87 protein-coding genes and 2 pseudogenes are annotated in these 103,005 nt (G+C 59.8%); 30 read left to right on the top strand and 59 right to left on the bottom strand.

Annotation, left to right across the window (positions count from 1 at the left end; all coding sequences use genetic code 11):
- Positions 1–95: 95 nt before the first annotated feature.
- The 3 genes from IAG25_RS36540 to IAG25_RS36530 all read right to left on the bottom strand — a co-directional run bounded on the left by IAG25_RS36540 (position 96) and on the right by IAG25_RS36530 (position 2,195).
- On the bottom strand, positions 96–503 hold the full coding sequence (locus tag IAG25_RS36540) for a hypothetical protein (protein ID WP_187609204.1): 408 nt from the start codon (positions 501–503) through the stop codon (positions 96–98).
- A 652-nt stretch (positions 504–1,155) separates the two neighbouring features.
- Positions 1,156–1,359, bottom strand: coding sequence for a cold-shock protein (locus tag IAG25_RS36535; RefSeq protein WP_187609215.1), 204 nt, complete (start codon positions 1,357–1,359; stop codon positions 1,156–1,158).
- 383 nt (positions 1,360–1,742) lie between these two features.
- Positions 1,743–2,195, bottom strand: coding sequence for a DUF2934 domain-containing protein (locus IAG25_RS36530; protein ID WP_187609203.1), 453 nt, complete (start codon positions 2,193–2,195; stop codon positions 1,743–1,745).
- Between the two features lie 211 nt (positions 2,196–2,406).
- On the opposite strand from IAG25_RS36530, the gene IAG25_RS36525 reads away from it, so the two are divergent.
- Together IAG25_RS36525 and IAG25_RS36520 are read left to right on the top strand one after the other, a co-directional pair.
- Complete coding sequence (locus IAG25_RS36525) at positions 2,407–4,326, top strand: hybrid sensor histidine kinase/response regulator (protein ID WP_304502700.1); 1,920 nt, start codon at positions 2,407–2,409, stop codon at positions 4,324–4,326.
- A gap of 292 nt (positions 4,327–4,618) precedes the next feature.
- On the top strand, positions 4,619–5,752 hold the full coding sequence (locus IAG25_RS36520) for a sensor histidine kinase (protein ID WP_187609202.1): 1,134 nt from the start codon (positions 4,619–4,621) through the stop codon (positions 5,750–5,752).
- On the opposite strand, the gene IAG25_RS36515 is transcribed toward IAG25_RS36520, so the two are convergent.
- The 4 genes from IAG25_RS36515 to IAG25_RS36500 form a co-directional block, all read right to left on the bottom strand.
- Positions 5,733–6,035: a response regulator gene (locus tag IAG25_RS36515; protein ID WP_255504223.1), complete on the bottom strand. Its 303-nt coding sequence runs from the start codon at positions 6,033–6,035 to the stop codon at positions 5,733–5,735. The two genes, IAG25_RS36520 and IAG25_RS36515, sit on opposite strands and share 20 nt — an antisense overlap.
- 224 nt (positions 6,036–6,259) lie before the next feature.
- A complete protein-coding gene (locus tag IAG25_RS36510; RefSeq protein WP_187609201.1) occupies positions 6,260–6,691 on the bottom strand; it encodes a TA system VapC family ribonuclease toxin in 432 nt (143 codons plus the stop codon).
- Positions 6,691–6,921, bottom strand: coding sequence for a CopG family transcriptional regulator (locus IAG25_RS36505; protein ID WP_187609200.1), 231 nt, complete (start codon positions 6,919–6,921; stop codon positions 6,691–6,693). The genes IAG25_RS36510 and IAG25_RS36505 overlap by 1 nt, the downstream gene beginning before the upstream one ends.
- 220 nt (positions 6,922–7,141) lie before the next feature.
- Positions 7,142–7,795, bottom strand: coding sequence for a DUF7713 domain-containing protein (locus IAG25_RS36500; protein ID WP_255504219.1), 654 nt, complete (start codon positions 7,793–7,795; stop codon positions 7,142–7,144).
- Positions 7,796–8,039: 244 nt separating this feature from the next.
- On the opposite strand from IAG25_RS36500, the gene IAG25_RS36495 reads away from it, so the two are divergent.
- Genes IAG25_RS36495 through IAG25_RS36485 form a run of 3 tightly spaced genes read left to right on the top strand, consistent with a single transcriptional unit; the run spans position 8,040 to position 9,103 of the window.
- Positions 8,040–8,276: a type II toxin-antitoxin system Phd/YefM family antitoxin gene (locus tag IAG25_RS36495; RefSeq protein ID WP_086972431.1), complete on the top strand. Its 237-nt coding sequence runs from the start codon at positions 8,040–8,042 to the stop codon at positions 8,274–8,276.
- A 2-nt stretch (positions 8,277–8,278) separates the two neighbouring features.
- Complete coding sequence (locus IAG25_RS36490; protein WP_086972432.1) at positions 8,279–8,656, top strand: type II toxin-antitoxin system VapC family toxin; 378 nt, start codon at positions 8,279–8,281, stop codon at positions 8,654–8,656.
- Between the two features lie 18 nt (positions 8,657–8,674).
- Complete coding sequence (locus IAG25_RS36485; RefSeq protein WP_143756866.1) at positions 8,675–9,103, top strand: hypothetical protein; 429 nt, start codon at positions 8,675–8,677, stop codon at positions 9,101–9,103.
- A 423-nt stretch (positions 9,104–9,526) separates the two neighbouring features.
- Here the strand turns inward: IAG25_RS36485 and IAG25_RS36480 are convergent, their stop codons facing one another.
- The 16 genes from IAG25_RS36480 to IAG25_RS36405 form a co-directional block, all read right to left on the bottom strand.
- Complete coding sequence (locus tag IAG25_RS36480) at positions 9,527–10,465, bottom strand: substrate-binding domain-containing protein (protein ID WP_187609199.1); 939 nt, start codon at positions 10,463–10,465, stop codon at positions 9,527–9,529.
- A 28-nt stretch (positions 10,466–10,493) separates the two neighbouring features.
- Positions 10,494–11,486, bottom strand: a complete 993-nt coding sequence (locus IAG25_RS36475) for an ABC transporter permease (protein ID WP_187609198.1) — start codon at positions 11,484–11,486, stop codon at positions 10,494–10,496.
- A 3-nt stretch (positions 11,487–11,489) separates the two neighbouring features.
- Entirely contained in the window at positions 11,490–13,019 is a 1,530-nt protein-coding gene (locus IAG25_RS36470; RefSeq protein WP_222946808.1) for a sugar ABC transporter ATP-binding protein, read from the bottom strand.
- Entirely contained in the window at positions 13,016–14,011 is a 996-nt protein-coding gene (locus IAG25_RS36465; protein WP_222946807.1) for a zinc-dependent alcohol dehydrogenase, read from the bottom strand. The genes IAG25_RS36470 and IAG25_RS36465 overlap by 4 nt, the downstream gene beginning before the upstream one ends.
- A gap of 118 nt (positions 14,012–14,129) precedes the next feature.
- Entirely contained in the window at positions 14,130–15,146 is a 1,017-nt protein-coding gene (locus tag IAG25_RS36460) for an aldo/keto reductase (RefSeq protein ID WP_187609195.1), read from the bottom strand.
- 852 nt (positions 15,147–15,998) lie between these two features.
- The gene (locus tag IAG25_RS36455; protein WP_187609194.1) at positions 15,999–17,450 is read right to left on the bottom strand and encodes an MFS transporter; all 1,452 of its coding nucleotides are present in this window, start codon (positions 17,448–17,450) and stop codon (positions 15,999–16,001) included.
- A 327-nt stretch (positions 17,451–17,777) separates the two neighbouring features.
- The gene (locus IAG25_RS36450) at positions 17,778–18,584 is read right to left on the bottom strand and encodes a shikimate dehydrogenase family protein (protein WP_187609193.1); all 807 of its coding nucleotides are present in this window, start codon (positions 18,582–18,584) and stop codon (positions 17,778–17,780) included.
- Complete coding sequence (locus IAG25_RS36445; protein WP_187609192.1) at positions 18,581–19,588, bottom strand: Gfo/Idh/MocA family protein; 1,008 nt, start codon at positions 19,586–19,588, stop codon at positions 18,581–18,583. The genes IAG25_RS36450 and IAG25_RS36445 overlap by 4 nt, the downstream gene beginning before the upstream one ends.
- 26 nt (positions 19,589–19,614) lie before the next feature.
- Positions 19,615–20,571, bottom strand: a complete 957-nt coding sequence (locus IAG25_RS36440) for an electron transfer flavoprotein subunit alpha/FixB family protein (protein ID WP_187609191.1) — start codon at positions 20,569–20,571, stop codon at positions 19,615–19,617.
- 13 nt (positions 20,572–20,584) lie between these two features.
- Positions 20,585–21,334 carry an electron transfer flavoprotein subunit beta/FixA family protein gene (locus IAG25_RS36435; protein ID WP_187609190.1) on the bottom strand — a complete coding sequence of 250 codons (750 nt, stop codon included), beginning with the start codon at positions 21,332–21,334 and terminating at the stop codon, positions 20,585–20,587.
- A gap of 50 nt (positions 21,335–21,384) precedes the next feature.
- Positions 21,385–22,344 carry an ABC transporter permease gene (locus tag IAG25_RS36430; RefSeq protein ID WP_187609189.1) on the bottom strand — a complete coding sequence of 320 codons (960 nt, stop codon included), beginning with the start codon at positions 22,342–22,344 and terminating at the stop codon, positions 21,385–21,387.
- A 7-nt stretch (positions 22,345–22,351) separates the two neighbouring features.
- A complete protein-coding gene (locus IAG25_RS36425; protein ID WP_187609188.1) occupies positions 22,352–23,851 on the bottom strand; it encodes a sugar ABC transporter ATP-binding protein in 1,500 nt (499 codons plus the stop codon).
- Between the two features lie 17 nt (positions 23,852–23,868).
- A complete protein-coding gene (locus IAG25_RS36420) occupies positions 23,869–24,804 on the bottom strand; it encodes an ABC transporter permease (protein WP_309244005.1) in 936 nt (311 codons plus the stop codon).
- An 80-nt stretch (positions 24,805–24,884) separates the two neighbouring features.
- Positions 24,885–25,964, bottom strand: coding sequence for a sugar ABC transporter substrate-binding protein (locus IAG25_RS36415; protein WP_187609186.1), 1,080 nt, complete (start codon positions 25,962–25,964; stop codon positions 24,885–24,887).
- 115 nt (positions 25,965–26,079) lie between these two features.
- The gene (locus tag IAG25_RS36410) at positions 26,080–27,753 is read right to left on the bottom strand and encodes a GMC family oxidoreductase (protein ID WP_187609185.1); all 1,674 of its coding nucleotides are present in this window, start codon (positions 27,751–27,753) and stop codon (positions 26,080–26,082) included.
- A gap of 93 nt (positions 27,754–27,846) precedes the next feature.
- A complete protein-coding gene (locus IAG25_RS36405) occupies positions 27,847–29,355 on the bottom strand; it encodes an aldehyde dehydrogenase family protein (RefSeq protein WP_187609184.1) in 1,509 nt (502 codons plus the stop codon).
- A 238-nt stretch (positions 29,356–29,593) separates the two neighbouring features.
- Here IAG25_RS36405 and IAG25_RS36400 point away from each other — a divergent pair, with 238 nt between their 5' ends.
- Positions 29,594–30,346 (top strand): TetR/AcrR family transcriptional regulator, encoded by a 753-nt coding sequence (locus IAG25_RS36400; protein ID WP_255504216.1) that lies wholly within the window; start codon positions 29,594–29,596, stop codon positions 30,344–30,346.
- Positions 30,347–30,391: 45 nt separating this feature from the next.
- Here the strand turns inward: IAG25_RS36400 and IAG25_RS36395 are convergent, their stop codons facing one another.
- Positions 30,392–31,936 carry an acyl CoA:acetate/3-ketoacid CoA transferase gene (locus IAG25_RS36395; protein WP_187609183.1) on the bottom strand — a complete coding sequence of 515 codons (1,545 nt, stop codon included), beginning with the start codon at positions 31,934–31,936 and terminating at the stop codon, positions 30,392–30,394.
- A gap of 202 nt (positions 31,937–32,138) precedes the next feature.
- Here IAG25_RS36395 and IAG25_RS36390 point away from each other — a divergent pair, with 202 nt between their 5' ends.
- From IAG25_RS36390 to IAG25_RS36355, 8 genes are read left to right on the top strand one after another with little or no spacing between them, the layout of a single operon-like run.
- On the top strand, positions 32,139–33,284 hold the full coding sequence (locus tag IAG25_RS36390) for an acyl-CoA dehydrogenase family protein (RefSeq protein WP_187609182.1): 1,146 nt from the start codon (positions 32,139–32,141) through the stop codon (positions 33,282–33,284).
- Positions 33,281–34,060: a 3-ketoacyl-ACP reductase gene (locus IAG25_RS36385; RefSeq protein WP_187609181.1), complete on the top strand. Its 780-nt coding sequence runs from the start codon at positions 33,281–33,283 to the stop codon at positions 34,058–34,060. The genes IAG25_RS36390 and IAG25_RS36385 overlap by 4 nt, the downstream gene beginning before the upstream one ends.
- Before the next feature lie 8 nt (positions 34,061–34,068).
- Positions 34,069–35,238: a dihydrodipicolinate synthase family protein gene (locus IAG25_RS36380; protein WP_187609180.1), complete on the top strand. Its 1,170-nt coding sequence runs from the start codon at positions 34,069–34,071 to the stop codon at positions 35,236–35,238.
- Between the two features lie 2 nt (positions 35,239–35,240).
- Positions 35,241–35,660 carry a Dabb family protein gene (locus IAG25_RS36375; protein WP_187609179.1) on the top strand — a complete coding sequence of 140 codons (420 nt, stop codon included), beginning with the start codon at positions 35,241–35,243 and terminating at the stop codon, positions 35,658–35,660.
- Positions 35,575–36,426 (top strand): sugar phosphate isomerase/epimerase family protein, encoded by an 852-nt coding sequence (locus IAG25_RS36370; RefSeq protein WP_187609178.1) that lies wholly within the window; start codon positions 35,575–35,577, stop codon positions 36,424–36,426. Before IAG25_RS36375 ends, IAG25_RS36370 begins: the two co-directional genes overlap by 86 nt.
- Positions 36,427–36,443: 17 nt before the next feature.
- Positions 36,444–37,424 carry a Gfo/Idh/MocA family protein gene (locus IAG25_RS36365; RefSeq protein WP_187609177.1) on the top strand — a complete coding sequence of 327 codons (981 nt, stop codon included), beginning with the start codon at positions 36,444–36,446 and terminating at the stop codon, positions 37,422–37,424.
- A 28-nt stretch (positions 37,425–37,452) separates the two neighbouring features.
- Entirely contained in the window at positions 37,453–37,689 is a 237-nt protein-coding gene (locus tag IAG25_RS36360; protein ID WP_187609176.1) for a hypothetical protein, read from the top strand.
- 22 nt (positions 37,690–37,711) lie between these two features.
- Positions 37,712–38,149 (top strand): acyl-CoA thioesterase, encoded by a 438-nt coding sequence (locus IAG25_RS36355; protein WP_187609175.1) that lies wholly within the window; start codon positions 37,712–37,714, stop codon positions 38,147–38,149.
- Between the two features lie 289 nt (positions 38,150–38,438).
- Here IAG25_RS36355 and IAG25_RS36350 read toward each other — a convergent pair whose 3' ends face one another.
- From IAG25_RS36350 to IAG25_RS36295, 12 genes are all read right to left on the bottom strand, one after another.
- Positions 38,439–38,681, bottom strand: coding sequence for a hypothetical protein (locus IAG25_RS36350; RefSeq protein ID WP_187609174.1), 243 nt, complete (start codon positions 38,679–38,681; stop codon positions 38,439–38,441).
- A gap of 21 nt (positions 38,682–38,702) precedes the next feature.
- Positions 38,703–40,091 carry an FAD-binding oxidoreductase gene (locus IAG25_RS36345; protein ID WP_187609173.1) on the bottom strand — a complete coding sequence of 463 codons (1,389 nt, stop codon included), beginning with the start codon at positions 40,089–40,091 and terminating at the stop codon, positions 38,703–38,705.
- Between the two features lie 62 nt (positions 40,092–40,153).
- Positions 40,154–40,921: an SDR family NAD(P)-dependent oxidoreductase gene (locus IAG25_RS36340; protein WP_187609172.1), complete on the bottom strand. Its 768-nt coding sequence runs from the start codon at positions 40,919–40,921 to the stop codon at positions 40,154–40,156.
- Positions 40,918–41,682: a ribose-5-phosphate isomerase RpiA gene (gene rpiA / locus IAG25_RS36335; protein ID WP_255504215.1), complete on the bottom strand. Its 765-nt coding sequence runs from the start codon at positions 41,680–41,682 to the stop codon at positions 40,918–40,920. Before rpiA ends, IAG25_RS36340 begins: the two co-directional genes overlap by 4 nt.
- Positions 41,683–41,727: 45 nt before the next feature.
- On the bottom strand, positions 41,728–42,573 hold the full coding sequence (locus IAG25_RS42060; protein WP_187609171.1) for a MurR/RpiR family transcriptional regulator: 846 nt from the start codon (positions 42,571–42,573) through the stop codon (positions 41,728–41,730).
- Positions 42,570–43,247: an HAD family hydrolase gene (locus IAG25_RS36325; RefSeq protein WP_187609170.1), complete on the bottom strand. Its 678-nt coding sequence runs from the start codon at positions 43,245–43,247 to the stop codon at positions 42,570–42,572. The genes IAG25_RS42060 and IAG25_RS36325 overlap by 4 nt, the downstream gene beginning before the upstream one ends.
- A gap of 44 nt (positions 43,248–43,291) precedes the next feature.
- Positions 43,292–44,860: a xylulokinase gene (xylB, locus tag IAG25_RS36320; protein ID WP_187609169.1), complete on the bottom strand. Its 1,569-nt coding sequence runs from the start codon at positions 44,858–44,860 to the stop codon at positions 43,292–43,294.
- A 14-nt stretch (positions 44,861–44,874) separates the two neighbouring features.
- A complete protein-coding gene (locus IAG25_RS36315) occupies positions 44,875–46,329 on the bottom strand; it encodes an aldehyde dehydrogenase family protein (protein ID WP_187609168.1) in 1,455 nt (484 codons plus the stop codon).
- A gap of 32 nt (positions 46,330–46,361) precedes the next feature.
- Positions 46,362–47,396 carry an ABC transporter permease gene (locus IAG25_RS36310; protein ID WP_187609167.1) on the bottom strand — a complete coding sequence of 345 codons (1,035 nt, stop codon included), beginning with the start codon at positions 47,394–47,396 and terminating at the stop codon, positions 46,362–46,364.
- Positions 47,397–47,414: 18 nt separating this feature from the next.
- Positions 47,415–48,896, bottom strand: a complete 1,482-nt coding sequence (locus tag IAG25_RS36305) for a sugar ABC transporter ATP-binding protein (protein WP_309244004.1) — start codon at positions 48,894–48,896, stop codon at positions 47,415–47,417.
- 146 nt (positions 48,897–49,042) lie between these two features.
- A complete protein-coding gene (locus tag IAG25_RS36300; protein WP_309244003.1) occupies positions 49,043–50,239 on the bottom strand; it encodes a sugar ABC transporter substrate-binding protein in 1,197 nt (398 codons plus the stop codon).
- Between the two features lie 1,429 nt (positions 50,240–51,668).
- Complete coding sequence (locus tag IAG25_RS36295; RefSeq protein WP_187609165.1) at positions 51,669–53,222, bottom strand: methyl-accepting chemotaxis protein; 1,554 nt, start codon at positions 53,220–53,222, stop codon at positions 51,669–51,671.
- Between the two features lie 2,284 nt (positions 53,223–55,506).
- Between IAG25_RS36295 and IAG25_RS36290 the strand changes: the two genes are divergently transcribed.
- The 6 genes from IAG25_RS36290 (at position 55,507) to IAG25_RS36265 (ending at position 66,259) form a co-directional block, all read left to right on the top strand.
- Positions 55,507–57,825, top strand: a complete 2,319-nt coding sequence (locus tag IAG25_RS36290; protein ID WP_187609164.1) for an EAL domain-containing protein — start codon at positions 55,507–55,509, stop codon at positions 57,823–57,825.
- Positions 57,826–57,831: 6 nt separating this feature from the next.
- Positions 57,832–58,569, top strand: coding sequence for a TenA family transcriptional regulator (locus IAG25_RS36285; RefSeq protein WP_187609163.1), 738 nt, complete (start codon positions 57,832–57,834; stop codon positions 58,567–58,569).
- A gap of 124 nt (positions 58,570–58,693) precedes the next feature.
- Positions 58,694–59,425, top strand: coding sequence for an OmpW/AlkL family protein (locus IAG25_RS36280; RefSeq protein WP_187609208.1), 732 nt, complete (start codon positions 58,694–58,696; stop codon positions 59,423–59,425).
- A 450-nt stretch (positions 59,426–59,875) separates the two neighbouring features.
- Positions 59,876–61,012 (top strand): ABC transporter substrate-binding protein, encoded by a 1,137-nt coding sequence (locus IAG25_RS36275; protein WP_187609162.1) that lies wholly within the window; start codon positions 59,876–59,878, stop codon positions 61,010–61,012.
- Positions 61,009–62,787, top strand: a complete 1,779-nt coding sequence (locus tag IAG25_RS36270; protein WP_187609161.1) for a diguanylate cyclase domain-containing protein — start codon at positions 61,009–61,011, stop codon at positions 62,785–62,787. Before IAG25_RS36275 ends, IAG25_RS36270 begins: the two co-directional genes overlap by 4 nt.
- A 1,624-nt stretch (positions 62,788–64,411) precedes the next feature.
- Positions 64,412–66,259 carry a hypothetical protein gene (locus IAG25_RS36265; RefSeq protein ID WP_187609160.1) on the top strand — a complete coding sequence of 616 codons (1,848 nt, stop codon included), beginning with the start codon at positions 64,412–64,414 and terminating at the stop codon, positions 66,257–66,259.
- Between the two features lie 536 nt (positions 66,260–66,795).
- Here IAG25_RS36265 and IAG25_RS36260 read toward each other — a convergent pair.
- On the bottom strand, positions 66,796–67,722 hold the full coding sequence (locus IAG25_RS36260; RefSeq protein WP_187609159.1) for a hypothetical protein: 927 nt from the start codon (positions 67,720–67,722) through the stop codon (positions 66,796–66,798).
- A 959-nt stretch (positions 67,723–68,681) separates the two neighbouring features.
- The gene (locus IAG25_RS42335) at positions 68,682–68,858 is read right to left on the bottom strand and encodes a VOC family protein (RefSeq protein ID WP_222946805.1); all 177 of its coding nucleotides are present in this window, start codon (positions 68,856–68,858) and stop codon (positions 68,682–68,684) included.
- Between the two features lie 303 nt (positions 68,859–69,161).
- Between IAG25_RS42335 and IAG25_RS36250 the strand changes: the two genes are divergently transcribed.
- The 3 genes from IAG25_RS36250 to IAG25_RS36240 all read left to right on the top strand — a co-directional run bounded on the left by IAG25_RS36250 (position 69,162) and on the right by IAG25_RS36240 (position 71,952).
- The gene (locus tag IAG25_RS36250; protein WP_187609158.1) at positions 69,162–70,493 is read left to right on the top strand and encodes a hypothetical protein; all 1,332 of its coding nucleotides are present in this window, start codon (positions 69,162–69,164) and stop codon (positions 70,491–70,493) included.
- Between the two features lie 23 nt (positions 70,494–70,516).
- On the top strand, positions 70,517–70,687 hold the full coding sequence (locus IAG25_RS36245) for a hypothetical protein (RefSeq protein ID WP_187609157.1): 171 nt from the start codon (positions 70,517–70,519) through the stop codon (positions 70,685–70,687).
- A 98-nt stretch (positions 70,688–70,785) separates the two neighbouring features.
- Positions 70,786–71,952, top strand: coding sequence for a hypothetical protein (locus tag IAG25_RS36240; RefSeq protein WP_187609156.1), 1,167 nt, complete (start codon positions 70,786–70,788; stop codon positions 71,950–71,952).
- A gap of 970 nt (positions 71,953–72,922) precedes the next feature.
- Here the strand turns inward: IAG25_RS36240 and IAG25_RS42170 are convergent.
- Together IAG25_RS42170 and tkt are read right to left on the bottom strand one after the other, a co-directional pair.
- Entirely contained in the window at positions 72,923–73,609 is a 687-nt protein-coding gene (locus IAG25_RS42170; protein ID WP_222946804.1) for a CoA transferase, read from the bottom strand.
- 536 nt (positions 73,610–74,145) lie between these two features.
- Complete coding sequence (tkt, locus tag IAG25_RS36230; protein WP_187609154.1) at positions 74,146–76,209, bottom strand: transketolase; 2,064 nt, start codon at positions 76,207–76,209, stop codon at positions 74,146–74,148.
- A gap of 268 nt (positions 76,210–76,477) precedes the next feature.
- On the opposite strand from tkt, the gene IAG25_RS36225 reads away from it, so the two are divergent.
- Positions 76,478–77,038: a hypothetical protein gene (locus IAG25_RS36225; protein ID WP_187609206.1), complete on the top strand. Its 561-nt coding sequence runs from the start codon at positions 76,478–76,480 to the stop codon at positions 77,036–77,038.
- Positions 77,039–77,332: 294 nt separating this feature from the next.
- Here the strand turns inward: IAG25_RS36225 and IAG25_RS36220 are convergent, their stop codons facing one another.
- The 4 genes from IAG25_RS36220 to IAG25_RS36205 all read right to left on the bottom strand — a co-directional run bounded on the left by IAG25_RS36220 (position 77,333) and on the right by IAG25_RS36205 (position 82,945).
- Positions 77,333–77,770: a hypothetical protein gene (locus IAG25_RS36220; protein WP_187609153.1), complete on the bottom strand. Its 438-nt coding sequence runs from the start codon at positions 77,768–77,770 to the stop codon at positions 77,333–77,335.
- Between the two features lie 339 nt (positions 77,771–78,109).
- Positions 78,110–79,237, bottom strand: a complete 1,128-nt coding sequence (locus tag IAG25_RS36215) for a zinc-dependent alcohol dehydrogenase family protein (RefSeq protein ID WP_187609152.1) — start codon at positions 79,235–79,237, stop codon at positions 78,110–78,112.
- A complete protein-coding gene (locus tag IAG25_RS36210) occupies positions 79,234–80,898 on the bottom strand; it encodes an acetolactate synthase large subunit (protein ID WP_187609151.1) in 1,665 nt (554 codons plus the stop codon). The genes IAG25_RS36215 and IAG25_RS36210 overlap by 4 nt, the downstream gene beginning before the upstream one ends.
- 64 nt (positions 80,899–80,962) lie before the next feature.
- Positions 80,963–82,945, bottom strand: coding sequence for an acyl CoA:acetate/3-ketoacid CoA transferase (locus IAG25_RS36205; RefSeq protein ID WP_187609150.1), 1,983 nt, complete (start codon positions 82,943–82,945; stop codon positions 80,963–80,965).
- A gap of 777 nt (positions 82,946–83,722) precedes the next feature.
- Here IAG25_RS36205 and IAG25_RS36200 point away from each other — a divergent pair.
- Positions 83,723–84,763 carry an alpha/beta fold hydrolase gene (locus tag IAG25_RS36200; protein ID WP_187609149.1) on the top strand — a complete coding sequence of 347 codons (1,041 nt, stop codon included), beginning with the start codon at positions 83,723–83,725 and terminating at the stop codon, positions 84,761–84,763.
- 559 nt (positions 84,764–85,322) lie between these two features.
- Here IAG25_RS36200 and IAG25_RS36195 read toward each other — a convergent pair.
- From IAG25_RS36195 to IAG25_RS36180, 4 genes are all read right to left on the bottom strand, one after another.
- Complete coding sequence (locus IAG25_RS36195; protein ID WP_375336566.1) at positions 85,323–85,646, bottom strand: type II toxin-antitoxin system RelE/ParE family toxin; 324 nt, start codon at positions 85,644–85,646, stop codon at positions 85,323–85,325.
- Positions 85,643–85,912, bottom strand: a complete 270-nt coding sequence (locus IAG25_RS36190; RefSeq protein ID WP_187609147.1) for a CopG family ribbon-helix-helix protein — start codon at positions 85,910–85,912, stop codon at positions 85,643–85,645. Before IAG25_RS36190 ends, IAG25_RS36195 begins: the two co-directional genes overlap by 4 nt.
- Positions 85,913–86,213: 301 nt before the next feature.
- A complete protein-coding gene (locus tag IAG25_RS36185) occupies positions 86,214–86,828 on the bottom strand; it encodes a hypothetical protein (RefSeq protein ID WP_187609146.1) in 615 nt (204 codons plus the stop codon).
- 62 nt (positions 86,829–86,890) lie between these two features.
- The gene (locus tag IAG25_RS36180) at positions 86,891–87,370 is read right to left on the bottom strand and encodes a glycine zipper domain-containing protein (protein WP_187609145.1); all 480 of its coding nucleotides are present in this window, start codon (positions 87,368–87,370) and stop codon (positions 86,891–86,893) included.
- Between the two features lie 539 nt (positions 87,371–87,909).
- Between IAG25_RS36180 and IAG25_RS36175 the strand changes: the two genes are divergently transcribed.
- Positions 87,910–88,299, top strand: a complete 390-nt coding sequence (locus tag IAG25_RS36175) for a tautomerase family protein (RefSeq protein WP_187609144.1) — start codon at positions 87,910–87,912, stop codon at positions 88,297–88,299.
- Between the two features lie 112 nt (positions 88,300–88,411).
- Here IAG25_RS36175 and IAG25_RS36170 read toward each other — a convergent pair whose 3' ends face one another.
- The 4 genes from IAG25_RS36170 to IAG25_RS36155 all read right to left on the bottom strand — a co-directional run bounded on the left by IAG25_RS36170 (position 88,412) and on the right by IAG25_RS36155 (position 93,268).
- Complete coding sequence (locus IAG25_RS36170; RefSeq protein WP_187609143.1) at positions 88,412–90,037, bottom strand: MFS transporter; 1,626 nt, start codon at positions 90,035–90,037, stop codon at positions 88,412–88,414.
- 78 nt (positions 90,038–90,115) lie between these two features.
- Entirely contained in the window at positions 90,116–90,562 is a 447-nt protein-coding gene (locus IAG25_RS36165; protein WP_187609142.1) for a tautomerase family protein, read from the bottom strand.
- Positions 90,563–90,797: 235 nt separating this feature from the next.
- Complete coding sequence (locus IAG25_RS36160; protein WP_187609141.1) at positions 90,798–91,232, bottom strand: MarR family winged helix-turn-helix transcriptional regulator; 435 nt, start codon at positions 91,230–91,232, stop codon at positions 90,798–90,800.
- A gap of 524 nt (positions 91,233–91,756) precedes the next feature.
- Positions 91,757–93,268, bottom strand: a complete 1,512-nt coding sequence (locus IAG25_RS36155) for a CoA-acylating methylmalonate-semialdehyde dehydrogenase (protein ID WP_187609140.1) — start codon at positions 93,266–93,268, stop codon at positions 91,757–91,759.
- Between the two features lie 137 nt (positions 93,269–93,405).
- Here IAG25_RS36155 and IAG25_RS36150 point away from each other — a divergent pair.
- Positions 93,406–94,317: pseudogene (locus tag IAG25_RS36150) on the top strand (LysR family transcriptional regulator).
- Between the two features lie 355 nt (positions 94,318–94,672).
- On the opposite strand, the gene IAG25_RS36145 reads toward IAG25_RS36150, so the two are convergent.
- From IAG25_RS36145 to parS, 4 genes are all read right to left on the bottom strand, one after another.
- Positions 94,673–95,155: an RES family NAD+ phosphorylase gene (locus IAG25_RS36145; RefSeq protein WP_187609139.1), complete on the bottom strand. Its 483-nt coding sequence runs from the start codon at positions 95,153–95,155 to the stop codon at positions 94,673–94,675.
- Positions 95,152–95,628: an antitoxin Xre/MbcA/ParS toxin-binding domain-containing protein gene (locus tag IAG25_RS36140; RefSeq protein WP_187609138.1), complete on the bottom strand. Its 477-nt coding sequence runs from the start codon at positions 95,626–95,628 to the stop codon at positions 95,152–95,154. The genes IAG25_RS36145 and IAG25_RS36140 overlap by 4 nt, the downstream gene beginning before the upstream one ends.
- 329 nt (positions 95,629–95,957) lie before the next feature.
- Positions 95,958–96,437: an RES family NAD+ phosphorylase gene (locus IAG25_RS36135; protein WP_255504211.1), complete on the bottom strand. Its 480-nt coding sequence runs from the start codon at positions 96,435–96,437 to the stop codon at positions 95,958–95,960.
- On the bottom strand, positions 96,434–96,874 hold the full coding sequence (gene parS, locus IAG25_RS36130; protein ID WP_187609137.1) for a type II RES/Xre toxin-antitoxin system antitoxin: 441 nt from the start codon (positions 96,872–96,874) through the stop codon (positions 96,434–96,436). Before parS ends, IAG25_RS36135 begins: the two co-directional genes overlap by 4 nt.
- A 161-nt stretch (positions 96,875–97,035) precedes the next feature.
- Between parS and IAG25_RS36125 the strand changes: the two genes are divergently transcribed.
- From IAG25_RS36125 to dctA, 3 genes are all read left to right on the top strand, one after another.
- On the top strand, positions 97,036–97,311 hold the full coding sequence (locus tag IAG25_RS36125) for a CsbD family protein (RefSeq protein ID WP_187609136.1): 276 nt from the start codon (positions 97,036–97,038) through the stop codon (positions 97,309–97,311).
- 781 nt (positions 97,312–98,092) lie between these two features.
- Positions 98,093–99,022 carry a LysR family transcriptional regulator gene (locus IAG25_RS36120; RefSeq protein ID WP_187609135.1) on the top strand — a complete coding sequence of 310 codons (930 nt, stop codon included), beginning with the start codon at positions 98,093–98,095 and terminating at the stop codon, positions 99,020–99,022.
- On the top strand, positions 99,019–100,320 hold the full coding sequence (gene dctA, locus IAG25_RS36115; RefSeq protein ID WP_187609134.1) for a C4-dicarboxylate transporter DctA: 1,302 nt from the start codon (positions 99,019–99,021) through the stop codon (positions 100,318–100,320). Before IAG25_RS36120 ends, dctA begins: the two co-directional genes overlap by 4 nt.
- A 15-nt stretch (positions 100,321–100,335) precedes the next feature.
- Here the strand turns inward: dctA and IAG25_RS36110 are convergent, their stop codons facing one another.
- The 3 genes and pseudogenes from IAG25_RS36110 to IAG25_RS36100 all read right to left on the bottom strand — a co-directional run.
- Entirely contained in the window at positions 100,336–101,118 is a 783-nt protein-coding gene (locus tag IAG25_RS36110; protein ID WP_187609133.1) for a substrate-binding domain-containing protein, read from the bottom strand.
- Positions 101,119–101,138: 20 nt separating this feature from the next.
- On the bottom strand, positions 101,139–102,437 hold the full coding sequence (locus IAG25_RS36105; protein ID WP_187609132.1) for an MFS transporter: 1,299 nt from the start codon (positions 102,435–102,437) through the stop codon (positions 101,139–101,141).
- Between the two features lie 152 nt (positions 102,438–102,589).
- Positions 102,590–102,886 (bottom strand): annotated as a pseudogene (locus IAG25_RS36100) (CoA-binding protein); the annotation flags it as partial.
- Positions 102,887–103,005 lie beyond the last annotated feature (119 nt).

Below are 103,005 nucleotides of genomic sequence, written 5' to 3'. Positions count from 1 at the left end.
CGACTACCCGGCTTCTTCTCTGAGAACTCTGACAAAGTGGTGTCCATCAAATCGAAAGTGATGGACATCATTGTGCTGCGTACTGAGGTCACCCCCTACAACGGTCGAGACGAGCCGCTTACCGTGGAGCAGTCGACCAGGCGATCAATCTTGCGAAAATAAGCTTGAGCCGCTACGCGATGCCTCGCATATAGCGACGCAACATTTGGCCTGGAAAGACAGTCCTTAACGACATCGGCGTTCATGCCGAAATGAACCTGCAGCGCGTCGGCGGCATCCGCCCGGTGGAAACATGCCACCTGATCAAACAGCGTCTCGCCGTCCCGGTCAATCAGATCGATCCAGACCTCGCCATCTTCAAGTGTCTGGCCGGCACGATGAATCACCCGCTCATCGTCATTTGCGCAAGCGAGCATCCGGTGTCCATCGACGTCATCCACTGGCATCTCGAACACCTCCACCAGTTCCCCGCTCACTGCAACCTGCATAACCAGCAACGCCATCGCTGCTCCTTGAAATGTGAATGACGGATACCGCTGCGCCCATCAGACGGTCGAGCCCGGTGACCCATTTGAGTGGCATTTCAGGGCGACGTGACGGGGCCCACCTCTTCGCGCTCTTCAGTACCACGTTCCTGGAAGAGCTGAATGATGCGGGCGCTTGGTGGAACACACGACTGAGAGGCATTCAAACCGATGCGCGCCACGTATCGCCGCGCCTGCGCTACCAGGCCGGCCCACTCAACCGCGACTGTCAACCCAGCCGCGCGCCCATGCTGCTGCGTGCCCGACAGCCTGCGTTTCGCTATCAAAATAGTCGAGCGCGTCAAAGTGGTAGTAGACCGGCCAAGCACCCGGCCCCGCCTCTTGTGAGCAGCAGATTTGCAGCAAACCAGCCGTCAGGTAACCCGTGAGAGGATGGGGAGATTGAATAACCGTTGTAGTGGTGAAGATTTTGATTATTGTGCATAAGCGATAACCGACCGCACGACATCTTGTAGTACAGGCGAAATAAATTGAAATGAGGCTAGACGGATCGCGTCGAAGGACAAATGATGCGCAGGTCGAAGTCCGCGCTCAGATCGGGAGCGCATGGCTCCGCGAGGATGCTAGTCTCTAACAGAGAAAGGGCCGGTAGACCGGCCCTTTAAATACGTTACTGCGGCGAGATATTCGCGGCCTGCAGACCCTTCGGGCCGCGCCTGGTCTCGTAGCTCACCTTCTGGTTTTCGGCAAGCGTCTTGAAGCCGTCGCCCCGAACTTCCGAGAAGTGAGCGAAGAGATCGTCGCCGCCAGCGTCAGGAGTAATAAAGCCAAAGCCTTTGCTATCGTTGAACCATTTGACAGTACCGGTATCCATGAGAATTCCCTGAAATAAAAAAATAACAGCTCCGGTGCGGAGCGGCAAAAACTTCAAGGAAGAAGAGAGGACAGCGAGTACCGCGCAGATGGGGCGGAAAATGGTGATCAGCAATCGAGCTTCTTGAATATTTCGAGGTCCACAATATAGTGTGGGAGCGGCGCTGTCAATGCTTTTCGTAAATGCGCATCTGTTTAATCAGAGACTCCGGCGGCGCAAATACATGTGGGGCCCAGACAGGCTTTCGGGCGAAAGTCGCAAATTCGAATAGCAATGGTTTGGCGAAGCGTGGACGAATCCACTTGACCCGTCCGGGTGATGTCGTCACATGCTATATCCGTTGTCCGTTCCGTACACACCGGATTTTCCCCGGCAGGCGGGAATCACTGGGCCTGGAACTGAACTAGCCGACGCCAGTATTCATCCTGTCGCCCTTCGGGACTTCCTTCTTGCTGCCACAGGACGTAGGCCCGCTCCCGAAGATGCTCGTCGAGAGCGCGATGCCAGTATTCTTCGGCGTGCCCATCAGGTCGTCCTTCTTTCTCCCAAAGCAAATAAGCACGTTCCCGGACAGCCTGCTCTAGACCTTGTCTAGTTTCCGAATTACCCTGCAGGTCATCGCCGTACGGCGCCATCTGGCCGCCACGACCCGTGTGCATCCTGGCCGTGAGGGTACCGAGTTCAGGGTCCGGCACAAGCCGCCCGTGCGCCGCGGCTTCCAGCGCCTTGGCCTTGTATCCGGAATCGTCAGCGCTGCCCGACTCGCTTAGCGTAATCGGGTAGGTATGCAGCACATTACCGCTGCCATCCATCACGTCAACCAGTCGCTCGGTCATGATTGTCTCCCTTGTGTTTGTCCGTTTGATGTAGGGGTGGTGGCCGGTTCCTCTGGCTCATCACCGGACCTGCCCGCCTCCAAAGGCGTCCCGCCGGCGGTTTGAAGTGTGTATGATGCGCCGCGCTGGCGCGCGTTTTGCGAGTAAGCGGGCGAGGCCGTTGCACCCACGTGCGACGAAACCGCTGATCGGGCGCCACTCACAAAACACCATGACAAACCGTACACCGCCAACCGGGGAAATGTCCGAGGAACGGTCTTTCCAGCTTCTCGTGGCAGGCATCAGGGATTACGCAATTTTTATGCTCGACCCGGACGGTTTCATCAAAACCTGGAATGCGGGGGCGCAACGCTTCAAGGGCTATACCGCGGGTGAAATAATTGGCCAGCACTTTTCCGTGTTTTATCCAGAAAATGAACGCAGTGTCGGTCGACCGGCGCTTGCCCTGCGAACCGCCCTGGCCGAAGGGAAATTCGAGGATGAGGGCTGGCGGGTGCGAAAGGACGGCATCCAGTTCTGGGCAAGCGTGGTGATTGATCCGGTGCGCGATGATTCGGGCAAGCTCATCGGGTTTGCCAAGATCACACGCGACATTACGGAGCGAAAGGCCGCCCAGGAAGCGCTGCGTAAAAGCGAGGAGCAGTTCCGGCTGCTGGTCCAGGGGGTCACCGACTACGCGATCTTCATGCTTTCGCCAGCGGGTGAGGTGACCAACTGGAATGCCGGCGCCGAGCGCATCAAGGGTTACAAGCACGACGAAATTCTCGGCAAACATTTCTCGTGCTTTTATACCGAGGAAGATCGCGGCCGAGGAGCGCCTGCCCGGACGCTGTCAACCGCCGCGGCAGAAGGCCGATTTGAGCAAGAGGGCTGGCGCGTCCGCAAGGACGGCTCGCGCTTCTGGGCGCATGTGGTGGTCGACGCGATCCGCGATGACGTCGGCGAACTCGTGGGCTTTGCGAAAGTGACGCGCGACGTGACCGAGCGCAAACAGGCAGCGGAGGCCCTGGAGCGCGCCAACGCGGCACTGTTCCAGTCACAGAAGATGGAATCGCTGGGCCAGCTGACCGGTGGCGTCGCTCACGACTTCAACAACCTGTTGGCGGTGATGTCCAACGGACTGGATGTACTTTCGCTGCGGGTGCACGACCACGCTGATTTCCGGATGCTGGAAACCATGCAGCGCGCGGTCGCACGCGGCGCGACACTGACCCAGCAGTTGCTATCGTTCGCGCGCCAGCAGCCGCTCAAAGTCGAAAAATGCAATCTGAACGCCGTGATCCGTGGCATCGAGGCGGTTCTTCGCCGGGCCGCGGACGGCATGATCGAGTTTGAAGTCAGGCAGGAGCCCCGGTCCCGGCCGGTGCTGCTCGATGTCGCGCGGTTCGAGTCCGCGCTGCTGAACCTGGTCGTCAATGCGCGCGATGCCATGCCCGACGACGGAAAGATTGTCATCGCCGTCGAGAACGTCGAACTGAGCGAAGGGACTGTGGGAGCGCTGGCGGCTGGCCCGTACGTCAGGGTGTCCGTCGCGGACACCGGCTCGGGGATGGCGCCCGAGGTTGCGTCCCGTGCATTTGAACCGTTCTTTACCACCAAGGAGGTGGGCAAGGGCACCGGCCTGGGCCTGAGCCAGGTCTACGGCTTCATTGCTCAGTCCGGCGGCGACGTGCTCATCCGCAGTGAGGCGGGTCAGGGCACGGTCGTCAGCATCTATCTGCCCGTCGCGACAGACACATCTGGCGAGGCTGACACGTTGACCGGCCCGGCACTGGATGCGGTGCTGGTCGTGGAGGACGAACCAGATTTGCTGGAGGCGACGGCGGCGCTGTTCCGCAGCCTCGGCTACGAGGTGCTGACCGCGAGCAACGGATCGGAGGCGATGGACGCGCTGAGTCGTCGCGACGACATCCACATCCTGTTCACCGACGTCGTGATGCCCCGGGGAATTGATGGCATCCAGCTCGCGCGTTCGACGCGCGACCTTCGGCCGGATGTCAGGATCGTGCTTGCCTCGGGATACCCCCTTCCCGCCCTGAGGGCACAGCACGGCCAGCTGGACGACTTCGCATTTATCCACAAACCGTACCGGCTGGCCGATCTCTTGCGAACGCTAGGCATGGCGACGTAAGCGCGGGCTGTTTTGCTGGCTCCCTGAGATCCCAGCACTGCTGCCGGCGCGGTTGCCGCGTCGCAATGACAGGGAAGAAAGCCACAAGGCCAAGTGGCTGTTATGGATCGGGATGCGCTGGCAATGCGGTGGTAGGCGCGACCTCATTGATAGAATCATTGCCGGTGCCGGGGGATGATCTGCAGGTGGCGGTTTCAGTGGACGGTATGCCCCGCGAACCGGCGCATACTACCGTTACGATGAACCCGCACGCCCGAGCCTCAAGGGAAGCTTTGCTTTTTCAAGCAATGAAATGCGACTGGCTGTTTTCATCGTGCGCGATATGGAGCGCATCCTGGCGCAATGGGAGGCGTTTGCCGTGACCCTGCTGCCAGCGGCGGCAAGCATGGACTCACTGGCTTTGCGCGACCATGCCAAGCCGCTGCTTCAGGCGATCGTGGCCGACCTGTCGACCTCGCAGACCCGGGAAGCGCAATCGCAGAAGGCATGGGGACTTGCCCCACAACTGGCCGGTGCGCCCGAGACGGCGGCACAGACGCACGCCATCCTGCGCGCGCAAAGCGGTTTTGACATCAACCAGCTGGCCGCCGAATACCGCGCGTTGCGCGCCAGCGTACTTCAGTTGTGGATGGATGATTGCCAGCCTGAAGGCCCCCACCTGAATGACATCATCCGCTTCAATGAAGCGATGGACCAGGCGATCGCCGAATCCGTCCGTTCTTTCCGCGCCGAGGTCGAGCGGGCGCGCAACCTGTTTCTTGGGATGCTCGGCCACGACATGCGAAGCCCGTTGCAGACCATCCAGGCGACGGCTGCATATCTCGTCAGGAAGGGTGCGGGTGAAGGTGTGTCGGCCGCCGCCGACCGTCTGATCCGGACCGGTGCCCGGATGCAGGCACTGCTCGACGATCTGTGCGATTTCAATCGGACCGAGCTGGGCCTGGGAATCAGGATCGCGCCGACCGAAGTCGACCTTGCGGCGGTTTTTGCCGATGAGACGGACCAACTTCGTGCGGCGCATCGCGACCGCCGGATCGTGCTGGAGGCCCCTGTCAGCTTGCCGGGTGTCTGGGACGGTCTACGCCTGCAGCAGGTGCTGGGCAACCTGGTCGTGAATGCGATCAGGTATGGCGCGCAGGACATGCCGGTGCGGGTGGTGCTGACAGTTGACGAGACGGAGGTCCGGTTCGGAGTGAGAAATGCCGGTGCTGCCATCGAACCATCGCTGCTGCAAAGGATGTTTGACCCGCTTCAGCGCGGCCCGGATGCCGGAGCCCGGCAGGGCGCTAATCTCGGGCTCGGACTGTACATCGCCCGGGAGATCACCGCAGCGCACGGCGGCAGGATCGACGTGCGGTCGGACGAACAGGAGACCGTCTTTACAGTGAGCCTGCCGCGGCAGGCAGTTACTGGACCAGCGCGGTGATCAGCGCGAGCAGCTCGCCAAAGGGCCAGCCTTTCTGCACATAGCCGTCGAATTCGTAGCCCGTCAGCTGCCGGCGCACCTCGCTTTCGTCCAGTGCGGTGTGCGCGACGATGGCAATGCCAGCAGTACGGGCGTCCTGGCGCAGCGCGCGGGCAGCCTCAAAGCCGTTGCATTGCGGCATCGAGATGTCCATTAGGATCACATGCGGTGCCCACTCGCGCGCCAGGTCAATTGCCTCGACTCCGCCGAAAACGGGGCGGGACGCAATGTCCTCCACGGACAGGTAGGCCGCCAGCCCAACGAGATAGCGAGGCCCTGCCGGATTGCTCCTGTAGGGGGTTGCCGGGAAGCGTCAGGGGAATTTTGCTTCGCATACTTTATCAATTTGACAAAAAAGGAATTGCCGAATTTATCAAGCATCGCTAATCAAAAGGAAGGGCGGGAGAGCTGCCAAGTTCCGGCCTCGCACCGAAGAAGCGCTTCCAGCCCTCGGGGTGTCGTTGGCCGCTATGTGATCAATTCGAGGTGCCGCGCGCCGTCGGGGACCGCATCGACGACCAGCCGGCGGTCAAACGTCGCGAGCGTGCCGCGATGCGCGCGCGCGAGCGCGAGCAGGTAGGTATCAGTCACTTGATCTGTCGCAAGGATCCGGCTGGCATCGACGTGTTGTGCATCGAGGAGGCTCACGTCGTCAGCCCAGAACTCGTGGCTGGGATGTGCTCGCAATTGCGTCACGAGCGGTGCGATAGCGGCTGGCGTCTCGAGTGTGTTCGGGTAACGCGGATTGCCGATGATGCGCAGCACGCCGTTTTCGGTCAGTGGGCAGGTCGCCCATGCTGCGTGCCCGACTTGGCCGAACCATGCATGCGCCGCCTCATGCTGCACGTGGCCGGCGTCGAGCAGGGCGATCAGGACGTTCACGTCGAGAAGATATGCCATCAAGAGGTCTCGTCGCGCAACTGATTAACGAGATCGAGGGTCACGGGGCGCGCCGAGCGCGCGTTTGGCAGGACCGGTAGTCCGTTGCGCATCGTTGGTGAGGCGGCAACCGGCTGCAGCGCTGCCCGGGCAAGTGCTGACAGCACGCGCCCGATAGAGACGTGCTCTCGCTCAGCGCGAGCGCGTACGACCGCCATGACATCGTCGTCGATATCGAGGGTAGTTCGCATGATGTTCTCCCGTCATGACCGCAGCAAATACCATAAGTATAGCCGGGCCGCATCAAACATCAAACATCACGCATCGTCGAGTTCACAGTGCATGTTCTTCGAGCCGGTCACCGAAGGGTTTCCCGTGAAACTAAAAAGAAATCCGACCTCATATATATCGACGACCGTTGATTCGGTGACCCATCAATTCCTGGAGTGTCGGGAGTGTCGCGCGACTGTATCAAGCTTCATCGCTAGGATCGAGCAGCTCAAGCCGGAACTGCCATCCCTCGAAGGCGAGAAGCATCGCGCCGAAATCACGCCAGTCGACACGCCGGCCGTCGATGATCACGCAGGGTTGGCTGGTGTGTTCGACCCCGTCCCATTCGAGCCGGCCTCTGACGATCGTCTCGGCGACCTGCAGCCCGCCAGCATCCGCGACGAGGTGCGTGATCCCTAAGGCGCGCTTGATTTTCTGAACGAGCTGAGCCATCGGCGCGAACGGCTCCGATTCAGGATCACCCAGGATCTGGAAGCGGTAGCCGCCGGAGTCGTCGTCGCCCATGAGCTCGAATGCTTCCAACGAAAGCTGCTCGCCGAGTAGCAGACTGCGAAAATGGAACTCGTGCTCGTCGCCGTGCACATCTAGCAGGCGCAGCGGCGTGAAGTTCGGATGCTCGAAGTTTCGAAGGTCCGCGAACTGTGCCATCTCGTCGTTGAAACACTGACTGCGGAGCACACGCCAAGTCCCGTCTGACGAACCGGCACGCACAAAGTCATGCGCAGGCTTGTCCGCGCGACATCGCTCCCAGCGGGTTTGCGTCATAAGGTCACCATCCAGCGTCACCCAGTTGACGTGGATTGTCGCATGGGCTGGCGCGACGGGAACGGCCATCAACGGACGCGCCCAGTCCCCGTGGCGACGCCAAGGACGCAATGCAATGCAAAAGTTCGATCATGTTAATTATGTAAAATGAAGTGTGAACTTCGCCGCGCTGTTGTCTGAAATTGCGCGGGCGGCTGCGGCGCTTCGACTTCAGCCCCGCGTCATATCATTAATCCCCTCGGCCGCGGCCAAGAAAGATTGACCGAGTGGGCTAATATGGACTAGACTAACCTTAGTCCACATGGGGGAAATTATGCAAACCGTCAATATTCACGACGCCAAGACGAACTTTTCGAAGTTGGTCGACGCTGCGGCGGGCGGAGAAGAAATTATCATCGCCAAAGCAGGAAAGCCGACGGCCAAGCTCGTTCCGATCGAGCCGGCGCGGCCGACGCGCGCTTTTGGCCGGCTAAAAGGAAAACTGCACATTGCCGATGATTTCGACGCGCCGTTGCCAGACGACGTGCTCGCTTCTTTTGAGGGTCGTTAATGGTGCGCGTGCTCCTGGATACGCACATCTACCTGTGGGTGCTTCAAGACGATCCGCAACTGAGCCACATCGCCCGCGGCCTGATAACCGAGGCCGACGACGTTTTCGTCAGCAGCGCGTCGATTTGGGAAGCGTCGATTAAAGCGGGGCTGGGGAAGCTCGACGCGGATCCGAAGATGCTGGTAGCGGAGATCGAGGGCAGCGGCTTTCGTGAACTGCCAGTGCTTGGAAAACATGCGGTGTTGGTTCGCGACCTGCCGGACATTCATCGAGACCCCTTCGACAGACTGCTGGTGGCACAAGCCATGTCGGAACCGCTGATCCTGCTGACGGCCGATGGCCACCTCTCGGCCTACTCCAAGCTGGTCATGACAGTTTGAAAATTGGGAAACGCTAAGATGGCAGACTTAACCCTGGCACTCGCCTGCGGGCCGCGATCAACCGGCTATTCGACTCTGCGGAGTGGAGAAAGCGACCGAGCGGAGATCGACGACGCGTTGATTCAACTGCACCAGCAGGCAGCGGATACGGTGAAGGCCTCTCTGGCTGATCTTCGAGAGTTCGAAAGAAAAAGGCGTGCCCTTTCTGACGCATTGATTGCTGGTCAACTCCATGGAAAATTGCAGAGGTATGGCATGCTCGAATGGGTTTCAAGCGTCGCTGGAGAGTATCAGTCACGGGGGCCATATTTTGTCGGCCTGGGGGCTGTCCTCACAGCGTTTGGCGGTGCGATGAAATGGCAATACGAAATCAGGAAGGCGAAAGCTGAAGCGAAGGCATCACCGAAGGTTGGCGCCTCCCGGTGTTGTTGTTGCCCATTAATTTAGGCGTTTATGGATGTTACCTTATGTGCCTGATATTCCTGCGTAGGAAGTTTCGACTCGCAATTCAGAGGGCCCGCGAAGAAACTTGAACGCACCGTGGCGCCATATTATTTGGCGATGTCATGGCCCGCGGTGAGGCCCCCGACGCCACGTGGTCAGCTGCTAGCGACGCGGCCCTTACTTGCATGCGAGAATGCTGTTGAAGATGGGTGCCCAGGGGCACCTTGCTAACGCCCTATTCCTTCCGCTTCCAGGGGCCCGTCAATGTTGAGGATCACTAGGATGGGGTATCATAAAAAACATTAGGACACCTACGGAAAATGTGCTGATGTTACTTATGTCAAGTCTAGATGTTGAGGAGCTAAGTTAGTCTCCGAAGAAAGGAATTGCGCCTTCCAAAGTAACGACGCAATTCCGTTTGTCTTTTCAGAACGCCGGCTTTACCGAGTCAATGTTGTCCTTCGTGACCCGCACGGTGGGCAATACGACCTTCGGGGGCACCTTTTCGCCCTTTAAGATCTTGACCGCGACAGCCATACTCTCAGTACCGGCGGGCGGATACAGCCACGTCGCAGCTTCATCACCCGCGCGGATCGCTTCAAATTCCTCCTTTTGCCCGTCGAGCCCGAGCACCTTGATCTCGCCCGATCGGCCGCTTTCCTTGATCGCCTGGATCGCACCGAGCGCCATCTCGCCATTCGCTGCGAACACGAGATCAATCGTGCCCGCAGGATGCGCCTGCAAGATGTTCTGCATCGTCGCATAGGCCTTCGGGCGACGGTAATCCGCGGGTTGTCTTGCGATCACCTTGATGTCCGCGGATTTTCCTGTCACCGACGTCACCCCGCCAATACGGTTCACCGATGTTTCGTCACCCGGAATCCCTTCGAGCAAGACAATGTTGCCTTTGGGCTTGCCATACTTCTTCGTCAGCGTTTCGACAATGTATTGACCCGCGTCCGCGCCGAGCGCCCGGTTATCGCCTGAGACCATCGTGACGGCGCCGGCATTCTCGATCGGTTTGCCGACAAACATGTACGGCACGCCTCGCTCTTTCAACGACGCCAACTCCTGACGCAGCCCTTCGGCTTTCCCGGCTTGCACGAGCAACAGCTTGATGCCCTTGGATTCCATGTCCTCGATGCCGGCGATCTGGCCCGCGACGTTGCCCTGCCCGTCGGTGGCAAGGACCTTGATGCCGGCAGCCGCTGCAGCTTCGTTGATCTGCTTGCGCTGCGTCGCAAGCCACGGATGATCGAGGCTTTCCTGCGAGAGGCCGATCGTGTCGGCAGCAAGCACGGTCGCTGCACTACCAAAAGCAAGCGCTGCGGCGACTGCGAGCTGCATCATTTTTGCGTTGACCATGGGTTGTCTCCTTGACTATGGGACCGCTCTAGCGGCCTTTTGAACGATTGAGTTGCGCGTGGATCAAGACCGCGCCGACGATAATTGCCCCCTTCACGATCAACTGCGTATAGGCGGGAATGTTGAGCAGATTGAGCAGGTTGTTCAGAACGCCGATCAGCAAGACACCGACGATCGTGCCGCCAATGCCACCCGCACCGCCCGAGAGGCTCGTGCCGCCCACGACTACAGCGGCAATCGCATCAAGTTCAAGGCCCTTGCCGAGATTCGCCTCGCCGATATTGAGTTGCGTCGACATGACGAGGCCACCGAGGCCTGCGAACAGTCCGGAGAGGCAGTAGGCGATCACCCGAACCTTGTCAACCGGTACACCCGACAAACGTGCCGCTTCGGCATTGCCGCCTACCGCGTACACATGTCGCCCATAGCGGGTCATCCGCAATATCACTGCCGACGCGATGGCCATGACGATGAACAGCAACGCCTGCACCGGCACGCCAGCGAGCTTGCCGCGCCCGATCCACGACAGCGACACCGGCACGCCGATGACCGGCTGTCCATCCGAATACGCGAGCCCAACGCCAACGAGTGCCGTCATCATCCCGAGCGTGACGATGAACGGCTGGATGCGGCCTTTCGTGGTGATGAAGCCGTTGGCCCAGCCGCACGCGATGGCGATCGCAAGGCCGCCAGCCAGCGACGCAAACGGTCCATAGGGCTTGAGCCCAGCGATGGCGAGCGTGGTGAGCGCGAGAATCGATCCCACCGAGAGATCAATGCCCGCCGTGAGAATCACGAACGTCATGCCAAGCGATGTCAGCCCGACGACCGACACCTGACGCACGACGTTCAACAGGTTCTCCGCCGTGAGGAAATAAGGCGAGGAAACCGCCGCCGTCACACACAAAAGCATGAAGATGGCGAGAATGCCGAAGCGCTGGATCAGTTCGATACGCCGATAAGCACCGCTAGAAAATCGTGTGCTCGAAGTCGCGCCAGAAATGGGTTCTACTAATGCCATGATTTACCTCGCTATCATATGAAGGACCGACTCTTCCGTCGCACCGTGTGCGGACGCTTCTCCTGTGACCACGCCATCGCGTAGCGCGACGATGCGATCGGCCATCCCAAGCAACTCGGGCAATTCCGACGAGATCAGTAGCACCGCCTTACCGGAACGTGCGATTTCGTCGATCAGCCTGTAGAACTCGACCTTCGCGCCGACATCGACGCCACGTGTCGGTTCGTCCAGAATCAGCAGCGTGTAATCGTGAGCGATCCACTTTCCGAACACGACCTTCTGCTGATTGCCGCCGGACAGTGTGCCGACAGGCACTTCCGCGCTCGACGCCGATACGGCCAGTTGCTTACAGACGGACGCTACCCGCGCCCGCTCGCGGCGCCGATTGATGAAGCCCAAGCGGCAAACGCTGTCGAGCGTGGGGAGCATCGCGTTCTCGCGAATGCTGAGGCCGAGCACAAGTCCTTGTGCCTTGCGATCTTCCGGCACGAGCGCGACCCCTGCGTCGATCGCCTCCGCAGCCGTCTTGGGACGATGGATGCGGCCCGCCAGCGATATCTCGCCCGATTCGATGTGGTCGAGTCCGAAGATCGCGCGCGCCACTTCGGTGCGCCCCGCGCCGACAAGTCCTGCCAGTCCCACGATCTCGCCTGCACGAACGCTGAAGGTGACGTCCTTAACCCGTTCCGCGAGCCGCAATGCTTTTACATCGAGCACGATGTCGTTGCGGGCCGCGTCATCGTCATCACGCCGATCGGGAAAGCGCGTGTCAACTTCGCGGCCCACCATAAGACGGATCAACGACGCGCGGTCGAGATCTGCCACCTGGCGCGTGCAGACCGATCGACCGTCCTTCAGAATCGTGCAGGTGTCGCAGAGGTCGAAGATTTCGTCCATCCGATGTGACACATAGAGGATCGTGACGCCATCGCGCGACAACGTCCGCACTACGTCGTAGAGCAGCGTCATCTCGTGATCGGAGAGCGTCGCGGACGGTTCGTCCATGATCAGCACACGAGCCGAAACCGCGAGCGCCTTCGCGATCTCGACGAGTTGCTGTTCAGCGACCGACAGCGTGCTAACACGCCTGCGCACGTCGATCGGTGCGCCGATGCGCGCGAGCAGCGCATCTGCTTCGCTGCGCATGGATGCGGCGTCGAGGAACCCGCGCCTGATTCGTTCGCGGCCGAGGAAGATGTTTTCGGCGACGCTCAACGCCGGGATCAGGTTGAATTCCTGATAGATCGTTGATACGCCCGCGTCCACTGCCTCGCTCGGCGATGCCGGTGCGTAAACCGCGCCGTCGAGAATGAGCTGGCCTTCGTTCGGAGCGGTCGCGCCGCTCAGGATCTTGATCAACGTGGATTTACCCGCGCCGTTCTCGCCGACGAGGGCATGCACCGATCCCTTGGCACATGAAAATTCAACGCGATCCAGGGCCCGTACGCCGGGGTACGTCTTGCTGATTCCCTTCACTTCCAGAACGTTCATGGACAACCTCAACTGCGCGGTGGTGACGATGAGTCGGCTCAAGCGATTTGCAACTGAATTTTTAGTACACTCTTGTCCTCAGCCAGTCGCTTGAACGCAGCTTGCACGTCATCGAGCCGATAGATCGTGGTGAGGAATGGCGCAACATCCACGCGTCGATAGCCAAGCAATGTGGCCGCTTCGTGCATGTCGTCGCCCATTCCGGCGACGCTGCCTTGCACGCCCTGCTCGCGCAGCACGAAATCGAGCGCGGAGATCCTGAACGTGTGGCCCGGTTTGGCGATACCGAACGCAATCACGCGGCCTCCGGGACGGATGAGTGTGAACGCCTGCTCGTAAAGGTCAGTCGAACCCACGCTTTCAATCGCGACATCCACACCCCGTCCGTCGGTCGCTGCGCGCACCGTGGCGTCGAGTTGCGCAGGATCGGTGACGACGAAATCCGCACCCAACTCTTTCGCAAGCGCCGCGCGCTCCGCATTCGGCTCCACGACGATCACAGGTGCCGCGCCCGCGCGCACGGCCAATTGCATGTGCATCTGGCCGATGGGCCCGGCTCCGATCACGAGCACGCTTTCGCCGAGTCGCAAATGACCTCTGCGGAATGCGCGCACAATGCATGAGAGCGGCTCGACCATCGCACCCTCCTCCACGGGCATTGCAGCGGGCAGCGGAACGACCGCGTACGCTGGCACGCGCACGTACTCAGCCATGCCGCCGTTGACGTGGATGCCGAGCTGGACCATCTGTGTGCAATTGAGGATCTCGTTCTTGCGGCAATAGAAGCAACTGCGACATCCGAGATTGATATCGGCAGTCACGGCCTGGCCTACCTTCAGGCCTTTCACCGCCGAGCCGACTTCAGCAATCGTCCCGGAGAACTCGTGTCCAGGAATCAGCGGCAGGCGGTCGCTGGAGTAGTTGCCGTGATAGATATGCAGGTCGGTCCCGCAGATGCCGCAACGCTCGACTTTAATCAGCACGTCGGACGCACCGCATTCTGGAACCGGCACGTCGCGCAACTCGAACTGCATCGGAGCAACGAGAACAGCAGCTTTCATGACTTCTCCCTGACGGTGAAACGTGGGCGCGAGCTACCAGCCGCCGCGGCGATGTGCAGCGGCGGAACAGGCGCGCACCATAGCGCGTAAGTTATTGCGGTGTCGGTGCGTCCTGCCGGATCAGTTCGCGACGTTTCAGCTCGTCCCAGAACGCAGAGGGGATGTCTGCCCGGAAGGTCTGCAAGTTGTCTTCGAGCTGAGCGACGGTACGGACGCCGGGAATGTTGGTCGGAATCGCAGGATGGCCGAGCACGAACTGCAGCGACGCCGCTTTCAGCGGCACCGCGTATTCGCGACACAGCTGCTCGATCTTGCGAACCCGTTCGAGAATTGCATCCGGCGCGAGCGAATAGTTGTATTTCGCGCCGGCAACTGCGCCTGTTGCGAGGATGCCGCTGTTATATCCACCCCCGAGGATCACGGACAGCTGACGTTCTTCGCAGAGCGGCAGGAATCCATCGAGCGCGTCCTGCTCAAGCAGCGTGTAGCGGCCCGCGAGCAGCAGGCAATCGAAGTCGTTTCGCTTGATGGCTTCGTGCGCGACCTGCCACTCGTTGACGCCCACACCAACCGCCTTCACGACACCTTCATCGCGAAGTTTCAACAGCGCCTTTGCCGCGCCCGACATCGCCGCGTCGAACATCTCAGGCTGCCGGTTGCCGTGCGTGAAGGCGTCGATGTCGTGGATCAGCGCGATGTCGATATACTCAAGCGCCAGCCGCTGCAGGCTGTCTTCGATCGAGCGCATCGCGCCGTCGTAGCTATAGTCAAAGCGCATCTCGAACGGGAGGCCGTCAACCCACGGCGTGAAGTCGATCTCTGCGCGCTTGCGTGACTTGAGAAGCCGACCGACTTTCGTCGACAACACGTACTCGTTGCGCGGATACCAGCGTAAGCCCTGCCCGCAGCGCGCTTCGCTCAAACCGTGGCCGTACATCGGTGCGGTGTCAAAGTAGCGAACGCCGGCGTCCCATGCGGCCTTGATCAGGGCCGCCGAGTCTTCCTCGGAAATCGGCCGGAAGATGTTGCCGATAGGGGCGGCACCGAAGCCCATCAGTGTCGTTTCGAGTCCCGATCGCGGCCATTTACGCTTTTCTGCTGGGTTCATCGTTGTCTCCTGTCGACCAGAGGTGGCGCGTTAGCGCTTGCTCTTGTTTCGTGTAAGCGGTGGCGACCGAGTGTAGCGTTAGCCGCGCACGTTACTCTCTCGTTTCATAACCCACCGGATAGTTACTTGACACTCATCCTAAGCTCAGTTGCGCGATCAATCAAACGGGGTTTTCCCGGAGTAACCATACGGTGCGTCGGGTCGACGGTGGCGCTTGTCGAGCGAGCAAAAGGAGTCCGATACAGGTTGCCTTCCTGGCCTGGCTCGCGCTGGGTACGAACCTCGCAAGGACCACCGCACAGTCGTGCTTGAGGCACTAAAAGGGTTAGCCGCTTGCTCACCTTCCTAGGTTGCCAACTCTTTGGTGGCTACTCGAGATGCGCGGTCATCTGGCGCTGCGTGGAGACTTTACCCGGTGATCTTGTTCGTGGCCCGGCAAGGCTGCGTTGCTCGAGCGATAGGACGCGATGGCGCGCGTGCCGACATTAAAAATAATCGGTGCGGCTGGACGGTTTTTTTATGGACCACGACGATCTGAGTTGCGGAAGCGGCGTCCCGCAACCTCCACAGGAAGTGTTCTCATCGCTCGTTAAGCTATGGCTTCGCGATGTCCTCTCTTCCCATGTGGCGCGGTTACGCATAGGGTACATTACGTTGCGCTATGACAGCACTGCCGTCAGCGCCATCAGCCCATACTCGGCCAGATGGCGCAGGCGCTCAGCTTAGACATGCGCCGCGAACGTTCCCGTGTTCCGGGATGAACGATACCAAACCCAACGCGTCCGAGTACCCCGCATTACCGCGCCATCTGCCCTTGCCTACGCCTGGCGGCCGAAAGCCGCCGATTTTGCTTCAATCTCGTGCTGATTTTGAATTTCCAACCGGCACCATTGACCGCTCCGCTTTGGCCAGTCTCGCATTGGCCAACGTCTGTGCCCGTATCCGTCGATATTCCCGCGCGTCGACGGGGGAGGCACCTGGCTTACCCAGATCGTTTAGGTGCATCCGGTACGTTTCCCGCGCGCTCAGCGCCGCGAGCGCCGCGACGATCGTCGCCACAAACGTGATAGCGCCGATTGTGAGCGGAACATTGGCCGCCCCTCCGGGGGGCGCCACGGCGACAAACAGCGCAGGCAGCAGTGCCGCGATGGTGATTCCGATGTTATGCCCGATCGCCACCCCCGTGACCCGATTGCGAGTGCGGAACAACTCGGGATAGAAACTCGGGAAGATAGCATTGAACCCCTGGTAGGCGACGCCCCACATCAGCAGTGCCATGATGATCGCCAATGGCGTGCTATGGATGCTAATGGAATAGAGATAGCCGAACGAAAGCAGACCGGAGCCGAGTGCGCCGACGACGGCCGGGAGCCTGCGGCCAATTCTGTCCGACAGATTGCCGACATATGGAATCAGAATTACTGCCAGGATGTTACCGAGCACCGGAATCCACAGGTAGACGTCCGCATGGAAGCCGATACCGTAGGCAGGCTGCACCGCATACGCCGCACCGAAAATCGTCGCCACCACCGGAATGACGGTTGTCAATGACATGCAGGCGACGCGCAAAATATTCGCCCAACTGTCGGCGAAGGCATGGATGATTGGCGATTTGGCAATCTCGCCATGCTGATCTTCTTCCACAAATGCCGGTGTCTCATCGACATCGCGTCGAATGAAATAACCCGCGATGATGATAAAAAAACTCAGGAGGAAGGGTATGCGCCAGCCCCAAGCTGTGAACGCGTCCGTCGGGATGTAGTGCGCGAGCGGCAAGAATACCGCCGCAGCCAGAATCTGGCCAGCTTGCACGCCCTGCAGCGTGAAGCTCGCAAAGAAGCCTCGGCGGCCGAACGGGGCGTGCTCAAGAACCATTGAGCTCGCACCCGCAATTTCTCCGGCCACAGCGAAGCCCTGAATCAGCCGCATGGCGACCAATCCGATCGGTGCCCAAAGACCGACCCGCTCGTAGGTGGGCAGCAGGCCGACGGCCATGGTCGAAAAGCCCATCATGAACATACAGAGAATCAGCACGTACTTGCGACCGTGGGTGTCACCCAAGTGACCAAGTACGAGCGCCCCGATAGGACGCGCCACATAGCCGACACCGTATGTCGCCAGCGACGCGATAATGGCGATCTTCGGATCGTTCTTCGAGAAAAAGATCTGCGGGAAGATCAGTGATGCTGCCGTGGCGTAGATGAAGAAGTCGTAGTACTCCAGCATTGAGCCGATCCAGCCGCTGGCGGCGGCTTTCTTCGACTGGTGCCTGCCTTTCGGCTCGCTATTCTTTAGGTTGGTCATGTGTCTCTCCGAGTGATAGACCGCTTCGTCATACTGTCGCTACCTGGCGCTAAATATGGCTAGCGCGATCGTGGCATGCCGTCAGTAGTGCGTAAGGCCCGTGTGATGACGTCCGATTTCGAGCAGCAAGTATCTGCTTAGCTTCCTGCCGGCTTCATTAGCCACCATCTGTGATTGGCGTCCGTCAAATCTCTTCGATAGAACCCACCGGATAGTTACTAATCGGATATTCTATTCCCAGTTTCGAAATCGATGAAAGAGGGTTTTCCCGCCTCCTGCCACGCGTTGTCAGGGCTTTCGCCGCCTTGGTAACGGCGCATCCGAACGTTATGCAGGAGCGGTAAGTCCCAGAAAAGCGGCCATCGATTCGACTGAGTTCTCGAGCAAGTAACGGCCGGGATGCGCTGCGAGACCACGCGCCTTTGCGCTTTCCAAAAGGCGCGTTTTTGCCGGCTTCATGATCAGGTCAGCGATGACGGCGTGTGGAGCGGCCTCGGCGAGATCAATCGGCACGGGGTCGTCGGGGCTCATCCCGCACGGCGTCGCGTTGACGACAAGATCGTGCTTCGCTCGCGCACGCGCCTGGCTTTCGCCGATGACCGTTTTGCTACCGCGCGCCCGCAATGCCCCCGCGAGCCGCTGCAACGACTTCGCATTTGTATCAAAGAGATCGAGCGAGGCGATGCCTGCATCGGTCAACGCATGCGCCACTGCAACGCCCGCTCCGCCAGTACCGACGATCAGCGCGGACTTACCGCGCACGGTGTGTGCGCGCCCTTGCAAACCCTTGACGAAACCAACACCGTCGAACATGGCGCCCGTCCATGACCCATCTGCTTCACGGCGTAGACAGTTGACCGCGCCCGTTTGCTGCGCCGCGTCCGATAATTGCGTGGCATACGCGGTCGCATGCAGTTTGTGCGGCACCGTTATAACGACCCCGGCGAGGTTGGCTACGCCTCGCAGCCCTTCGAGGACCCTCCCGAGGTTGCTTGCCGTCACATGAAACGGTACGAGCGCCGCGTGTACCTCGTGCCGTTCGAACAAGGCATTGAAGAGTTGCGGGGATTTCGCCTGTGCAATGGGATCGCCCAGAATTGCAACGATCCGTGTTTCTCCGTCTATATTTGTCACTGCTGATGTCCTTTGCTGGCGGTGATGCGCTCAATCAGTCGCTGCACGCGCAGCGCGTCGTCGCCAGTTATCAATGGAGCGCGATCCTCGCGAATGGCGGCGAAAAAGTCCCTCAAAAGATCGCGATGGGCCGTGTGCGCAAAGTCCATGGGCTTCGCACCAAACCCGGACGACGAAGGGTCACTGAACTCCTCGACACGACCGTCTTGAAAGAACACGCGCAGGTGTCCGCCGTCGAGCACTGCCGTTGCGTTTGCGCCAACCAACTCAATGCGTTCAGGAAAGCCGGGAAACGCCGCCGTCGTCGCGAGGACTTGACCGGCAGCACCGCTCTCGAACGTGAGTGCGGCGCTCGCGAAATCTTCCGCTTCCATCGAATGCAGCGTGGTCGTGGCGGTTGCCGCCACGACCGATGACACGTCGCCCGCCAGCCACATCAGGATGTCGAGTGAGTGAATGGCCTGCGTCATCAATACGCCGCCACCGTCACGCGCATACGTGCCGCGGCCGGGCTCATCGTAGTACGACTGCGGTCGCCACCAGCGCAGTTCGACACCCGCATAGGCGAGCGGCCCGAGTGCGCCACTCTTGGCCAACGCCGCGAGCCGCTGGACAGCGGGACGGAAGCGGTTCTGGAAGACGACGCCGAGTTGCACGCCGGCCTCTCGACAGGCCTGGACCGCCCGTTCCGCGCGAGCTATCGATATATCAAGCGGCTTTTCGAGCATTACATGTTTGCGTGCGGCAGCGGCCTGTTCGACGAGTTCGAGATGCGTGTGCGGCGGAGTGAGCACCAGAACGCCATCGACGCTCGAGTCGTTCAACACGGCGTCGATCGACTTACCAACAGGGAAGCCGTAGGTGCTGGCGAAGCGCTCAATCCGTTCCGGCGAACGACCGACCACGCCTACCACGTCTACTTCGTCATTGAGTTCGCTCAGGGCAAGTGCGTGAGGCGTGGCAGCCAGGCCGGCGCCGACGATCGCGATTCGGGTTTTGCTCATCCGCGTGTGTCCTCCAAGACGATCGTTCAGATGAGCGCTGTCAACTCGGGAACCGCTTCGAACAGATCCTGAGCCAGACCATAGTCCGCCACGCTGAAAATCGGCGCTTCCAGGTCCTTGTTGATCGCGACGATCACCTTGCTGTCCTTCATGCCGGCCAGATGCTGGATCGCGCCCGAGATGCCGACGGCCAGATACAACTGCGGCGCGACGATCTTGCCGGTTTGACCGACCTGATAGTCATTCGGAACAAAGCCCGCATCGACTGCGGCGCGCGACGCGCCCAAGGCCGCGCCGAGCTTGTCGGCCAGCGGTTCGAGCACCTTCGTGTAGTTCTCCCCGTTGCCGAGGCCACGTCCACCCGACACGATGATTTTTGCACTCGTCAACTCCGGTCGATCGAGTTGCGTCAGCTCACGGCTCACGAACTGCGCGATGCCCGTGTCGCCCGGCGCGTTAATCGTCTCTACCGTTGCGTTGCCGCCTTCGGCCGCTGCCGCTTCAAATCCGGTCGCGCGCACCGTTATTACCTTGACCGGATCGGACGATTGCACCGTCGCGATCGCGTTTCCCGCGTAGATCGGACGTTCAAACGTGTCCCCGCAGTTCACCGCCGTGATATCGCTAATCTGCGCGACGTCCAAATGAGCAGCGATACGCGGAGCGATGTTTTTGCCGTACGCCGTAGCGGGCGCCAGGATGTGGGAGTAGTCCTTCGCCGGATCTTGCACCAGCGTCAGCACCGTACCCTCCACGTTTTCTGCCAATCCATCGGCAAGTTGCGGCGCGTCGGCCAACAATACTTTCGTTACACCCGCAATCTTCGCGGCCGCCTCGGCCGCGCCACGTGCATCGTGGCCCGCCACCAGAACGTGAACGTCCGGTTCGCTGAACGTCGCGATCATCGCGGCAGCGGCCACTGTGTTGAGCGTCGCCGCTTTGATCGATGCGTTGTCATGTTCCGCAATCACCAGAATCGTCATTTTGTGCGTCTCCTTACAGGACCTTGGCTTCGACTTTGAGCTTCTCGACGAGCGTCTTTACGTCCGGCACGAGTACGCCGGCAGAGCGCTTTGGCGGCTCGGCGACTTTCAGCGTTTTCAGACGCGGCGCAACGTCGACACCGAGATCAGCGGGTTTTAACGTCTCAAGCGGCTTTTTCTTCGCCTTCATGATGTTGGGCAGCGTCACATAGCGCGGCTCGTTCAGGCGCAGATCGGCGGTTACTACCGCCGGCAGCGTCAGCGACAGCGTTTCAGCGCCCCCATCAACTTCGCGCGAGACCGTTGCCTTGCCATCCGCCACCACGACCTTCGAGGCAAACGTCGCTTGCGGCAAGCCGGCCAAAGCGGCCACCATCTGACCGGTTTGATTCGAATCGTCGTCGATGGCCTGCTTGCCAAGGATCACAAGCCCAGGTTGCTCTCTGTCGATCAACGCCCTCAAAATCTTCGCGACCGCCAGCGGTTGCAGGTCCTCATTCGATTCAACGAGAATCGCGCGATCCGCGCCGATGGCCAGCGCGGTGCGCAGCGTCTCCTGACATTGCGTCACGCCGCAGGACACCGCAACGACCTCAGTCGCAACGCCCGCCTCGCGCAAACGCACAGCTTCTTCAACCGCAATCTCATCAAACGGGTTCATCGACATCTTCACGTTCGCGATATCAACGCCGCTGCCATCCGACTTCACCCGCACCTTGACGTTGTAGTCGACTACCCTTTTCACAGTCACCAGAATCTTCATGTGCAAACCCTTCCTTCAACAAAGCCGCCCGACACGGGCTAGATCGAAACTCACTTGATAACCAGCACCTTCGAACGATCGAACGCTACGGTCACCGCGACGATCAGAATCAGCCCAAACACGATCTGCTGGGCGAACACACTGATGCCGACGAACGTCATGCCCACACGTGCCACCGACACCAGAAGTGCTCCCACCAGCGTCCTGCCGATACCACCGGCGCCACCCGTCAATGCCGTGCCGCCGACGATCACTGCGGCGATGGCCGGCAGCAGAAACTGGTCCGCCAGCGTGGGCGAGCCGCTTCCCAGGCGTCCCGCCATCACGACCCCCGCCAGGCCCGCGAAAAACGACGACGTTCCGAACACAAGACATTTGGTCAACGACACGCGAACGCCCGATGCAATCGCCGCCGGTTCGCCTGCGCCGATCGCATCGGTTTGACGGCCGAAGACTGTCGAGCGATGCAGGAACACGCAGAAGGCGAACACCGCGATGCCGAGCAGGATTTCGTGCGGCACGCCGAACGACGAGCCGGTGGTCCAGCCCAGCGACGCGTTGCGCATCTCATCGCTGATACCGATTGAACGGGTACCGGAAAGCGTCAACGCCGCCGCCGAGGCAATCCCGCCCACCGCCAACGTCGCGATAAAAGACGGAATCCGCAGCACGGTCTGGATCACACCGCTCAAGAGACCAATGCCGAACGATGCCGCGAGCGCGACGACGGCCGCCATCGCGCCATAGCGCGGCAGCAACATCGCGACGATCACGCTCGACAAGGAAGCCACCGCCTGGAGCGAAAGATCGATACTGCCGAGCAACACGACGAACGTCGTGCCAGCGGCCATGATGAAGAGCGTCGAACTGTCGGCGAGCAGACCGAGTTGCGTCGACGGTGCGAGGAAGCTCGGCTGCGCAATCTCGATCAGCACATACAGCACGATGAGAGCGAGGAAGGGCGCGTTGTCGCGCAGCTTCGTCGCGATGGATGCGTTCAGTTGTGGCATGTTGACCTCAGACCATGTATTCGACGATTTCGACCTGCGAAGGCTTGTGACCCACTTCGCACGGGAGAGTCCTCTCAGCGCGGCCGTCACGCATGACCATCACGCGATGACTGAGCCCCAGAATCTCTTCGAGCGTGTCGCCCGTCAGCACCACTGCGACGCCCTCCGCCGTCAGTTCGCGGATGAGCTGATAGACCTCTTCCTTAGCACCTACATCGAGACCGCGCGTCGGGTGATCGAGCACGAGAATCCGGCTGCCTGCGAAACGCCACTTTGCGAGCACCACCTTCTGCTGATTGCCGCCCGAGAGGTTGCGGCATGACGCATCCGGACCCGGCGTCTTGATATGCAACCGCTGGATCCAGTCGTTGGCGAGCGCGCGTTCGCTTGCCTTGCGCACCACGCCGGCACGGCTGACTGCGCCGAGACGAGGCAACGTGAGGTTTTGCGCGACGCTCATCTGCGTGACGAGCCCTTCCACCTTCCGCTCACGCGGAACGTATCCGATGCCGAGCGAAACCGCGTGATTCGCCTGCGGCCTGAGTCGCGTGTCACCCACCATGACCTCGCCGCTATCGAGACTCTCCAGGCCCGCAATGACGCGGCACAGTTCCTCGCGCCCGGACCCGACCACGCCCGCCACGCCGAACACTTCGCCACAGCGGACGTCGAAGGAGACGTCGTGGAGCACGTGCCCCAGAGACGCGTTGCGCACCGACAGCGCCACTTCTGCGCGGCACGGCTTCTGCAGATTCTCGCGGTAGTACTCGCTGTGCAGCGAGCGGCCGACCATCAGCTCATGAAGCTTCGCCACTGACGCCGTTCCCGAAGCCATCTCGGATACGACCTTCCCGTCCTTCATCACATACACGCGATCGCTCAACGACAGCAATTCATCGAGCCGATGCGAAACGAACACGAACGACGCCCGCGACTTCAACTCACGCACGAGGCCGAACAGAATCTCGATCTCCCCGGCTTCGAGCACGGACGTGGGCTCGTCGAGCAGGATGATCGGCGTGCCGCCGGTGCGGCTCGCGAGCGACAACGCTCGCGCGAGTTCCACCATCTGCCGCTGGCCGAACGACATGTCCTCGCACAGCGTCAGCGGATCGACGTCCAGATGCACCGTCGCAAGCTCCTTCTTCGCCGCGCGCTTGAGCTTCGTCCAGTTCACGCGCCCGAACGTGACGAACTCTTCTTCGCGCCCGAGAAACAGGTTCTCCGCGACCGTCAGGTTCGGCAGGATCGACTGCTCCTGATAGACCATCGCGATGCCTTTGGACGTCGCGTCGCGCGGATTGCGGATCACGAGCGGCTTGCCACCGAGCTCGATCTCGCCGGTGTCCTGGCGATATGCGCCGGTCAACAGCTTCATCAGCGTGGACTTGCCCGCGCCGTTCTCACCGATCAGACCGACGATTTCATTTGGGCGGACTTCGATCGATACATTGTCCAGCGCAAGCACGCCCGGGAAGCGCTTGGTGACGTTCTTGAGTGAAAGCATCTCTATTCTCCTCACGCTCACTTGACGATGCGCCGGCGCGAGCGGTTCAGCGCGAGCGTCACGGCGGCGATGATCAACACGCCCTGGATGCCCTGTTGCACATAGGGCGGGACACCGAGCAACACCATGCCATTGCCGAGCACGATCACGATCAGCGTGCCGATCAGCGTGTTCATCGGCGTGCCGTTGCCGCCTGCGAGCGATGTTCCGCCCACCACGATCGCGGTGATCGCAACGAAGAGCTGGCCGTCGGCGATACGCGCATGTCCCTGCCCGAATTGCGCCACGGCGAGGATGCCCGCGACGCCATAGAAAGCCCCGGCCAGCGCGAATATCGCAATGCGCACGCGCGAAACCCGCACGCCGCTCAACCGCGCCAGATCCTCGCCACCGCCGATCGCCAGCGTGTGACGGCCGAGCAGCGTGTGCTTGTAGACGAACCAGGCGACGCCGAGCATCAGCACCGCGATCCACACGGACACCGGCAACCCCAGGTAGCGCGTGATCGAGATGGCGCGTAGCGAAGCGTCGCTCACACGGATCGTGTTCCCCGACAGCCAAGCGGTCCCGATCCCCGTTGCGACGAAGCCGATCGCCAGCGTCGTGATGAACGAAGGAATGCGCAGGAACACGTGCAGCACGCCATTGACGAGGCCCAATATCGCGCCCGCAGCCAGCGCCACAGTCAGCACCCAGAGGCCGAAGTGGTTGTCGTTATACGAGTTCTCGACTAGCGTCGACACCGCGATCGCCGCAACCGCGACGATGCCTTCGGCCGACAAGTCGATGCTTCCCAGTTGAATGACAAAGGCGGCACCGAGTGCGATGGTGAGCGGAATCGCGGCACCTACCGCGATCCGCGACAGGTTCATCGGATCGAAGAAGTCGCGGTTGAGCGCGCCGATGCAAAGACCGAGCGCCACCAATACGAGCAACGGTGCAAAACGCCGCACGAGTGCCTGCTTCGATACGATTGGAGTCCCGGTTGTTCTTGTGGATGTGGCCTGCCGGGTGGGCGCTGCGGTCAGCTTGTTCATCGATACACCACAGGACCCGCGACGCGGGCATAGAGGTTGTTCCAATCGGCGTTGGGCGCGCTCGCGCGCTTGATGACGTCCTGGACGTTCGCCTTGGTCACGAAAGTGGCCTTGCAATATGACTCGCGACGGTCCTTTGGCAGCGTCGCCACATCGATCTTTTTCTGCTTCGCCTGCAAACCCATCGACAGGCCGATACCGCCGAGCCAATACGGGTCCCAATCGACCGACGCGATCAGCTCACCCGCCTTGATTGCGCTCAGTCCGGGCGGCGTGCCGTCCATGCCGGTCACCGGCATCTGGCCGGCAAGGCCTTCCGCGCGCAGTGCCTCGATCGCGCCGAGCGCCATGTCGTCGTTCGCGGCCCATACGCCCTTGATCTTCGCGTTGAACCGCGTCATCCAGGCCTGCATGATCGGGAACGCCTTCTGCGAATTCCAGTCGGCGACCTGGAAGTCGAGCAACTGGATGTCGGGGAACTTCTTCAGCGCGGCGTCGAGACCGGCTTTGCGCTCGATCGCCGGCACGTTGCTAAAGATGCCGCCGAGCGCGACCACGCCGCCCTTGCCGCCCATCGACTTGAACAGTTGCGTCGCAGCTTCCTCGCCGTACGCTACGCCGTCATAGGAAAGATGCGCGACGTAATTCGGGTTGTGGTCCCACGGATGCAGATCTTTCGGCTTGTTCCAGATCGTGGTGACGTAGGCGCCTGCCTTCGAACACGCTTCGACGATCACGCGTGCATCGGCGGAATCGTTCGGATCGACGTTGAGCACGAGATTGCCGTTAGTCCTTTGCAGCAGTGCACGAATATCGGCGATGCCCTTCTCCGAGCTTCCTTCGGTCGTCAGCGGCACGTACGGCAGGCCCACGCTTGCCGCGAAGGCTTGCGCTCCTTTGTTGAAGGCCGCGTGATACGGGTTGGTGAGCGAGCGGAAGGAACAGGCAAGCGTGGTCTGATCCGCGCCGAGCGAAAGGCGCGAGAGACTGCTGCCGGCCACGGCAAATGCCGCGCCCGCGCCAAGCTTGATGAAGTCACGGCGTGAAAAGGCCGATGAGTGTTCTTGTCTGGACATGGTGTCTCCTGCAATCAGCGGGCTTGCGCCCTTGTCAGTAAATAAGTATGCAGATAGTTACTTTATGAGCGAGGCTTCGTTGCCGGGCGAACCCCGGCGAGCGCGTCGCGCCGCTTTACGCCGTCGTGGTGATGGCGTCGCGCACCGCCCGCCCCGAATAGCCAGCCAGCTGACCGGCAATCGGCGTCTGTTTCGCCACGCGACCGCGAATCAGGTCCGAAGCTTTCTCCGCGATCATCAGCGTCGGCGCATTCGTGTTGGAGCTGACGATGCGCGGCATCACCGACGAATCCGCGACCCGCAGCCCTTCGATACCGCGCACGCGCAACTGCGGATCGACCACTGACATCTCGTCGACTCCCATCTTGCAAGTGCCGACCGGGTGATAGCCGGTGCGCCCGTACTGCTGCGCGTACTCCTCGTATTGCGCCTGCGTGCGCACGGCGCTGCCGGGGAAATGCTCGCTCCTGATGTATTTGGAGAGCGCGTGCTGGCTCATGATTTCGCGGCTTTGACGAATGCCTTCCACCGCTACCTTCAAGTCATACGGGTCGCGAATATAGGCAGGATCGATGATGGGCGCATCGGCGGGATCGGCGCTGTTGAGCGTGACGCTGCCGCGGCTCTTCGGGCGCAGGAAGTAGGAGTTGAGCGTGCACCCCGAGCCGGAAGGAACCGGCGGCACGCCGGCCTCCACACCGGCGCCGGGCAGGAAGTGAAACTGCAGATCGGGGGTCGGCACGCTGCTGTCGGAGTACCAGAACGCCCCACCCTCGGCAATGTTCGACGTGACGGGCCCCTTGTTGAAGATCTTGTATTCGAGGCCAGCGAGGAGCATTAGATGTTTCTTCGCGTACTTGTCGAGGCTGTAGGGGCCGTTGAGTTCGTACACGATATCGATGTCGAAATGATCCTGCAGGTTTTCTCCAACGCCGTTCAGCGCATGCAAGGGCTTGACCCCCACGCGTTCGAGATCGACCGCGCGACCGATGCCGGAAAGCATCAGCAGCTTGGGCGACCCGATCGCGCCCGCCGTCACGATCACTTCTCGCTCGGCGCGTGCAACCTCAACATTCGAGCGCGCGTTCTGATCGGCGAATTCGACACCCACCGCGCGTCCATGTTCGATCACGATGCGCGAAACCAGACAGTTCGTCTTGACCGTCAGGTTGCTGCGGGAGCGTGCCTCACGAAGATAGCCGACCGCCGCGCTGCAACGCCGTCCGCCACGCTGCGTGACCTGATAAACCCCGACGCCCTCTTGCTGCGCGCCGTTGAAATCGCTGTTGTAGGGCAAGCCCGCTTCCTGGCCAGCCAGCACGAAGGCTTTGGTGACTTCATTGACGCTGATGAGATCCGATACGCCGAGGGGTCCGCCCACGCCGTGATATTCGTTGCACAGGCGCTCGTTGTCTTCCATCCGGCGCAGATAAGGCAGCACGCCGTCGCGAAAGCCCCAGCCGGTGCAGCCGTCGCGCTCCCAGCCGTCGTAGTCTTCCGGCTGGCCTCGGGTATAGACCATCGCATTGATCGAGCCGCCGCCGCCGAGCACGCGGCCCTGCGCGAACGGAATCTGCCGGCGTTGCGTTTCCGCCGCCGCCGCCGTGCGATAGCCCCACGTCAACGGGCCGCCCGTCATCTTGAAGAAGCCGACCGGCATATGGATGTAGGGGTCGGTATCGGCGGGACCGGCCTCGAGCAACAGCACCCGACTGCTGGCGTCTTCACTCAGACGCGCAGCCAGCGCACATCCCGCCGCGCCACCGCCCACGATCACATAGTCATACATTGCTGTCTCCGATTCTTTGTTCCGCCGCCTGCTTTGCGCGGGCAGGCTTACCGTGCGGCTCTTCGTGGCCGCTCTCGTTGAAGTGAATTCGCCTTACGCGATCCAGCGCGGCCGATTACCGAGCTGGACATGCACCGACTTGAGTTCCGTGTATTCTTCGACGCCATAGCGTCCCGTCTCGCGGCCGATCCCCGATTGCTTGACGCCACCGATTGGCAGCTCAGGGCCGCCGGTGATCGTGCAATTGACCCAGATGCGCCCAGCCTGCACCTCGCGCAGGCTTTTGAACGCGCCTTGCAGATCACGCGTCCAGATGCTTGCCGCGAGCCCGTAAGGCACGCCATTCGCGAGCAGGATCGCCTGATCGAACGTGTCGAACGCGGTGACCGAGAGCACCGGCCCGAAGATTTCTTCCTGCGCGAGCGTGCTGCCGGGTTGCACGTTACGAAACACCGTTGGCTGGATAAAGTAACGCTCGCCTTCGCTGCTTGTAGTACCGCCGCAGACGAGTTGAGCGCCGTCGTGCGTGCCAGCGTCGATGAAGCCGCGAATTTTCTCGAATTGACGTGCCTCGACGATCGCGCCGACGTGATTCGACGCGTCGAGCGGATCACCGACGCGCACCTTCGCGAGCACCGCCTGCACGCGCTCGACGAGTTCCTGCTCGACCGAGCGGTGCACGACGAGCCGGCTGCCCGACACGCAGCACTGGCCCGCGTTGAACGCGATGCCAAAGGCGATGGCATCGGCTGCATCGTCCAGATCGGCGTCGGCAAAGACGATCTGCGGATTTTTTCCGCCCAGCTCCAGCCCGACCTTCTTCATGTTGCCGCCGGCGGCAGTGAGCACCGAGCGGCCGACCGGCGTCGAGCCAGTGAACGAGATCATGTCGACGTCCATGTGTTCCGCGAGCGCCTGGCCAACCACCGAGCCGAGCCCCGTCACCACGTTGACGACGCCATCGGGCAGGCCTGCTTCGGTCAGCAGTGCGGCGAGCTTGAGCGTTGTGCTGGACGTGAGTTCCGCGGGCTTGACAACTACCGTGCATCCCGCCGCGAGGGCAAACGGCAGGCGCTCCGACAGGATGAAGAACGGAAAATTCCACGGCGTGACGATGCCCACCACGCCGACCGGCTGCCGCACGACCAACCCGAACATATCGGGGCCGAGCGTGTCGTGCGAGTCGCCGTGTACGACACGGGCGAGGCCCGCGGCGTATTCCCAGATGCCTGCTGCCGCGGTGACCTCGCCGCGCGACTGGCCGATGGGCTTGCCACTTTCGAGCGTCTCGAGAAAGGCGAGCGTTTCGACGTTGTCGCGGATCAGTTGTGCTGCCTTGAGCAGCACCGTCGCGCGTTGCTCGCCCGTGAGCCGCGACCAGCGGCCATCATCGAACGCGCGCCGCGCCGATGCGACCGCGAGGTCCAGGTCGCTACTCGATGCCCGCGTCGTGGCAGTTACCGGAACGCCATGGCCGGGACTCTTCCGAGTCACCCAATCGCCATTCGCGCCAGCATAGTCCTTGCCGTCGATGAACATCGGCGTGCGCACCGGCTGGGTGGGTAGGCGCAGCGCGGCTGCCAGTTCGCTCAAATCCGTCATTCCTGCCTCCAAATAAGCAATTCTTTACGGTCGACGCTTAAAAACCATCTTGTATCGAGCTGAGCGTGTCGAAACTGTGTCAGGCCTTTGATACACCATACAGTTACTTACTTACGCTGGATTTTTTCATTTATAGTCATGGACATGGCGCATTACCCGTCGCATATCTGCAACAGCTTCACCGCTCCGAAACAAGTCTTCATTCTGCACCACCCGGTTACTTCCTGGCAACTATTTTTTGGTTTATAGTTACCGCGATGGCGTCGGCGAGATTGACGTCCCGATCCCCTCTTTTTTCGACGACCCTATGCCCCCAGAAGCAATCCCACAAAGTCGCGCATCAAAGCCCGCCGACGCGGCAGTCACGCGCCAGCCGAGGCAGCGAGATCCGGAGGTCACGCGCGCTCGCATCCTCGAGGCCGCGAAGAAAGAATTCGCGAAGCTCGGTCTCGCCGGTGCCCGCGTGGAAGCGATTGCGACCCGCTCCAAAGCCAACAAGCGGATGATCTATCACTACTTCGGCAGCAAGGAGGAGCTGTTCGTCGCAGTGCTCGAGGACGCCTACGCCGATATCCGTTCCGCCGAACAGAAGCTGAACCTCGATCACTTGTCGCCCGAGGACGCGATCGTTGCGCTCACCACGCATACCTGGAACTACTACCTGCGAAATCCCGAATTCATGACGCTCGTGAACAGCGAGAATCTTCATAAGGCACGCCACGTCAAGAAGTCTCAGCGGTTTCACGAACTGCACAAAGGGTTCATCTCCATGTTGCAGGGCATACTTGATCGCGGCGTCGAAGCAGGCGTATTTCGAAGCGGCGTCGATGCGCGGCAACTGCACATCACCATGGCTGCAATCGGCTACTACTATCTGACGAACCGCTTCACGAGCGGTGTGATCTTCGACATCGACTTCATGGACAAAGCCGCCCTGAAAAGCCGTCTCGACTTCAACATCGAAACCATCCTGCGGCTCGTACGTCCCTGATAGTTACAGCGCATGGAAGCATGGACCACTCCACGCGCCGCGGTTTCAGGCCACCTTCTCCTGAGTCGGGGACGCGCTTGGCTGCGTTCTCGCGAGCAACGCTTCATCGACGAGCGGGCGGAATGCCATGCGCGCGAGCACGTCTCGCTCGACATCGACACCCTCCGCAACCTCGATCAGGCGTACTCCGTCTGCCTCCAGGCGAAACACCGCGCGCTCGGTCACGTACAGCACTTCCTGCTTCGAGCGCCGTGCCTGCTCGCCGCTGAACGTGATGTGCTGCACCCGCTCGACGAGCTTCGGCACGCTCCCCGCCGAGACGATATTCAGACGCGTTCCAACTTGTTCGACCTCCAGCCCCTTCGCCTCGAAGCTGCCGCAAAACACGATCTTGCGTGCACCCTGCGTGATGTCGATAAAGCCGCCCGGCCCCACCACCGTCGCACCAAGCTTTGACACGTTGATGTTGCCCTCGCCGTCCATTTCGCCCATGCCGAGGAACGAGACGTCGACACCGCCACCGCTATAGAAATCGAACTGATCGACGCTTGAGAGGATCGCGTCAGCGTTGCGCGCGGTACCGAACATCGGACCGTCGAGCATTGCGCCGTTGTGGATGCCCTGCTCGACCGAGCCCCAGAACGTGCCGAGCCGTCCTTGTTCCGCCAGCAAGGCAGGGATGCCGCCGGGAATGCCGAAGCCAAAATTCGCCGACTGCCCCTCGTGCAACTCTGTCGCTGCGCGCGCGGCAATGATGCGTCGAATACCCGTCGGCACTTCGTAAAAACCTTCACCGATTGTGCATAGCGATTCGCCGCTCAACGCCGGGTCGTAGTCCGATATGACGCATTGAACCTGATCGGGCGTATCCACGAGCGTATCGACAAGTATTCCTGGAATCCGCACGAGGCGCGCGGGCACATAGCCCTCGGGTTCGCGTTCCTTCACCTGCACGATCACGCGGCCGCCGCAGTTGTGCGATGCGAGTGCGGCGGCATAGACGTCGAGATCGGCGGGTTCGCGCCGCAGCGTGACATTGCCGCTCTCATCCGCCGACGAGCCGCGCAAAACCGCAAAATCGACCTTGAACGGCTTGTAGCGCAGATATTCGCGCCCATCCAGTTCGATAAGTTCGACCAGGTCCTCGGTAGCGCGCTCGTTGATCTTGCCGCCATCGATACGCGGATCGACGAACGTGCGCAGGCCCACGTGTGTGACAAGTCCAGGCCGGCCGGCACCGATTTCGCGCAGCAGCGTGGAGATCGCGCCAGCGGGAAAGCTATAGGCTTCGAAGGCATTTTCCTTGGCCAGTTTCTGCATCGCAGGCGCCCAACTCCAGTGCCCGCCGATCACGCGTTTCACCATGCCCGGATGTGCAAAACGGCCTAGTCCGCTGCCCTTCGCGTCACCGATACCGAGTGCGTGTACCACGGTCAGATCACGCGGATGTCCGGTCTCGAGGAAACGCTGTTCGAGCTTGGCAAGCACCGCATCCGCTTCCAGCAAACCGCCGCCGGAACCCGCCAGCGCGATCGTTGCACCGTCGAAAATCTGCTCGACCGCATCTGCAGCCGCCGTCCATTTGCTCACACTACCCTCCGTTCTGATCGGCCGCAAAACCCATTGACAGCGGCCATTCGTTGGTTTTAAATAACCCACCAGATGGTTACATGTTGCGAATGTTGGCACACGAAACCTCTGAATTCAAGGTCTATTGCGTGGCGCTCGGGTTTACCTGAACCGGCGTGTCGAACCGCAAAAATCAGGTATGACGATTACACACGGAGACAGCATGAGACTCTCGGAAACCCACGAGCAGATCCGCGACACGACGCGTCGCTTCGCACAGGAAGTGATTCGCCCCTTGGCAGAAGAACTGGACCGCGAAGAGCGCTTTCCAGCGGAGATTTACAAGCAGATGGGCGAGCTCGGCCTGTTCGGCATCACGGTGCCCGAGGCGTTCGGTGGCGCCGGTCTCGATGTCACTGCTTATGCGCTCGTGATGGAGGAGTTGTCGCGCGGCTATGCGTCGGTGGCGGACCAGTGCGGATTGCTCGAACTGGTCGGTACGTTGCTCAGCGTGCACGGCTCCGACGCGCAGCGCGCGAAATACATGGAATCGCTGCTGCGCGCCGAGTTGCGGCCGGCATACTGCATCACCGAATCGGATGCGGGTACCGATGTGTCCGGCATTCGCACCACCGCAACGCGCACCGCCGAAGGATGGGAACTCAGCGGCGCAAAGCTCTGGATTCACAACGCGCCGGTCGCGGATCTCGCCTTCGTGCTCGCACGCACCGACCCGACAGCCGGCAAGCGCGGCATGAGCATCTTCATCGTCGACTGCCATTCAGCGGGTGTGTCGAAGGGTCCGAAGGAACACAAGATGGGCCAGCGCGCATCGCAGGTTGGCGAGCTGCATTTCGATCGCGTGAAGCTCCCGCATGACGCCTTGCTCGGCCAAGAAGGCCGTGGCTTCCACATCATGATGAGCGCGCTCGACAAGGGACGCGTAGGCATCGCCGCGCTGGCCGTCGGGATCGCGCAGGCGGGTCTCGAAGCCGCGCTCGAGTATGCGCAGACCCGCAAGCAGTTCGGCAGTCACATCGCCGATTTCCAAGGGGTCCAATGGATGCTCGCCGACATGGCCAAGGACATTCAGGCCGCGCGCCTGCTCGTGCACGACGCGGCTGAGCGACTCGAAGCCGGTAACCGCGCGAGCATCGCTTGCTCGATGGCGAAGTGCTTCGCCGGCGACACGGCGGTCAAGCACAGCGCGAACGCGGTACAGATTTTCGGTGGCAGTGGCTACATCCGCGGCTACGAAGTCGAACGGCTCTATCGCGATGCGAAGATCACACAGATCTATGAAGGCACGAACCAAATCCAGCGCACGATCATCGCGCGTGATTTGATCGCCAATGGAGCGCAGTTATGAGCGGCCGTCCTGTTGCACTTGTCACAGGCAGCCGTCGCGGGATCGGGCGGGCGATTGCGGTCGAACTCGGCCGCGCTGGCTTCGACGTCGCATTGACCGACGCGGTGGCATCCGACGAGCTCGATCAGGCGGTCGCCGAAGTCGAACAGACCGGTGCCCATGCAATCGCAGTCGTGTCCGATCTCTCCGATATTGGCTCGCATCGGGCCACGCTGCTCGATATCGAAGCGCGGCTCGGCGGCCCGATCGACTGCCTCGTGAACAACGCGGGCGTATCGGTGATGTCGCGCGGCGATCTGCTCGACGTGACGCCCGAGAGCTTCGATCGCTGCATCGCCGTGAACACGCGCGGCACATTCTTTCTGACCCAGACGTTCGCCAAACACTTTCTCGGCCGCACGCAAGCCAGCATCGCGCCTCACCCAAGCGTCATCACGATTACGTCATCGAACGCGGTCGCCGCTTCGCCTTTGCGCGGCGAGTACTGCGTGTCGAAGGCAGGCCTCTCGATGGCGAACACGCTGTTTGCGCTGCGCCTCGCCGAAAACGGCGTCGGCGTCTATGAAGTGCAGCCCGGCCTGATCGAAACCGAGATGACCGCGCCGTCCCGCGCGCGCTACGACGTCCAGATGGAACAGGGTCTCACGGCCATCAAACGCTGGGGCACGTCGCAGGAAGTCGCGACCGCCGTGCGCACGCTCGCAACCGGCGGCTTGCCCTACAGCGTAGGACAGGCCATCCGAGTCGACGGCGGCCTCCTCGTAACCAAATACTGACCACGCATATGAACCCGACAATCAAGCTGCCGACAGCCCTCGGCACGATGGACAGCTATCGCCTGCAAGGCACGCCGCTCGCCGTTCGCGTGCCGGCGCGGCCATTCAACCGCATCGCGTACTCGGCTGCTCACGTCGTCGCAGACCCGCTTCGCGCCGGCGAACTGAACACGTCTCCCGCCATCGACTGGGAGCGCACGCTCGAATACCGCCGCTACCTGATCAAGCAGGGTCTTGGTATCGCTGAAGCCATGGACACTGCGCAACGTGGCATGGGTCTGCCGTGGCACAGCGCACTCGAATTGATCACGCGCACGATCGAAGGCACGCGCGATATTCCTGGCGCATCGATCGCATCGGGCTGCGGGACAGATCACGTTGCACTTAGCGCGATCACGAACTGCGACCAGGTGATCCGCGCCTACGCTGAGCAACTGGAAGCCGTGCAACGCGTGGGCGGACGCGTCATTCTGATGGCAAGCCGCGCACTCGCTCGTGTCGCTCGTTCCCCGGACGACTACCGCCGCGTCTATCGCGAAGTGCTGGCGATGTGCGATCAGCCGGTGATCCTGCACTGGCTCGGCGAGATGTTCGATCCTGAACTTGCGGGCTACTGGGGCGTGTCGGAGTATGAAAGCGCAGCGCAGGTCTGCCTCGACGTGATCGGCGCGAGCGTGGATCACGTCGATGGCATCAAGATTTCCCTGCTCGACGACGCCAAGGAAATCTCCTTCCGCCGGCAACTACCGAAGACGGTCAAGATGTACACCGGCGACGACTTCAACTACCCGAGTCTGATCGCGGGCGATGACGCCGGCTATTCGCATGCGTTGCTGGGCATCTTCGATGCAATCGCGACGGCTGCATCGCAAGCGCTCGATGCGCTCGCCAACGACGACCCCGACACGTTCCATACGCTGCTTGCGCCCACGGTGCCGCTGTCGCGCCACATCTTCCGCGCGCCGACGCAGTACTACAAAACCGGTGTGGTGTTCCTCGCCTATCTGAACGGCTTTCAGGACCACTTCTTCATGCTCGGCGGCCACCACGGCATGCGCCCGCCCGCCTATCTAGCGGATGTCTTTCGTCTTGCCGATCAGGCAGGTCTGCTGCGCGATCCCGACGATGCCATCGGCCGCGTGCGCAAGGTCATGGCGGCGCTCGGCTGCGGCGAATGATCATGTCTCATTCGAACGCACCCGTGCGGCATATCGTGCTGTGTCGCTTTCGTAGCGACGTCGCGGCTGCGAGTCGGCTGGTTTTCTTCGAGCAGATCGGACGGCTCGCGGAAATTCCCGGCATCGCCTTCACGAACTTCCAGTGCGGCGCCAACGTCTCTCCCGAAGGCTTCGGCATGGACTTCGCCGATGGCTTCATGATGGACTTCGCGAGCCGTGCCGCATGCTTCGCGTATCTCGCGCATCCGACCCATCGCGCCATCGGCGAGCGGCTCATCGAGGCGCTCGAAGGCGGCGCTCATGGGCTGCTCGTCTTCGACATCACACTGGACAACCATGAGAAACCTGCAGGGAAGACTCGATCTGTGCTCCGTCAACACCGCGACGCTCGGCCATCGCGAACCGCTGAGCATCACGATTGACCGCATTGCGGCGGCAGGATTCGGCGGTATCGCGCCGTGGCGTCACGAGGTGGAAAACGCGAACGTCACCGACGTGGCAAGACAGATCCGGGCGCTCGGCCTGAGCGTGACGGGTTATTGCCGGTCGACCTATCTGCCGGCGACCAGCCAGGCGCAGTTCGCGGCGAACATCGAAGCGAACAAGGCCGCTCTGCGCGATGCCGCAACCCTTAACGCACGCGCTTTCGTCATGGTGGTCGGTGGCCTGCCCGAAGGCAGCCGCGATCTCGATGGCGCACGCGCTCAGGTCATCGACGGAATCGGCGAACTGCTCGAGACCGCGCGCGGTTGTGGCGTGCCGCTCGCGCTCGAACCGCTCCATCCGATGTACGCGGCGGACCGCGCCGTGCTCAACACGCTTGCGCAGGCGCTCGACATCTGCGCCGAACTCGATCGCAGTCACGAAGGTCATCTCGGGGTCGCGGTCGATGTCTATCACTGCTGGTGGGACCCGGCGCTGCGCGCATCGATCGCGCGAGCGGGACAGGACCAACGCCTGCTCGCCTTTCACGTGTGCGACTGGCTGCACGACACCCGCGATCTGCTGCTGGATCGCGGCATGATGGGCGATGGTGTCGTCGATCTCCCGGACATCCGACGGAGCGTCGAGCAAGCGGGTTATGACGGTCTGGTCGAAGTCGAAATATTTTCAAAAGAGAACTGGTGGCGCCGCGATCCGGGTGAAGTGCTGCGCATGTGCGCAGATCGCCTGCAGACGGTGTGTTGAACTTCAAGGAAAACACGATGCGTGACAAGATCCGCTGGGGCGTGCTTGGCGCCGCGAGAATCGCCGACCATTTCGTGGTGCCCGCCATCCAGCGTTCGGCGAATGGCCGTGTGACGTGCGTCGCCGCCCGGGACCGTGAGCGCGCAGCCGCGTTCGCCGCACGTCATGACATCGCGGCAACCCATGCAAGTTACGAAGAAGTCGTCGCAAGTGATGATGTCGATGCCGTGTACATTCCTTTGCCGACGGCCAGTCACTTCGAGTGGTGCCGGAAGGCGCTTCTTGCCGGCAAGCACGTGCTGTGCGAAAAGCCGATCGCGATGACTGCCTCACAGGTTCGTGAGTTGATCGCGCTGCGGGACGCGACCGGTCTGATCTGCGGCGAGGCCTTCATGGTTGCGCACCATCCGCAGTGGGCATTTGTGAGAGCGCGCATCGCAGACGGGACACTCGGCGAATTGCAGCGCGTGGAAGGGTCCTTCACTTATTTCAACGACGATCCGCACGCGCTCAAGAACGATCTGGCGCTGGGCGGCGGAGGTGTGCGTGACATCGGCGTCTATCCGGTGGTCACGACGCGCATCGCGACCGGTCTGGAGCCTGTCGCGATCCACGCCGACATCACCATCGATCCGCGCTTCGGCACGGACAAGCTGGCAGTCTGCGAACTGACATTTCCGGGCTTCGATCTTCACTTTTACTGCGGCACTCAACTCGCCCGCCATCAGCAGATGATCTTCCATGGTTCGAAAGGCTGGTTCTTGCTGGATGCGCCGTTCAACCCCGGCGTGTATGCCGACGCAAGAGTTCACATTCGTTCAGATCACACCGGAAAAATCGAAACGGTCGAGTTCGGAAACGCCGATCAGTATCAGTCGATGGTGGAAAACTTCAGTGCGGCGGTGCTTGGGCCGGACAAATCGATTGTATTTGCGCTCGAGAATTCGCTGGGCAACCAGCTTGTCATCGACGAGGTGCTGTCTCATGCCAGCCACTAGCGCGACCGCAAGGAAGAAAGCCACGTCAATGATCGATGTTCGGCAACTTCGCGAAACCCGCGCGCTGGCGGCGGCTGGCGCCAACGCGGAGGACGCGTCCTTATGGCGATGGTTTTCGGCCCTGATGGACGGTGGCAAGATTCGCTGGTGTCTCTCGGACGGAGGATGGCTCGTCAGCGTCAACCATCGGCATGTGGCGACCGCCTCGTCTTTCGATGAAGCCATTCGCATCGCAAAGGCAAGATCCAGCTTTTCGCTCATATGATGACCTCGAGCCAGACCCCGAAATGACCACAGATACGGCCTTTCATTGCGACAAGCGCGTGCGGTTCCAGCACTGCGACCCCGCGGGTATCGTGTTCTATCCGCAGTACTTCGTCCTGTTCCATGAGGTACTCGAGGACTGGTTCAACCATGGACTGGGCGTCGACTACGCGCGTTTTATCGGCACGGAGAAACTAGGCATTCCGACGGTGCACATCCAGGCGCATTTCGTGGCACCGAGCAAACACGGCGAGACACTCCGGTTCGCTCTGGAGGTCCGCGAGACCGGTAGAAGTTCGATAAAGCTCGGTCTGACGGCGGCCGTAGACAATGAACTGCGCGCGAAGATCGAGCAGACGGTGGTGCTGTTTTCGCTCGAGCGTCGGGCCGCGGTAGTATTGCCTGCACAGTTGCGGCAGCAAATGATGCAGTTCGCGGCTCAAGAGGTTGGACCTTCGTGACCCCTATCTGAAAGCTTTGGCGAGTGCAGAGATCGTAGGCCGGCAGTGCCGATGAAAGGCCCCTACAAAGCGGATGCGACAATCGAATGAAGCAGAAAGTGGCCGTTCGCCGACATCGCGGTTGCGCGCCGTGCGAAGCACTGCCCACCTCCACCGACTTCTTCGATCGCTCCGATAGAAAGTGAAGTCTCCTTGATAAGGTTCGACCTTGGCATTGCTGGTTTCGCTTGAACACAGACGTCCTTAATCTCTTCCTCTGCAGCGCACCACCCGTGGCGTAGGACTACGTTTACGCTGCTCGCCGCCGCAGCACGTCCTTCTCGTAGCTACGCCGCGCTTCCCGAATGGCGCGATCGAAACTCGATTCGGTCGCGACGTGCCGATGATCGACGCTTACAAGCCAGCAACCATCGGCCTGGCACCAGCGAATCCGTCGCTCGTCCATCAGCAGCGAGAACCATCGCCAGAGGTCGCCGTCCTGCGCGTTTGCTTGGGTCGCTGCACGCCTGCGCGCCTGATCGAGTTCGTTCATGGCTCGTTCCTCGTTCCGCCGCTAAAAAACCTTCCCGGGATTGAGCAAGCCCTGCGGATCAAGCGCCTGTTTAATCGCGCGCATGGCCTCGATATCCGCCTCTCGCCGGCACTGCGCTAGAAAGTGCCGCTTCTTGATGCCGATGCCATGCTCAGCTGAGATCGAGCCTTTGAACTCGCGTGTGACATCGTAGATGACGCGATCGATATCATCGTGCTCGTGCTTGCCCATGCCGGGCACGTCGACGACGATATGAATGTTGCCGTCTCCAAGGTGCCCGTAGGTCATCACAGTCGCTTCGGGCCAGCGCGCACGCAAACGCGTCTCGCACAACGCCGCCGCCTCGCCAACATGTGCGATAGAGAAACTCACGTCGTACGCCGCATGGTTTGGGATGAAGCGCTGATATTCACCCGGTGCGTCACGGATCTCCCAGAAATTGCGAGCATGCGCTTCTGAAGAAGCAATGGCCGCGTCACTGACCACACCCGCTTCGAGCATGCCGCCAAGAAATTCCTCGAAGGCTTCGCCATGCCTGACGGGGTCGGCGCCAACGCTCTCGAGCAACACATAGAAAGGATACGAATCGGTCAGCGGCGCGCGAAGATTTTTCAGATTGGCGATGACAGCATCATGATATCCCGCCCACATCACTTCGAACGCAGAGACTCCGGGCGCCAAGCCCGCCTGCGCGCGCGTGAGCAACGTGGTGACTGCGGCGAAATCCGGCAAGCCGCACCAAGCGGTGGCAGTTGCCGTGGGCTTCGGGCGCAACCGCAGCACAACGCGGGTGATGACCGCGAGCGTCCCTTCGCTTCCGATCAGCAGGTGCCGTAGATCGTAGCCGCTGTTATTCTTGATCATCTTGTTTAAACCACCGATGATCTCACCGCTCGCGAGCACAGCTTCGACGCCGAGAACCTGGTCGCGCATCATGCCGTACTTGATGACACGGTTGCCGCCGGCGTTGGTCGCAAGATTACCGCCGATCGTGCAACTGCCTCGGGCGCCGAGATCGAGCGGAAAGTAAAAACCCGTCTCGCTCGCAGCATCCTGAACCGCCTGTAGCGGCGTACCAGCCTCTACCGTCATCGTGGCCGAGACTTCATCGATCTCGACGATGCGATTCATACGATCAAGGCTGAGCGCCACCTCGCCGCCGAGAAGATTGGCGCCACCGACAAGGCCCGTGAGACCGCCTTGCGTGACGACCTGCTGCTTGTGGTTCGAGCAGATCACAAGAGCTCGCGCGACCTCCTCGGTCGTACGCGGACGAATCACCGCGAGGGGCGTCGCGCCCGGCATCCCGCTCCAATCCTCAACGCGTCGCTCGCCAAACTCTTCGGGCAGCGCAACAACTTGCTCACCGAGCGCCTCCCGCAGCGCGAATACGCTTTCATTTACGTTCATGACTCAATCTCTGTTATGGGATTCGACGGCCGACGTGCACCCAGCCAAAGGGTCCAGTCCGTTCACCAAATGGTGTAGCCGCCGTCCATCACAAGGTCCGATCCGGTCACGAACGCGCTCGCTCGCGACGCCAAAAAGACGACACCCGGTGCAATTTCCTCTGGCGTTGCCAAGCGTGCCATCGGCGTGCCGTCGATCCACACCTGACGCCATTCTTCGATGTCGAAGCCGCGCTTGGTCAGCTCGGTGGCGACATAACCCGGTGAAATGGAATTGACGCGCACCCCGTGTGCCGCCCATTCCGCGGCGAGCGAGCGGGTCAAGTGGATCACGCCCGCCTTTGACGCGTTGTACGAGGCCTGTGGCTGCGGCTTGTTCGCAATGGACCCGCTCATACTGGCGATGTTCACAATGCGCCCGGACTTGCGCTGAACCATATGGCGGGCTGCGCTGCGGCTGCAATAGAACACGCCATCGAGGTTGACCGCGAGCACCGCGCGCCATGCGGCATCATCAGTTTCGAGCGCCGGCGCGTTTTTCACGATGCCCGCGTTGTTCACTAGCACATCGAGTCTGCCGTGGCGCGTGACCACGGTATCGAACGCTGCGTCGACCGTGGACGAATCCGTCACGTCGAGCGCAACGAAGTCACCACCAATTTCGTCCGCCGCACGCTGACCAAGCATTTCGTCCCGGTCTGCAATCACTACCGTCGCCCCGGCTTCGCGCAAGCCCTTCGCGATAGAAAAGCCGATGCCCTGCGCTGCGCCCGTAACCACGCAGACATCTCCGTCCACACGAAACGCGTCCAGCGTCGACAGCGTACTCATGCGCGCGCCCCTTCGAACACCACAATTTCGGCACTACCGTCCGCATGTCCGACGATCATTTCGCTCGCAATGTTGACGAAAAGCCCGTTCTCCACGACCCCCGGAATTGCATTGAAACGCGGCGCGAGCGCGAGCGGCTCTGCAATGGCTTCGAGATGGCAATCGAGAATCCAGTTGCCGCTGTCGGTCACCACGACTTCGCCGTTCTTCGTTCGCCTAACGATGCGCACGCCCGCGTCGAAACCGGCAGAGATGAACAGCTCACGCAGCAGGCGCTCCGTGCTCTGCCAGCCGAACTGGATTACCTCGATGGGCAGCGGAAACCGGCCCAGCGTGTCGAAGACTTTTTTGTCGTCGACGGCCGCCACCATCTTGCGCGAGGCCGCGGCGACAATCTTCTCCCACAGCAAACAGGCGCCGCCACCTTTGATCATACTGCCGCCATGATCGATCTCATCCGCGCCGTCGATCGTCACGTCGAGCCGATCGATCTGCCCGAGATCCGTGAGCGGCACGCCAAGTTCGAGCGCGAGCTCACGCGTCGCATTCGAAGTCGGTACGCCGACGATATCGAGCCCGTCCTTCACACGCGGTGCGAGCGCGCGCACGAACCAGTGCGATGTCGTGCCCGACCCGAGACCGACTTTCATCCCAGGGCGCAAATAGTGATCGACGGCCTTGATGCCTGAAGCAAGCTTGGCTTCGTCCTGCTTCGACGCGGGTTTCATGTGGGCATAGCCCGGTTCGATATGCGTGCTCAATTGCACCTCCGTAATGACGTCAACTGACCTTGAAAACGGTTAGGCCTATTCCACAAATTTGTTAGTGAACCAAGGGTCGAGCGCGGCCAGGTTATCGGGCAGCTCGCGCCCCTGCCGCATGCCCAGCATCGCGACCAGCATGTTCACCACAAGCAAATGGTTGATACGCGCGGTGAGTGGCGTATACAACTCCGTATTTGCGTAAGCCGGGACGGCAATCGTCAGGTCGCAGGTCTGCGCCAGGCGCGATCCCGGCGCGCAGATCGCGATAGTCACCGCGCCCTTGCCCTTAGCCATCGCGGCGGCCATCACTAGCGCTTTTGTCGAGCCGGAATGCGAGAAGAACACCGCGACTTCGTCATTGCGCAAGGTCGGCGCGAGTAGCAGTTGCCGCTGACTTTCCAGCACGACGCGGCAATGCAGGCCCAGGCGAAAGAACTTGTGCTCCGCATCGAACGCGATGGTTTCGGAAATCCCAAGGCCGAACAAGAAGATGCCCTTCGCTTCGATCAAATAGGCAGCGGCGCGCTCAATGGCAGCGGAATCTACGTCAGACGCAAAGCGCTGTATCGCGTGCAGCGAGTTATTCACAATCTTGCTGCATACATTTTCGGGCGAATCGTTCGAGGTGATCGCCTCGTAGTCAAACGGCGCCTGCGGAATCAACCCTTGGCCAAGACGGACCTTGAAGTCCTGATAGTCCGTGCAATCGAAGCGCCGGAAGAACCGGACCACGGTCGGGTCGCTCGTCTGCGCGGCTTCTGATAACTCGGCCATGCTCATCTTCAACACCGCTTCGGGCGCGCCCAGCAAGACATCGGCAATACGCAATGCGGCGCCGGTCAAGGCGGGACGCTCCAGCGCAACGCGTCGCAACAGATCGTTTCTCATGAGGCTCCTGGCATGCGCGACGCGTTCAGCTTGGCGCATCTCGTCACAAGTTCGGCAAAGGAATTGAGCCTTGCATCCTCGGCGACGGGCACACTGGGTCCTGTGCCCCAGTTGACGACCAGACAGCGCACTTGCGCGCGTGCCGCACATTCGGCGTCGATGCGCGTGTCGCCAATGTAAAGCGTGTGCTCGGGCGCGGCATCCATCTGTTCGAGGGTTGCGAGCAAATGCCGGGGATGCGGCTTTCTCTGCGAGAGCATATCGCCTCCAACGACCGCACTGATATAGGGCGCAATCCCGAAGTGTTCGAGTACCGCTTGCGCGAGCTGCTGCGCCTTGTTCGTGCATACACCGAGCTTGACACCAGCCGCGTACAAGGCGGGAATCGCGGCGAGTGCATCGGCATATATCGTGGCTTTCTCCACCGGATGGCGCTTATAGATTTCAAGGTACTTCTCGACGTCCGCGCTGACCCGCGCGTGGTCGAGTTCGAGGCCAATGCCTTTATAAAGCTTATCGATGAGGCCATATGAGCCCTCGCCGATGAAGCCCTCGACGAAATCGACCGTCTGCGGAGGCAGTCCGTGCGTCGCGAGCAGGCGGTTCACCGCGTTGGCGATATCGGGTGCCGTATCGACGAGCGTACCGTCGAGATCAAACACCACCGCGTCCACGGGAAGGTCGAGGGGCGATTCGGCGAGAACACGGGCTGTGCGGGTCATGAGTCGGAGTTCTCCGGGGAAGGCAGCCGGTCGTCGCCGCTGCTGGTGTTGTCGGGGGAAGCAGCTTCCGCTGCGATCTGCTGGAACGCCGGCCGCAAGGTGTCGTAAAGCGTGTGGTACGTGCTGAAACGCGCGTCATAGAGCGAAGCAAGCGCCGGATTCGGCGTGACGCGACTCGTCACACGAAGCGAGCCTGCGGCTTCTTCGAGCGTCGACCACCATCCCGCACCGACGCCCGCAGCGAGCACCGCCCCGTACGCACCGCCCTCGGCCGCACCTGTGACGGTTGTGACCTCGCGTTGCAGGACATCAGCGAGCAATTGAAGCCAAAACGGCTCCCCGGTCGCGCCCCCCGATGCGCGAACCTCATCGCATGTGAGGCCGGACGTCGCACACAGCGCCGCGATCGAACGGATATTCAACAAGACGCCTTCCATCACGCTGCGCACCATGTGGCTGGCATCGTGCATCGAGGTGAGCCCAATCCACGCCGCGCGGCCATCAGCGGCGACGTGCGGGCAACGCTCACCCAAAAGATAGGGCAGGAAAAGCAGGCCGTGCGAACCGGCGGGAGCGGTTTTCGCAAGCGCGGTCATGTCCTCAAAGGACAACGCGGGCATCACGCGCATCAGCGCGTTGCGTAGCCATTCAAACGCGCCACCTGCCGACAGCGTGACTCCCATCACGTGCCAGCGCCCCGGCGCATTTCCACAGGAAATCTGCAATTGGCCGGTCGGCTCCGGGCAGGTGCGCGTTCCTCCCGCGACGATGCCCGCCGTGCCGATCGTGACCCCGAGTGGCCCGCTGTCGATTGCGCCCATCGAAGTGGTCTGGATCACGGAATCGCCGCCGCCGCCGTAGATCGGCGTATCCGCGGGTAAGCCCCACGCTTCGGCCAGCTCGGGACGTAACACACCCGCGCGCGCAGTGGAATCCACCGCCTCGGGCACCAGGTTCATGGGCAAGTCGAGCAGCGACAGCATCGCCTTCGACCAAGCGCGCTCTTTTACATCGAAAAGCCCGGTGCCGGACGCATCCGACACGTCCGTGAGATGCTCGCCGCTCAAACGCAGGCGCAGATAGTCTTTCGGATTGAGCATGTGGCGCATGCGCGCGAACAACCCGGGCTCGTGCTCGCGCATCCACAGAAGCTTGCCTGCCGTAAAGCCCGGCAGCATACGGTTCTGCACGAGCCTGAGCACGCCCTCAAAACCGCCCGCACGTGCGGTGATGTCGTCGCAATGAGGCGCGGCGCGCTGATCGCACCATAAAATTGCCGGGCGCAAGACTTCGTCGTTCGCGTCGAGCGCAGTGAGCCCGTGCATCTGTCCGGAAAGCCCGATGCCCTGCACCGCGCGGCGATCAGGCAGCGCCACGAGCACCTCGGCCAGCGCCTCTTGCGTGGCACGCCACCACTGCTCCGGCTCCTGCTCGGCCCAGCCGGGACGCAGCGAGATCACGGAATACGAGGCGAGCGCCTTGGCCGCGACGCGCCCGAGGCTGTCGACCGCGATGACCTTGCACGCGGATGTGCCGATGTCGATGCCCAGAAGATAGCGTTCCATCTCGCTCTCCTCGCTCAGGCGCCGTGCCGCAGGCGCACGTGCTTCAGGTGCAGGTAGCCTTCCATCCCCTCGCGGCCATGCTCGTAGCCCGTGCCGCTCTGTTTGCGGCCGCCGTAGGGCGCATTCATGATGCCGGCATCCACGTTGTTGATCGCCACGTTGCCGAAATCGAGCTCGCGCGAGAGCGCGAAGCCCTCCTTGATGTTCTCCGTGTAGGCATAGGCGGCGAGCCCGGCGGGAGTGCCATTGGCCGCCTCAATAGCTTCATCGATCTGCTTGAACGGCGCAATACCGACGACCGGACCGAACGTCTCCTCGTGCATCACAAGCGCGCCGGGCTCGCAGTCTGCAATGACGGTCGGCGCATAAAAGAGTCCCTGTGCCGTCGATCCGAGCGCTTCCGGCCGTCCGCCGCCGCAGAGAACGCGCGCGCCACGCCTACGCGCATCGTCCACATGACGCAGCACCTTTTCCAGGCCCGCCTGCGTTGCCATCGGACCGACGTCTGCACGCTCATTTGCGATGCCGTCCGCGACGACCAGCCGCTTCGCTTCCCCGGCCATGCGCTCGAGGAACTCTCCGTACACCGCTTCCTGCACATATGCACGGTTGATCGAGATACAGATCTGTCCGGCGTTGCGAAATGCGCGCCTCAAGGTCCCCGCCACGGCGAGTTCGATATCCGCATGCGACGTCACGATGAGCGGGCAACTGCCGCCCAGTTCCAACGACAGGCCCGTGATGCCACGAACCGTCTTGTAGATGTCCTCGCCCGCCGCGCCCGAGCCGGTGAAGGCAACCTTGTCGATCGCCGGGTGTCCGACGAGCCGCTTGCCCGTTTCACGCGCGCCCATCACGAGATTGGCGACCCCCGCAGGCACCCCCGCGCGATGCACGCAGCGAAACACTGCTTGCGCGCTCGATGGCGTGTACTCGGATGGCTTCACGACGATCGTGCAACCGGCTGCCAGCGAAGCGGCCAGCTTCCAGCCAATCAACTCGACCGGATAATTCCACGGCGTGATTGCCGCAACGACACCTACCGGCTCTTTCTCGACGAAGCTCACGAACCCGTCTTCTTCATTCGGGATCGTCTGGCCGAAGACGCGCACCGCCTCTTCCGCGTAGTAGTGAAACGCTTTCGCGAGCTTGCGCGCTTCGCCCGTCGCTTCGGCGAGCGGCTTGCCCATTTCAGTGGTGATTGCGAAAGCGATCTCGCGTTCATCGCTCTCGATGCAATCTGCAATCGCATGCAAGAGGCGCGAGCGCTCGAACGGATTCACGCGGCGCCAGCTCTTGAATGCCCGCTGCGCGGCGTCCACGGCGGCATCGATCGCATCCTGGCCGGCATCGGGAGCGCGCGCGACCACGCGCTCGGTGCTCGGATTGATTACGTCGATCCACTGCATGACGCCGTCATGCGTGAAGCGGCCGTCGATGTACATCTCGCATTGTTTCGGTTCTGTCATGGCGACTCTACTTTGGTAGTCAGGTGCAGCGATCACTGCGACACGAAGTTGACGCGGATCGCATCCACCGCAACGGCGACGAAGATCAGGATGCCGCCGATCATCTGTACGTAAAAGGACGGCACTTCCGTGATCGCGAGGCCGACGTGTATGACTGTGAGCAGGAGCACGCCGCCGAGAATCCCCATTGCGCCGCCCCGACCGCCGAAGACGCTCACGCCGCCGATGATCGGCGCCGCGATCGCGTAGAGCAGGAAGCCTTCCCCCTGGTCAGAGGTAATCGCCATCTGCCAGGCCGCTAGCAGATAGCCCGCGACTCCGGAGAGAAGTCCCGACAACGTGAACGCGACGATCTTGATGCGATTCACACGAATGCCGGCCGAGTTGGCGGCGAGCGCGTTGCCGCCCGTCGCGTAGAGGCAGCGACCGAGCACCGTCTTGCGCAAGAGAAAGCCCATGCCGATGAGCGCGACGAGAAATACGATCGGCATCACCGGCCAGTTGCCGACGGTGTACTGTCCGATCCAGATATACGGGTTCGGCATATCGGAAATGGTGTTGCCCTGCGTGACGGCGAGAAGCGTCCCCTGCAGCACGATCATCACGGCGAGCGTCTGAATGAGCGACACCATCTTCAGGCGTGTCACGCATAGGCCGTTGAAAAAGCCGATCGCGGTCGCCGCTGCGATGCCCACGGGTACACCGACGGCGGGCGAAAGTCCAAGGCGCGTTGTGAGGATCGCGCCAATTGCGGCGGAAAAGCCCATGTTGCTCGCAATCGACAGATCGATCTCCGCGACCATCAATGGCAGCGACACGGCGAGCGCGAGCAGGCCGAGAACAGTCGCCTGCACCAGCACGTTCTGAAAATTCGCCAACGTGAAGAAAAATGGATTCAGCACGCCGAAAACCACCACTAGCGCGGCCAGCCACAGCCAGACCACGTTCTGAAACAACCATTGAACGCTGCTCTTACCTCGCGTTGCAGCCGGGGGCGTGCTGGCCTGCGCCAGCGCGGCCGAGCCAGGCGACGACGCGCCGGTAGAAAATTCGCTTCTCGGTTGCATGTCCATGTCTCCTTTCGTTTATTCCACGAGCGACGTCTGCGTCGTGCCGAACGCCGAGCGCAGAATGGCGTCCTTTTCAATTTGCGCACCCGTGAACTCGTGTTCGATGCGCCCGCCGATGAATACGCACACGCGATCCACCATGCGCACCATCTCGTCGAGATCGCTGGTGATGACGATCACGCTCAACCCTTCGCGCGTGAGACCATCGATGATGCGGTGCACTTCTTCTTTCACGCCCACGTCGATGCCGCGCGTGGGTTCATCAAGGATCAGCAGCCGCGGCGCGGTGGCGAGCACGCGGCCGAGACACACCTTTTGCTGATTGCCGCCCGAAAGCGTTCCGAGCAACACTTCCGGGGTGCCCGCCTTCACGCGGAAATGATCGAAGTAGCGGCGTACGACGCTTTTTTCCGCCTCCGCATCGATCACCCCACCCCGCGATACGCTCTTGAGGCTCGAAAGGGTGATGTTATGTGCGATGCTCTGCAGGCCAACGAGCCCATCGCGATGTCGATCGTCGGAGAGATAGGCGATGCCTTCCTGAAAAGCCTGGCCCGGATGATCCGGCAGTGCGTGCGGCGCGCTGTCGCCCGAGGACACGCGTCCGCTGCTCGCGGGATTTAAACCAAACAGTGCGAGGGCGAACTCCTTGGCGCCGGAGCCGGGCAGCCCCGCGAAGCCTACGATCTCGCCCGGTGCTATCGTGAACCGCTCCACTTCGATGCCCGGCGCGACGAGTTCTTCTACGAGCCATGTCGACGAAGCCCGTTCAGGTCGCACGTTCTTATCGGCGTCACGTTCGCGATAGAACAGCGGTACGTCCCGACCGATCACAAGTTCTGAAAGTCCATCGGAGTCAATCGCTGACAGATCGTCATGCTCGCCAGCCAGATTGCCGTTGCGCAGTACCGACACGCCGTCACAGATGTCCAAGATTTCTTCGTTGTAGTGTGAGATGAATACGAAAGTGACGCCGCGCGACTTCAGGCTGCGCATGAATTCGAACAGATGTTCGCGGTCAGCGAGCGTAAGCGCGGTGGTCGGTTCGTCGAGAATCAAAAACTTGCCGCCACTGTGGAGCGCGCGCAGGATGTTGAGCTTGCGCTTGGCCACTGCGGAGAGATATCGCGCTGGCATGCGAGGATCGAAGCCGGTGCCTCCAAGTGCGACCTCGACGCTTTCCATGAGGGCCCGTTGGTCCACGCGCCTGGTCCAGCCACGCTTGAGTGGCCAGCGACCCAGCATCAGATTGTCGGCCACCGACATCGAATCGACGATCATCGGTTCCTGGGTTACCAGAAAGACGCCGCGCTCTTCCATCTCCATGACGTCGGAACCTTGCACCTCGTCGCCATCGAATACGATGCTGCCCGCGCTTGGCGCGGTCTGTCCCGAAATAAGGCGCACGAGCGTCGACTTACCTGCGCCGTTCTCGCCCAGCAAGCCATGAATGGTGGCCCGCCGGATGTTGATGGACACCTGGTCGAGCGCGACCACGCTCTTGTAGCGTTTGCCGAGGTTGTGCGTCCGAAGGATGTACTCGTTGCTGCTCATATGCGCCATGATGGGAGTCCTCGATCTGCAGCCGGCGCGAGGAATTCATGTCGCGCCGGCTGCGGGCTTGAGCTGGTGAGCCGCGTGGATCAGGTGTAGCGCAGGCCCCATTCGTTGTAAGCGATGTTGCCCCACTGGCGCTTGTCCTTGACCGAACTCGCATCGACAATGAACGGCTGGATCACGAGGCTGGCACCCGTGTCGGACTTCGTGATTTGCGCCTTTTCCCAGAAATACTGGCTGTTCTGGTACTGTCCAAGCGGCACCGGTTGGCCCTTGAGCGAATGCTTGTCGAGCATCTCGACCGTGATTTGCGCGTAGGCAATGGGGTCTTGCGAGACCACCGCGTCCATATAGCCGTCGCCAATCCATTGGAGCGCGGCGGGCTCACCATCGATGTTTACAAAGATCACGTGGCCCTGCTCGCCGACCTTCTTCCACTTGCCCTTCTGCTGTAGCGCCGTCACGATGCCGCGCGCGGGCGAATCACTCGGCGCGTGCACGGCGTCGAGATCGGGGTATTCGGATAGGGTCGACAAAGTAACGGCGAGCATGCTCTTGAGCAGGCCTTCTGTCGGGCGACTGATCACCTTCACGTCCGGATACTTCTTCATTTCCTCCTCAAAGCCTTCCTTGCGCAGCCGCCACGCGACCGATTGCAATGCACCGTAGCAATTGAGCACCGTTCCCTTGGCCGCGCCGTTCTTTTTCTTGAGCGCGGCGACGATCGCATCGGCGGCCATGACGCCGCCCGCCCTGTTGTCGAAATCGACGGTGATCGCGACATCGCCGCCGAGCGCCGGCGTGTCGATGATGCCGACCGGAATTTTCTTGAAGTTGTACTTCTTGATAGCGCTGACAATAGCTTGGCTATCGATCGGGTCCGCGATGATTGCGGAGGGATTCTTGAGCAAGAGGCTTTGCCACTGTTCGAGTTGGGTCGTGGTGCTGAAGTTGGCGTTGACCGCCTGAAAGGTCCAGCCTTTCGCCTCGACAGCTCGCTTCACCGCTTCTTGCTGCGTGGCGAAGAAGTAATAGTCGAGGCTCTTGTTGCTAAAGGGCACGAATACTTTCTGTTGGGCTCCGGCGATTCCCGAAACCGAGGAAAGCGCGAGTCCGCCGGCTGCTGCGGCGAGTCCAGCCAGAAACTTTCTGCGCGATGCGACTTCGGAATCATCCATCGTTGTTGTCTCCTCACCTGCGATATGAAGGGCCGCCTGCAAATTCAGCACGCTTACGTAGCAACACTCTTGTTTAAACGTAGTGTTACAACGAATCTTATGCACTGGCCGGCGCCTCGGAAATTAGGGTTAACCGCCGGTATATAGCCCATTTTCCTGCTCGAGGTTGATCAGAAGAAGGTTCAAGGCGATCCTCCGTCCTGTCGAGCGCTTCGATAAATGTAGTATCACTATCTCTCTCAGCGGCTGGCGAGAGAGCGCGCGGCGGTCGTGCGGACCGTTGCAGGCAAGCGTTATATGGATGCGTTGCGCGGCTACCATGACGTCGCCCTCAGGAATCGGCGATAGGTCAGGCGGGTTGCCAAGGCAATCCTGTGCAGCCTCTTACGCATGATCATGGGCCCGGCTTCGACCCTCGGGCGTGCATCAGCCGTGCAGCGATGCCGGCCGCATCGAGTCCTGCAACTGGTCACATAGGCGCAGCCAAGCCCCATATTGACCAACGGCCGCTCCGGATTTTCAGAGCGACCACGGCAATCGCGAGCAACTGAACGGAAGCAAAACGTCTGGCCGCAGTCACACAGTCGAGCCTGAGGTCCTCTGCCTCACAACACATGCGACGTCGAGCAAAGCTAATCGCGACAGCCTTATGTCGAACACCAGGTAACGCATGCACCTTCGCGTTATGTGTACATTGCGAGCTAAACCGGTCGAGCTTATAGGCCGGCCTGGTGTAAGACGGCGCGCGTTGGCATTCTCGAAACTGAATTGACTAGAACAGGTTTTCGCCGGCGACGACGATCGGCATCGATTGATCCGCGTCAGAATTGGATCCGCTGTCGACCGGTGCAGCAAAATGCAGCTATGCAGATAACTATCAGTCTCTTAACCGTTGCGTTCGCTCGCGAAACTGCAAAGCTCGTAGCCATGCAAATGGAGCGATGCCTTTCTGAGATGTCCTGATGTCGTCTGCGTAGCGTGGGTGGGTACCCTGGTGATGACGGTGGTGGTGGGTCGCCCAATTTGACGCTTGGATTAGCGTGTACACGTGACTCTCGCCCCCACCCTCGCGCCGCGCCCCGCCTCTGCTCACGTAGCCCCACCTATTGCTTCACCTTCGGCGCTCCCCGGTCTATCAGCTTAACGCCGACACTCGTTGGCCACGTCGTTGAAATAAGTCAAGTACTACCTCGCCGCCTCGCCAGCGAGACGAACGTGTTCAGCGTTCTTGAAACCCGTCTTTTCTTCGCCAATGATGTTCATAGAAGCGGTAATGTGACCATTAAGGCTGCTAGGGTAGCCGGGTGGGATAGCGACGCTTGCCGAGGGTTCGATAACGGCCAAACGCGCGATGGGCGTCGGCGAAGTTGAAGGTCTCGCGGGAGCTTTCGAGTCAACGCGTAGGACCTGTTCGGCCGGCTGTATCGACTATGACAGCACGATTATTGCGGCTGCAGTCTGCGCCGCAGCGTGACCGGCTGCGACGCATCAGAAAAGGCCTTAGCGCTCCGCGAGGCCTAAATCGGACCGCGGCTCACTCGACTTGAAATACCGCGACCGCCTCGCGCAACGACTCGGCCTGCTCCGCGAGCGATTGCGCGGCGGCGGACGCCTGTTCGACGAGCGCGGCGTTCTGCTGCGTGACCTCATCCATCTGCGCGACGGCCACGTTCACCTGATCGATGCCCATGCGCTGCTCGCCGGATGCCGCCGCTACTTCGGTCATGATGGCTGTCACGCGATTCACCGACGCGACCAGTCCGTCGATCGTGCCGCCCGCCTGCTCGACAAGCGCCGAGCCGTTCAACACGCGCGCGTTCGAATCGTCGATGAGCGTCTTGATCTCCTTGGCGGCCACGGCGCTGCGCTGCGCGAGCGCGCGCACTTTGCCGGCGACGACCGCGAAGCCGCGGCCCTGATCGCCCGCGCGCGCGGCCTCGACCGCTGCGTTGAGCGCGAGAATATTGGTCTGGAACGCGATGCCTTCGATCACGCCGATGATGTCGGCCATGTGCGATGAAGCCTGCGCGATGCTGCGCATGGTCGCGACGACATCGTTGACGGTGTCGCCGCCCTGAGTCGCGTCGCCGCATTCCTTGGTCGCGGCGTGCGTGCCTTCGGCGGCGTTGTCGGCGTTCTTCGCGACGGCGCTCGCGAATTCTTCCATGCTCGCCGCCGTTTCTTCGAGCGACGCTGCCTGCGACTCCGTGCGCTTCGAGAGATCGACGGTGCCTTGCGCGATCTCGCTGGCCGCCTCGGCGATCGCCACGCTCGACGACTGAATGCCGAGCACGATCGTGTTCAGACGCGCGCGCATCGTTTCGAGCGAGACCATCAGACTGTCGGGGCTGCGGCCATCGACGGCGATCGCATCGCGCAGATTGCCTTGCGCGATGCGTGCGGCGAGCGCCATCGCTTCGCCCGGTTCGCCGCCGAGCGCACGCGTGACACCGCGCGTGATGACGAGCGCGGCCACGATGCCGGTGAGCACGGCCGCCGCGCCGAGCGCGAGCATGATCGCCTTGGCGCGCGCGTAGGCGGCGTCGGCGTCGCGGTTGGCGATCTCGTTCTGTTCGTCTTGCAGCGCGATCATTTCCTTCGTAGTGCTCATCCACTCGCGCTGCACCGGCCGCAGTTCGTCGATAAGCACGCGAATCGCCGCCTGCTGCTCGCGCGCTTCGGCCAGCGAAATCGCCTTTTCGATGATCGGCGCGGCGGCTGCTTCGTTCACGCGCAGTTTGTCGAATACGGCGCGCTCGCTCGCGGAAGTTTGATCGTTTTCCTTGAAGCGCGTGCCGAGTGCGTCGTAAGCCTGCGCGTAGCCTTGCGCTTGCGTGCGGATGCGCGCTTTCTCGGCTTCGACAGCAACCGTGTCGGTCAGGAGCGCGATGTTGCGCAGCGCGATCATCCGGTCGCTCACCGAGAGGCTCAGCGCGTGCGCGAGCTTCGCCTCCGCATTGTTGACTTCGACGACTTCATCGAAGCGCGCCTGGATTTGCGACATGCTGAAGAGACCGAAGGCGAGCACCGCGAACAACATCGACAGCACGAGGCCGAAGCCCAGGCCCAGTTTGGTGACGACCTTCATGGTTCTGATTCTCCGTAGACAGATGCGAGAGGCTTTCTCCGGATGGGAAATCCATTACTTTCATGCTGTTTACGGACTGCCTTCGGTTTACTTTACAGTGCTTTTCGCGTTTTTTGACATACGTTCTGCGGGCGCGAAGGCTCGCCCATCGCCTTAGCCAGCAGTGGTCGCTCGCACTTCCTCATTCTGCCATGTGCGACACTCAGGCATCGGTCCGACTCTCGTCGAAAAGCAGCACTTGTCGTTCGTCAGGTCACCTTCCCAAGCGTCTCAAGTCTTGCGCTTCCGCTGCCGTTATGCCGACATCGCTCCGACTCTTTAGCTTACGGATATCATCGCTGCGCGTGACGTAGAAAATCGAGAAAATAATAGAATGGGCTACAACATATGCGATACATGCGGAGCCGAAGTAAGTGTTATGGCCCCTGTATGCAAACGCTGCCAAACCGCTCTGTCGCCGAATACCTCTCCGGCGGAAGCATCGGGGGAAATGGCGACGTCCTCGCCTCGAACCTCGCGCCGACAGATCATGCTCGCGTCAAGCATCGCTTTCATCGGCGCGGTCGTTGTTGGCGGAATTCTCGCAACCGCACCGCACGAAGAAATTCGATTGCAGCGCAGAGTGGACGCGACGTCGGCAAGTGGTCGTGTACTTCCGGCTGAGCAGGCCGAACGCCTTTCTTCGACAAGTGCATCAAAGTGATGTCGGACCACGACAACGACGGCCTACGCCCACCTTGTCGGGGATCGATCAGAGCGAGCAGATGTTCCCGCGGTATCGGCTGTGTATTCATTTTTCGCCGCGCCATCAAGCCGCCCTCGCAACTCGACGGTGGCGAATCGGCGCCGCCACTTTTCGTTCGCTTGCGCAATCCTTGATGCAACGTTCAATAGCAGATAGCCGGGCGAGCTGAACGGGCAGCAAGATGTAGTGAACTCGCAGATCACGTATGCGTGTTATCCAATACGCTGAAGCGATTGGCAATTGATGCGTTGTTGACGCTGTTACCGCGGCTACTACCTTTTCCAAATGCGCGAGTTCGCCATCCGCGTCGCGTGACGCTCTTTTTGAGCCTGCACCGGTGCTGGATGCCGATGTCGCAAGAGGACCCCGCTTTGCCACGATTGACTTCATATTCTGCCTTTCTTCGACTGATCCACACCAGCCTAGCTGTGGCTCAGTGAAGTCAAGGACAGCATTGAGCGACTCGTCGGATAGGAGCCAACGACCGCGTTCGCAAAGAGTAAATCGTGCCCGACCTGCGAAATGCGCCAATGGTCTGTTCAACAACAGATAGGCCATGGCGAGAGCCGCCATGCGAAGCGAAGTTCATCCAGAATCTCCGCGAAGACTGAACGCTGCGCTGATTCGTGTTGGTGCTCGGATCCCGGCGCGCCGACCAATGCAATCATTGGGCCATGAGCCAGATGATTGAGCTCGTCGATCGGAGTGTCAGGAAATTCAGTAACGTGCCGATAAACTGGCAATGGAAGCCACAGCTAAATTCCCTACGAGTTCAAGCGAGCTGCGATCGACGGACGCCGAACTTGCGCATCTACGCAACATGATCGCGATGGCCGTCCGGCATCGTGAAGCCGCTCTCCCGCTTAACTCTGGCGCGTTCGCGTTACGGCGATTCTGACGACGAGCCATCTCCTGCCGGCGCAACTACGCATTGCCTCGGCCCTTCTTGCTCAGATCTTGGTCACAAACACGCGCGACATGTCCAGCGGGCGTTGAAGAAACCCCGGACGTGCCGCTGTGCATTGCGAATGGATCAGGCGTGCGAAACGGGTCGTGCGTGGAAACTCAAACGACGTTCTCGACTCGCAGCATCAATTCCGCACAATCGTTCTCTAACGATCGACGAAGCCTTCCTTCCGCTCGGCGTACTCTGCAACGCTGTGAAGGCACTCGGATGGAGATCCGATGCCTCATGCGATAAAAACAACACTTCGCACTCTTTCCTATTACAAACGATTTTTAGCGTGTTCTTCGCAGGTACTATTCGATCCTCAAGATTTCGAGTAGAGCCTCAAGTTCATATTTCTCGTGCCGTTATAAATCGAAGCGACAGACTTTCACTGCAAAGGACGACCGTTCGGAATGGTTCTGACGGCACCTTGTGGCGTGTCTCATTTTGTCGCGACGCGCAGAGACACCGATAACAAACTCGATATGCCCGCGGCATCGAAGACCAATCGACAGTTGTTCAAGACTACGTGGCCATTTTTGGCCGTCGTTGCGTCATTGCTGGCGCTAGTAGCGACGAGCCTCTCGATCATGTCGTCCGTGCGCGCCTATATCGGTGGTGAGAGCACTTGGTCGAAAGGCCAGAAAGACGCGGTCTTCTATCTCATCCGCTATGCGCAGACCGGCGACGAAGAAGCTTTTCGTCAGTATGAGAGCGCCATCGCTTATCCGCTCAACCTGAAGCGTGCCCGACTTGCGCTCGAAGGTTCCAACCCCGAACTCGGTAGAGCCCGGCAAGCATTACTAGAGAGCGGCGTCGACTCCGCTGATGTCAGCTCGGTCATGTGGGTCTTCCGCACGTTCCGCCGCGCCAGCTACTTCGAACATGCGGTGACCTACTGGACACGCGGCGACGCACTGGTTGATCAGCTCGTCGCGACCGCTCACAAACTGCGCGTCGCCAAATCCGCCGGCGCACCCGGCCAAGTAGAAGTCGAACTGCTGACGAGCGAAATCTGGAACGTCAATTCCGCGATTGCACCTGTTTCGCGCGCGTTCGCCGACGTGCTGGGCTCCGCATTCCGAAAAACGGCGTTGTTGCTCTTCGGTATCAACGTCGTCGTCGCGGCACTTCTTGTCTCGTTGTCAGTGTGGTACGCCCGTCGCTTCATTACGGCGAGACTCGCCTCGGAGCACGCGTTGAGGCGAAGCGAGGCGCGCGCGAAAGCCACGCTCGGCTCGATCGGCGAGGCCGTCGTTTCGGTCGGGCCGACGGGCCTCGTCGAATTCATCAACCCTGCCGCCGAGCGCCTCTTCTGTCGCGAAGCCGAAGGCTGCGTGAAGCAGGAGCTGACTGCAATTGTCTCCATCGCACGCGAATGGGACCGGCGTCCCGTCGATCCGATCGAACAGGCGCTGCGCGGCACCGAGCCTTGGGACCCAAGCATCGATCTCGTGCTGACCAACCGGCAGGGCACCGAGACCGTGGTGCAGGCAATCACGTCTGTTGTGCACGATACGTCCGATACGATCACCGGCGCGGTGTTGCTCTTACGGAATATGACCCGTGAGCGCGAATACGTTTCGAACCTGTCGTGGCAGGCGTCGCACGATGGATTGACTGGCTTGCTCAATCGGACGGAGTTCGAGCGGCGCCTGTCCGCGTCGCTCGACGCGCAATCGGGCATAGAGCGCGCGCAGCAGTCCAGCATGCTCATGATGCTCGACCTTGACCAGTTCAAAGTGGTCAATGACACCTACGGCCACGCAGCGGGCGACACGATGCTTCGCGAGGTGGCCGCCCTCTTCAAGCGATGTCTTCGCGACGAGGATTCGCTCGCGCGTTTGGGTGGCGACGAATTCGCCGCGCTGATGGCCGATTGCGACGAGCAAACCGCGATGAAGGTCGCAGAACGCCTGAGACAAGAGGTGGCCGCATTTCAGTGGTCATGCGAGACACACACCTTGTCGACGAGCGTGAGCATTGGTTTGGTCGATCTGCGAGGGCTCAACATGGAAACGGCGATGCGCTTCGGCGATATCGCCTGCTATCTCGCGAAGGAGCGGGGGCGCGACCGGGTGCACCTCGCCTCGCGCGGCGACAAGGAACTCACGCGCCATGCGAGCGCGATGTCATGGTGCGGTCGCATCAAGGACGCACTGGCGAACAATCGCTTCTGCCTCTACGCGCAGGAGATCCGCGCGATGCAACCAGCGAGCGGCAACGACGCATCCACGCAGCATCCGCGTCACGTTGAAGTGCTGCTGCGCATGGTCGGCGAAGGCGGCAAGATCATATCGCCCTTCTCCTTTCTACCCGCGGCCGAGCGGTACGGACTAATGTCCGCGATCGACCGCTGGGTTGTGCGCGCCGTGTTCACGACGCTCGCCAAGATAGGCAATCCCGAGGGCGTGCAATACGCGATCAATCTGTCGGGGGCCTCGATCGGCGACGAGCGCTTTCTCCAATTCCTGACCGAACAGTTTGAACTCAGCCCCATCGCCCCCGAGTCCATCTGCTTCGAAGTGACCGAAACCACTGCGATTGCCAATCTCACGGCCGCCGCGCGTTTTATCCGCACGTTGAAGAAGCGCGGCTGCAAGTTTTCGCTCGATGACTTCGGCGCCGGCATGTCCTCGTTCGGTTATCTGAAGCATCTACCGGTCGATTACATCAAGATCGACGGCGGATTCATCAAGGACATGCTGAAGGATGCCGTTAGCAAGGACATGGTGGCAGCGATCAACGACATCGGCCATTCGATGGGGCGTCTGACCATCGCGGAATACGTCGAGAACGAAGCAATCCTGCGCGCGCTGAGCACGATGGGCGTGGACTTCGTTCAAGGATTCCATGTGGGCCGACCGGCCCTCTGGGCGCAGAACGTTGAATTTCTTGCAATGACGTAGGAGGAGATGTTGGATCCCACTTTTCAGCGGGTTGGCGACCTGAAGGACATTGCCAGCTATCCGGCCTGGTTGGGCGACGTGCTGACCGAAACGAACGAGACGAAGCAGACCATCATCGGCCATCCCATCTTTGCCGCGATGCGCGAAGCAAAGCTGAGCTCGCGACAGGCCGAAGCGTTCCTCGTCAACGGCTGGCCGGTCGTCGAGCAATTTCCGCAGTACATGGCGATGAATCTGCAGAAGCTGCGCTATGGTCATTCACGGGGCGAGGATTTGGCGCGGCGCTATCTGACCCGCAACATCCGCGTCGAGCAGAACCACGCTGACTACTGGGTCGACTGGGCCGCCGCGCACGACGTCAACAAGCGCGCATTGATGAAAGGCGGCGGCCCGTCCCTCGCTTACGCGCTCTCGCACTGGTGCTGGAAGAGTAGCAGCGGCGATCCGCTGGCCGCGAGCATCGCCGCGACCAACTTCGCGATCGAAGGCGTCACCGGCGAGTGGTCGACGCTTGTTTGCAGCAGCGACACGTACGCGAACAGCTTTCCCACGTCGATGCGCCGCAAGGCCATGCGCTGGCTCAGTCTGCACGCGCACTACGACGACGCACATCCGTGGGAAGCACTCGAGATTGTCGCGACGCTGCTCGGCAACGCGCCCGGCGTGGACGAGGTGCACGCGGTGAAGCGCAGTATCGAAATGAGCTACGCGTATTTCAAGGTGAGTCTCGACTGCTGTCTGTAGAGACTGCCGGTTCACCTGCTTTCCCTTGTTGTGCGTTCATCGCCCCGGACCCGGTGGCTCAGGCGATGCGGACGCGCTCGCCCGTCACCGATTGAAATCTGAAACGAGAAGAGAAGAAATGAAGCTGAAACACATTGCATCCGCGACCCTCTCAGCCATGAGCATGGCGGCCGTGACGAGCGCACATGCGCAGTCGGCGGGCGATATCCAGGTCAGTGCCGGCTGGATGCACTTCGCACCGCAGGATTCGAGTGGCCCCTTCAACGTCACCGCGCTCGGTCAGACGGTCACGAAACAAGGCGCAAGCGCGTCGGTAAGCGATGCAGATACATTTGGACTGACCCTGCAGTATTTCGTCACCGATCACATCGCCGTCGAAGCCGTGACGGGCGTGCCGCCGAAGTTTCACCTCAACGGCGAAGGCACGCTCGGGCCGCTTGGCGAACTGGGTACGGCCCGCGAGTGGAGCCCGACGCTACTGCTCAAGTACTATTTCCTCAGCGCGCAGAGCAAGTTCCGCCCGTATGTCGGTGCGGGCGCCTCGTATGTGTGGTTCTCGGACGTCAAGCTGAGCCAGCAAATGGCCAACGGCGCGTTCCTCTATTCGCCGCAAACCGGCACCGCGCTGACGGGCCCCACTAGCGTGCATATCGGCAGCTCGTTCGCGCCGGTCGTGAACGCCGGGCTTTCGTACAACTTCACCAAACACTGGTCGGCGGCATTCTCCGTGTCGTACATGTGGCTGTCTGCACGCGCAACACTCACCACGAACTCCGCCGTCGGGCCGGTCAAGAGCGAATCCAAGCTGAAATTGGATCCGATCGTGACTTTTTTATCGGTCGGCTATACGTTCTGAGTCGACCTATGCAGGCCTTTGGGGCTAGTCCGCAATGTGGGGGCGAACACTCGGGTGCAAAGTCGCGTGGACGGGGACGACTCACTGTAGCCCCTCGGAACTCAGCATCGGTTTGGCAAGAGTCGGTAAACGAGCGGTGCAAAGGCCCGAACGAGCCGGCGCGGCTAAAGATCGCCAGCACGAAACCGTTAACGCAATGGAGCCGTTTCAGGATATCGGATGCCGTTTCGTTCAAGCCTGGCCAATCCAGCCAGGCTTGATGCTTTAGAACGACAAATCAGGTCATCGTTCGAAGGCCCAGCCACACGAAGATTTCCAGTCAGCGCTACGGCAACCAATTCAAACGTCGAGCGTGCGACAAAGGCGTTTGTGAGAGCGTGCGTGCCAGCTAGTCCCACTTTGGAAAGCGGTCTGGGTTGTCTTTACACACGATGGCAGAAGAACTAACACATGAGCCTTGGTTCCTCACCGCCCAGTCGGAGACGCGTTTTGCTCTCTTGGGGATGCGAGATTGCGGAGCGCTTATTTTGGCGCGTCAGTTTTTCTTCCCGCACTTCCGTTGCCGCGCTCACCTTCTTCACACTGACGTTGTGTGGCTTGCCGACCTTCGCCCAAGAAAACGTGCTGCGGGTGCTCGCGTGGCCGGGTTATGCCGACAACGACGTCGTGAAGAAGTTCGAAAGTCGCTTCAACGCGCGCGTCCAAGTGACCTTCGTAGACTCAGACGAAGCCTTGTCGGACAAGATGCACGCAGGCGGAAAGCCGCCGTTCGACGTACTGGCTGCCAACACCGCAGAGATACATCGCTATACGTTGGAGAACCTGCTCACTCCGCTCGATCTGGGTGAGCTTCCCAACACGCAACGTCAGTTGCCGCGGTTTCGCGCGCTTTCGTCGATCAACGGGCTCACCGCGAACGGCAAGATCTACGCGATCCCGTTCACGTATTCGTCGATGGGACTGATCTACGATCGCAAGCAGGTTCCCATTGCTCCCCGCTCTATGAAGGAGCTCTGGAACCCGCTCTATCAGGGTAGGGTGCTCGACTTTAACAGCGCGCAACACAACTTTTCGTTCGCGGCGCTGGCGCTCGGCTACCCGCATCCGTTCCAGCTCACCGACGCGCAGATGCGCGAGATCGCGCGAAAACTGGTCGAATTGCGCCGTAATCTGCTCACCTATTACACCGTGCCCGAGGAAGCAACGGCGTACTTCATTCAGCACAAGGCCGCGCTTATGTTCGGCAATTACGGCACGCAGCAGCTCGCTCTGCTGCGCAAGGCCGGCGCGGATGTGGGATATGTCATTCCCGAAGAGGGCGCGCTCGCTTGGCTCGATTGCTGGGCCATGACCCAATCAGCCACGAACCGGCCGCTCGCGCTCGCCTGGATCAACTACATGCTCGAACCCGACGTGAGCGCGCTGCTCACGCAGCGGCAGGGTCTTGCGAACACGTTGTTCCCGCCGCCCGAATCCAGTGGCGATAGCGCACATCTCATCTGGATTCAGCCCGTGGAAAACATTGAGGAGCGCGAGTCGCTCTGGAGCCGGATCGTGTCCGGCGACCGGCCGGAGCGCTTTCGATGATGCGGCCCGGACTGATGGTGAAGTTGTCGTTGCTGCTTGCGTTGATTGGCGTGCTGGCGTCGGGCTCGACCGGCTACTACGCGTATCGCGCCAATCGCACCATGCTGGCCGACGAGGCGGGGCGCAATCTTCTCATTGCGACGGAGCTGCTCGGCCGGCGCTTCTCAGTTTCCATCGACGACATGGCTGCCGACGTGCTCGTGCTCGCCACCATGCCGTCGTCGGCGCTCATTGCGCAGTCGGCGGACGACCTGAAGACGAGTGTAGACCGGGCACGGCTAGCCCAGGTCTTTTCGAGCTTCATGCTCCATCATCCCGGATACCTGCAGGCACGGCTCATTGCGCGCGATCGATTCGGGCTGGAAAGGATCCGCTTCGATCGCGACGGACACGGCATCGTGCAGGTCCAGAATGATAACCTGCAGGAAAAAGGCCAGTTCGCATACGTGTTCGACACGCTGGCATTGGCGCCCGGCCATGTGTACATCGGGCCGATCACCATCAATCGCGAACGCGGCGCGCACTACGCCGAAGGCAAGCCCATCCTGCGCCTCGCCGCCCCCGTCGCGACGCCCGCAGGCGCCGTCGTAGGCGTGGTGGTGCTCGACGTGGATCTCGCGGTCCTGCTCAAACTGCTGCGGACCGACTTGCCTCCCGACTATGAGGTGTATCTCGCCAACGAATGGGGCGACTTCCTCGTTCATCCCGATTCTTCGCAGGCGTTCGGCTTCGACAAAGGACGCCGCGTCTTCATGCAGGACAGCTTCGCCGCGACGAAGCCGCTCTTCGAACGCACGGCAAACAGCGTGCTGATCAACGGACTCACCAACCCAAAGCAGGCGCACGACGCAGTGCTCGCATTCGTGAAGCGGCCGTTCGGCGCGTCGGCGGGCAATCGCTTCATCGTGCTTGGGCTCAGCAAGCCGCTCTCTGACGTGCTGGCCGGCGCGAATTTGCTCGGCGATCAGATCGTGCGAATGATCCTATTTTCGAGCCTGACCGCGCTCGTGCTCGCCATCCTGTTTGCGCGCGCGCTGACGAGGCCGCTGCAGATACTCACCCACGCGGCCACGCATTTCTTTGCCGACAACGCGACCGAAGCACTGCCGCTCAAACGCACCGACGAGATCGGCATGCTCGCGCGCTGTTTCGACCACATGCGGCGCGAAATCAAATCCCAGGTCGACGCGCTTCACGACAAGCAGCATCAGCTCGCGTATCTGGCCAATCACGACGTGCTCACGAGCCTGCCCAACCGCATGCTGTTCATGCAAAAGCTCGACGCGGCAGTGCATGACGCGACGGCAAACGGCGAGCGGCTCGCCGTGCTGTTCGTCGATCTGGACCGCTTCAAGCAGATCAACGACCAGTTCGGTCATTCTTTCGGCGACACCGTGCTCGTGGCCGTGGCGGGCCGTCTTCAACAAGTGCTTTCGAAGGGGCATACGGTGGCGAGACTGGGCGGCGACGAATTCGTCGTTTTGGTGGAAGGCGCGTATTCCTCCGCTTCGGCGGGGGATCTCGCTGCGGACATTGTGCGAGCGCTCGATCGCAACTATCCCGTGAGCGGGAGACAGGTGATTGTGGGCGCAAGTGTCGGTATCAGCGAGTTTCCACACGACGGCGTCTCCGCACGCGATTTACTTCTCAATGCAGACACCGCGATGTATGTCGCGAAGTCGAAAGGGCGCGGCTTCTGGCAACGCTACGGTGACTTGTCCAATGAGCAGCGCGTCAAGACCGCATACGAAAACACGATTGCCAACGAGAACTAGTTGTCGGAAGTTCGTCGCTGCGGAAACGCCCGTGCAAATCGGGGCGGCACGGACTGAAGACCGAAAAGCGTACGCCATGGGGTTACGAATAGCCTAGTGTGCGTGCTTGGGGGAGCCACGGCTAACCACCGAAGAGAAGAGCCTTGCGGAGGTCCGCAGTGAGACCCGCACTTGCGTTCGAACGTTCGCGCCTCGACTTGACCTCGCGCTGGGTTCCGTAGGGATCTGCGCCGCGCCGAAAAGCGAGCCGTGCCAGCGGCGGTAGCCCCACCCTCCGCGCGAGTTTGTGTTCGCGCCCAACAGTCCGTGCCTTGATGCCAGAGCTTTCCGCGTCGTCATGTACACGTCGAACGGACCCGCGTGCAGGCGGCTGAGTCGTTGACGAAGGGCGATCAGTTCGTGCTGGTCGCCTTGTTCCGGCCGCAAGATCTTTCCGAGCAGCGAGGTCGCAGGCGATGCCGGTAGGTCCCGCCGCGCGCGCCTCGCCGAGCCTGCCCGCAAGCGCTAGTTTGTTGCCCAGCAGGAACGCCGGGAACCACACATAATCTTCGGCCTCGCCCGTGCCAAGGAACTCGGCATCGCCGCGTCGGCGCAGGTTGCTGAGCGCGGTGTCCTCCTGCGCGACAAGTGGCGCGCCGAACCGCGCCAGCGCTATCGAATCAGTTGCTGCAGACCCGTTGCACGCCAGAAGCCATAGAGGTGCCGCGTGGCTGTCAGGGTCGGCGCCACGGTACGACAGCGCTGTCGCGCGCTGAGCGGACTCGCGATCTCTGTCCAGTAGCAAGAGCATCTAGCAGACCCCGTACTCTCTGCCATGCGTGATTTTCGTGCGGCCGTACGCGATTCGTTTGGACTGTCGCTATGTCAACGGTCTCAATGACCGCCAGCGGAGCAGTCTCGTCATCCAAGCTGGCCTGCCTAGAGCAGCAAATCGGCCATTGGCGTCATTCGAGCATCGGCTTTGGTCAGGCGGCTGAGCGCCCCTTTGCGGCCGTTCGCACGTCAGCCTGTCTCGAATGACCGGTCACGCCGTCCGCCAATGCGAACTCGCGACCCATTCCCGTCGCTCACGATGCCGAGGCTCAATGGCAAGTAACGGATGCGAACCGCCCTCTGGAGTCGAGCAGCCTTTCACCGCATCGGCCGGTCGAAAATGTGGCCTTCCTTCGCGACAATGGGTGGAGTCGATCCGACATGACGCTTCCCGTATATTCCCGCGCTGAAGTGTCGCGTTATTCGACGGTAAGTCACGTCGACATCCTCCTCCACCGCAAGTGGGCGGGGGTCGGTAAATCATTGCTAAAAATCGCTCTCACGATCTCGCCTAATACGCTTATCGGAGATGTTCGTCCTGCCTGAGATGCAAGGAGTCCGACGCCGAAGCAAACTCGGCGACCTACTATCCTCGTTCGTGAGTTCGGCCAGTCGCGCCATTTCGCAGGTACGGGACGTACGAGTCCCTTGCGAATGAAGACAAGCAAGCTATTGTTAACTCTAACTAAACCAGTGAGTACCAAAACCCGTTGGCAAGGCAATCTGTCGGAAGATCGGACAGGACTAGCGCAGGTCCCGTCGGAAATGAGCGCGGCCGCGCTTCGGCGACGCATGGTCCTATGAGGACAAAATGGCCTATTTTAGACGGCGAATCGCAGTCGGTCTCTTGTGTATTGGTCTAGCGCTGACAGTGTCGCTTACAGCCTTCGGAGCTGGCGAACGTCCGCACGTCTCACGCAGTAGCATTTCGCATCCAGAATGCGCTGATTTCGACGCCGCCTGGTCCGCGGACCAACAATCCGACTGGACAACGATCTGCGAGACTGGACGACTGGGTGACGCAATCGGCGACAGTGGGAAAATTGCAAACTGTCCCAGCGACCGGCCCACAGTCGCGGGAGGTTTTTTATCTGATTTATTGACAAAGCAGCCTTTTAAAGCTCGGATTGCCGAAACCGGCCTCAATGTCACTGGCTATAGAATTGAACCACCGCTGGTGCTGCAACATAGTGGGACGGTCCGCGGTGACTTGCTCCTAAAGTGCGTCAGCGCACGTCGATTACAATTTAGTGACACCGATTTAGATGGAAGCTTAGTTATCGATGATAGCGAGGTCGACCAAATTGACTTCACGGGCAGCCATATCCAGAAAAGTCTCCGGCTGCGGCAAATTAATTCGAAGTCGATACGAGGTTCATCGCTTGTTGTAGACGGAAGATTAGAATTTAGTGGACAGTCGCTCGAGAAAGCCAATGCACGAGGCATCAGCAACCAGATAATCATCATTGACGGTCACTTCGGCAGCATCGTCCTAGATAATCAACATGTCAATATGGTGCAGCTTCAGGGCTCCGTAGTTGGAGGTGACATGGTGATAAGCAAAAGCACCATTCAGGAGTTGCGTGTTGATGAGGCTCAAGTCGGTCACAACTTCATGCTTGAGTCATCGAAAGTCTTCGACATGTCTTTTAAGAACACTAAGGTCAACGGCTCAGTTTCAATAGTGAACTTCTGCATGCGCCTTCTCGATGCACCAGGCTTAAAAGTAAGCGGGGAATTTGTAATAGCGCCAGTACTAACAGACCACCCGTGGCTGAGTGATGACTTCCTTTCGTGTGACTCCAGCAAAAAGAACTGGACGCGACTTTCGAAGTTGAATCTTCAGGGTGCGCAGCTTAATCAGGTCGAGACAACTCCACCAGATATGTGGTCCGAAATGCCTCAATTGAGCGGCATAATCATAAATGGCTTTGAAGCGTGGCACGCTGACTTTATAAATATCGTGAGAGGAAGAGAGGAAGAACGGACCGAGAAAGAAGGTCGCGCTGAATACCCCGCTGACTGGTATCTTCCATGGCTCGAACATGTAACGAAGCACGGCTACGATCCCACTCCTTACCAACAAGTTTTGAACCATCTTGCAAGAACTGGACAAGGTCAACTTGGCGACGAGGTGTACATCCGAAGTAAGGAAAAGGAACGAGAACATTCGTGTACACAAGCCACGTTCGGGTTGAACGGAGTCGGCACTGAGCTGCCATCCCCGCAAACTACCGGTGCTTTGCCATTTCGCGTGCTTAACCTTCAAGCAGCTTTGACATGCGTATATCTTTGGAGTGCTACCGCGGTTGGATTCGGTCGCTTGTTATGGCGAGCCCTCGCCGCCTCAATTCTACTCATAATCGTCGGTGCGTTCATTTTTCGTAGCCAAGAGACGCGCAAATATGAACGCGGCTTCCTTTCACAAGTTGACATAGTCACAAGAGGCCAATGTTCGAGAGAGAAGATTGCGAAGGATTATCTTCCGCTTCGTTGGGCGTATAGCTTTGACATGTTCATTCCATTGGTGAAACTGCGTGACCGCCATTATCAAGTCGATTTCACGGGTAATATTAGGTACTATCTATATTTCCATAAACTCGCCGGTTGGGTGTTGGGGACTTTTATCGTGGCGTCCATCGTCTCATTAACAAAGTAGCACACAGAACTGCCGATGAGTGAGAGTTATTAGTGCATTTGCGCATGCATTGATCGACACTCCGCTGTCGGATGCGAAGAGAAATTTGTATAAATGGGAGCGTGCAACGGGGTTCTTGGGTCATGGATCGAATGACCGGTTCTTGAATCGAACCGACGCCTGCGAGACTGGGCAACGGTCCTTGCACATGACGCTTCCTGGCCGGCTGCCGAAGATCGCAGTTCGACTGCCGGTCTTCAGCGGCGACCGTGGCCCGAACTGCCGGACCCGACCCCAAGCCGCCTATCGGCGCCCGCGGATTAAATGTCGCTTGTCGAAGTGCAGCAGACGCCCGCCCAAGCCGCCGCTCAGGTTGTTCCGCCGCTAGAACCCCGCTCGCCGCGAGCGCCAGGCTCACCTTCAGCGGATAGCGTAGTAGATCGCACCCAGTAACCGCGACCGACCCCTGTTCGTGTAATGAGGGGTGAAACTCGCCGGCATCGCACGGGAGGTCGTATCATCCCGTGCCACCTCAACGCACTTGGAGTTCCGTTCCCTCAATCGGACCCTGCCTTAGGTCTGCAATCCAGAGTAGCAACTATCTTCGCTGCGGGCAGGGGAACCCGCTGATTACGTAGGGCCGCGGGCGATCGCTCTTGCCCCATCCCGCTGTGAATGAGATCGTCACACGAAAGTTTCTCGTCTGGCGAAAGCGAATTCCACCAACTCTCGCGTAAATATAGATTTTCGAGATACTCGAATGCGCAAGCTGCCAAAACGGTCAGCTTGGCTTCATCCGGAAGGCTTACGAACGAATCGACAAACCGATGAGCCGGGCCTTGAGGCTTCCCCCACCACCCGAACACCCCGACGGTGACGTTTTCAAGCACGGTTACGTTGAAAGCGACTTCGTCGACTTCTGACTTGGTCCCAAGGATTTGAATCGGATTTCCGTTGAAATCAAATTCCGGGAGGAATGCGCCCGACGCGACGAATGGCAACACCGAATCAAATGTGATCCCGTATACTTTAAAGTCCGCAAAATTCCCCGACTTGTAGGCGTCACCGTACACGATTCTGAGCCGGTTGAGATCGGCGATCGCGCGCTTCGCCCCCTCATTTCTGCCGTACAAGAGCTCCTGCGCGATTACCTGCTGTTGGAAGTTAGCTCCGCAGTCAGTATTGTCTCGCTGGACAGGATAGCTCGCCAAAGCGAGCTGTTTCATGACGTATTCGTACGCGATTGCGCGGAACGAGAGGAGAAAGGCGTTCAGTCGATCGAGGCTGGCGCCTGCCTGCTCCACTGGTTTGAACATCTGCGCGTCATGAGTGCTGCAGAAGCCTGGAAAAGTCGAAGCATCGCGAAGACCTATCCGAGCCGGAATTATCTTGCCGCGATTCTTTTCGATATCCTGGATACCCCTTCTCGGCGAAAGCACGTGATTGTTCTCTGCAATGGCGGCAAGCCCGCCTTTCCTTTGCACTGTGTGCGAGTCGATTATTCCGGACGAGCATGTCGAAGGAGACGCCTCCGGATGCAAACAAGTATGACTGTTCCGGACCCAAGCGTCCTGCGCCTTCGCTGCGAGCGACATCACCGCTCCGAATGGGACAGCTTTTTTTGAGCTTCGCGAAGCTTATGGCAAAACTTCCATTTTTTGCCCGATCGGCACCAGCACGCCTGGTAAGCATCAAGCGGCCGCTCGCTTGCACCTAAACCTTCCGGCACGAAACGCTCGGCTTCTCGCAGGAGAGTGCGCTGCTCGCCGGACACCAATGACATAGGCTTAAATAGAATAGTTTCGGTTTGCTGATACGCAAATCGTTGACTGAGTCATTCTAGCGCGACCGTGACGCAATGCGCTGTACTACGGTGCGAGGTAGTCGCCCCGAATGCCACTTCTCAAAAAGGGCATCACCTTTCCGGTGTGCAGAGCCTTGAGTATCCGCCTGCTTCCAAGGCGGCACAGCCGTTCCAGCGGCCGCTCGATTTGACGGATAGACGGCCGCTACTGGCCGAGAGCACCAATTGGATGAATATTCGACAGAGCCGACATGAGATCCGCGACGTCAGCTTTCTGGCGAGCGGTTTGAACGCGAACTGACGGCCATCTGCAGTCAGTCAACATGGCGCGAAAGCAGGCATTCAAGCGCCCGTTCGTAATCCGTTAGCTGACACCCTGATGGACCTTCGGTGATGGAAGCCCCGACAGGGCTCAGTATCGATCTTCGACGATGTGGTGCCGCATGCGGTGATCGGTGGTATGCGAGCAGATGGTGGCCGGCATCGGCCGCCGTTGCCGTTCGTTGTTGAGCGATTTACTCGACCTTGCGCCGCCGTCTAGTGTCGGATTTACACAGCCGTCAACACCAAGTTCAAATGTGTCCATTCGCATGGGTTTCAGCTTGACGCGCAGTGAGACGGGCGATGAGGCTGGATCGATCAGACGAGTCGAAGCGATCTGGCATGCGTGGTGCCGTATCGCCTTCGTCTCAGGCGATAGCGTTCCCGGTAACGATCGGTCTTTTCCTCATCGCCCGTCTGCACCATGAGGCCCACCGCCTCATTCGTCTTAAAGTTCGGCCCGACCTTCAGGCTGACGAAACACTTGCCCAGCACGATTAAATAGACCTTCGACTCGCCGACTTTGCAGGATCAGGGCATGACTGCGGCGGCGTTCGTTATGCAGCGAATCGTTAAAAAGCTCTGTGCGCTTTACCACTAAAAAACATCGATGCGCCTTTCGGCTTGCTATTCATCTCCTAATATGAGGAACGTTTAGCTTACTTAAGTAAACATTGCAGGTCGATTGGAGATTCGCAGCGCCGCATATTCGCGTTTTTGCACTAGAGCATGGCGCGGCCGCACACCAAATGGTATTGGCGTACGCGAACTTGGTAGTCCGCGATACGAGGGACAACAATGACTACGCGAGAAACCACGGAATTAGGCCGGCCGAAGCAACAGGTTCTGAAGGCTACGCACCTCACGCCAACCGCGCGCGCGTTCCTGCTAGGCATATGTCTCGTGGTCGTCAACGTCACCGGCTTTCTGATCCTGTGGTTGTTGATGGAACGTCCGCCCGCGCACCGGAATTTCGCGGTGATACTCGGCGGCTTCGTGACGGTCCTGATCGGCGCGCCGTTCATCGCGTTTCTGTGCATCGTCTGGTATTCGCGATACCGTGAATTCGAAAACAGTCTCAAGGGCGACGCGCTGTCCGCCTATTTGCAACGATACTGGTCCAAACGCCTCATTGATTCGCTAATCGACGAGAGCATCATCAAGGTGCCGTCCACAGGTGAGGATTCGGTATGGCGCAAGGCCGCCGATGAACAACTGAACCTGTGCGATCGACTTTTCGCTCGCATCTATCATGAGCAATACGGACTAACGCCGTTCGTGCCCCCGTACCTCATTCTTTTGTGCATTGCGTATGCCGCTTGTGCGCTGCTCGGGTGTACTTACGAGTTCGGCACGGGCATCGCTCCAACCGTGACGACCGGCGTGTACGGCATCAGCGCAGAAGTGCTGATGGCCTCGCTCGGCGGCGCGCTGATGTTCATCGTGAGCGATTCCGTGTTGAGCATCCGGCGCAAGTCGCTGAATGTCGCCGACGTGTACTGGTACGCGCTGCGCATCATGCTCGCTATTCCACTTTCGCTCGTGATCGGCGGCACGGATGCCGTGCGCACGGCAGGCGTGTTCGCGCTGGGCACCTTTCCCCTCGATGCCTTGATGAAGATCGTGCGGCGCATCGGCTTTCCTCAGCTCGGGCAGACAGAAAAGGATCAGGACACGCCGGATAAGCTGCTGACGCTAAACGGCGTGACCTTGCCGATCGAATCGATCTTCGCGGCCGAAGGAGTGAACTCGGTCGAGCAGCTTGGCGCGAGCGATCCCGTCTTGCTGTCGATTCGTACGGGCTTTCCATTTCGCTACACATTGCGCCTGTGTTCGCAGTCGATCGTGCGGCGTCATCTGGGCGACGACGCGGTCAAGCTGATACCGATCGGGCTCGCCGACGTCGTGCCGATCTACTTTGTCGTTAAGGCGCTGGACGGCGGCAATGCGAAGAACGCTCCGAAGGTGGACGGCGTAGACGACGTGATCAAGGACGCGGCGGTGCGCCTCTTCCCCGCCGATGACGACTCGCAGGCCGTCTCCATCGTCAAGATGAAATTCCGGCAGATCGCGGCAGAGGAATTCACAGTCATGCTCGCGCGTATCACTCCGCTTGATCCCGGACTGTAACGACGTATATCGGGGAGCGTCAAATGGCCTTCGAATATCCTCTTGGTGTGCTGCAGCCCGGCAATCTCAACCGCGATCGCGGCGAGTGTTCACCCGTTCCACCTGGCGCTTTCTCGCACAAGGCGATTCGTTGTTCTCGATCGATCATGGCCGCCCTCGGCGACCTCGAACATCTTAGTATCGCGGCGAGATAATACTCCATGGCCGCAAAAACCCTGGCCCTTTCCAATTATCAGAAACTTTGAGTTGATTGTCTCGCAAGAACAATCCTTCTTTCTCGGGAGCTGAAAAAGTGACTGATAAACTTGTAGTGGGAAGAATAATTGAACGTCTGTTGCGCAGGTCGGACGAGTCGTTCGAATCGACATCTGAAGTGTACTTTGCAGAAGTACTGCAAGTTTTGACTATCGCGCTTCCATCATCATCTCCAATAATTACCGCATTCCAAGTGCAAGATGACGACCTGGCAAAGCGCGAGTCGACTTCAGAGGAGGAAAACCGGATGAACCTGAGAAGACGACGCAGAAATGCAGAGAATGCGTTGAGAGTAGCCGAAAGATGGAATGATATAAGAACTGAGGATGAGGCGACTAGCATATTGTCCGAAGATGTGGATCGTTTAATAAGCCGGAAATTTTTTAAGTTTTTTCCGGTGCAGTTTTGCCTGGCTGTTTTGGCAATTTCGGTTGCATTTGCCATTTTTGGAGCTGTAAGATTCAAAGATATGCAATTTAATGTGATAGAGGAGATCACTAAGAAGAAAGAGGACGTAATCGGTCAGGTAGATAAATTCCAGAAAGACGCTTTGGCCGACGTCAATAACAATAGGAGCAAGGCGCTCGAGGACATCAATGACGGCAAGAAAAAAGCGCTGAATGAGGTAAGCGATATTCAAATGAGACTAGATCAGGCGTCTTCCGAAACTCGTGCGTTAGAAAACAACATCAAGAATGTACAACAGAAAATCCAAGATTCAGCGCTTTCGGCGGTATACGACCTCACACAGAAAGCTAAGCCGACTGTCGACACTGCAGTAGCTTCTGCCGTTGCCTCTGTTGGGTTGGCGGCATCGGCCGCGGGTGTGGCGGTCGCAACTGCCGCATCAAATACGCGGGCAACTTTGAGCGCTAGTGCCTTAGACGAATTTAATAAACTCCGAGCGCAATATGACCCTATATATCAAGAGACGGTCAAATCGCAGAAGAAAGAGCTCGACGAGCTAAAGGAAAAAATTTCTCTGACCCAAGGCTACGCTTCAGTTCTCGAAGCTTCGATTAAGTTGATGAACTTGCCGGAAAATGCCCCTGTTAAGAAACTCGCAGTGTTATTCAAGCAAAGCATCTATATGGTCTACGGGGTGCTCATTGCCGCTGCAATTATGTTTATTCTAAACGTTTTTATATTGATTTTTTTGTGGATTAAGAAGCCAGGTGCACCACGCGACAGAAGGGTTGCTTAAACCGTAAGGCATGGAAGCACCGTATTCAGCGCGCTGAGCGAAGATTGACCGTTGTATCTTCGAAATCTGTCGTCGCGGTGCCGCGGCGCCGACGTCAGGAGTGGGTCGGCCACGGATGTCGGGGGCGACTCGGCGACGCGCGATCATCGGCGAGCTACGAACTACCGGGATCGGCCACAAGCCGTCATTCCGTCCTGGAAGCTCAGGGCCATCCGAATGACGGCAGTAGGGTGGCAACCAGACAGACAAACTGTCCTCGTCTCCTGTGCTGGGCAGCCGTCCGGTCTTTTTAAGGGCGTATACCGAGAGGTCTCTTCACTTCGGGTAATCGCCCTCTATTGCGTTTAACGTGTTTTTCTCGTCCTTCTACCAGCATCTCGTGCAAGGTCACCCGGCCGGCCTTCGCCGTGACAGTTTCGGGCTTGTTTCCCCTCATCGATCGCGCAAGTCGGTGACATAGTGCATCGTTCGCACCGGAATCCGTTCACAAGTGCCCGACGTCAGTCTAATTCGGCCCGTGCGAAGGGCGAATGGTAGTCCATCCAGTCGTAGTGTCGCGAATCGTGTGTCCATGCCCATTCGGCTGGTTCGTAAACGGTCTGGCAAAGCGTGACGCTGCTCCGGGCATACTGACAGGAGCCGGAAGTGGTTGCGATTTCTGGTTCAACGACTTGTAAGGGATAGCCACGTGGAGTGTTGTGCATAGGAGAACTCAATAACTCGAACTGTTGAAAGGCGTAGAGTCAGCGACTAGGACTCGAAAGTCGGACCAAACGGGAACAGCTTAGCTGCCCAGAAGATCCACAAGACCGCCAAGACTGCGGAAGCCATCTTGAGCGGCAATAAGGGAGAGTGGTGGATTTATAATTGCGCCCGCGAATGCGGAGTGCTGACGCAATGCGTCAAGACCTTGGGCGAATTTGGCGTCGAAGTAGTTAAGATCGAGGCGCCCGGCAGTGGTGATCTTCCCTCAGATGACGCCATCGAGTTGCAATTTGGCGAGTTCGTCCGCTGTCAGGCCCAGCAGGCCGCCGAAGACGGCGGCGTTGTGCTCACCTAGCTGCGGTGCCGGGCTACGCAGGTGTGCTGGGGTGGCGCTCAGCTTGATGTGGCAGCCAGTCAGTTTGGTCTTGCCCGCCTTGGGGTGTTCCATATCGACAAACATTTGGCGCGCACCAGCGATATGCGGATCCGTCACCAGTCTATCCACCGTGTTGATGGGCGAAGCTGGCACGCCGGCTGCCAACATCGTCTCCACGACGTCGTCCACGTTGTGCCTGCGCGTCCAGGATTCGACTAGCAGTTTTATCTCGGCATGGCGTTCTACACGTTTCGCGTTGGTGTCGAAACGTTCGTCAAACGCCAGTTCGGGCTGGTCGATGGCGTGGCACCCAGCACCGAGGGCTAGATAAACGGGAAGGAACGAGCGTCGCGGCATATGCGCTTCAAACCCTGGCGTTATCCTTTTCGGAACGACGTGATAGTCGACAACGTAGGCCGTCGCGGCGGTCACGGCAGCAATACGGATAATGCGGGCCGGTGGGGACCGGCGTTTCCGGAGCAGTGTTTCGAACAATGTTCCCCAAAATATGCTTGCACCCCAGTGAATCAAAGCGCCGGTGCCGGTCAGGCGCGCGCTTAATCGTTGCTCTTTCATTGCCTCGACGGGCCAGATGCAGTGTGCGACTGCATTTAGAGGCGCGATACTGCTTGCACCGCTGTGCGAAGCCTCGCGGGACGCAACTAGCGCTGAGGTGATCGAGGCGGCGGTTCCACTTGCTAAAGCGCGGCGCACCAGCGTTCTAATGTTATTCATACGAAGTCCTTATGAGGGAAGAAAATTGCTCATGTCTGGCTAGCACATGCAGCAGACTGTGCGCTCGCGCGGCCGACATTTGCACTGGTTCATTGCGCGCTCGTCAGACGGTTGACCTTGCATCCGAGCGATGTTGACCGTGCGATGCCTGGTCCGGACCACAACTCTTTTCTTGAACGTTGCTAAGCATGCGCATCCGGTGAATGAAAACAAAAAGGGCGCACCAACCTTCGCGGTTCGGACAACGGCGATGGTAAGGAACGGTGTTGGCGGGCAAACGAAGCGGACGAGCGCCTCGTTATCAAGAACTAAGCGTCGGCCCTCCCGAGGGAGCCGTGAGGGCTGACCGCTTGCTGATACCATTTTTTCCGGTCGGTTTAGTTACTGGTCTGCCTCCCAACGACGCCAATCACGTCTCTTGCGGCTCGCACGATCGCATCCGTCGTGATGTCGAATTTGGCGTAGACGTCGCCAATCTTCCCCGACTCGCCGAAGTCGTGCATGCCAACGAACCTGCCCTCGAAACCGAGATACCGGTCCCATCCCAATTCCACCGCAGCCTCGACAGCAACCCTCGCCTTCGACTCGCCCAGCACCGCTTGCTTATACCCGGCGTCCTGCTCTTCGAAAAGCAGGCGACAGGGCATTGACACCACCGCGGTCGGCACGCCTTCCTTTTGCATAATCTCTCGTGCTTCAACGGCAAGATGCAATTCGGAGCCCGTCGCGAGCAAGGTCAGCAGACGAGGACCGCCCTCCTCCTCCAGCAGAACGTACGCCCCCTTGGCCGACCTGTTCTCCAAACCCGCCTCTTTTCGCAGCAGCGGCATGGGCTGGCGAGACAACGCAAGCAGGGCCGCTCGGCGAGGCTGCTCGAGAATCAACTCCCAGCACTCAGCCGTCTCCACTGCATCGCCTGGCCGGTACACGCCCAGGTGTGGGATCGCGCGCAGCGCCGCGAGGTGCTCGATGGGTTGATGAGTCGGGCCATCCTCGCCCAGGCCGATGGAATCGTGCGTCATAACGAAGATCGTCCGGATGCGCATCATCGCAGCAAGGCGGATAGCGGGCCGGCAATAATCGGAAAAGCACATAAACGTGCCGCCGTAGGGAATCAGGCCGCCGTGAAGCGCCAGCCCGTTCATCGCCGCACCCATCCCGTGCTCGCGCACGCCGTAGTGCACGTACGATCCGTTGAAGTCCCCTGGCTTGATCTCTACCTGATTCTTGGCCTTCGTGTTGTTCGACGGCGTCAAGTCCGCCGATCCGCCCAGCAACTCCGGAATTGCATCGAAGAGGTGGTCGAGCACCTTGCCGCTCGCCTGGCGCGTAGCCAGTTCGCCTCCCTTTTCGAGGAATTCCACGCGCGCAGCCTCGATCGCTCTTTTCCAATCGACGGGAAGTTCGCCCTTGTTGCGCCGTTCGAATTCGCGGCGTAACTCGGTCGGGGCCTGCTTCACGCGATCCGCCCATGCCATCCTCGCAGACCGGCCTGTAGCGCCGATTTCACGCCATTCGGCGAGCAGACCGGCCGGGATGACAAAGGGCGGTGAGTCCCAGTCGAGTATCTTGCGAGCCCCGGCGATTTCGTCCTCGCCCGGCGCGTCGCTGTGCGCTTTCTGGGTCCCAGCCTTGGTCGGAAAGCCGAACCCGATGACCGTCTTGCACGCGATCAGAGTGGGCCGGTCCTCCTTCGCCCGTGCGATCACGATCGCGTCGCGGATGGCGTCAGTATCGTGGCCGTCGATTTCGAGCACCTGCCAGTTCGAGGCGCGAAAGCGTTCGACCTCGTTGTCGGACACTGAAAGAGTCGTCGGTCCATCGATCGAGATCGAATTATTGTCCCAGAACGCGATCAGCCGACCCAGCTTAAGGTGACCCGCCAGCGAGATCGCTTCCTGGCTGATGCCTTCCATCAAACATCCATCACCGAGAAACACGTAGGTGAAGTGGTTGACCAACTCGTCGCCGAAACTCGTATTCATGATGCGCTCACCAAGCGCCAGGCCAACCGACTCCGCGATCCCCTGCCCCAGCGGCCCCGTCGTCAGTTCGATGCCATCCGCGTGCCGGTATTCCGGATGCCCTGGCGTCTTGCTGCCTACCTGACGGAATCTTTGCAACTGGTCGAGCGTCATGTCCGCATAACCAGTCAGATACAACAAGCCGTATAGGAGCATCGACCCGTGGCCGTTTGACAGGACGAACCGATCCCGGTCGATCCAATGCGGATCCGCTGCATCGAACTGCATGAACTCCTTGAAGAGGACAGTGGCAATGTCGGCCATTCCCATCGGGGCACCCGGATGGCCGCTTTTGGCCTTTTGCACCGCGTCCATCGCGAGAAACCGAATGCAATTTGCCATCTTGCGCAGGTGGGGGTCACGCGGAGTTGGCACGGTTTTCACGGCCGTTGAAGTTGCGGAAGTTTTATCTGTCATCGAATTTCTCCTGAGCAGGGATATGCGCAACCCCGTCGGATCGGGCGATTAAAACGTCCGCAGTACCCGTGCCTGACGGATCGACCGCAATGCGTGAAACGAAAGCTGATCAGACTTCGACGATCTAACAGATCAACAACCAATTCTGGTAAGCGAAGAGTGGTCTGCCTCAAGACTCCACCGAGAATAATCTCAGGCATAGGGAATGCGTGATAGCGAAGGCTCCCGCATCCACCTACTGCTGCATTACTTCACCAAAGGTTCGTTTTTGTCTCTTATTCTTGCTGGTCGGTTCGATACGTTCGAGAAAGCGGAGCGCGCGCGTCAACGCCTTTTGGATACAGGGGTAACTCAAGAAGATCTGTCGATTGTCTATGTGTCGCCGCAAGGTCAGCACTCGCGGACCCCGATTGGTGGGGATTCAATGAGCGACCAAGGAGCCAAGTCCGCGCACAAAGGAGCATGGAAAGGCGTCGCAGCCGGAGCTCTGGTGGGCGGCGCAGTGGGCGTTGCCATCTTTCTCGGCTTCAGGACTCCCTGGGTCACCGTGTTTATCGGCATCGGACTAGGTGCGTATATCGGTTCATTGGCTGGCGCGATGTCGCATACCCGGAAGTCCAAACAGGGAACTGTCAACCCCATGGACACGGCTGAACATGCGCGTCATTCAGGCGTATTACTCGCGGTTCATGTATCCGAGGAGAGTGTGGCGAGCGCCACCTCGGTGCTGCAAGCTGGTGGCGCGATGGATATCGAGCGAGCTTCAGGTCAGTGGCAGCAAGGGGCATGGGCTGACTTCGATCCGACTAAGGCACCCCTACCCGTTTGAAACCTGCGCGCCCAAGTCCTTCGTGCTCCCGCTGGGGGCGTCTGGGATCAATTGCTAGTTATGCATCACGCACTCGTGACACGCTTTCAGATGACAACTGTCCCGTTGTCGCCTCTTTTATGCTACCGGTCAAGATGTAAAAGAAATGCCGGCCATGACCGTCCGGCGCGGTGCAACAAGCCGCGCGGGATGGCCGGCGCGATAGCGCTCGTCGAATCCTGTTGCTTGAAATTCAGCTTCGATCGCCTGTTGGATCTCAACGGGAACGAGATTCTGGTCTTGCGAAGGACTCTTTTAAGTCAAGGACATGACCAGGTTGCTGGCTTTAACTATTTGCTTCACCGTTGGGTGAGGGCTCGTCCTTTGTTTCTTCGCGCTTGTTATGGGGTTTTTTACCCGGTTGCGGCTCATGTTCCGCGAGAGGCGCGATATCTTTACCTTGATGCTTTTTCTCCTGCTGCACTTTCTTGTCGTGCGCAACATTGCGGGATCAGTCATGACTCCTTGATTGGTGGCGGGGGTGCGCAAAATCGTGGCGCCTTTACTGAGGCGCAGGTTCTGGACCCGCCAAAGGCTGAGGGTGGCGATTTCTATGGAAATCGAGTGTTTTGGGGTTTGCGGTTCGGGTAACCTTACCGTGACTCCGTCCATACTGCCGGCCGACTTAACGCCAATGGTCCCGCGAGTGTCGATCTGAATGACCCGGTCAACTGCGAGGCGGGATATCAGCATCGACAACGCCTGCGTGTAGGCACGATCCGTATAGTATGCGGACGTTTCGAGCCACTCGCTGCGTCCGGGCGGGTCAGCGACGACGACTCGCACATCTGGGGGTCCGCCGGGAGCGGCAACCAGGCCTTCGAAGTCAAGGCACGTACGCGAGATTCCGTGCAATCAGGTTACTGTTCGTTTCGCCTTCGCCGGTCGCCACTCGGCACAGGCGAGTTGGTGAAGGCCACCGCGTCCAAGCACGGAGAGCTGTTTCAGTCGTAGCTATATCACGTTCGCGTGCAGGGGAAGTGCTCGTACGATCGGGGCGCGCGCCGAAGATCAAGCGTCAAAGGCCGACGCTCAATTGAACACCACCACCTGCCGAATCGCCGTGCCCTCGTGCAGCAGGTCGAAGCCGCGATTAATCTCGTCGAGTCTCAGGCGCCCCGTCAACAGCTGGTTCACCGGCAACCGGCCCTGCGCATACAAGGCGACATAGCGCGGAATGTCGCGCGACGGCACGCACGTACCGATATAGCTACCCTTTAGCGTCCGCTCTTCCGCGACGAGACTGACCGCAGGAAGCGGCCAGACGGCCGTCGAGGGTGGCAGACCCGCCGTGACGGTCATTCCGCCGCGACGCGTGATGCGGTACGCCAGGTCCAGCGCGCGAATCGAACCGGCAAATTCGAAAGCGAATTCGACGCCGCCCGCGCTCAGTTCGCGGATCTGCTCCAGCGCGTTGTCATGACCGGCGTTGACCGTGTGCGTCGCGCCCAACGCGCGTGCCTGCTCCAGCTTGGCATCCGACAGATCGATTGCGATGATCTGCCGTGCACCCGCAGCGTGCGCGCCGAGAAGCGCTGCCAGGCCGACGCCGCCCAACCCGATCACGGCCACCGATGCGCCCGCGCGCACCTGCGCCGTGTTGACGACCGCACCGACGCCTGTCAGCACTGCGCATCCGAAGAGCGCGGCTTCGTTGAGCGGAACGCTGAGATCGATCTTCACGACCGAGCGGCGAGACACGGTTGCATACTCGGCAAATACGGAACATCCGAGGTGATGGTTGAGTGCCTTGCCGCCGCGCGTGAGACGCCGCTCGCCGGAAAGCAGCGTACCGGCGCCGTTCGCGGCCGCGCCCGGTTCGCACAAGGCCGGTCGCCCTTCGGCGCACGGCGCGCAATGGCCGCAGCTTGGCACGAACACGACGACCACGTGATCCCCAACCTGAAGGTCCGTGACGCCCGCCCCCAGTTCTTCGACGACGCCCGAGGCTTCATGCCCGAGCGCCATCGGCATGGGACGCGGCCGGTCGCCGTTGATCACGGACAAGTCGGAGTGGCACAGACCTGCCGCCGCGATCTTGATCAGCACTTCGTCGCGGCCGGGGGGCGCCAGTTCGATCTCTTCGATGCGCAAGGGGCGCGTGTCAGCATAGGGCGTAGCCGCCCCCATTTCCTGCAGCACTGCTGCCTTGATCTTCATTTCGCTATCTCCGTGACGCGGTTTCTGAGTTCTTCGACAAGCACGCGACTGTTCTCCGAATAATCGACCGGGACAATGACGAGCTGGACACCGCCCTCCTCGAACGCCGCCTCCAGCGCCGGGGCCAGCCCGTCGGCCGCTTCGATGCGTCGTCCTTTTGCCCCATTGGCGTCGGCATACTTGACGAAGTCGGGATTGCCGAATGTGAGACCCCAATCGGTGAAGCTGTCGACCGCCTGCTTCCAGCGGATCATGCCGTAGGCGTCGTCCTGAATGATCAATACGACGAGGTTCAGCTTCAACCGGACGGCGGTCTCGAGTTCCTGCGAGTTCATCATGAAGCCGCCGTCGCCGCATACCGCCATCACGCGGCGGCCGGGATAGAGGAGCGCGGCCATCATGGCCGACGGCAGCCCCGCGCCCATCGTCGCAAGCGCGTTGTCCAGCAACAGCGTGTTGGCGCTGCGCGTGCGATAACAGCGCGCGAACCAGATCTTGTACATGCCGTTATCGAGCGCCACGATACCCTCGGCGGGCATGACCTCGCGCACGTCGTGCACGATGCGTTGCGGCGTCAGGGGAAAGCGCGATTCGCCGGCGCGATCGAGCGTGCGTTTCAGGATCCCTTCGCGCAACGGCGCCAGGGCAGCGGCATTCGGCAGCCGGCCTTGCACCAGACTGGCGAGACGTGACAGGCTCAGGCCCAGATCACCGACGACTTCGGCATGCGGGAAGAAGACCTGCTCGACGCTGGCCGGCGTGTAGCCGACATGAATCACCTTGGGCCCCTTCGGCCCCATGATGAACGGCGGTTTCTCAATGGTGTCGTGGCCGATCGCAAGAATCAGGTCGGCTTGGTCGATCGCCTCGTGCAGGTAGTCGCGTTCGCTGAGCGCTGCCGTGCCCATCCAGAGTTCGGTGGCTTCGTCGCTGCCGATCGCCGCGACCGTGCCCTTGCCCATCTGCGTATTGAAGAACGGGATGCCCGTGCGTCGAATGAAGTCAGTCAACTGCCCGGCGAGCCGCGGCCGGTTGCTGTCCGCGCCGAACATCACGAGCGGCCGTTCCGATCGCATCAACAGTGTAGCCGCGCGTTCGATTGCGGCGTCGTGCGCCACCGGTAGTTCGACGGGATGCAAGGGAACGATCGTCACATCGTCGTTCACCTCGACAGCGGCCACGTCCTCGGGCAATTCCAGATGCACGGGACCTGGACGCTCCTCCGCGGCCAGCCGGAAGGCATCTCGCACGACAGTCGGAATGCTCGCCCCGCTCACGATCTGCCGCGAGGCTTTGGTGAGCGGCTTCATCGTCGCGACAATGTCGACGATCTGAAAGCGCGCCTGCCTCGAGGTCATGATCGCTTTCTGGCCTGTGATCAACACCATCGGCATCGCGCCGAGCTTGGCATACGCAGCGCCCGTGACGAGATTCAGCGCGCCGGGACCGAGTGTCGCCATGCATACGCCGGGCGTTCCGGTGAGACGTCCATGCGTCGCCGCCATGAAGGCCGCCGACTGCTCATGCCGCGTCACGACGAGCTGAATGCTCGAACCGCGCAACGACTCGACGACATCGAGATTTTCTTCACCAGGCACCGCGAAGATGCGCCTGACGCCTTCGTTTTCCAGCGCCTTCACGAAAAGATCGGAAGCTTTCATCGGCAGTCTCCTTGCGACTTCGAACTGCGGGGTATGGGGATGGGAGCGGCTGCGCGGAAGCGGCTCATTCATGCATGTATCGTGCGGCGTCGTCGATCTGCTCTCGAGCGACATCCCCGCGCTGGCTGACAACAAACGCGCTCGCTTCCGCCTGCGTCCTGAAAATCCGCGATGCGTCGCCCCGCCCACTGAATGCCGCGCCCAGCTTCATGCGCATGAACGCACTGGCCGTGAACCGCGTGGCCGAGCAGTAATAGCGGGACTGCAATCGCCTCGCCATCGCGAAGTACGCCTCGGCGATCGGGCCGTCGAGCCGGCAGCCGTCGTAGTTGACGATCAGCGACACCTTGCGGCCGATGTATTCACAGAGCGCTTGCATCACGCGGCGTACGCTTTCGATGTCGTCCGTCGAGCGAATGCCGATGCCTTCGAAGTTCGCAAACAGGGTGTTTCGTTCGGCGTCGTAGCTGAGGCGGTCGCGTAATTGACGTTCGAACAGGATCGACGATAGGTTCAGTATTGGCGGCAAGAAGATGTCCGCGTCCATCAAGCGCACGTCACGCATGATCGGCATGAAGTCCATATGCGCGAGCACGTCGCGCTCCAGATCGATGCCCGGTGCAATTTCTGTCAGCTCGAGACCTTCAGGCACGCGCCGAAAGACACACCGCTCGGTCACATAGAGCACGGACTGCCCGCGTTCGGCAGCAAGCGTTCCGTTGAACGTAATCTGCTCGACGGATTCGACGAATTTTCTCGTCGTGCCTTCCGTGATGATCGCAAGACGTCCGTCCTCGACCTGTATTTCGAGACCACCCGCCGTGAAGGTTCCCGCGAATACGACGCAACTGGCATTCTGACTGATGTTGATGAATCCGCCGGCGCCCGCCAGTCGCGGCCCGAAACGGCTGACGTTTACGTTGCCGCAACGATCGACTTCGGCCATGCCGAGGCACGCGAGATCGAGGCCGCCTCCATCGTAGAAGTCGAACTGCTGGTTCTGATGCAGGAGCGCATCGACATTGATCGCCGCGCCGAAATCCAGTCCGCCCTGGGGCATGCCACCGATGACGCCCGGCTCCGCTGTCAAGGTCAGGTGACTCAGCAGGCGCTCCTCCGCCGCAACAGCGGCAACGACTTCCGGAACGCCGATGCCCAGGTTGATCACGCCGCCCATTGGCAACTCGAACGCGCATCGGCGTGCGATCACTTTTCGCTCGTCAAGGGGTGGACTCTTCATGGCCCCCACCGCGACTTTTGTCTGAGCCGAGAACGCGGGGTTGTACACCGTGCCGTAGGTCTGAGGCTGAGCGCCGGAACGTGCGAGCACGACACGGTCGACCAGAATGCCTGGAACCACCACCGCTCGCGGATCGAGCGTCCCACTCGCAACGATCTCTTCAACCTGCGCGATCACCAGGCCGTTCGAGTTGTGCGCAGCCATCGCTGCCGCCTGCGCATCGAGCACGAGAGCTTCGCGTTCCATCGTAATGTTGCCCTCGGGGTCGGCCGTCGTCCCCCGAATCAGCGCAACATGGAGCGGAAACACTTTATAGAGCAGCCACATCTTGCCGTCGATGTCGATCGTGCTGACCAGCTCTTCGGTTGTGGACGCATTGATCTTTCCGCCGCCGTAGCGCGGATCGACGAAAGTGCCCAGGCCGACCTGAGTCAGCGTGCCTGCCCGGTGAGCAGCGATGTCCCGGTAGAGATGCGACATGATGCCGAGAGGCAGGTTGTAGGCCTCGATCAGATCGTCTGTGGCCATCCGGGCGAGCTTCGGGACCAGCGACCAATGTCCGCCGATCGCCCGCTTGATCAACCCCGGCAACGCAATCCGGTTGATTCCCTGATCCTTGCCATCACCCGGCGCGGCGGCGAACACCAAGGTCAGATCGCGGGGCGTGCCCGCTCTGGCAAAACGGCGTTCCAGCGCGATGATGAGTTCGTCCGGTGTGCCGATACCGACGAAGCCGGAGCAACAAACGGCATCGCCGTCGCGAATCAATCCGATCGCTTCGTCAGCGGTCACAATCTTGTCTTTCATGGCGAGGATCTCGAGTGATGACGCCCGCGCAGGCAGAACGCGGTTGACCAAGTGAGCGTGGAGAACTCATCTGGCTGAGTGAAGGGTTGGGCGTCGATGACGGGCACCGGCCTAAGTCGCAATGAAAGACACGCCTAATTCGGCGAAGAAGCCTTGTCCGTAGCAGGCGAAGACGGCTTTGCGGATTACCCGCGCCCGTTTGAGCGAAGGAGGGAATTGCGTAAAATGACTATTGTTGCGTTGCACCATTAACGCCATCATACGGCAGTCTCGCCTGCCGTCAAGTAGCCTTTTTTTATTAGTTTGTACTCCTCGTTAAAATTTCATTTGTTGTCTCTCTCTCGAATAGTACTAGTCGCGGCGCCCGACCGTTCAGGCCAGCGTTTCTCGTAACTTCGACCGCACAGCGAGTTTTTGTCGGAATAGCATGGCACGGCGAGGGTGCTTTTCACCGCATTTCCTCGGTCTTCGAGTGAACGGCGGTCGATTTACCCCTGGCGTTGCCTGACACGTAGTTTTGTCTCTACAGCCTGGGGTGGCTAGGTACGCCCATTGCGTCGACAGCTTGATGAATATGCTAGGACAGCTCGTAAAAGCCGGCGAGCTGCTCCTTAATCCGAAGCCACGCCACACCGTTCCATCTAAGTCCACGAGCGTCGGCCAACAACAAGCCGCTTTATTCTTCGATTAGCCGAAAGACTGATCGAACAGATCACTTCACCCTTTCTGACACGTCTGCTCCATCGACGTCCCCTTCTGATTTTGATCGAGCCACTCATGCCCAGTATTCTCCGCAAACCTAAAGCTGTGTCACCCACAACAGGCGTCCTCGCCCTAGTCGCCACAGCGGCAGCAGCTGCTGCTTGCTGGAACCGCCACAAGGCGAAGCAAGTTGAGCGCTCCAATCCACCGCTCGGGCGATTCATCGACGTCAATGGCGTTCGTCTGCATTACACCGACACGGGTACTGGCCCATGCGTGGTGCTCCTGCACGGCAATACCGTATTGCTTCAGGATTTCGAAGCGAGCGGCGTGACCGCCATGCTGGCAGAAGGTCATCGCGTGATCTCGTTCGATCGTCCGGGCTTCGGTTATAGCGATCGTCCGCGCAAACGTCTTTGGACGGCGCAAGCCCAGGCAGCCTTGTTACAGGGTGCGCTTCAACTGCTGGGCGTCGATAAGCCAGTCATCGTCGGGCATTCATGGGGGACGCTGGTTGCGCTTTCTCTAGCAGTCGATTTTCCCGACCAGGTGCGCGGACTGGTGCTCATTTCCGGATACTATTTTCCTTCGGCGCGTTTGGATGTAGCCATGATCGCGCCAGTGGCCGTGCCCGTGCTCGGCGATGTTCTCAGATACACGGTTTCACCCTTCACAGGCCGCCTGCTGATAAAGCGAACCGTAGAGGCGATGTTCGCGCCCGCGTCCATGCCCGATGAATTCTTCGAGGCTATGCCTGCCGAGATGCTGCTGCGCCCCAGCCAGACTCGTGCGACTTCTGAGGACGCGGCGTTTATGATTTCCGCCGCGGCGCGCCTGCGCGCTCACTATCCATCGATCGAGATGCCTGTGCGGATCTTCGCTGGCGCGGGCGACAAGATCGTCGATCCGGAATCGCACTCAGCGCGCTTGCATGGCGTCTTGCCAAACAGCACGCTCGATGTCGAAGTGGATGCCGGACATATGGTGCATTACAAGATCGCTGGTCTGGTCTGCGCCTCGGTCGCCGACATTGAAGCGCACACGCCTCGTTCTCCTGGCGCAGGTGAAACCGGCGGTTCGGATGCCAACTATCCGGACGCCATGTCCGTATCGTGACTGGCGCGGCGGGTCGAGGAGTTCGTGAGCCGGAATGGTAGGTTTTAGTCCAAACGCGCGTGCCTGGTGGCCAGCTCAATGACCGTCTTGCGAGGCATGAAGAATTCGGTGAGTATGAAGCCGTCGCGCTTGCCGCTTTTCACGTCGGCCCTGCTCACGAGACAATCCTACCTGGAGATTCTGGGGTGCCGTCATTGCCAAGTTGAGCCTTTCCCCGCCCGCCTGTCTGCTGTTCGAGGCGCTCGGAACGGTAATCGGCGAGTCTGTTTTGTCACGACTCACTCAGCCAATTGGGCAAAGTTGCATGGCTCTTTTCTTGGCCCTAGCCGAGCAACGACCTTGTCGCGGTGAACGGACTTACATGTAGCTATCCTATGTATTTGACACCAATCTATTTCCGGGCCGTTTACGTATAGCTATGTCCTATGCAAATTCTGGCATTGCCATTTGCTGCTTATTGGGAGATTTGCGCGCTTCGCGAATATTGACCATTGATCGGCTGCTCGTCTAGGGCTGCGGGCGAAGGGGGTTCTCGTGTGGACGCGATGCTGCCCAGTCGTTATCGGTCTTGGCGAGTGTCCCACACGCGCAAAATGGCGATCGTGGTCGGTTCTTCAGCGTAAGCGGGTAGGACTTCGTAATGTAACTCGTACCGACCTGTGAGGCAGACCCAGCGGTGCACTTCTCGCGCCGGTGGCCCGTCATAACCGTCAAGCTCTTCCCCGAGACGATGGAAATGATCTTGTCCTAGGCGCTCCGCTTCGTCGAACAGCGTGTTGACGACCCGACGCGCCGTCGCGCCATCATTGAATTTCTTCACGTGTTCAGCGATCAGCGCCAAGTCGGACATCGCTTTGCTCGTTGGAAGTACTTTAACGGTCACGCTTTGGGCACCGGCTGTTCTTCGTCCGTTCCGAGGCTGTTGACCCAAGCGCGCGCTTGTTCCATTGAGATCATTCGTCCGGCACTTACGTCGTCTAAACCTTCCTGAATCAAGCGACGTTTCTCCGCTTCGCGCGCAAGAAACTGAACTAATGCTTTCTTGACGATCCATTGACGAGGCCGCTCGAGCAACTCAGACAGGGCATCCACTTCCTGAGCCAGCTCAATCGGCACCTGCGCCGTCAGTGTGCGAGTCTCGGTGACCATGATGTGGCCTCAATTATTATTCGCAATAGAATTTATTGTAAAACAATAATTTGCGGATTGCACGTGGTCCGCGTCGTCAGGTCCAGTAGGGCGTTGCGCTAGATCCAACCAAACTTGACATAAATTTTGTCAACTTTTCGCAGGACGCTTCGTATCGAAGTTTTTCGGCGCCGACGGAACGCTTCGACATCGGCAGCACGTCCGTTGCGTCGAACTACCACGTAGTAGACTTATTCAGACATCTATGACACGTCACCACACTCGGTTGCCGTCGGCCCGCACTGAACCGCACGCAATCAACCTACAGACGCTCAGGGTGCGCTGCGACGACGTGGCCGTAGGACGTTTGTCGTTTTGCGCGAGAAATCCGGCCGAGACTAATCTGCATCTGGCCACCGCGATGAGGGTCTTCGATCGCTGAACTCCAACATACATGGGCACTCCTGCGGCCGTGCCTACCCCCGCGTCGATGAACGGCTACGGGAAATATCTTCTGAAGATTTTCAAGTTGCGACTGCGTGATCGCGCGCAGCGGTGCGAAGTAGTTGTTGTGGTCCTCAAACGTGGTTAAGCCCTTCGTCGTCTTCCACGCGGCGCGGCTCTCGCGGCCGCCGAATCCCCAGGTGAAACCGCCGAAGATCCCAACGATCTGCGTCACCACAAGAATCACTGCGAGCGTGATGAACGCGGCGGCGCCTTCGCTGCGCGTCGACGACGACTCTTCCGCGCGCGCCCGGTCATCGGCAGCCTTCTGGCTAGACATGAGTTCCGCAGGGACTGCATCGGCCGTGGCGAACGGATTGCCGGCATCGGCGCTCTGGCTCATGCCCATTGCTTCACGCGTCTGCTCGGCGTTGAGATTGCTCCAGCGCATCCAAGTCGACGCCACAGCGATGATCGAGCGACTGGTCATCATCGAGCTTGACCTTGCGGCTTGAGAAGCGCTCCTGGGTCTTGTCTTGCTTCCACTGCTTGCGGCTACGGACGACGAGCGTCCGATTTGTTCGGTCTTGCCCGTAGGGCGGATGGACCGATTCGGAACGCACGCTCTGCGGCGACTACAACAAGTTCATCTCGTATCTTGTCTGCCGCCCGGACTTCAAGCGGCGCGGCCGTGTAGATGAGGTCATGCTTAGCTGCAATCTTGGAAAGCGCACAGCGCCGGCTGTCGACGGCGTGGCCGACCAGTCCGCCGGCGATACCGCCCGCCGTCGCCGCGATTGCCGCTGCCGCCACTTTATTGTTGGGAGCGATGACTGCGCCGAGAATCGCGCCAAGGCCAACGCCTACAGCAATACCGGTGTTCCGGCTGCTGTTCGCACAGGGATCGGGATTGGCGAATGTGCTTTCAAAGATATTGGGTCGCTTTGTCCCGAAGCGCCCTCTCTGTTGTTGCTTTGAAGGCCGCCAGTGTTGGCGCACCCCGTCACGGCAAAAATAGTAATCGTGGCAAGCCATAACGGCCTTGCCCTGCCAAATGCGATTGACATTCGCCCCTCAGTTCGATTTGCCGCATAGCGACATTAGGCTCTCAGAAAATAGCTTCGAAGTTTTCGGCTCAATATCATCAGTTATGCCAAAACGTACGGAGCGGCGTATTGCTCGAAAGCAACACCTGACTCAGCCCATTCAGCACCGTCCTAACCCTGCTCAATACATCGCTAACTCAAATTTCGACGTCGTTGACGTAACCGCCCCCCTCGCGCCTAGACAAATCAATACGGTGATAACGGTGGCGCGTGGCGACAGCGTTATCCTCAATGACCTAGATGCAAAGAAATCGAACATGTCGTACTGCGCAGTAGGGAATCCGTATCCCGGAGACATTTCGTTCGCGGGATCGCTCTCACAACACTCAATGGCGTCCGCACAATCATTGTTCATTTTCTTGAACAATGATTTATCGCACGCGCTATTTAATTAGTGAATCGATAGAAATACACTGGATTCACCGGTCAGCAGATTCATCGACCTCACATTTCTATCAGGAGAAAACCATGCCTCTCGTCAAATTCGACATTCTTGAAGGTCGTAGTACTTCTCAAATAACATCGATGCTCGACGCAGCCCACCGCGCCGTTGTCGACTCGTTTCAGGTGCCTGAAGGTGACCGTTATCAAGTCGTCTACGAACATCGTGCATCGCACCTGATCATCGAAGACACAGGCCTTGGTATCACCCGTACGAACAACATGATCATGATGACTGTGATCAGCCGGCCTCGACTCCAGGCAGCAAAGCAGAATTTCTACAGGATGCTCACCCGTCTGCTCCAGGAATACTGCGGCATCGAACCGAGCGATGTTGTTGTGTCGTTCGTTACCAATTCCGATGAAGACTGGAGCTTTGGTCATGGAGTCGCACAGTTTCTAACTGGCGAACTTTGAACATCGGCTATCTGCGCACACCACTCTGGTGTGCGCGGTAGCCTATATACGGTAACCAATCGAACGCTGCGTCCTTCATTGAGCGCAGAGCACTATTCACCGATGTGACGATTTAGTCATCGATGGTGCGCAAGCGGGTTTCCGGCAGGAAGAAAAATCCTATCACCAGAGAGATGGCTGCGATCACAACCGGATACCACACGCCGGCATAGATATTTCCAGTTGCGGCCACCAGTGCGAACGCAGTCGTCGGCAGAAAGCCTCCAAACCAGCCGTTTCCGATGTGATACGGCAGCGACATCGCCGTATAGCGGATACGCGTAGGGAACAGTTCGACCAGTGTCGCAGCGATTGGACCATAAACCATTGCAACAGTTAGAACCAGCCCAACGAGAAGCAACAGCACCATCGGATAATTGATGAGTTTCGGGTCAGACGAAGTCGGATAGCCGGCAGACTTGATAACAAAACCAAGCTCGGTTTCAAACTCTTTGATTTTCTGGGCGCCTAGAGTCTTGTCCAGTTTCGGAGTATCTACGCTTTCAATGCGCTCGTCGCCAACTTTTATATAGGCAACCGAACCAGCTGGAGCGACTTGATTCGAATAGTTCACCCCCGATTTTGCTAGGAATGACTTTGCGATATCGCACGAGTTTGTAAAGCTCGACGTTCCGACTGGATTGAACTGAAACGAACAGGTGCTAGGATCCGCGACAACCGTCACCGGCGACTTCTCCTGCGCGGCATACAGCGTCGGATTTCCAAACATGGTCAGTCCATGAAAGATCGGGAAGTACAGTACGATCGCCAAGAGAAACCCGCTGAGGATGACAGGCTTGCGGCCGACTCGATCTGAAAGCGCACCAAACAACACGATCATAGGAGTACCAATTAATAGGGCCGCAGCGATCAGGAGATTCGCAGTCACTGGATTAACCTTCAGCGTCTGCGTCAAGAAAAAGAGCGCATAGAACTGGCCTGCATACCAGATCACCGCCTGACCCGCAACCACGCCGAACAAGGCAATCAGAACGAGGCGCACGTTTTTCCACTCACCGAACGCCTCTTTGATCGGCGCTTTCGAAGTCGCATTCTCCGCCTTCATTCTAAGGAAGACCGGCGATTCGCTGAGAGTGAGTCGAATCCACACCGAAATCGACACGAGGACTATCGAGAATACAAACGGGATGCGCCATGCCCAGTCGGCGAAGGCCGACTCACCTGCAATCAAACGGGTCCCAAGGATAACCAGCAACGAAAGAAAAAACCCAAGCGTTGCTGTGGTCTGAATCCACGCTGTGTAAGCACCTCGCTTCTTCGCCGGCGCATGTTCGGCCACGTAGGTCGCTGCTCCGCCATATTCCCCGCCGAGTGCGAGCCCCTGAACTAGCCGCAGCGCGATGAGCATTACCGGGGCCGTGATACCGATACTCGCGTACGAAGGCAAAACGCCGACCAGGAACGTCGAAGCACCCATCAGCAGAATGGTCACAAGGAACGTGTACTTGCGGCCAACAAGATCACCAAGACGCCCAAACACAAGCGCACCAAAGGGACGTACTGCAAACCCCGCCGCAAATGCGAGCAACGCGAAGATGAACGCCGCCGTTTCGTTCACTCCAGAGAAAAACTGCTTTCCGACCACAGTTGCAAGCGAACCATAAAGGTAAAAGTCATACCACTCAAAGACAGTACCAAGCGACGAAGCAAATATGATCTTGCGTTGGTCGGAAGTCATCCGATGTGACTCTTGCAGAGGAAGGGCTGAGGAATTCAAGGGCGTCTCCTACGAGAATTTTTGGGTCGTTTGGGTGCGTTATTGGTCTGCGCTTAACTTCAGCATGTAATCGCGAACCTCGGGAGGCAGCGACTCAAGCCACTCGGCTTCCTTGCCAGGTTGCGGCAGAACCTCCCCGTACTCCACCATGTTCGTTGGCGGCAACTCGGAAATATAGGTCCACAAAAACCGTTTCTCGATTGACGTTGCGACGTGGATCGACTCCGTGATATCCGCAAGCAAGCGCCGCTTTTGCTCTTCCGTGCGACCGGCACGGATGTGGCCATGAACGAATACTTGCGGCGTGTCGATTTGAACTCCACCCATAAAATGCGAGCCGCTTGGAATTTCAGTAAAAGTGACTTGGGCAAAAAAACTTTGCGCGCCTGTTGCTTGGCTGTGGGCACGGGTAATTTCCTTCGCAACCTTTCTCTTGTGATCAGGCGTTAGGAGGTTTTGTGTTGCTGATACGATGTAAGTAGGCATTTTTCAAATCTCCGATAAGGACGTTTAACCGAATGTGATCCTTCCGACGCTGTTACCTCGTCGGAATGAGTCAGATGTTGTAGCTACAACTATTAGTCTGGATTTTCCCGCCTGCATCGGCCGAAACGCACCGCAAAGTACATGTAGCTACATGTTATATGGCGCACTATGCAAGTCAATACGCGAAAAACCGTTCCTCGAGTTGCTTTGGTTAGGGATATTCCCTGAGGCTTCCCTACTTGATTGCGACGCGTTGTAACGTCTCCAGCGCGTCGAGAAGTTGCTTATTTGCGGGGCCGTTGAGGAAGCCTTGGACGCCGTCTTCCACGCGACGCTGAGCGACACTCCAGTACGGTTCCGCGCTTCGCAGCTTCTTCACCCCTTCTTTGCTCAACCGAGCCAATCGAAATCGGGCGTCTTGTTCGGGATCAACGCTGACGCTAACCCAGCCAGCGCTAATCAGAATTTTCAGGTTCCGGGAGATCGTCGTTTGGTCCAAGGCCGCCTCCTCGGCAATTTCGCCGTAGGTCGCCGTTCCGAGACGCTCGAGCGCCCGCAAAAGCGAGAACTGAGTGATTTTCAATCCAACCGGACGAAGGGCCGCATCGTAGATGCTCGTCAACCTGTTGGCCGAACGCCGAAATTGAGTACAGTAGCAGTCAGTGAACATGAAGTCGGTCCTAGCCAGGCACCTCGATGGTTTGGCGGATCGCACCGATTCGCCAAAAAACGAATGCATATACATGCATCTTCCGCGTAAGTTGACATCCCACTGGCCAAAAGTCAAGTCGCGATCGCCGATTACCAAATCGCCTGCTTCCCACCCGCCAGTTATTCGTGTCTTCGGCCCGCGTTGTAATCTTGGCAAACGGTGCCCTTACGCTATTCAGAAACTGCATAAAACACCACTTGAAATGCCTTGAGGCCCCTTCCTGGGAGTCACCCGAACGCGGTAACCGAATTCGCCCCAATACGCATAGGTCCGGAGTGATTGCAGCCAAGTCTCCATCTTTGTGTTGAAGGAATGGGAATTTGCGTAAAAAAGACTTCGGTGTTCTGATAATTTGAGCTGTCCATTTGTGCGCTGTGTCGCGCTAAAGGGCGAGAGAATGCGGAGATGCCCGACTCACACAGCGCATCTTCCATTCGCAAGCAGCGCCGCGTGAGAACTGGTGACAAAGGAGCGCGCTGATCTTACTTCGCTGTCGGCATCGCGAATTCTGCGCCCTTCTCGATGCTTTCTGACCAACGCTGCATGATGGATTTCTGCTTTGTGTAGAAGCGTACGCCCTCCTCACCATATGCATGCGTATCACCAAAGAGGCTTCGCTTCCACCCCCCGAAGCCGTGCCATGCCATTGGCACGGGAATCGGTACATTGATACCAACCATACCCACCTGAATTCGGCGTCCAAACTCGCGGGCGACGTGGCCATCGCTCGTGAAACAGGCAACGCCGTTTCCGAACTCGTGTGCGTTGATCAGTTCAACCGCCTCCGAGAAATCCCGGACCCGAACGCACGCCAGCACCGGTCCGAAAATCTCTTCTTTATAGATGCGCATGTCGGGCGTGACGTTGTCGAACAGCGTGCCACCCGTGAAGAAGCCGTCTTCGTGACCGGAGACCTTCAGGCCGCGGCCATCGACGACGAGTGTAGCGCCTTCCTTTACGCCTTCCGCGATGTAACCCTCGATACGTTCGAGAGCCTGTCGCGTAACGATCGGGCCCATCTCGGCATCCGGCTCCATGCCATTTTTGATGATCAAGGTACGCGTGCGTTCTTCGAGGAGTGGCATTACCTTTTCTGCGGCATCACCCACGAAGAGTGCGACCGAAATTGCCATGCAACGCTCGCCGGCCGAGCCGTATGCCGCACCGATCAGGGCGTCAACCGTCTTTTCGATGTCTGCATCGGGCATTACCACCAAGTGATTCTTGGCTCCGCCGAGCGCCTGGACGCGCTTGCCGTGCTTGGCACCTGTCTCATAGATGTAGTTGGCGATCGGGGTCGACCCGACAAAGCTGACCGCTCTTACATCAGGGTGGACGAGGAGTGCGTCGACAACGGCTTTATCGCCCTGCACGACATTGAAAACGCCGTCGGGCAGCCCGGCCTTCTTGAGCAGGTCCGCCATGAAGAGCGCCGCCGACGGATCGCGCTCGCTCGGCTTAAGGATAAACGTGTTGCCGGCCGCGATAGCGACCGGATACATCCAGCACGGGACCATACACGGGAAATTGAAAGGTGTGATGCCTGCTACCACGCCCAGAGCCTGGCGCACCGTCCAATTATCAATGCCCGTTGAGACCTGTTCCGTATAGTCTCCCTTTAATAGCTGCGGAATCCCACAAGCGAACTCGATGACATCGATGCCGCGCGACACTTCGCCCTGCGCATCGGAAAAAACTTTGCCATGTTCTGCGGTGATGATGGCTGCAAGTTCATCGCGGTGCTTGTTCATCAACTCCAGGAACCGAAGCATGACGCGGGCACGCTTGATCGGAGGCGTGTCGCTCCATGCGGGGAAGGCTTTCTGCGCACTGGCGACTGCAGCTTCCACCTCTGCCGCTTCGCCCAGAAGAAGTCTCCGAGCATGGGCGCCTGTGGCGGGGTTAAATATCTGCTGGGTTCGCGAGCCCGTGCCTGCGACGCGCGCGCCGTTAATGAAATGGCCGACGTCGTTGGTGTCTTCAAACGCTTGCATTGCAGTGTCTCCAGAGGCCTAAGTGTGAAGTCAGTGTAGGAGTGGTTCATGTGCAGCGAAAGGAGGTACTATTGAAATTAATGTTTTGAGGAATGAACAATCACCGTATGGCTGCACAAAACATCGAGGATCTCTAGATCCATCTGCATTGGCTGACCATGCTTGCCGAGCAGGGAACATACACAGCGGCGGCTAACCGACTTGGCGTTAGTAAAGCGGCAATGAGCCACCGCATCGCCGAACTTGAGCGAGCGGCATGAATATCATTAGTGCAGCGAACGACACGTAGCGTACGCCTGACAGAGGCTGGACAGCAGCTCGTGGACAGTACGAGGAGCCAGTATGCTCAGATCGCGTCAAGCTTCGCCATGGTGAGGGAGCTATCTGGCGTGCCACGCGGACTTGTACGAGTAACCGCGCCAGTCGCATTTGCACGTCAGCAACTCGTACCGAAGCTTCCCGACTTCCTTGCAGCCAATCCCGAAGTTCGTGTTCAGCTTGAGGTGTCCGATAGAGTCGCGTCGCTTTCGGCAGAGGGATTTGATCTCGCCATCCGTCACAGTTCTGAGGCGCCGGAAACGCATGTTGCCTGGAAAATGTGCTCGACATATTCCGTGCTCGTCGCCTCGCGTGCGTACTTACGCAAGCGCGGTACACCGCATTCCCCGGAAGATCTTGCACACCATGACTGTCTGTTCTATCCGCGTACAACTGGGCAGCCAGCTTGGTCATTTGAGCGCAAAGGGGCGCGAAAGGGACCTGATTCTGGCGTGACGCTATCGGTGAATGGGTGATTCTCAGACAATAATAGCGAGACGCTCCGAGACGCGGCACTTGAAGGACTCGGGATAGCGCTGGTTCCCGATTTCACTACGCAGGCAGCGGTGCAGGCTGGCAAGCTCGCCGTCGTGCTGCCTGAGTGGCGAGTGACGGGAGCATTCGCTCAGCAACTCTACATCGTGCGCCCGTACTCCTCGCACGTTCCTCGCGCTGTAACGCTGTTCGTTAACCATCTTCGAGAGCGGTTTGCAGACGGATTCGTTCTATGATTTGTAATTGGAGAAGCACGGTTGCGCACTCGGCGCATCGGATGGCGATGCTCAGAAGTCTCACGCTGTTGCCCAGGGACGATGAACCAGGCACCTTTCCCGCCGAAATCTCGGTTAGCCGAGGGCAGCACTGCCTTACACGAAAAATGCGATCCGCCCTTGGTAACTGGGAGGCTCGTTGCTCGAATTCTTACATGAAGACAATTATCGCATTTGATGTAGTGATCCTAAACGAGCACGAATGCGGTTAACTACGGCTTCTTTGACCACAATACGCAAGCAAGTGATGCCCATCAATTTCTATGGTAAACACCACTTTCTCAGGGGGCCGTCAGAAATCTGATATCGGGCTGGCTCATCGCGTCGCTTGACCAAATAGTCGCGGATCCAGCGTAAAAGGTTCTGCGCTTATGACCTTGACGCGTGCCATCTCAGGATGCATGGGGTTCAGGAGCAGATTGAAATCACTCGGGCAGACGACGGACGGAACGCGCATCGCCAATTGTTCACCGGCCTCAAGCCATTGCCGGCCGAGCGCTCTAGTTGCAGGGGGATCGCGTGTCAGATCTGCCCAGCCTTCCGGTAGAACAGGTATGAACGCGGCGTCATAGACGGCGTCTGGCACTTCCAGCGTCACGAGAAAATAGCCGCCAGCCGGCAACAACCCTGCCATGTGCACCAGCGCTTCAAGTAGTGCCGTTGACGCGTGGCAACAGGAGTAAAGGACACGCATTCCGCGCGGGTTCCATCGGCCGCCGGCGATCGCCGCACCGTTGCCGCTCAGATCATCAGCGCGGTAATAGCCACGCCGTTCTTTCGCGAGGCGGTAAAGCCTCATGCGGACACGCCGTGAATGACGCGCAGCAGAATCTCGCGCACGCGATCGTAGCCGGGTTGGGAGTCGAGGACCTCAAGCGGGCTGAGTCCCGCGAGTTCCGCATTCGATCGTTGCATCCATGCTGCAGCTAACGCCGGATCCTCAAACACCTCGACAGCGAGTTGACGCACGTACAGCACGCGCGCGACGCGGTCCGATTCGGCCGGCGACAAGCGCTCCTCGCGTGCCATTTTGCGCAGGATCGTTGAACTCGGCAGGTTGAGATTCGCGAGCAGCGTTTGCACCGGCACGTGCAACAAGTCCTTCGCAACGCGCTCAATGATCGCCGCTTCCATGCCTTCGCGGATCTGCCGACGCTGCTCGAGAGGGTCCAAAAGGATGAGAAACGTTTCAATATCGTCGGTCTGGGCGACGGATTCACCAGCGACAACCAATGAGTTCGCTGCATGCGGCGCTGCTGGACGCGTGGGCATATGGCGCCCCGGCGGTGGACTCGAGCGCATAATTTACGGCTCCCAAATGAGAATATTGTAATTCCCATTGTAGAGCTATCCCAAACGAGAATCAAGCTCCTCCCGTCTGGGATACAGGTCATGACGGTCGCTTGTTAGCTCGCCCTGCTGGGACCGGATGCCTCCAAAGAGCCACGTCTTCGCCGTCGGGCCATAATATTTTCTACCACGTGGCAGCCGCAGACGCAAATAAAAGGGTCGGTTCGCCGACGATACAATCTGGATGGCGACATCACCCCTCAAGCCCGTTTACCAAAATCAAAATGCCGGTTGCGCGGCAACGACAGTTGTCATACGTCGTTTCGAGCGGCGCGCCGCAACAACCGCGGGTCGGTTTCCCATTCATCGCGCGCCCCGAGCGCGATTTGGGGGAAGTTTGGATGCCTTGGGTTGAGCAGATAGTTAGTGTCGGCAGGGACGACCGCGCTCGGCACCGCAAGCACCGCGCTCGTTCGCTTCTGTGCCCACATAGCACCAATCTGTTGCAACTCGGTCCGTGCAATGGGCTCTCTCCAGTCGGGCGGCAAAATCGCAGCATCGACCCGCTCGATCAGGGTCTCAGGAATTCGCGCCGGGATCATCACATACCGAGCCCGCAGCGGTGAGTCCTGCACGAGCATCTCGAGGAGCGCAAGCGATTGTGTCTGTGCTGTATATACGAGCGCCCCCCCTTTCGGGTTCCACCGCCCACCATAGCGGCGCGCACCTTCGCCGGAAAAGGCGCTATCAGCATACCGCTCTGTCACTACCCGCCATGCCATCAAGGTCATGCAAAAACACCATGCTCGATGCGCCCGAGCGTATCCATCACGCTATCGGCACCAATGTCTGTATCGAGAAGACTGAGCGGAGTAGCATCGCCTAGCGCCGCTGCCGGCACCTTGAGCCACCCGATCGCCAGATCGAGATCTTCGAATACTTCCGCCGCGCGCGCCGCGACACGCGCGAGTCGTAGTAACTTGGCCGACTCCTCGCGGCTGAAAACGCCTTCGCGCTTGCGCCGCGCCAAGGTCCGCTCGGGAATATCGAGCGCCTGCGCCAGTTCTGACTGCGAAATCGCGATGGATTTGAGCATTGAGTCGAGCGCCTGGGAGGAGATGCCGTGACGGACGATATCCACCCATTCGAGGCCCGACCGAGGTGCGCGGCGCAAACCCGAGCGTCCGCCCAACAACGAATCCGCCGAAATTTTGCCGATGACGGTCATAGCACTTCCTGCCATTTGGGATCTACGTTACACCAAATTGGCAGCGTCGGCGCTGGCGCGCTTCGCCGGGCAGAACGAGTTGACCGAAGTCGCGTGCGATTCGTAGGTATGGCGGTTGCGTGGCATACCTCGCTGAGCTAACGACCTTTGGGAGACTGGAAATGGACACGACCGAGGCGAAAGGAATGTTGAAAGAGGCGACAGGCAAGGCACAGGAGGCCATTGGCAGCGGTGCCGGCGACGCGATGAACCAAATCAAAGGTAGGGTCGGGCAAGTAGCCGGGACCACCCAAGAGTTCGCGGGCCGCACGGTCGATATGGTTCGAGATCAGACGGGCGAAAATCCGCTCGCCGTGCTGGGCATCGTTGCGGTCTCGAGCTTTTTGCTAGGTTTGCTTATCGGCAGTGCAGGCGCGACGAAGAATTTATTTCGGTGAGGACCCGCGCTCACCCATTGATTGACTCAAAGAGGTCGCGCGGCGCTCGCCGCGCGCCTCAATACAGTTCGCATGCTCGCTGATTGAACGATCCCCACGCAGCCGAACGGCCTACGCGCCACGCAGTTTGTTTCATCAACCGATCGTGACCGGCTGCTTCGACTTCGAGCGCGGAGGGTCGTCTGTGGTAGCCGAACTCCGAAAAAGATGCGTTTTTTGCTCATCAACCGTCGCCGGCATATCCCACCCATATGAGCCGCAGCCGCAAAGGCTGCGAGCGCGTTGGACAGGCCGTCGTCTCACCGATTAGCTGTTGCTAGGGGAAAATCAAAGACCTCTCTTTCTTCTCCAACTTGCTTAACGATCTCTCGGAAGACCACTAGCACCTCAATCCGATTGCGTCCGCAGGATATGATTCGGATTCGAATGGTCATGTTACCTATGTCAACTTGTTGGCGCGTGGGCCGTCGCGCCGCCTGACCGTGTCGCCCGCGCTCTTCCTGGAAAGATCGTCGGCCGCCGCAAGTCAGCCTTGGATTCAATCTTCAAGGTATCGAACCATGCTCAAAGAGTGTTGGACGAGGTTCCGGTTCTTGGACAGGAGCGTAGACTGGCGCCGCGCTCGGTTTAGCCACAAGACAAGACAGTCTTTGCCGCCAGCGCTGACACAATACGCGGAAGTTCTTCAGGGATGGCAGGCTAAGTTCACCGAGCGTCGCTTGATGGGCACAGAATACCACTTCATGCAAAATACCCGCATCTGAAAAGCGGAGAACGGCTCGTGGGCGTCAACTTCGATCTGAACGATTTGCAGGCGTTTCGAGCCGTCGTGGAGTTGGGCAGCTTCCGCAAGGCAGCGGACGCGGTCAACATCTCGCAGCCGGCGCTGAGCCGGCGCATCGAGAAGCTCGAAGCAGCGCTCGGCGTGCGGCTCTTCGAGCGAACCACCCGCAGTGTCACGCTCACGACCGTAGGCCGCGTGTTCGCTCCAAGCGCGGAACAACTTCTCGACGACCTCGATGTCGCGTTGCTCGGCATCCGCGATGTCTCCACCAGCCGCCTGGGCCACGTGACCATCGCGTGCGTGCCGTCGGTTGCCTACTATTTCCTGCCGAGCGTCGTCGCTGCCTATCACGCCCGCTATCCGCGCATCCGGGTCAAGCTGCTCGACTCGAGCGCGAACGAAGTGCTCGGCTCGGTCATCAGCGGTGAAGCCGATTTCGGTGTGAGCTTCATGGGCAGCCAGGAGACCGAGGTCGAGTTCAAGGTTTTGCTGCAGGAACGGTTCGTCGCAGCGTGCCGCCGCGATCATCCGCTTGCCAAGAAAACGCGTGTGTCGTGGAGCGAGTTATACGAACACGAATACGTTTCCGTCGACAAGACATCCGGCAACCGCCTGCTGCTCGATCAGGCGTTGACGACCGCGGCGCCGACAATGCCGAGCGTCTGCGAGACGCGGCATGTCACCACCATGCTCGGCCTGATTGAAGCGGGACTCGGCGTGGCCGCCGTGCCTTCGATGGCGATGCCCATGCGCGATCATCCGATCCTGACCAGCGTGCCGCTCGTCGATCCGGTCGTGACGAGGCGAGTCGGCATCGTCCGGCGCAGGGGGCGTCCTCTCGCGCCGGCCGCGCAGCAGTTCTATCAGACGATCCTCGACGCGAAACGCAGCGGCATGGCCGGTGCGGCGAAGAAGACCCCGAAATGACACTGCCGAGGCCTTTCAATCTGCTCTACGTCCAGGTCCTGCTCGGCATGGCGCTCGGCATGACCGTCGGACACTTTTGGCCACAGGTCGGCACGTCGCTCAAGCCGCTCAGCGATGCGTTCGTCGCGCTGGTGCGCATGATGATCGCGCCTATCGTTTTCTGCACGATCATCACCGGCATTACCTCGCTTTCAAGCGGCTCGAAGATCGGCCGCACTATTTTGAAAGCGCTGGCGCTGTTCTACTTCCTCACCATCGTCGCGCTCGTCCTCGGGCTCGCGACCGCTTTCGCGATGCACCCGGGCGCGGGACTCCACATCGACGCACGTCATCTGGACACGGCCGTCCTCGCCCAGTATTCGATGCGCACGCAGTCGCACGGATTCGTCGAATTCGCGCTGCATGTGATTCCGGAGACGCTCGCCGGCGCGTTCGAGAAAGGCGAAGTGCTGCCGGTCCTGCTGCTCGCCCTGCTGTTCGGCTTCGCATTGAACGCCGGCCGAAGCGCCGGGCAGCGGGTACAGGATTTCATCGATGGTATCGCGCACGTGCTGTTCCGCATCCTCGCGCTGATCATGCGGCTTGCGCCCGCCGGCGCATTCGGCGCGATGGCGTTCACGGTAGGCCGTTTCGGCATTCGCTCGATTGGCTCGCTCGGCATGCTGATGGTGTCGTTCTATGCGGCGTGCCTGCTGTTCGTCGTCTGCGTGCTCGGTCCGCTCGCGCGCCTGCATGGCTTCTCGCTCTGGCGGCTGCTGCGCTACACTCGCGAGGAACTCATCATCGTGCTCGCGACGTCATCGACGGAACCTGTCTTACCGCGCCTCATCGTCAAACTCGAAGCGCTGGGCTGCGACAAAGGGATCGTCGGTCTCGTGCTGCCCGCCGGCTATTCGTTCAACCTCGACGGCACGGCAATCTACCTGACGCTCGCTTCGATGTTCATCGCTCAGGCGTGCGACGTACATCTCTCCGCCGGCCAGATCGCGACGATGCTCGCGGTCATGCTGCTCACGTCGAAGGGCGCGGCGGGCGTATCGGGCAGCGGACTCGTTGCCCTCGTCGCGACGCTCGCCGTCATTCCCGATCTGCCGCTGGCGGGCGTCGCGCTGCTGGTCGGCATCGATCGCTTCATGTCGGAGGCGCGCGCGCTGACCAGCGTGATCAGCAATGCCTGCGCGGTGATCTTCGTATCGATGTGGGAGCGCGCCTGCGATCGGGCGCGCCTGAAAGAAGCATTGAGCCTCGCGCACGAGCCCGAGGAAGCCTTCGATCAGCCCGCCGACCTGCCGGGCTGAATCATTGCGCTCGCCTCAATGCGCGGCGACGGAATCGAGCCCTGTCGATGTCACTTCCGGCTGCACGGCAGGCGACGCGAGATAGTCGAGCAGCGCCTTCGCTTCTTTCGGATGCTGTGCGCCGACCGGTATTCCCGCCGCGAAGCGCGTGACGGACTGCATCGATTCCGGAATCTTGCCGACGTACGCTGCGCCCTTCACCGGCAGCAGCTCGCTCACCTGCTGAAAGCCCACTTCGTAGTCGCCCGTTGCAACCACGGACGCCACCGGAATCTTCGGGATCATCTTCGCCTTGGTCTTCACCTGTTCCTCGATGCCGAGCCGCTTGAACAATTCGCGCTCGATATAGACGCCGCTCGCGCTATCCGAGTACGCGATCGACCGGGCATGCAGCAAGGTTTCCTTGAGCGCGGCTTCGGACCCGATGTCGGGCTTGGGCGCGCCGTCGCGCACCACCATGCCGATGCGAGAATCCGCGAGCTCGACGGGGGAATCGGGAATCACCTTGCCCTGCTTGATCAGGTCGTCGAGCGCGTAGCCGACCATGATCACCACGTCGGCAGGCTCGCCGCGCTGAAGACGGTTCGGAATGGCTTCCGGCGACTTGCCCATCGACGGGCCGAGCGCGGTATCGAGCGTATTGCCCGTCGATGCCGCGAACTTCGGGCCGAGCAGCTTGTACGCCGCGGTGAAGCCGCCCGAACTCATCACATGCAGATCGGCGGCCTGGACATTCGGCGCGACGGCCGCGCTGCCGACGAGCGCGGTGGTACACAATTTCAGAAGAATCGATTTCATGTTCGAACGGATGCGTTGTTTCAGGACGCCGCATGCAGCGGAACGGAACGGCGCCGATACAGTGCCAGTGTCGCACCGAGCCCGCACACCGCGGCGAAGCTCATCCAGTAGCCCGGCGCGGCCTTGTCGCCCGTCATATGAATGAGCGCCGTCGAGATAACCGGCGTGAATCCACCGAATACCGCCGTCGCAAGGCTGTAAGCCAGCGAAAATCCGGCGACACGCACTTCGACCGGCATCACTTCAGTGAGCGCGACGACCATCGCGCCGTTGTACATGCCGTACATGAACGAGAGCCACAACAGCACGAGCAGCATATTGATGAAGCTCGGCGCGTGCGCGAGGAGCGAAAGCGCCGGGTAGGCGGTCGCGATTGCGAGGATTGTCATTCCAAGAAGAAGCGGACGGCGTCCGATACGGTCTGACAGTGCTCCGCCAATCGGCAGCCAGATGAAGTTGGAGATGCCCACGCACAGCGTGACGAGCAGACTGTCGGCGGTGCTCAGATGCAGAACGGTCTTGCCGAAGGTCGGCGCATAGACCGTGATCAGGTAGAAGCTCGTGGTGGTCATTGCGACCAGCAGCACGCCGGCGATCACGACGGTCCAGTTCTGCACGAGCGTGGCAAAAACTTCTTTCATGCTCGGACGATGCTGACGCTGCTTGAATTCCCGCGTTTCCTCGAGATTGCGCCGAAGAATGAAGATAAAAGGCACGATCATGCAGCCGACGAAGAACGGCACACGCCATCCCCACGCGGCGATCGCCGCCGTGTCGAGCCATTGATTTAGCGCGAAGCCGAGTGCCGCGGCCACCACGATCGCCACTTGCTGGCTGGCGGATTGCCAGCTCGTGAAAAAGCCCTTGCGTCCGGGCGTCGCCATCTCGGCGAGATAGACCGATACGCCGCCCAGTTCCGCACCCGCCGAGAAGCCCTGCAGCAAGCGGCCGATCAGAACCAGCAACGGCGCGAAGAGTCCGATCGTCGCGTAGCCGGGAACGAACGCGATCAGGATGGTGCCGCTCGCCATGATCGACAGGGTGACGATCAGGCCCTTGCGCCGGCCAACATCATCGATATACGCGCCGAGGATGATCGCGCCCAGCGGCCGCATCAGGAAGCCGGCGCCGAACACCGCGAACGTCATCATCAGGGAAGCAAACTCGCTCGCCGCCGGGAAGAACACCGCGGCAATCTGCGTAGCATAGAAGCCAAACAGAAAGAAGTCGAACTGCTCCAGGAAGTTACCCGCCGTCACGCGTAGTACGGCGGATGCCTTCGATTGCCCGGGGGCCTGGGGGGTTGAGGAGGGATGCATCGACGTGTCTCCAGAAATTTTGAACTTGCGGTGTTCAGGCGATTTATTGTTTGTCGAATACTCGCCCGAACAGTGCGAAACGATAAGTGCTATTTTCGAAACGATTGATGCGTGCTGTTTATCAGTGTACGCATCGCTGCTGGTTTTTAAGATTAGGCAACGAAGCGGCACTGGGAAGCGGGCGTGCGCGTGTCCATATTGCGTCCGCGGTTCAGGTGATCGTCAATTTCCGCCGCGCAGCCGAGCATACGTGGATAGAGGAAGATCGTGAACGCGGCAGTTTCCAAATCGGACTCCGCCAGATCGCCGCGGCGCAACGGTTGCCACAGCATCTTCAGCAAGAGCGCCGCGATCACCGCATCGACATTCACGCAATACACGTTACGCGATACACCGGCATCGAACAGAGCCTGCACGAGCTCGCGATAGAACGCATGAAACGCGTTGTGCCGTTACCCCACTGATGTCGCGAAGTGCACTCTACTAATGTCGTTTTCGAAGATTCTTGGCCAGACTCGAAGCAAAAAGCAGGCTTCCCATGCGGTGAAGTGGAACGTGTTCACCCTTC

The organism is Caballeronia sp. EK (assembly GCF_014384845.1).
Classification (GTDB): Bacteria; Pseudomonadota; Gammaproteobacteria; order Burkholderiales; family Burkholderiaceae; genus Caballeronia; species Caballeronia jiangsuensis.
This window is presented reverse-complemented; position numbering and strand designations above follow the sequence as displayed.

Coding starts and splice junctions, on each gene's coding strand:
- IAG25_RS36540 (WP_187609204.1), bottom strand. CDS start 503: ATGGCGTTGCTGGTTATGCAGGTTGCAGTGAGCGGGGAACTGGTGGAG.
- IAG25_RS36535 (WP_187609215.1), bottom strand. CDS start 1,359: ATGGATACCGGTACTGTCAAATGGTTCAACGATAGCAAAGGCTTTGGC.
- IAG25_RS36530 (WP_187609203.1), bottom strand. CDS start 2,195: ATGACCGAGCGACTGGTTGACGTGATGGATGGCAGCGGTAATGTGCTG.
- IAG25_RS36525 (WP_304502700.1), top strand. CDS start 2,407: ATGACAAACCGTACACCGCCAACCGGGGAAATGTCCGAGGAACGGTCT.
- IAG25_RS36520 (WP_187609202.1), top strand. CDS start 4,619: ATGCGACTGGCTGTTTTCATCGTGCGCGATATGGAGCGCATCCTGGCG.
- IAG25_RS36510 (WP_187609201.1), bottom strand. CDS start 6,691: ATGGCATATCTTCTCGACGTGAACGTCCTGATCGCCCTGCTCGACGCC.
- IAG25_RS36505 (WP_187609200.1), bottom strand. CDS start 6,921: ATGCGAACTACCCTCGATATCGACGACGATGTCATGGCGGTCGTACGC.
- IAG25_RS36500 (WP_255504219.1), bottom strand. CDS start 7,795: ATGGCCGTTCCCGTCGCGCCAGCCCATGCGACAATCCACGTCAACTGG.
- IAG25_RS36495 (WP_086972431.1), top strand. CDS start 8,040: ATGCAAACCGTCAATATTCACGACGCCAAGACGAACTTTTCGAAGTTG.
- IAG25_RS36485 (WP_143756866.1), top strand. CDS start 8,675: ATGGCAGACTTAACCCTGGCACTCGCCTGCGGGCCGCGATCAACCGGC.
- IAG25_RS36480 (WP_187609199.1), bottom strand. CDS start 10,465: ATGGTCAACGCAAAAATGATGCAGCTCGCAGTCGCCGCAGCGCTTGCT.
- IAG25_RS36475 (WP_187609198.1), bottom strand. CDS start 11,486: ATGGCATTAGTAGAACCCATTTCTGGCGCGACTTCGAGCACACGATTT.
- IAG25_RS36465 (WP_222946807.1), bottom strand. CDS start 14,011: ATGCAGTTCGAGTTGCGCGACGTGCCGGTTCCAGAATGCGGTGCGTCC.
- IAG25_RS36460 (WP_187609195.1), bottom strand. CDS start 15,146: ATGAACCCAGCAGAAAAGCGTAAATGGCCGCGATCGGGACTCGAAACG.
- IAG25_RS36455 (WP_187609194.1), bottom strand. CDS start 17,450: ATGACCAACCTAAAGAATAGCGAGCCGAAAGGCAGGCACCAGTCGAAG.
- IAG25_RS36445 (WP_187609192.1), bottom strand. CDS start 19,588: ATGAGCAAAACCCGAATCGCGATCGTCGGCGCCGGCCTGGCTGCCACG.
- IAG25_RS36440 (WP_187609191.1), bottom strand. CDS start 20,571: ATGACGATTCTGGTGATTGCGGAACATGACAACGCATCGATCAAAGCG.
- IAG25_RS36435 (WP_187609190.1), bottom strand. CDS start 21,334: ATGAAGATTCTGGTGACTGTGAAAAGGGTAGTCGACTACAACGTCAAG.
- IAG25_RS36430 (WP_187609189.1), bottom strand. CDS start 22,344: ATGCCACAACTGAACGCATCCATCGCGACGAAGCTGCGCGACAACGCG.
- IAG25_RS36425 (WP_187609188.1), bottom strand. CDS start 23,851: ATGCTTTCACTCAAGAACGTCACCAAGCGCTTCCCGGGCGTGCTTGCG.
- IAG25_RS36415 (WP_187609186.1), bottom strand. CDS start 25,964: ATGTCCAGACAAGAACACTCATCGGCCTTTTCACGCCGTGACTTCATC.
- IAG25_RS36410 (WP_187609185.1), bottom strand. CDS start 27,753: ATGTATGACTATGTGATCGTGGGCGGTGGCGCGGCGGGATGTGCGCTG.
- IAG25_RS36405 (WP_187609184.1), bottom strand. CDS start 29,355: ATGACGGATTTGAGCGAACTGGCAGCCGCGCTGCGCCTACCCACCCAG.
- IAG25_RS36390 (WP_187609182.1), top strand. CDS start 32,139: ATGAGACTCTCGGAAACCCACGAGCAGATCCGCGACACGACGCGTCGC.
- IAG25_RS36385 (WP_187609181.1), top strand. CDS start 33,281: ATGAGCGGCCGTCCTGTTGCACTTGTCACAGGCAGCCGTCGCGGGATC.
- IAG25_RS36380 (WP_187609180.1), top strand. CDS start 34,069: ATGAACCCGACAATCAAGCTGCCGACAGCCCTCGGCACGATGGACAGC.
- IAG25_RS36375 (WP_187609179.1), top strand. CDS start 35,241: ATGTCTCATTCGAACGCACCCGTGCGGCATATCGTGCTGTGTCGCTTT.
- IAG25_RS36370 (WP_187609178.1), top strand. CDS start 35,575: ATGAGAAACCTGCAGGGAAGACTCGATCTGTGCTCCGTCAACACCGCG.
- IAG25_RS36365 (WP_187609177.1), top strand. CDS start 36,444: ATGCGTGACAAGATCCGCTGGGGCGTGCTTGGCGCCGCGAGAATCGCC.
- IAG25_RS36360 (WP_187609176.1), top strand. CDS start 37,453: ATGATCGATGTTCGGCAACTTCGCGAAACCCGCGCGCTGGCGGCGGCT.
- IAG25_RS36355 (WP_187609175.1), top strand. CDS start 37,712: ATGACCACAGATACGGCCTTTCATTGCGACAAGCGCGTGCGGTTCCAG.
- IAG25_RS36350 (WP_187609174.1), bottom strand. CDS start 38,681: ATGAACGAACTCGATCAGGCGCGCAGGCGTGCAGCGACCCAAGCAAAC.
- IAG25_RS36345 (WP_187609173.1), bottom strand. CDS start 40,091: ATGAACGTAAATGAAAGCGTATTCGCGCTGCGGGAGGCGCTCGGTGAG.
- IAG25_RS36340 (WP_187609172.1), bottom strand. CDS start 40,921: ATGAGTACGCTGTCGACGCTGGACGCGTTTCGTGTGGACGGAGATGTC.
- IAG25_RS42060 (WP_187609171.1), bottom strand. CDS start 42,573: ATGAGAAACGATCTGTTGCGACGCGTTGCGCTGGAGCGTCCCGCCTTG.
- xylB (WP_187609169.1), bottom strand. CDS start 44,860: ATGGAACGCTATCTTCTGGGCATCGACATCGGCACATCCGCGTGCAAG.
- IAG25_RS36315 (WP_187609168.1), bottom strand. CDS start 46,329: ATGACAGAACCGAAACAATGCGAGATGTACATCGACGGCCGCTTCACG.
- IAG25_RS36310 (WP_187609167.1), bottom strand. CDS start 47,396: ATGCAACCGAGAAGCGAATTTTCTACCGGCGCGTCGTCGCCTGGCTCG.
- IAG25_RS36295 (WP_187609165.1), bottom strand. CDS start 53,222: ATGAAGGTCGTCACCAAACTGGGCCTGGGCTTCGGCCTCGTGCTGTCG.
- IAG25_RS36290 (WP_187609164.1), top strand. CDS start 55,507: ATGTCGTCCGTGCGCGCCTATATCGGTGGTGAGAGCACTTGGTCGAAA.
- IAG25_RS36285 (WP_187609163.1), top strand. CDS start 57,832: ATGTTGGATCCCACTTTTCAGCGGGTTGGCGACCTGAAGGACATTGCC.
- IAG25_RS36275 (WP_187609162.1), top strand. CDS start 59,876: ATGAGCCTTGGTTCCTCACCGCCCAGTCGGAGACGCGTTTTGCTCTCT.
- IAG25_RS36270 (WP_187609161.1), top strand. CDS start 61,009: ATGATGCGGCCCGGACTGATGGTGAAGTTGTCGTTGCTGCTTGCGTTG.
- IAG25_RS36265 (WP_187609160.1), top strand. CDS start 64,412: ATGGCCTATTTTAGACGGCGAATCGCAGTCGGTCTCTTGTGTATTGGT.
- IAG25_RS36250 (WP_187609158.1), top strand. CDS start 69,162: ATGACTACGCGAGAAACCACGGAATTAGGCCGGCCGAAGCAACAGGTT.
- IAG25_RS36245 (WP_187609157.1), top strand. CDS start 70,517: ATGGCCTTCGAATATCCTCTTGGTGTGCTGCAGCCCGGCAATCTCAAC.
- IAG25_RS42170 (WP_222946804.1), bottom strand. CDS start 73,609: ATGAAAGAGCAACGATTAAGCGCGCGCCTGACCGGCACCGGCGCTTTG.
- tkt (WP_187609154.1), bottom strand. CDS start 76,209: ATGACAGATAAAACTTCCGCAACTTCAACGGCCGTGAAAACCGTGCCA.
- IAG25_RS36220 (WP_187609153.1), bottom strand. CDS start 77,770: ATGCTGATATCCCGCCTCGCAGTTGACCGGGTCATTCAGATCGACACT.
- IAG25_RS36215 (WP_187609152.1), bottom strand. CDS start 79,237: ATGAAGATCAAGGCAGCAGTGCTGCAGGAAATGGGGGCGGCTACGCCC.
- IAG25_RS36210 (WP_187609151.1), bottom strand. CDS start 80,898: ATGAAAGCTTCCGATCTTTTCGTGAAGGCGCTGGAAAACGAAGGCGTC.
- IAG25_RS36205 (WP_187609150.1), bottom strand. CDS start 82,945: ATGAAAGACAAGATTGTGACCGCTGACGAAGCGATCGGATTGATTCGC.
- IAG25_RS36200 (WP_187609149.1), top strand. CDS start 83,723: ATGCCCAGTATTCTCCGCAAACCTAAAGCTGTGTCACCCACAACAGGC.
- IAG25_RS36190 (WP_187609147.1), bottom strand. CDS start 85,912: ATGGTCACCGAGACTCGCACACTGACGGCGCAGGTGCCGATTGAGCTG.
- IAG25_RS36185 (WP_187609146.1), bottom strand. CDS start 86,828: ATGATGACCAGTCGCTCGATCATCGCTGTGGCGTCGACTTGGATGCGC.
- IAG25_RS36180 (WP_187609145.1), bottom strand. CDS start 87,370: ATGGCTTGCCACGATTACTATTTTTGCCGTGACGGGGTGCGCCAACAC.
- IAG25_RS36175 (WP_187609144.1), top strand. CDS start 87,910: ATGCCTCTCGTCAAATTCGACATTCTTGAAGGTCGTAGTACTTCTCAA.
- IAG25_RS36170 (WP_187609143.1), bottom strand. CDS start 90,037: ATGACTTCCGACCAACGCAAGATCATATTTGCTTCGTCGCTTGGTACT.
- IAG25_RS36165 (WP_187609142.1), bottom strand. CDS start 90,562: ATGCCTACTTACATCGTATCAGCAACACAAAACCTCCTAACGCCTGAT.
- IAG25_RS36160 (WP_187609141.1), bottom strand. CDS start 91,232: ATGTTCACTGACTGCTACTGTACTCAATTTCGGCGTTCGGCCAACAGG.
- IAG25_RS36155 (WP_187609140.1), bottom strand. CDS start 93,268: ATGCAAGCGTTTGAAGACACCAACGACGTCGGCCATTTCATTAACGGC.
- IAG25_RS36145 (WP_187609139.1), bottom strand. CDS start 95,155: ATGAGGCTTTACCGCCTCGCGAAAGAACGGCGTGGCTATTACCGCGCT.
- IAG25_RS36140 (WP_187609138.1), bottom strand. CDS start 95,628: ATGCCCACGCGTCCAGCAGCGCCGCATGCAGCGAACTCATTGGTTGTC.
- IAG25_RS36135 (WP_255504211.1), bottom strand. CDS start 96,437: ATGACCTTGATGGCATGGCGGGTAGTGACAGAGCGGTATGCTGATAGC.
- parS (WP_187609137.1), bottom strand. CDS start 96,874: ATGACCGTCATCGGCAAAATTTCGGCGGATTCGTTGTTGGGCGGACGC.
- IAG25_RS36125 (WP_187609136.1), top strand. CDS start 97,036: ATGGACACGACCGAGGCGAAAGGAATGTTGAAAGAGGCGACAGGCAAG.
- dctA (WP_187609134.1), top strand. CDS start 99,019: ATGACACTGCCGAGGCCTTTCAATCTGCTCTACGTCCAGGTCCTGCTC.
- IAG25_RS36110 (WP_187609133.1), bottom strand. CDS start 101,118: ATGAAATCGATTCTTCTGAAATTGTGTACCACCGCGCTCGTCGGCAGC.
- IAG25_RS36105 (WP_187609132.1), bottom strand. CDS start 102,437: ATGCATCCCTCCTCAACCCCCCAGGCCCCCGGGCAATCGAAGGCATCC.